The organism is Streptosporangium sp. NPDC023825, assembly GCF_040639575.1.
Lineage (GTDB): Bacteria > Actinomycetota > Actinomycetes > Streptosporangiales > Streptosporangiaceae > Streptosporangium.
Genome location: NZ_JBFAAE010000009.1, coordinates 1 through 115,343, shown reverse-complemented (window position 1 = coordinate 115,343; position 115,343 = coordinate 1). Strand labels below are relative to the sequence as shown.

The 115,343-nt window shown below is 71.5% G+C and carries 90 protein-coding genes and 1 other RNA gene (1 of these 91 running past the window's edge); 37 read left to right on the top strand and 54 right to left on the bottom strand.

Annotated elements, in window-relative coordinates; all coding sequences use genetic code 11:
- Nucleotides 1-735, bottom strand: partial view of a DUF3068 domain-containing protein gene (locus AB0G15_RS11355; RefSeq protein ID WP_362837639.1) — the 5' portion only. The gene continues 159 nt to the left of window position 1, outside the view; only the first 735 of its 894 coding nucleotides appear in the window; it begins with the start codon at nucleotides 733-735; the stop codon falls past the left edge of the window.
- Nucleotides 736-885: 150 nt separating this feature from the next.
- On the opposite strand from AB0G15_RS11355, the gene AB0G15_RS11350 reads away from it, so the two are divergent.
- Nucleotides 886-2,118 carry an acyltransferase gene (locus tag AB0G15_RS11350; protein WP_362837637.1) on the top strand — a complete coding sequence of 411 codons (1,233 nt, stop codon included), beginning with the start codon at nucleotides 886-888 and terminating at the stop codon, nucleotides 2,116-2,118.
- Here AB0G15_RS11350 and AB0G15_RS11345 read toward each other — a convergent pair.
- The 8 genes from AB0G15_RS11345 to AB0G15_RS11310 form a co-directional block, all read right to left on the bottom strand.
- A complete protein-coding gene (locus AB0G15_RS11345; protein WP_362837635.1) occupies nucleotides 2,060-3,151 on the bottom strand; it encodes a DUF3068 domain-containing protein in 1,092 nt (363 codons plus the stop codon). The genes AB0G15_RS11350 and AB0G15_RS11345 overlap by 59 nt on opposite strands.
- A complete protein-coding gene (locus tag AB0G15_RS11340; protein ID WP_362837633.1) occupies nucleotides 3,148-7,380 on the bottom strand; it encodes an alpha-(1->3)-arabinofuranosyltransferase family protein in 4,233 nt (1,410 codons plus the stop codon). The genes AB0G15_RS11345 and AB0G15_RS11340 overlap by 4 nt, the downstream gene beginning before the upstream one ends.
- A complete protein-coding gene (locus AB0G15_RS11335) occupies nucleotides 7,381-8,595 on the bottom strand; it encodes a glycosyltransferase family 4 protein (protein WP_362837789.1) in 1,215 nt (404 codons plus the stop codon).
- 255 nt (nucleotides 8,596-8,850) lie between these two features.
- A complete protein-coding gene (locus AB0G15_RS11330) occupies nucleotides 8,851-8,982 on the bottom strand; it encodes a hypothetical protein (RefSeq protein ID WP_344745256.1) in 132 nt (43 codons plus the stop codon).
- Between the two features lie 140 nt (nucleotides 8,983-9,122).
- On the bottom strand, nucleotides 9,123-10,664 hold the full coding sequence (locus AB0G15_RS11325; RefSeq protein WP_362837631.1) for a hypothetical protein: 1,542 nt from the start codon (nucleotides 10,662-10,664) through the stop codon (nucleotides 9,123-9,125).
- On the bottom strand, nucleotides 10,664-11,434 hold the full coding sequence (locus AB0G15_RS11320; protein ID WP_362679392.1) for an FkbM family methyltransferase: 771 nt from the start codon (nucleotides 11,432-11,434) through the stop codon (nucleotides 10,664-10,666). Before AB0G15_RS11320 ends, AB0G15_RS11325 begins: the two co-directional genes overlap by 1 nt.
- A 178-nt stretch (nucleotides 11,435-11,612) precedes the next feature.
- Entirely contained in the window at nucleotides 11,613-13,859 is a 2,247-nt protein-coding gene (locus AB0G15_RS11315) for an acyl-CoA dehydrogenase (RefSeq protein WP_362837629.1), read from the bottom strand.
- A 192-nt stretch (nucleotides 13,860-14,051) separates the two neighbouring features.
- Entirely contained in the window at nucleotides 14,052-15,296 is a 1,245-nt protein-coding gene (locus AB0G15_RS11310; RefSeq protein WP_362837627.1) for a hypothetical protein, read from the bottom strand.
- A gap of 134 nt (nucleotides 15,297-15,430) precedes the next feature.
- Between AB0G15_RS11310 and AB0G15_RS11305 the strand changes: the two genes are divergently transcribed.
- Nucleotides 15,431-16,951 carry an AMP-binding protein gene (locus AB0G15_RS11305; RefSeq protein WP_362837625.1) on the top strand — a complete coding sequence of 507 codons (1,521 nt, stop codon included), beginning with the start codon at nucleotides 15,431-15,433 and terminating at the stop codon, nucleotides 16,949-16,951.
- Nucleotides 16,952-16,970: 19 nt separating this feature from the next.
- Nucleotides 16,971-18,092: a trypsin-like peptidase domain-containing protein gene (locus AB0G15_RS11300; protein ID WP_362837623.1), complete on the top strand. Its 1,122-nt coding sequence runs from the start codon at nucleotides 16,971-16,973 to the stop codon at nucleotides 18,090-18,092.
- 268 nt (nucleotides 18,093-18,360) lie between these two features.
- Here AB0G15_RS11300 and AB0G15_RS11295 read toward each other — a convergent pair whose 3' ends face one another.
- Complete coding sequence (locus AB0G15_RS11295; RefSeq protein WP_362837621.1) at nucleotides 18,361-19,431, bottom strand: polysaccharide deacetylase family protein; 1,071 nt, start codon at nucleotides 19,429-19,431, stop codon at nucleotides 18,361-18,363.
- A 346-nt stretch (nucleotides 19,432-19,777) separates the two neighbouring features.
- Here AB0G15_RS11295 and AB0G15_RS11290 point away from each other — a divergent pair, with 346 nt between their 5' ends.
- The 3 genes from AB0G15_RS11290 to AB0G15_RS11280 all read left to right on the top strand — a co-directional run bounded on the left by AB0G15_RS11290 (nucleotide 19,778) and on the right by AB0G15_RS11280 (nucleotide 22,867).
- Nucleotides 19,778-20,608 (top strand): MIP/aquaporin family protein, encoded by an 831-nt coding sequence (locus tag AB0G15_RS11290; protein WP_362837619.1) that lies wholly within the window; start codon nucleotides 19,778-19,780, stop codon nucleotides 20,606-20,608.
- A 97-nt stretch (nucleotides 20,609-20,705) separates the two neighbouring features.
- Nucleotides 20,706-22,223 (top strand): glycerol kinase GlpK, encoded by a 1,518-nt coding sequence (gene glpK / locus AB0G15_RS11285; protein ID WP_362679370.1) that lies wholly within the window; start codon nucleotides 20,706-20,708, stop codon nucleotides 22,221-22,223.
- A 392-nt stretch (nucleotides 22,224-22,615) separates the two neighbouring features.
- The gene (locus AB0G15_RS11280; protein ID WP_362837617.1) at nucleotides 22,616-22,867 is read left to right on the top strand and encodes a hypothetical protein; all 252 of its coding nucleotides are present in this window, start codon (nucleotides 22,616-22,618) and stop codon (nucleotides 22,865-22,867) included.
- Nucleotides 22,868-22,875: 8 nt separating this feature from the next.
- On the opposite strand, the gene AB0G15_RS11275 is transcribed toward AB0G15_RS11280, so the two are convergent.
- Entirely contained in the window at nucleotides 22,876-23,283 is a 408-nt protein-coding gene (locus AB0G15_RS11275; protein WP_362837615.1) for a helix-turn-helix transcriptional regulator, read from the bottom strand.
- Between the two features lie 141 nt (nucleotides 23,284-23,424).
- Here AB0G15_RS11275 and AB0G15_RS11270 point away from each other — a divergent pair, with 141 nt between their 5' ends.
- Together AB0G15_RS11270 and AB0G15_RS11265 are read left to right on the top strand one after the other, a co-directional pair.
- Nucleotides 23,425-23,625: a TraY domain-containing protein gene (locus AB0G15_RS11270; RefSeq protein WP_362837613.1), complete on the top strand. Its 201-nt coding sequence runs from the start codon at nucleotides 23,425-23,427 to the stop codon at nucleotides 23,623-23,625.
- On the top strand, nucleotides 23,622-23,996 hold the full coding sequence (locus tag AB0G15_RS11265; RefSeq protein WP_362837611.1) for a Fic family protein: 375 nt from the start codon (nucleotides 23,622-23,624) through the stop codon (nucleotides 23,994-23,996). Before AB0G15_RS11270 ends, AB0G15_RS11265 begins: the two co-directional genes overlap by 4 nt.
- Before the next feature lie 180 nt (nucleotides 23,997-24,176).
- Here the strand turns inward: AB0G15_RS11265 and ssrA are convergent.
- From ssrA to ftsE, 5 genes are all read right to left on the bottom strand, one after another.
- Nucleotides 24,177-24,561, bottom strand: a transfer-messenger RNA (tmRNA) gene (gene ssrA / locus AB0G15_RS11260).
- Nucleotides 24,562-24,880: 319 nt separating this feature from the next.
- Nucleotides 24,881-26,779, bottom strand: coding sequence for a penicillin-binding transpeptidase domain-containing protein (locus tag AB0G15_RS11255; RefSeq protein WP_362837609.1), 1,899 nt, complete (start codon nucleotides 26,777-26,779; stop codon nucleotides 24,881-24,883).
- Between the two features lie 2 nt (nucleotides 26,780-26,781).
- A complete protein-coding gene (gene smpB / locus AB0G15_RS11250) occupies nucleotides 26,782-27,249 on the bottom strand; it encodes an SsrA-binding protein SmpB (protein WP_362679364.1) in 468 nt (155 codons plus the stop codon).
- Between the two features lie 121 nt (nucleotides 27,250-27,370).
- Nucleotides 27,371-28,279: a permease-like cell division protein FtsX gene (gene ftsX / locus AB0G15_RS11245; protein ID WP_362679361.1), complete on the bottom strand. Its 909-nt coding sequence runs from the start codon at nucleotides 28,277-28,279 to the stop codon at nucleotides 27,371-27,373.
- A 31-nt stretch (nucleotides 28,280-28,310) separates the two neighbouring features.
- Complete coding sequence (ftsE, locus tag AB0G15_RS11240; protein WP_012888192.1) at nucleotides 28,311-29,000, bottom strand: cell division ATP-binding protein FtsE; 690 nt, start codon at nucleotides 28,998-29,000, stop codon at nucleotides 28,311-28,313.
- A gap of 236 nt (nucleotides 29,001-29,236) precedes the next feature.
- On the opposite strand from ftsE, the gene AB0G15_RS11235 reads away from it, so the two are divergent.
- A complete protein-coding gene (locus tag AB0G15_RS11235; protein ID WP_362837607.1) occupies nucleotides 29,237-29,428 on the top strand; it encodes a hypothetical protein in 192 nt (63 codons plus the stop codon).
- Nucleotides 29,429-29,693: 265 nt separating this feature from the next.
- Here AB0G15_RS11235 and prfB read toward each other — a convergent pair whose 3' ends face one another.
- On the bottom strand, nucleotides 29,694-30,812 hold the full coding sequence (gene prfB / locus AB0G15_RS11230; protein WP_362837605.1) for a peptide chain release factor 2: 1,119 nt from the start codon (nucleotides 30,810-30,812) through the stop codon (nucleotides 29,694-29,696).
- 103 nt (nucleotides 30,813-30,915) lie between these two features.
- On the opposite strand from prfB, the gene AB0G15_RS11225 reads away from it, so the two are divergent.
- On the top strand, nucleotides 30,916-31,986 hold the full coding sequence (locus AB0G15_RS11225; RefSeq protein WP_362837603.1) for a hypothetical protein: 1,071 nt from the start codon (nucleotides 30,916-30,918) through the stop codon (nucleotides 31,984-31,986).
- Between the two features lie 155 nt (nucleotides 31,987-32,141).
- Here the strand turns inward: AB0G15_RS11225 and AB0G15_RS11220 are convergent, their stop codons facing one another.
- The 3 genes from AB0G15_RS11220 to AB0G15_RS11210 all read right to left on the bottom strand — a co-directional run bounded on the left by AB0G15_RS11220 (nucleotide 32,142) and on the right by AB0G15_RS11210 (nucleotide 38,313).
- On the bottom strand, nucleotides 32,142-37,022 hold the full coding sequence (locus AB0G15_RS11220; protein WP_362837601.1) for an NAD-glutamate dehydrogenase: 4,881 nt from the start codon (nucleotides 37,020-37,022) through the stop codon (nucleotides 32,142-32,144).
- A 548-nt stretch (nucleotides 37,023-37,570) separates the two neighbouring features.
- Nucleotides 37,571-37,774, bottom strand: a complete 204-nt coding sequence (locus AB0G15_RS11215; protein WP_362837599.1) for a zf-HC2 domain-containing protein — start codon at nucleotides 37,772-37,774, stop codon at nucleotides 37,571-37,573.
- Nucleotides 37,774-38,313 carry a sigma-70 family RNA polymerase sigma factor gene (locus AB0G15_RS11210; protein WP_362837597.1) on the bottom strand — a complete coding sequence of 180 codons (540 nt, stop codon included), beginning with the start codon at nucleotides 38,311-38,313 and terminating at the stop codon, nucleotides 37,774-37,776. The genes AB0G15_RS11215 and AB0G15_RS11210 overlap by 1 nt, the downstream gene beginning before the upstream one ends.
- A gap of 304 nt (nucleotides 38,314-38,617) precedes the next feature.
- Here AB0G15_RS11210 and AB0G15_RS11205 point away from each other — a divergent pair, with 304 nt between their 5' ends.
- From AB0G15_RS11205 to AB0G15_RS11180, 6 genes are all read left to right on the top strand, one after another.
- On the top strand, nucleotides 38,618-39,286 hold the full coding sequence (locus AB0G15_RS11205) for a DUF4142 domain-containing protein (RefSeq protein WP_362837595.1): 669 nt from the start codon (nucleotides 38,618-38,620) through the stop codon (nucleotides 39,284-39,286).
- A 5-nt stretch (nucleotides 39,287-39,291) separates the two neighbouring features.
- Nucleotides 39,292-40,767, top strand: a complete 1,476-nt coding sequence (locus AB0G15_RS11200) for a DUF1996 domain-containing protein (protein WP_362837787.1) — start codon at nucleotides 39,292-39,294, stop codon at nucleotides 40,765-40,767.
- A 185-nt stretch (nucleotides 40,768-40,952) separates the two neighbouring features.
- Entirely contained in the window at nucleotides 40,953-41,747 is a 795-nt protein-coding gene (locus AB0G15_RS11195; RefSeq protein ID WP_362837593.1) for a hypothetical protein, read from the top strand.
- On the top strand, nucleotides 41,744-43,201 hold the full coding sequence (locus AB0G15_RS11190; RefSeq protein WP_362837591.1) for an NADH-ubiquinone oxidoreductase-F iron-sulfur binding region domain-containing protein: 1,458 nt from the start codon (nucleotides 41,744-41,746) through the stop codon (nucleotides 43,199-43,201). Before AB0G15_RS11195 ends, AB0G15_RS11190 begins: the two co-directional genes overlap by 4 nt.
- 326 nt (nucleotides 43,202-43,527) lie before the next feature.
- The gene (tnpB, locus tag AB0G15_RS11185) at nucleotides 43,528-44,895 is read left to right on the top strand and encodes an IS607 family element RNA-guided endonuclease TnpB (protein ID WP_362837589.1); all 1,368 of its coding nucleotides are present in this window, start codon (nucleotides 43,528-43,530) and stop codon (nucleotides 44,893-44,895) included.
- A gap of 23 nt (nucleotides 44,896-44,918) precedes the next feature.
- Nucleotides 44,919-46,451, top strand: a complete 1,533-nt coding sequence (locus AB0G15_RS11180) for an FAD-binding oxidoreductase (RefSeq protein ID WP_362837587.1) — start codon at nucleotides 44,919-44,921, stop codon at nucleotides 46,449-46,451.
- 213 nt (nucleotides 46,452-46,664) lie between these two features.
- Here AB0G15_RS11180 and AB0G15_RS11175 read toward each other — a convergent pair whose 3' ends face one another.
- The 5 genes from AB0G15_RS11175 to AB0G15_RS11155 all read right to left on the bottom strand — a co-directional run bounded on the left by AB0G15_RS11175 (nucleotide 46,665) and on the right by AB0G15_RS11155 (nucleotide 52,052).
- Nucleotides 46,665-48,671, bottom strand: coding sequence for an acetoacetate--CoA ligase (locus AB0G15_RS11175; RefSeq protein WP_362837585.1), 2,007 nt, complete (start codon nucleotides 48,669-48,671; stop codon nucleotides 46,665-46,667).
- Nucleotides 48,672-48,912: 241 nt separating this feature from the next.
- Nucleotides 48,913-49,647 (bottom strand): haloacid dehalogenase-like hydrolase, encoded by a 735-nt coding sequence (locus AB0G15_RS11170; RefSeq protein WP_362837785.1) that lies wholly within the window; start codon nucleotides 49,645-49,647, stop codon nucleotides 48,913-48,915.
- A gap of 298 nt (nucleotides 49,648-49,945) precedes the next feature.
- Nucleotides 49,946-50,578 carry an HAD hydrolase-like protein gene (locus tag AB0G15_RS11165; protein WP_362679327.1) on the bottom strand — a complete coding sequence of 211 codons (633 nt, stop codon included), beginning with the start codon at nucleotides 50,576-50,578 and terminating at the stop codon, nucleotides 49,946-49,948.
- Nucleotides 50,579-50,718: 140 nt separating this feature from the next.
- Complete coding sequence (locus AB0G15_RS11160; RefSeq protein ID WP_362837783.1) at nucleotides 50,719-51,225, bottom strand: hypothetical protein; 507 nt, start codon at nucleotides 51,223-51,225, stop codon at nucleotides 50,719-50,721.
- Between the two features lie 182 nt (nucleotides 51,226-51,407).
- Nucleotides 51,408-52,052, bottom strand: coding sequence for an HAD family phosphatase (locus tag AB0G15_RS11155; RefSeq protein ID WP_362837583.1), 645 nt, complete (start codon nucleotides 52,050-52,052; stop codon nucleotides 51,408-51,410).
- 82 nt (nucleotides 52,053-52,134) lie between these two features.
- Here AB0G15_RS11155 and AB0G15_RS11150 point away from each other — a divergent pair, with 82 nt between their 5' ends.
- Nucleotides 52,135-53,337, top strand: a complete 1,203-nt coding sequence (locus tag AB0G15_RS11150) for an acyl-CoA dehydrogenase family protein (RefSeq protein ID WP_362837581.1) — start codon at nucleotides 52,135-52,137, stop codon at nucleotides 53,335-53,337.
- A gap of 454 nt (nucleotides 53,338-53,791) precedes the next feature.
- Here the strand turns inward: AB0G15_RS11150 and AB0G15_RS11145 are convergent, their stop codons facing one another.
- Nucleotides 53,792-55,030, bottom strand: coding sequence for a hypothetical protein (locus AB0G15_RS11145; protein WP_362837579.1), 1,239 nt, complete (start codon nucleotides 55,028-55,030; stop codon nucleotides 53,792-53,794).
- Nucleotides 55,031-55,162: 132 nt separating this feature from the next.
- On the opposite strand from AB0G15_RS11145, the gene AB0G15_RS11140 reads away from it, so the two are divergent.
- Both AB0G15_RS11140 and AB0G15_RS11135 read left to right on the top strand, forming a co-directional pair.
- On the top strand, nucleotides 55,163-59,803 hold the full coding sequence (locus AB0G15_RS11140) for an HAD-IC family P-type ATPase (RefSeq protein WP_362837577.1): 4,641 nt from the start codon (nucleotides 55,163-55,165) through the stop codon (nucleotides 59,801-59,803).
- 66 nt (nucleotides 59,804-59,869) lie between these two features.
- The gene (locus tag AB0G15_RS11135) at nucleotides 59,870-59,995 is read left to right on the top strand and encodes a hypothetical protein (protein WP_362679309.1); all 126 of its coding nucleotides are present in this window, start codon (nucleotides 59,870-59,872) and stop codon (nucleotides 59,993-59,995) included.
- Nucleotides 59,996-60,072: 77 nt separating this feature from the next.
- Here AB0G15_RS11135 and AB0G15_RS11130 read toward each other — a convergent pair whose 3' ends face one another.
- The 7 genes from AB0G15_RS11130 to AB0G15_RS11100 form a co-directional block, all read right to left on the bottom strand.
- Nucleotides 60,073-61,431: a glycoside hydrolase family 3 protein gene (locus AB0G15_RS11130; RefSeq protein ID WP_362837575.1), complete on the bottom strand. Its 1,359-nt coding sequence runs from the start codon at nucleotides 61,429-61,431 to the stop codon at nucleotides 60,073-60,075.
- Nucleotides 61,432-61,591: 160 nt separating this feature from the next.
- Nucleotides 61,592-63,292 carry a phosphoenolpyruvate--protein phosphotransferase gene (gene ptsP / locus AB0G15_RS11125; RefSeq protein WP_362837573.1) on the bottom strand — a complete coding sequence of 567 codons (1,701 nt, stop codon included), beginning with the start codon at nucleotides 63,290-63,292 and terminating at the stop codon, nucleotides 61,592-61,594.
- Nucleotides 63,289-63,546, bottom strand: a complete 258-nt coding sequence (locus AB0G15_RS11120; protein WP_362837571.1) for an HPr family phosphocarrier protein — start codon at nucleotides 63,544-63,546, stop codon at nucleotides 63,289-63,291. The genes ptsP and AB0G15_RS11120 overlap by 4 nt, the downstream gene beginning before the upstream one ends.
- 28 nt (nucleotides 63,547-63,574) lie before the next feature.
- Nucleotides 63,575-64,285, bottom strand: a complete 711-nt coding sequence (locus AB0G15_RS11115; protein WP_362837569.1) for an HAD family phosphatase — start codon at nucleotides 64,283-64,285, stop codon at nucleotides 63,575-63,577.
- A 57-nt stretch (nucleotides 64,286-64,342) separates the two neighbouring features.
- Nucleotides 64,343-64,798 (bottom strand): PTS glucose transporter subunit IIA, encoded by a 456-nt coding sequence (locus AB0G15_RS11110; RefSeq protein WP_362679294.1) that lies wholly within the window; start codon nucleotides 64,796-64,798, stop codon nucleotides 64,343-64,345.
- 134 nt (nucleotides 64,799-64,932) lie between these two features.
- The gene (locus AB0G15_RS11105; protein ID WP_362837567.1) at nucleotides 64,933-65,169 is read right to left on the bottom strand and encodes a PTS glucose/sucrose transporter subunit IIB; all 237 of its coding nucleotides are present in this window, start codon (nucleotides 65,167-65,169) and stop codon (nucleotides 64,933-64,935) included.
- 64 nt (nucleotides 65,170-65,233) lie between these two features.
- Nucleotides 65,234-66,268: an SIS domain-containing protein gene (locus AB0G15_RS11100; RefSeq protein WP_362837565.1), complete on the bottom strand. Its 1,035-nt coding sequence runs from the start codon at nucleotides 66,266-66,268 to the stop codon at nucleotides 65,234-65,236.
- A gap of 159 nt (nucleotides 66,269-66,427) precedes the next feature.
- Between AB0G15_RS11100 and AB0G15_RS11095 the strand changes: the two genes are divergently transcribed.
- The 3 genes from AB0G15_RS11095 (at nucleotide 66,428) to AB0G15_RS11085 (ending at nucleotide 69,723) form a co-directional block, all read left to right on the top strand.
- A complete protein-coding gene (locus AB0G15_RS11095) occupies nucleotides 66,428-67,168 on the top strand; it encodes a GntR family transcriptional regulator (protein WP_362837563.1) in 741 nt (246 codons plus the stop codon).
- 226 nt (nucleotides 67,169-67,394) lie between these two features.
- Nucleotides 67,395-68,810 carry a PTS transporter subunit EIIC gene (locus tag AB0G15_RS11090; RefSeq protein ID WP_362837561.1) on the top strand — a complete coding sequence of 472 codons (1,416 nt, stop codon included), beginning with the start codon at nucleotides 67,395-67,397 and terminating at the stop codon, nucleotides 68,808-68,810.
- Nucleotides 68,811-69,150: 340 nt separating this feature from the next.
- On the top strand, nucleotides 69,151-69,723 hold the full coding sequence (locus AB0G15_RS11085; RefSeq protein ID WP_362837559.1) for an Rv3235 family protein: 573 nt from the start codon (nucleotides 69,151-69,153) through the stop codon (nucleotides 69,721-69,723).
- A 58-nt stretch (nucleotides 69,724-69,781) separates the two neighbouring features.
- Here AB0G15_RS11085 and secA read toward each other — a convergent pair whose 3' ends face one another.
- A complete protein-coding gene (gene secA / locus AB0G15_RS11080; RefSeq protein WP_362837557.1) occupies nucleotides 69,782-72,595 on the bottom strand; it encodes a preprotein translocase subunit SecA in 2,814 nt (937 codons plus the stop codon).
- 252 nt (nucleotides 72,596-72,847) lie between these two features.
- On the opposite strand from secA, the gene AB0G15_RS11075 reads away from it, so the two are divergent.
- The gene (locus AB0G15_RS11075) at nucleotides 72,848-73,165 is read left to right on the top strand and encodes an HGxxPAAW family protein (protein ID WP_362679272.1); all 318 of its coding nucleotides are present in this window, start codon (nucleotides 72,848-72,850) and stop codon (nucleotides 73,163-73,165) included.
- Nucleotides 73,166-73,346: 181 nt separating this feature from the next.
- Entirely contained in the window at nucleotides 73,347-74,537 is a 1,191-nt protein-coding gene (locus tag AB0G15_RS11070; protein ID WP_362837555.1) for a crosslink repair DNA glycosylase YcaQ family protein, read from the top strand.
- 216 nt (nucleotides 74,538-74,753) lie between these two features.
- Here the strand turns inward: AB0G15_RS11070 and AB0G15_RS11065 are convergent, their stop codons facing one another.
- The 6 genes from AB0G15_RS11065 to mtrA form a co-directional block, all read right to left on the bottom strand.
- Nucleotides 74,754-75,458 (bottom strand): response regulator transcription factor, encoded by a 705-nt coding sequence (locus AB0G15_RS11065; protein WP_362679266.1) that lies wholly within the window; start codon nucleotides 75,456-75,458, stop codon nucleotides 74,754-74,756.
- 94 nt (nucleotides 75,459-75,552) lie between these two features.
- A complete protein-coding gene (gene raiA, locus AB0G15_RS11060) occupies nucleotides 75,553-76,218 on the bottom strand; it encodes a ribosome-associated translation inhibitor RaiA (protein WP_362679263.1) in 666 nt (221 codons plus the stop codon).
- A gap of 519 nt (nucleotides 76,219-76,737) precedes the next feature.
- On the bottom strand, nucleotides 76,738-77,442 hold the full coding sequence (locus AB0G15_RS11055; protein WP_362837553.1) for a phosphoribosyltransferase family protein: 705 nt from the start codon (nucleotides 77,440-77,442) through the stop codon (nucleotides 76,738-76,740).
- 413 nt (nucleotides 77,443-77,855) lie between these two features.
- Nucleotides 77,856-79,574, bottom strand: coding sequence for an LpqB family beta-propeller domain-containing protein (locus AB0G15_RS11050; protein WP_362837551.1), 1,719 nt, complete (start codon nucleotides 79,572-79,574; stop codon nucleotides 77,856-77,858).
- Nucleotides 79,575-79,761: 187 nt separating this feature from the next.
- Nucleotides 79,762-81,483, bottom strand: a complete 1,722-nt coding sequence (mtrB, locus tag AB0G15_RS11045) for an MtrAB system histidine kinase MtrB (RefSeq protein ID WP_362837549.1) — start codon at nucleotides 81,481-81,483, stop codon at nucleotides 79,762-79,764.
- Nucleotides 81,484-81,508: 25 nt separating this feature from the next.
- The gene (gene mtrA / locus AB0G15_RS11040; RefSeq protein ID WP_030907316.1) at nucleotides 81,509-82,186 is read right to left on the bottom strand and encodes an MtrAB system response regulator MtrA; all 678 of its coding nucleotides are present in this window, start codon (nucleotides 82,184-82,186) and stop codon (nucleotides 81,509-81,511) included.
- Nucleotides 82,187-82,529: 343 nt separating this feature from the next.
- Here mtrA and AB0G15_RS11035 point away from each other — a divergent pair, with 343 nt between their 5' ends.
- From AB0G15_RS11035 to AB0G15_RS11015, 5 genes are all read left to right on the top strand, one after another.
- Complete coding sequence (locus AB0G15_RS11035; RefSeq protein ID WP_362837547.1) at nucleotides 82,530-83,822, top strand: hypothetical protein; 1,293 nt, start codon at nucleotides 82,530-82,532, stop codon at nucleotides 83,820-83,822.
- A complete protein-coding gene (locus AB0G15_RS11030; protein WP_362837545.1) occupies nucleotides 83,807-84,448 on the top strand; it encodes a DUF4129 domain-containing protein in 642 nt (213 codons plus the stop codon). The genes AB0G15_RS11035 and AB0G15_RS11030 overlap by 16 nt, the downstream gene beginning before the upstream one ends.
- Nucleotides 84,445-85,755 carry a DUF4350 domain-containing protein gene (locus AB0G15_RS11025; protein WP_362837543.1) on the top strand — a complete coding sequence of 437 codons (1,311 nt, stop codon included), beginning with the start codon at nucleotides 84,445-84,447 and terminating at the stop codon, nucleotides 85,753-85,755. Before AB0G15_RS11030 ends, AB0G15_RS11025 begins: the two co-directional genes overlap by 4 nt.
- A 71-nt stretch (nucleotides 85,756-85,826) precedes the next feature.
- Nucleotides 85,827-86,789 carry a MoxR family ATPase gene (locus AB0G15_RS11020; protein ID WP_362680598.1) on the top strand — a complete coding sequence of 321 codons (963 nt, stop codon included), beginning with the start codon at nucleotides 85,827-85,829 and terminating at the stop codon, nucleotides 86,787-86,789.
- Nucleotides 86,790-86,791: 2 nt separating this feature from the next.
- The gene (locus tag AB0G15_RS11015; RefSeq protein ID WP_362837541.1) at nucleotides 86,792-88,156 is read left to right on the top strand and encodes a DUF58 domain-containing protein; all 1,365 of its coding nucleotides are present in this window, start codon (nucleotides 86,792-86,794) and stop codon (nucleotides 88,154-88,156) included.
- 97 nt (nucleotides 88,157-88,253) lie between these two features.
- On the opposite strand, the gene AB0G15_RS11010 is transcribed toward AB0G15_RS11015, so the two are convergent.
- Nucleotides 88,254-89,249: a stage II sporulation protein M gene (locus tag AB0G15_RS11010; protein ID WP_362837539.1), complete on the bottom strand. Its 996-nt coding sequence runs from the start codon at nucleotides 89,247-89,249 to the stop codon at nucleotides 88,254-88,256.
- Between the two features lie 37 nt (nucleotides 89,250-89,286).
- Between AB0G15_RS11010 and AB0G15_RS11005 the strand changes: the two genes are divergently transcribed.
- A complete protein-coding gene (locus AB0G15_RS11005) occupies nucleotides 89,287-90,501 on the top strand; it encodes an RDD family protein (RefSeq protein ID WP_362837537.1) in 1,215 nt (404 codons plus the stop codon).
- A 198-nt stretch (nucleotides 90,502-90,699) separates the two neighbouring features.
- Here AB0G15_RS11005 and AB0G15_RS11000 read toward each other — a convergent pair whose 3' ends face one another.
- Together AB0G15_RS11000 and AB0G15_RS10995 are read right to left on the bottom strand one after the other, a co-directional pair.
- On the bottom strand, nucleotides 90,700-92,085 hold the full coding sequence (locus AB0G15_RS11000) for a hypothetical protein (RefSeq protein ID WP_362837535.1): 1,386 nt from the start codon (nucleotides 92,083-92,085) through the stop codon (nucleotides 90,700-90,702).
- Nucleotides 92,086-92,363: 278 nt separating this feature from the next.
- On the bottom strand, nucleotides 92,364-93,785 hold the full coding sequence (locus AB0G15_RS10995; RefSeq protein ID WP_362837533.1) for a hypothetical protein: 1,422 nt from the start codon (nucleotides 93,783-93,785) through the stop codon (nucleotides 92,364-92,366).
- A gap of 182 nt (nucleotides 93,786-93,967) precedes the next feature.
- Here AB0G15_RS10995 and AB0G15_RS10990 point away from each other — a divergent pair, with 182 nt between their 5' ends.
- On the top strand, nucleotides 93,968-94,597 hold the full coding sequence (locus AB0G15_RS10990) for a DUF305 domain-containing protein (protein ID WP_362837531.1): 630 nt from the start codon (nucleotides 93,968-93,970) through the stop codon (nucleotides 94,595-94,597).
- A 37-nt stretch (nucleotides 94,598-94,634) separates the two neighbouring features.
- On the opposite strand, the gene AB0G15_RS10985 is transcribed toward AB0G15_RS10990, so the two are convergent.
- Entirely contained in the window at nucleotides 94,635-95,876 is a 1,242-nt protein-coding gene (locus tag AB0G15_RS10985) for an adenosylhomocysteinase (RefSeq protein ID WP_362679225.1), read from the bottom strand.
- A 236-nt stretch (nucleotides 95,877-96,112) separates the two neighbouring features.
- On the bottom strand, nucleotides 96,113-97,540 hold the full coding sequence (gene ahcY / locus AB0G15_RS10980; RefSeq protein ID WP_362837529.1) for an adenosylhomocysteinase: 1,428 nt from the start codon (nucleotides 97,538-97,540) through the stop codon (nucleotides 96,113-96,115).
- A 221-nt stretch (nucleotides 97,541-97,761) separates the two neighbouring features.
- Between ahcY and AB0G15_RS10975 the strand changes: the two genes are divergently transcribed.
- Genes AB0G15_RS10975 through AB0G15_RS10965 form a run of 3 tightly spaced genes read left to right on the top strand, consistent with a single transcriptional unit; the run spans nucleotide 97,762 to nucleotide 100,012 of the window.
- Nucleotides 97,762-98,103, top strand: coding sequence for a MerR family transcriptional regulator (locus AB0G15_RS10975; protein WP_362679218.1), 342 nt, complete (start codon nucleotides 97,762-97,764; stop codon nucleotides 98,101-98,103).
- A 35-nt stretch (nucleotides 98,104-98,138) separates the two neighbouring features.
- Complete coding sequence (locus tag AB0G15_RS10970; RefSeq protein WP_362837527.1) at nucleotides 98,139-99,308, top strand: histidine kinase; 1,170 nt, start codon at nucleotides 98,139-98,141, stop codon at nucleotides 99,306-99,308.
- Entirely contained in the window at nucleotides 99,305-100,012 is a 708-nt protein-coding gene (locus tag AB0G15_RS10965; protein WP_362837525.1) for a response regulator transcription factor, read from the top strand. Before AB0G15_RS10970 ends, AB0G15_RS10965 begins: the two co-directional genes overlap by 4 nt.
- Before the next feature lie 93 nt (nucleotides 100,013-100,105).
- Here the strand turns inward: AB0G15_RS10965 and AB0G15_RS10960 are convergent, their stop codons facing one another.
- From AB0G15_RS10960 to AB0G15_RS10940, 5 genes are read right to left on the bottom strand one after another with little or no spacing between them, the layout of a single operon-like run.
- Nucleotides 100,106-101,035, bottom strand: coding sequence for a cation diffusion facilitator family transporter (locus AB0G15_RS10960; RefSeq protein WP_362837523.1), 930 nt, complete (start codon nucleotides 101,033-101,035; stop codon nucleotides 100,106-100,108).
- Nucleotides 101,036-101,082: 47 nt separating this feature from the next.
- Nucleotides 101,083-102,189, bottom strand: coding sequence for an SIS domain-containing protein (locus tag AB0G15_RS10955; RefSeq protein ID WP_362837521.1), 1,107 nt, complete (start codon nucleotides 102,187-102,189; stop codon nucleotides 101,083-101,085).
- Nucleotides 102,186-102,359 (bottom strand): Trm112 family protein, encoded by a 174-nt coding sequence (locus AB0G15_RS10950; protein WP_012888128.1) that lies wholly within the window; start codon nucleotides 102,357-102,359, stop codon nucleotides 102,186-102,188. Before AB0G15_RS10950 ends, AB0G15_RS10955 begins: the two co-directional genes overlap by 4 nt.
- Nucleotides 102,360-102,363: 4 nt before the next feature.
- The gene (locus tag AB0G15_RS10945) at nucleotides 102,364-103,719 is read right to left on the bottom strand and encodes a phosphomannomutase/phosphoglucomutase (protein ID WP_362837519.1); all 1,356 of its coding nucleotides are present in this window, start codon (nucleotides 103,717-103,719) and stop codon (nucleotides 102,364-102,366) included.
- A 48-nt stretch (nucleotides 103,720-103,767) separates the two neighbouring features.
- Nucleotides 103,768-104,136 carry a DUF3499 domain-containing protein gene (locus AB0G15_RS10940; RefSeq protein ID WP_329090499.1) on the bottom strand — a complete coding sequence of 123 codons (369 nt, stop codon included), beginning with the start codon at nucleotides 104,134-104,136 and terminating at the stop codon, nucleotides 103,768-103,770.
- Nucleotides 104,137-104,376: 240 nt separating this feature from the next.
- Here AB0G15_RS10940 and AB0G15_RS10935 point away from each other — a divergent pair, with 240 nt between their 5' ends.
- Entirely contained in the window at nucleotides 104,377-104,832 is a 456-nt protein-coding gene (locus AB0G15_RS10935; protein WP_362837517.1) for a metallopeptidase family protein, read from the top strand.
- A gap of 216 nt (nucleotides 104,833-105,048) precedes the next feature.
- Here AB0G15_RS10935 and AB0G15_RS10930 read toward each other — a convergent pair whose 3' ends face one another.
- From AB0G15_RS10930 to AB0G15_RS10915, 4 genes are all read right to left on the bottom strand, one after another.
- Entirely contained in the window at nucleotides 105,049-106,464 is a 1,416-nt protein-coding gene (locus tag AB0G15_RS10930; RefSeq protein WP_362837515.1) for a DUF5719 family protein, read from the bottom strand.
- Nucleotides 106,461-109,343, bottom strand: coding sequence for a glycosyltransferase family 2 protein (locus AB0G15_RS10925; protein WP_362837513.1), 2,883 nt, complete (start codon nucleotides 109,341-109,343; stop codon nucleotides 106,461-106,463). The genes AB0G15_RS10930 and AB0G15_RS10925 overlap by 4 nt, the downstream gene beginning before the upstream one ends.
- Nucleotides 109,344-109,656: 313 nt before the next feature.
- Nucleotides 109,657-109,917 (bottom strand): WhiB family transcriptional regulator, encoded by a 261-nt coding sequence (locus AB0G15_RS10920; RefSeq protein WP_037969494.1) that lies wholly within the window; start codon nucleotides 109,915-109,917, stop codon nucleotides 109,657-109,659.
- A gap of 228 nt (nucleotides 109,918-110,145) precedes the next feature.
- Nucleotides 110,146-112,641: a hypothetical protein gene (locus AB0G15_RS10915; protein WP_362837511.1), complete on the bottom strand. Its 2,496-nt coding sequence runs from the start codon at nucleotides 112,639-112,641 to the stop codon at nucleotides 110,146-110,148.
- A gap of 251 nt (nucleotides 112,642-112,892) precedes the next feature.
- On the opposite strand from AB0G15_RS10915, the gene cofD reads away from it, so the two are divergent.
- Together cofD and AB0G15_RS10905 are read left to right on the top strand one after the other, a co-directional pair.
- Nucleotides 112,893-113,909 carry a 2-phospho-L-lactate transferase gene (gene cofD / locus AB0G15_RS10910; protein ID WP_362837509.1) on the top strand — a complete coding sequence of 339 codons (1,017 nt, stop codon included), beginning with the start codon at nucleotides 112,893-112,895 and terminating at the stop codon, nucleotides 113,907-113,909.
- Nucleotides 113,906-115,225: a coenzyme F420-0:L-glutamate ligase gene (locus AB0G15_RS10905; RefSeq protein WP_362837507.1), complete on the top strand. Its 1,320-nt coding sequence runs from the start codon at nucleotides 113,906-113,908 to the stop codon at nucleotides 115,223-115,225. The genes cofD and AB0G15_RS10905 overlap by 4 nt, the downstream gene beginning before the upstream one ends.
- Nucleotides 115,226-115,343: the final 118 nt, after the last annotated feature.

Genomic DNA, 115,343 nt, shown 5'->3' with positions numbered 1-115,343 from the left:
CTTCGCGGTGGCGACGAAGGCGAGCGAGCGCTCGACCCCGTCCTGGGTCTTGAGCACGTCGTGACGCTGCTGCTCCTGCCGCACCGGCGATCCGGTGACCGGCTCGATCCAGTAGGTGTTGACGCCGTCGTAGATCCGGTCCACCTGCACGTCACCGGTGTCGTCCATGCCGAGGACGGAGGCCGGCGCGGTGATGGTGTCGATCTTGGTCGGCGGGACGGACTGCTCGAACCGGTAGGCCGTGAGCCCCCCGACCTGCTCCTCGCCGACGAACTTGGCGTCGAACGCCTTGCCGGTGGTCGAGTTGAACACGCTGTACGTCTTCTTCTCGACGTCGAAGGGCCACTTGTAGATCTGGCCCTGGAGCTGCACGGGGGTCTTGTCGATGTTGACGTCGCAGCAGTTGACGCCCTCGCCGGTGTACTTGTTGAAGGCGCTGCGGCGCTCGGTGAAGTTGATGAGGGGGTTCTGGTTGGTGACGTCGTTGACCGCCATCGCCTCCTCCCAGACGACCCGGTCACCCTCGGCCGCGGCGACGTCGCCCCTGGTGGTGACGGTGATGTCGAGGTCGCCCGTCATCACCTTCAGGTCCCCGGGACTGAAGTACTGGGCGTCGACGGCCTCCAGCTTGCTGATGCCGTACTGGTCGGCGGGGGCGGCGATGAGACTGGTCGCCACCTGGAACCGCACGAGCGGTGCGAGAACAACGAGGAATGCCCCGATTCCGATCAACACCAAACCGATGACGCGACGCATCGCTCCTCCAGGGGCCGTGCGCTATACAGGCGTCCCGATCGCCCTATAACAAGTTCCATTTCGCGATATGTTAGTGCCGGGAATCATCTACGTCACCAGGGATGCCAAAAAGTGACCGAAACAGGTTCTATGCCGGTTCACCGGGGGCCGGCGGGCGGGGACGTACGGGATCTCCCGGTGGTCGGCGGGCATCTCGACGCCATGGACGGCGTCCGCGCGGTCGCCTCCTTCGGCGTCCTGGTATACCACGTGGCGAGCACGACGGGCGCCTCCCTGCGGGAGGGGTTCCTCCCCGCCCTGCTCTCCCGGGGCGACATCGCGGTGCCGATCTTCTTCCTGCTCTCCGGCTTCCTCCTCTACCGGCCCTGGGCCCGGGAGGCCATGGAGGGCGCGGAGGGCACGGGAGGCACGGCGCCACCCGGCGTCGGCGACTACCTGTGGAAGCGGGCGCTGCGCATCCTGCCCGCGTACTGGCTCGTGGTCGCCGTCGCGCTGTCGTTGTGGTCGTGGCCGCGGGCGGCCGACCCGGTCAGCTGGCTGCCCTTCCTGCTGCTGGTGCAGAACTACGTCCCCGACCCGTGGTGGGCCGGGGCGAGCCCGCCGGGGCTCGGGCAGATGTGGAGCCTCTCGGTCGAGATGACCTTCTATCTCGCCCTCCCGCTGATCGCCGTCGCGCTGCGCGCCCTGGCGCGACGCGGCGCGGACCCGGTGGCGAGGGCCCGGCTGCTGCTCACCGGCATCTGCGCGCTCGCCCTGGTCTCCCCCCTCTGGGCGGTCTTCAGCCACTTCCCGGTGCACCGGCCCGAACTCGGGCTCTGGCTCCCCCGGTCGATGCTCTACTTCGCGACGGGCATGGCACTGGCCGTCGTCTCGCTGTGGGCGCACGCCGAGACCGACCCGGACGCCCCGGTGCGGCGGCTGACCAGGGGACTGCGCGAGTCGTGGGTGACCTGCTGGATCATCGCCGCCCTCGTCTACGCCGTCGCGGCCAGCCCCGTCGCGGGAGGCCGCCTCTTCGAGATCCAGGACCTGTGGACGGACATCTTCGAGATGGCCCTCTACACGGTCTTCGTGCTGGCCCTGCTGGCCCCCGTGGCCCTGCAGACCCCCGAACCCTCGCCGCTGCGCTCGCTGCTCGGCAACCGGGTGATGAGCTACCTCGGCCGCATCTCCTACGGCGTCTTCCTGTGGCAGTTCGTGGTGATCGTGGGCTGGTACGAGCTGACCGGCCGGCAGAGTTTCACCGGCGGCCTGCTGACGACGCTGGTGGTGTGCACCGCGTTCACCGTGCTGCTCGCCGACCTCAGCCACCGGCTGGTCGAGGCTCCGGCGCTGCGGCTCCACCGCCTCCGCCGCCGCTGACCCCGTCTCCCTCCCCCGCGCCGGTGTCGTCCGTACCGTCCGCGCCTCCGCTCCCGGAGGCCGCGGGGGCGGGGCCTCCCGGAACGGGATCCGCGGGAGTGGAGGCCGTGGGAGTGGAGGTGCGTGCCTGCACGCGCAGGCCCGCCACCAGCAGCAGCGCGCCGAGCACGGCGCACGACAGCGGGATCACCCGGTTGACGAGCGTCGTCCAGCGGCGGAACTGCTCCGCCTCCCCGGCGTTCCATCGCTCGTCCCCGGCACTGGTACGCATGTCGGCGGCGAGCGCGACCAGCCGCCCCCGGCCGTCGGGGGTGCGCAGGGTCTTGACCAGGTTCTCCCTGAGCCCGATCACCATGCCGCTCTCCGGTTCCACCCAGAAGGTGCGGGTCCCCTCGAGGTAGGCGTTGACGGGGAACGGCTTCCTGCCGCCCAGGCCGAGGACCGACCCGGGCAGCTCCATGGCCTGCTGGACGAGCCGCTCGTTGACCAGGCGCTGCGCGTAGCGGTTGACCCGGACGCCGTACAGGGTCTCGATCCCCTCGAAGCGGGCGGCCACCGGGCGCCGGGCGAGCGGGTCGTAGACCTGGTAGGCGACCGGCCGGGCGCCGAAGGGCCAGCGGAACACCAGCCCGCGCGGGGCGGGGTTCGCGTTCTCGTCGACGTAGTTCTCGCAGCAGTTGACCGCCAGCCCCGTACGGCGGTCGAAGGCCGCGCGCCGCTCGTGGTAGTCGACGCGCTGACCGTCGCGGGTGGCGAGGGAGACGAACTCGGTCCACACGGCGATGTCCGGCGTGGACCTGACCGTGTCCCCGTACCTGGCCACGACCGTCTCCAGCGGGACGCCCCGGTGCGTGCGCAGGGTGGCGGTGTCGAAGTAGGAGCCGGACTCGGTGGTCAGCTTGGTGATGCGGTCCTGCTCGGCGGGCAGGAGCAGGCCGCTGGGGTAGATGTGGAGGCGCACCAGCGCGGCCAGCGTGATCAGGAAGGCACCGGCGACCAGGAGCAGCACGCCGCGCGACCTCTGGTCGTTCATCGTCGCTCCGCGGGTTGGAGGGGACCGCCCTGCGCCCGTGCCCGTACCGGCAGCCACGAGCGGGGCGGCGGCGGCACGCGCGCCGCGGCGAGCAGCAGGCCGAGCGCGACCAGGCAGAGGTACTGCGCCGCCACCGCCCCGGCGTCCCCGCCGTAGCCGAGCGCGAGACCGGCCGCGCCGAGCGCCGCCGCGACCGGGAACGGCGTGAGCAGCATCCGGCCGATCCGGTACGGCAGGCCGCCCGCGCTGTGCCCGGCCCCGGCGACGCCCCGCAGCCACAGGGCGAGCGCCGCCACCAGACCGGCCAGCGCGGCACCGGCCCAGCCCTCGGCCAGGAGGCCCAGCGCGGGGGCGAGTGGCCACAGCCAGGCCGCCCGCGGCGCCGCGGGCGGCGACGCGGGAAGCCTCCCGGCCGGGCGGGGGCGGGCCAGGGCGAGCGCGACGACCAGCGCGACCAGCGCCCAGCCCGCGATCAGCGACGTCCGGTAGAGGCCGTCGGGGGCGTACGTCATCACGACGGTCCCGCTCCCGGGGGGCAGCAGCCACGCCTGGCGCCAGCCGTCCAGCCGGGCCGGTTCCAGCACGCGCCCGCCGAACGACGCCTGCCAGCCCCGGTTGAAGTTCTCGCCGAGCGCCAGGTAGGAGGGCTCCGTCGTGGAGACCCTGACCCGGCGCTCCCCGGCGTCCCACCTCTCGACGGCCGCGGGCCGCAGGGTCACCGCCGCCGCGTTCCCGGTGCTCCCGGCTGTTCCGGTGCTCGTGGTGCCCCCACCGCTCCCGGCGCCCTTGGCGCTCCCGCCTCCGGTGGCGCGCAGGACCATCGAGTCCACCCGGAAGCCCTGGAGCGCGGCGGCACGCACCCGCAGCGTGCCGCCCTGGGCCCACACCGCCTCGCAGGCCCGGTAGCCGACCGGGCGGCCGTTGAGCAGGTCGCCCAGGGTCCCGCCGCGAATCTCGGTGGGCGTCTCCACCCCGTTGACGGTGAGCGTCGGGCCGAACCCGCAGGGCATCCTCACCGGCTGCGCGTCCAGGGTGGGCAGCGGCGCGATGCCCGGAACGGCCACCCCGAGCACCTCCATCCGCCAGGAGCCGAGGGCGGCGAAGGTGAGCTTCACCCGGCTCGCCCTCATCGGCGCGAAGCGGATCCACCCGTCCTTCGAGGCCCAGGCGTACCGGACGCCGCCGTCGGTCTCGACGGTGACCCGGACCGGCGGGGCGCCCAGCCTGGTGTCGGGGAAGTCCACGCGCAGCCGGGACAGGGTCACCTTCCTGCCCAGCTCGACGGAGAGCGAGGGCGCCAGGTCCTTGTCCCCGGCGTACCAGATGGTCCTGCGGTCGTCGTCGAAGGCCGCGTAGGCGCCGGTGGCCGGGATGTCGCCCGCGGTGGAGGAGGCGGTGGCGCGCGGGAAGCTCCCGGCGGGCATCAGCAGGGTCTCCGCCACCCGCTGGTCGGTGAGCACCGCCCTGCCCTCCAGCACCCGCCTGCCGGTGGCGACGGGAACCGACCGGTCGAAGGCGTAACCGTCCTCGCCCACGAAGCGCAGCCTGTCCGAGCAGGTCCAGGCGTAGGAGCCGAGCATGCAGCCGGGGGCGGTGTCCGTCCGGCTGGTCACGACCGTCTGCCCCGGCTTCGAGGGGTCCGAGGGGTCCGCCGAGGAGGCCGGCCCCTGGGCGGGCACCACGAGCGTGCGCCCGGGGCGGACCCCGGGGATGGCCAGCTCGGTGATGCCGACCCGGGGGTTGGGGTCGCGCAGGACGCCGGTGACCCGGATCCGGATCCGGGACGTCCTGCCCGGCGGGACGTTCAGCCGCTCCCACAGCGCGCCGAGGCCGAGCCGGGTGCGTACCCTGCCGGTGTCGGTCTCCACCATGACCTCGGAGACCGTCACCGCGTTCTCCGAGCGTTCGAAGACGGCCTGCATCGAGGGCACCGAGATCGGCTCGGTGAACTGGACCTCCAGCCACTGCTCGGTGGGCGGCTCCCAGCCGGTGGAGCGCCAGCCGGTGCGCAGGTCGAAGTCCACCGCGGCGTACGGCTGCTGCCCGCCGTCGCGGGTCCCGGGGGTCACGCCGAACCTGGACTGCGAGGAGGAGGCGGTGACGCCCTTGATCCCGGTGAAGACGGCGACCGTCTTGGGCTCGGCCCACGCCGGGTCGGTGAGGTCGTGGGCGGGCCCCCGGCCCTCGTAGGGCTCGTCCGGCGTCATCGTCTCGCCGTACGGCCTGCGCAGGTCGCTCACCACCAGCTCGCGACGCCGCATGGTGTCGGTGAGCACGGTGTCGGCGGCGGGGATCGCGTCCGCGCCGGGGTCGTCGCCGAGGATCACCGGCCGGTCGTCGCCGAGGACACCCTCCTCGGCCATGGTGAGCAGCGCCTCGGGGCCGCCGGAGACGCGCAGCGGCCGTTTCGCGGCGACCGTGCCGACCACGGGACGCGCCCCGGCGACCTCGTAGATCTCCAGGGACGTGTACGGCTGGTCGAGCCAGCCCGCGCCGGTCGAGGAGTCCTCGAACCCGACCGTGGGCCCGAAGCCGCGCACCCGGTTCAGGCCAGGAGAGCGGTCCAGCGCCTCGTGCACGCGGGCGGGCCACGCGTCGCCGAAGGCGATCCTGTCGAGGTCGTTGCGGATCAGCAGGTAGCGCACGCCCATCCGGCGCAGCGTCCGGGTGAGCCCCTCCGACCCCTGCCCGTTGGCGAAGCGGTCGTCGATGGCCTTGACGAGCCGGTTGGAGCCGGCCGTGCCCCACGGCACGATCGTGTTGCTCACCCAGCGGGCCTTCTTCAGCAGGGGCTGGAACGGCTCGTCGAGCGGCCGTCCCCAGGTGTACTCGCCGCGCCGGGCTCCCGGCAGGACCAGCACGGTGCCCTGGTCGGCCCGCTCGTCCAGCCAGGAGGCCGCCTGCCGCCAGTGCTCGGGGACGTCGGCGAACGCGCCGCTCGGCGCGATGCCCGCCGAGGCGACGGGGACGAGGGTGAGCCCGACCAGCCCGGCCCCCGCCACCGCGACGGGGAGGCGGACGAGGGCCCTGCGCGCCCCCACGTACGAGACGAGCGCGGCGAGGCCGAGCACCAGCGGCAGCCGTACGAGCGCGTTGAACTTGTGCAGGTTGCGGAACGGCGCTAGCGGGCCGTCCAGCAGCGCCCTGAGGGGTTCGGCGAGCGGCCCGGCGTGTCCCGCGACGAGGATGGCGACGCCCGCGAGCGTGGTCAGCAGCAGGAAGGCCCGCTCGGGCGTGCGCGCGAGGGTGAGCCCGGCCAGCCCCAGCCCGGCGACGAGCGCGGTGACCAGCACGAGCCAGGGCGTCGTGGCGTGCTCGTAGGCGGCGGGCAGGTAGGGGCGGCCGTCCACCGGCAGGAAGGCCACCCAGCTGTTCATCCCGCGCAGCACGTTGGTCAGCGAGCCCACGACCGTGGTCGTCCACGCGTTCTCGGTGAACGGCATGAACGAGAAGACGTACCTGCCCAGCATCACCAGGGGGACGATCCACCAGAACGACACCGCGGCGATCGCGGCGAGCCACCAGGCGATCAGCCGCCGCTTGCGCGGGCCGCGCGCCCGGGTCAGCAGGTAGATCATCGGTACGACGAGCACGGCCAGCTCGGCGGCGGCGTTGATGCCGCCCGCGAACAGGAACGCCAGCGCCGACAGGCAGGCCGCCCTGCGCGGGCTCGTCTCGCCCCGCGCTCCCCTGACGAGGAAGAGCAGCACCCAGGGCAGGACCGCGCTGGGGGCGAACTCCACCGAGTTGAACCCCATGAGCGCCTGCGCGTGCGGGGCGAGCGCGTAGGCGAGACCGGCCAGCACCCCGGCGAGCTGCCCGCCGATCCGCAGCGCCCTCGCCACCTGGGCGACGCCGACGAAGGCCACGCACAGGATCAGCGTCACCCAGAGCCGCTGTACCACCCACGGGGGCATGCCCGCGTTGATCAGCAGGGTGTAGAAGGGGCCCATCGGGAAGATGTAGCCGTACGCCTGGTTCTGCAGGTGTCCCAGATAGTCCTGGTCCCACATGTTCAGCGCCTGGGACAGGAAGCCGATCGGGTTGATCGGCATGTCCAGCTTCGTCTCGGCGATGAGCATGCCCGGCGCCATGTTGAAGGCGACGGCCGCGAGGAAGAGGCATCCGGCGAGCAACCTGAGCCGGAGGCGCAGCCCGGTGTCGGAGGCTCCGAACGTGGCGGGGGGCGCGGCCAGGCGGGCGATCCACGCCTCAGGGATCACGGACACTTACGGCGGATCGGTCTCACCCGTGGCGAGACAGGGATCGGATACATGGAGGTGGCGACCGTTTTTAGATAGTTCTGTGGTGATTAGTCCGGTCATCGTAGCGCCCGTTCTCCCCCAGGTGAACTCGGCGGCCCAGAGCCTGCACGCCTGCTGGATCTCCTCGCGCCTGGCCGGGTCCGACAGCTCCCCCAGCGCGCGGTCCACCACGTCGGCCAGCGCCTCGCCCTCCCTGACCAGCCAGCCCGTGACACCGTCGCGTACCGAGTCGCGCAGTCCCGCGACGTCGAAGGCGACCGTCGGGACGCCGAGCGCGGCGGCCTCGATCACGGTCAGCCCCCAGCCCTCGAACTCCGAGGCGGTGACGTTGACCCGCGCCGCCCCCAGGATCGCGTTCTTGGCGGCCTCGGGCAGGAAGCCGTGCAGGTGGACCCGGTCCTCCAGCCCGCGGCGGGCGGCGTGGGCGGCGAGCCGCTCCCGCTCGCCGCCGCGCCCGATGACGTGCACGTGGATGCCGGGCCAGGCCCCCTGGAGGTCACCGGCGAGGTCCACCACCCGCTCGACGCGCTTGTGGCCCACGAGCCTGCCGAGGTAGACCACGGCGGGATCCCCGGCCGTGTCCCCGCCGCTCGCGACCGGGCGCGCCACCGGGCTGCCGTTCGGGATGACCTGAATCGGCGCGAGCCAGCCGAGCCGCTCGCGCAGCTCGTTCCTGGAGGACTCCGAGACCGTGACGGTCGCGCGACGCCGGTAGACGAGCCGGGCGACCGGCCCCTCGACGAAGCAGCCGATCCTGGCCAGCCAGCGCGGGAAGAAGGCGTGGAACTGGCGGTCGTGCACGTGGTGCACCAGGGAGACGACCGCCGTGCGCCGTCTCACGACCAGGGGGGCGAAGAAGGGGATGCCGTTCATGCAGTCGATGACGGCGTCGAAGCTCCGGCGCCGCCACAGCAGCCAGAGCGGGACCAGGAGATAGACCAGGAACGGGTTGCCCATCCGCCGCAGCGCGATGCCGTCGCGTTCCTCTGCCGCGGGCTGCCCGGGCTCCCTGGAGGTGACGAAGGTGACCGAGGCCCCCTGGCCGACCAGGTAGCGGCTGACCTGCCAGGCGTACTCCTCGGCGCCGCCCGCCACGGACTGCAGGGGCTCGCGGAAGTTCAGGACGGCGACGCGCACCCCGCGCATGGACGGCCGCTGCGGCGCCGTCGCGACCACCAGGCCCGCGGCGGGCGGCGGGCCCGAGACCCGCGAGGTCGCCCTGGCGCCCTGTCCGGCCACGACCACTCCTATCTCCTGCGTCTCCTGTGACGCCGTGCGGCATGTCCCCGCACGACGGGTGTCCACGTGAACCGTCGCCGTACGACATGCGTGAACGGCGCCGGGGGGAATCAGCGCATGCGGCGGCCAGGCCCTGTCGCGTCGGGGGTGGCTGCGCTCAGGCGGCTGCCGGGGCCGGCCCGCGGCCCCGGGCCGTCACCTGGTGCCGTAGTTGTAGAGCGGTCTGTTGGGCGGCTCGGGGGTGGGCGCCGCGACGTTCGTGACGGCCACCGAGGCTCCGACCGCCAGCACCGCCCCTACCGCCAGAGCGGCGATCACTCGCAACACTCGAGTACTCCCTCCAACGTGTGGTCGTGCGGTCTGCCCGACAGTAGAACCTGATACAGGTCTCCAGCTAGTCAATCGGTAAAAATGTGATAAATAATGTTACCAGCTGGTAAATCGCGACATAGTTGCATCTCAACGGATCACAGGCGGAAGAGAAGCAGGTCCTGACCAGCGAAGATCAGCCTTGCGCCGGGGAGCCTGGCACGGAACAGGTTCTCGTTCGATCTCTGGATCAGCACGTGGCCGATCCCCTCCGCGGCCAGCGGGCCGGTCAGCGGGCCGGCCCCCGCGAGGATCGCGCCGACCCTGCGCGCCAGCGGATCCTCGGTGGCGAGGGTGAGCGTGCGGCCGTCTCCCAGCCCGACCGGCAGGCCGTCGTTCCAGACGACCCTGCGCCGGAAGAGCTTGACCGCCGGGTCGAGCACCACCCGGCCCCCGTTCCAGCCGAACGCCCGGTAGGCCCCCCACGGCAGCGTCAGCAGCGCCCCCGGCGCGGGATCCGCGTCCACGATCCGCTGCACCCTGTACCAGTCCTGGGGGTAGTCGACCGCGACCAGCCGGCCGAACGCCCCCAGCGCGAAGGTGGGCAGCACCAGCAGGGGCAGCGCGAGCATGCCGGGGCGGACCGCCGGGGACAGCCGCGCGGTCACCGCGGCCAGGCCGACCGCCTGCAGCAGCGTGAAGGGGGCGAGGTAGAGCTGCCCGTCGCGGAGCGGCCCGAAGCCGGACCACAGCCCGATCATCGCCTCCACCGCCCCCGGCAGGAAGGCGCCGGCACACCCCACCGCCAGCCCCGCCGCCGACGCGGCCGCCAGCCCACCCCAGTACGCGGGCCGCCCGCCTTCTCCCTCCTCGCCGGAGCCCCGGCCGCGCCACCCCCCTCCGAGCAGGACGTACCCCGCCACCGCCGCCACGGCCACCGCCAGCCGGACCAGGGCCGACCACCAGGTCTCCTGTCCCGGTACGGCGGCTCCGGAGTTCCACACGCCGCCGAGGGTGAGCAGGCTGCCGAGGGTGCCCAGCGGCCCGTCCGCGCGTGGCGCGAAGGCCCGCACCCCGGCGGGGTCGGTGACGGCGGCACTGCCCAGCGCCGGGACCAGCCACGGCAGGCTCAGCACGGCGACGACCAGCAGGGTGCGCGGGGCCCGGCGGCCCGCCACGGGCAGCACGGTCATCGCCGAGACGAGCATCGCCTGGAAGCCCCCGATCGCCGCGGGGAGCAGGGCGAGGACCGTCCGCCAGACCCCCTCGCGGGTGACCGCGCGCACCGCCCACGGCAGGCCCGCGTACCCGAGCAGCAGCGCCCACTGGCCGAGCAGCAGCCGCTGGGCGAGGTAGACGTTCCAGGCGTAGAACGCCGCGGCGGCCAGCCGGGCGACCCGGCGCTCCCCGGGCACCAGGGCCGCGGCGCCCGTCGCGGCGAGCACGAAGATCCCCAGCAGGATCGCCTTCTGCGTGATCTGGGCGGGAAGGACCGACGAGAGCAGGGCCACCGCGAGGTCGCTCGGCACCGCGCGGGGAAAACCGCCGCCGTCCGGCGGGAGCGGCGGATCGGGCACGAACACCATGTCGTAGCGGAGCACGAAACCGGGACCGAGCGCGGGCCAGAGCGCGAGCACCCCGAGGACCAGCCCCACCAGGGCGGGAGCAAGGAGCGGGGTGGGAGCGCGAGGAGGACGCACTAGCGGGTCGCGGGGCGGAACAGCACCATGTTCACGTACTCGCCGCCGGGTCTGAGAAGGCGGGAGACGAAGCTCCGCTCCACCTCGCCGACCGCCGCCTTCTGGTGGGCGGCCAGGTCGAAGCCGTCCAGCGGCACCCAGGTTCCGCCGGTGAGCACGGAACCGGTGTAGCCCCACTCGGCGAGCTGGTCGACGACCAGCTCGATGTCCTGGTGCCGGGTCTCCAGCTCGACGAGCAGGACGGGCCGGTCCCGGCGGACGGTCCGCTCGGCGCCGCGCAGGGCGGCGAGCTCGTGGCCCTCCACGTCGACCTTGATGAACCGGACGTCCCTCAGGTCCAGCTCGTCGATGGTGACGGTCGGGACGTCCACCGGGACGCCCTTCCCCTCCCCGTGGACGAGCGAGGCCGTGGCCTCCGCCCCCCGCCCGCCGCCGGGTATCCACAGCCGCGCCGTGCCCGAGCGGTCCGAGGCACCGGCCGCGATCACCCGTACGTCGGGAAAGGTCCGCCCGAGCATGGCGGCCAGGCGGGGGTTGGCCTCGATCGAGACGACGTCGCAGCCGAGCCGTCGCAGCTTCGCGGTCCATGGCCCGTACCAGACGCCCACGTCGACGGCGGTGCCGCCGCGCGGCGCGAACTCCTCGGCACGGGCCAGCTCGGCGTCCAGCCGGGGGTAGACACGGCGGATCGCGGCGCCGAACCAGCGCAACGGGATCGCGCCGGCGACGGCGCTCCGCACGGCCACACCGGGCCGGAACCGCATCGACATGCGCGAAGCCTAACCGAAGGGTCAAAACCCGTCCGTACCAGACGTAGCGGGCTCTGGCCGGGGGCGCCCGCCCGTGGGATCACGGGCGGGCGGGATCACGGGCGGGCGGGAACACGGGCGGGCGGGAACACGCCTCACGACGGCGCGGGGAGAGCGGGCCCCTACGGTGAAAGGCGGCTCACTTGCCCGGCTCGGGGTCGCGGGGCAGTCCGAGCATGCGCTCGGCGATGATGTTGAGCTGCACCTCGGTGGTGCCGCCGTAGATCGTCATGGCCCGGGTGGAGAGCACCGCGCGGTTCCAGTAGCCCGCGTCGCCGAGCTTCATGTCGGCGGCGATGACGGCCGAGGAACCGAGCAGCGAGACCGCGCACTCCGAGACGTGCTGGGCGTGCGAGGTCGACAGCAGCTTGCGGACCGAGGCGTCGGCGCCGGGCTCCAGGCCGGTCAGCTGCTTCAGGGTCACCCGCAGCCCGAGCGCGGCGATCGAGTGGCCCTCGCAGACGACGCGCGCCAGCTCCTGACGCTCGGCGGGGGTGAGCTCGCGGCCCAGGCGCCCGGCCAGGCCGAGCAGGTCGGGGACGGACGAGCCGGTGCCGCCGGAACCCGACGAGAGCGAGACCCGCTCGTTGGACAGCGTGTTCCTGGCGACCTTCCAGCCCTGGCCCACCTCGCCGACGACCAGGTCGTCCGGGACGAACACGTCGTCGAGGAAGACCTCGTTGAACAGGTTCTCCCCGGTCATCTCGGTGAGCGGCCTGACCGTGACGCCGGGGCCCTTCATGTCGACCAGGAAGTAGGTGATGCCCTCGTGCTTGGAGCCCTCGGAGGAGTTGCGGGCGATGCAGATGCCCCACTCGGCGAAGTGCGCCACGGAGGTCCAGATCTTCTGGCCGTTGAGCCGCCAGCCACCCTCGACCTTCTCGGCCTTCATCTGCACGTTCGCCAGGTCGGAGCCCGCGCCGGGCTCGGAGAAGAGCTGGCACCAGATCATCTCGCCGCTCAGCGTGGGCGGCAGGAAGCGCTCCTGCTGCTCGGGGGTGCCGTACGTGGCGATCGACGGCACCACCCAGGCACCGATGATCATCTGGGGCAGCTTGACCTTCGCGGCCTTGAGCTCCTGGAAGATGAGGACCTGCTCCAGCGGCTTGGCGTCGCGGCCCCAGGGCCTGGCCAGGTGCGGCATGACGTATCCGGCGCCCGCCAGCGCCCGCTTCTGCTCCTTGCCCTCCAGCGCGGCGAACCCGGCGATCTCGGCGCGGATGCCCTCGCGCAGCTCGGCGGCCTCCTCCGGCAGCTCGATCTCCAGCTCCCGGCTCACGCCGTTCAGGGCGAGCTCGGCGACCGACTCGGCCCACTCCCCCGAGGAACCGAGCAGGGCCCGCAGGGTGAGCGCGCGGCGGTAGTACAGGTGGGCGTCGTGCTCGTAGGTGTAGCCGATGCCGCCGAAGATCTGGATGGCGTCCTTGGCGCAGAGCACGGCCGCGTCGGGGGCGACCACCCCGGCGATCGCGGCGGCGTAGGCGACCTCGTCGGCAGAGACCTCGGCGACCTCGGCGACCTCGGCATCGGTGCCCGTGCCGTCCGTCGCGCGGGCGGCGTCCCACACGGTCGCGCGGGCCTGCTCCAGGGCGACGAGCATCCGGGAGGCCTTGTGCTTGACGCCCTGGAACTGCCCGATCGGGCGGCCGAACTGCACGCGGACCTTGGCGTATCCGGCGGCCGCGGTCACGCACCACGACGCGAGGCCCGCGGCCTCCGCGCCGAGCAGGATCGCGGCCAGGTTGAGGACCCCGGGCCCCTGCAGCCCGTCGAGGACCCGTCCCGCCGGTACGGTGACCGCGTCCAGCTCGACCCTGGCCACCCCCCGGGTGAGGTCGAGCGCCTTGACCGGGGTGACGGTCGCCGCGGAGGCGTCCACCGCGACCCACTCCTCACCGCGGTCGGTGCTCACCGGGAGCACCAGGATGTCGGCCGACGCGCCGCCCAGGACCAGGTCGGCGGTGCCGCCGATCGTCAGGGCGCCGTCCTCGCCCCGGCTGCCGGTGATCGAGGCGCCCAGCGCGACCGCACCGGTCAGCGTGCCGTCCGCGAGGCCGGGCAGGAGCTCGGCGTGGGCCTTGCCGTCGGAGGCGAGGATCACGGCGCTGGCGAGCACCGTGGGAACGTAAGGGCCGGGAGCGACGCGCTCTCCGAGGGCCTCGACGGCGACGGCGGTCTCCAGCAGGCCGTAGCCGCTGCCGCCGTGCTCCTCGGGGACGTGCAGGCCGAGCAGCCCCTGGTCGGCCAGCGCCGCCCAGAAACCGGGGCGCTCCGCACCCTCGGCCGCGACGGCGGCGCGCACGACCTCGGACGGGACGTTGCGCTCCGCCCACCTGGTCACCGACTCCCGGAGCGCCTCGTGCTCCTCGCTCAACCCGATCGCCATGACAGCCTCCAGACAGGATTCAATGCCAGAACCATATTCTAGAAGGTGCTTCCATCACAACGCGCGAGCCCTCATCACCGGGTACGCCACCCCCCGCCGCCCCGCCCCGGCCGGCTCCGTGGACGGCCGGGGAGAACCCGATCGCCGAGAATCCCGGCCACGGCGAGCCGGGCGGGCGGGCGTAGGAGAACGTCAGAGGGCGCGGACGCTCGCCATCAGAGGGGCGATGTCGGCCCAGAGCCGCTTGCGCGTGTCGGGCACCGTCACGAAGAGCACGGAGGGCTTGCGGCGGCCGACGTCGACCACCGCGAGCGCCGCCTGCGAGGTGTGCCTCACGCCCTTGACCTGGTAGGTGACCCGGTAGCCGAGCATCCACCCCTTGCCTCCGGCGGGCCGCTGCGAGGCGGTCCAGGCGACCTTTCCCCCCGCGGGGTGGTGGTTGCGGATCGTCCAGCGCACCGCGTTCAGCGCCGCCCTGCGGTAGTCGGCGTCGGTCTTGAGGGCCTTGGCCGGGGTGGCGCCGGGAAGCGGCCCCGAGGCGATGACCGTACGCGGCAACCGGGCCGTGCCGACCTGCTGGCCGACGGAGAACGACGGCACGGCCTTGGTCTCCCACGGCGCGCCCAGGCTGGCGTAGGTCAGCGCGGACCTGGTGTCGGTCACCGCGCCCAGCACCACGCTCGGCCTGCCCGGCAGAACCCGCAGGGCGGTCGCGCCCGGCAGGGCGGGCAGTGTGATCGGCGAGACGGTCGGTGAGGGCTTCGCGGTGGGCAGCACGGCCCGGCCGACCCCGGCCGGATCGCCGGGCTCGTCCCCGGAGAACAGCACGAAGATCAGGACCACGATGACACCGGTGAGGACGGCGGCGCCCAGGCTGTAGGCGACCCGGATCGGGATGTCGCCGATCCGCGTCAGCAGGCCGCCGGACCTCTTCGCCCCGCTCCTCGCCTCCGGGCCGCCCTGCGCGCCGCCGGGCCGGCTCTGGAGACCGGGCTCCGCGAACACCTCGGGCCGCTGCGCCGCGCCTGGCCACCCCGCCGCCACGTCACCGCGTCCGTCGCCGGCGCCCGCCGAGGCGCCCGTGCCCGGCCGGCCGGGCATCCCTTTCCTGTCGGGCCGCCAGGGGCCCGCGGATCCGCCTACCTGCCTGACCGGGATCGTCCCGAGCGCACCCGATTCGTGCGCCTGACCGGCGTCCGCCTCCGGCTCGTCCCGCCGGTCGCCGGGCGCGGCCACGGGGCGAGGGAACGATCCAGGGGGCCTGGAGACCAGAGCGGTCTCCTCGCCGTCGCCGATGGGGAACCTCCGGGGCACCCGGGGGCTGATGATCGAACCGTCCTCGGCGGGAATGGCGGGTATGGGAGCCGTGGGCGCGTCATATGAGGGGATGAATCTCTCGTGAGAGCGCCCGGAGGAGTTGCCGCCGACGTCCGCCATACGCGCCAGGTTATGTCACCTCGGAAAGATTCGACGCATCGTCCTTTATTACGCTTCGGCCACGAGGTGTGCATCAGCCCAGGTAACCGTCTTTCCCCTTCCATGAACAGAATGTCGTTCTGTATGGTCGCGCCATGAGGGCTACGAGGGGCTTCTACGAGATCGCGGCGGCCGATCCCGGACGCGTCGCCGTCGTCGCGGACGCGACCACGACCACCGCCGCGGACGCGACCGGGGACGCGACCGCGACGGCGAGCACGACCTACGGCGAGCTGCACGAGCGGGTCAACCAGGTCTCGCACGGCCTCCTGGCGCGCGGGACCCGGCCCGGCGACACCGTCGTGACGGTCCTGCCCAACGGGGTCGACGCGATCACGATGATGCTGGCGACGTACCAGATCGGCGCCTATCACGTCCCGGTCAACTGGCACTACACGGCCGACGAGGTCGGTTACATCGTCACCGACTGCGCGGCGCGGGTGGTGGTGAGCTCCGAGCGGTACGGGCACGCGGTGCCGGGCGGGTTCGTGGAGACCGGCGCCCTCGCCGAGGGGCGGCCGGCCACACCGCCCGAGGGGCGCAGGGCCGGGTCGATGATGCTCTACACCTCGGGAACCACCGGCAGGCCCAAGGGCGTGCGGCGGCGGCTGATCGAGCTGAGCCCCGAGGACCTCTACCCGATCCTGATGCGCAAGGGCTGGCGGCACTTCGGGCTGCCGCCCGACGGGGTGCACCTGCTCCTTTCGCAGCTCTACCACTCGGCGCCGTACGGGCAGGCGATGATGGCCCTGCAGTTCGGGCACACCCTCGTGGTGACCGAGCGGTTCGACGCCGGGGAGACGCTGGAGCTGGTCGAGCGGCACCGGGTGACCAACGCGTTCATGGTGCCGACCATGTTCCACCGGCTGCTGGCCCTGCCCGCCTCTATCAGGACAAAGTACGATTTATCATCATTGACGCATCTGTATCACGGTGCCGCCCCCTGCCCGCCCGCCACCAAGCAGGCGATGATCGAATGGCTCGGCCCCGTGCTGTGGGAGTACTACGGCTCGACCGAGGCCGCCGTGGCCACGATGGTCTCCTCGGCGGAGTGGCTGGAGCGGCCGGGCACCGTCGGCCGGGCGATCGACGGCATCACGTTCACGATCATCGGTGACGACGGCGCGGAGCTCCCGCCCGGCGAGCCCGGCATGGTCTACATCGGCGGAATCAACCGCTTCGAGTACCACCGCGACCCGTCCAAGACCGCCTCCACGATGCGCGGCCCCCTCTACACCCCCGGCGACATCGGCTACCTGGACGAGGACGGCTACCTGTTCCTCTGTGACCGGCGCACAGACCTGATCATCTCCGGCGGGGTCAACATCTACCCGGCCGAGATCGAGGCCGTGCTCCAGGAACACCCCTCGGTCGCGGACGTGGCGGTGATCGGCGTCCCCGACCCGGAGTGGGGCCAGCGCGTCGTCGCGCTGGTCCAGCCCGCGGCGGGCGTCACCCCCGGCGCGGAGCTCACCGGCGAGCTGCTGGCCCACTGCGACTCCCGGCTGGCCCGCCTCAAGCACCCCCGGGTGATCGAGTACCGCGACCCGCTGCCGCGTACTCCCACGGGCAAGCTCAGCCGGAGCAACCTGCGCAATACGTATCTTCCTTCCTGAGCTGGGCAAATACCCTTGCATGGGGGGATCAACGACAGGCGCCGCGCTACTGGCGGCCGCCGTCATGACGCTCGCGGGCTGCGGTCAGGGCCTGCAAATGCAAACACCCGGGACGGCCGGCTCGCCGGGCGCCCCCACACCCGGCGCGTCGGCGAGCACCTCCGCCGAAGCCTCCCCGAGGGGCTCCCCCACCACCCCCGGCCCCGTCCCGGACGCCCTGGAGGCCGCGTACGAGCGGACCATCGCCAGGGTGCTGCCGTCCATCGTGCAGATCACCACGGGGGACGGCCTCGGCTCGGGGATCGTGTACGACACCGCAGGGCACGTCATCACCAACGCCCACGTGGTCGGGAGCGCCAGGACTTTCAAGGTCACGCTCGCCAACGGCGGCACCCCGCGCACCGCGAGGCTGGTCGACTCGTTCGAACTGGGCGACCTGGCAGTGATCAAGGTGGACGACCCCGCCGGGCTGAAACCCGCCGTCTTCGGCGACTCCTCCAAGCTGAGGGTCGGCGAGATCGTGATGGCCATGGGAAACCCACTGGGCCTGTCGGGCAGCGTCACCGAGGGGATCATCTCGGCGCTGGGCCGCACGGTCAGCGAGCCCGGGGGTGAGGGCTCGCCGGGCGCGACGATCAGCGGCGCCATCCAGACCTCCGCGCCCATCAACCCGGGCAACAGCGGAGGCGCCCTGGTCAACCTCAGGGGCGAGGTCGTCGGCGTGCCGACCCTGACCGCCGTCAACCCCGAACTCGGCAACGCCCAGGCCCCGGGCATCGGCTTCGCGATCCCGGCCAACACCGTCAAGGACGTCGCCACGCAGATCATCAAGGACGGCAGGGTCACCAACACCCGCAGGGCCGCGCTCGGCGTCGTCGTACGGACCGTGATCGACATGAACGGGCAGCCCGCGGGCGTCAGCGTCGTACGGGTGCAGCGCAACAGCGGCGCGGAGCGGGCGGGGCTCAAGTCCGGGGACCTGATCGTCTCGGTCGACGGCATGCCCACCCCGTCGACTCAGGAGCTGGCGGCGGTCCTCGCCCAGCTCAGGCCCGGCCAGGACGCGAAGGTCGAGGTCCTGCGCCCCGACGGCTCGACGACCACCGTGGTCGTTCCCCTCGAGGAGCTCTCCGGCGGCTGACGCCGGCGTCCCCCCGGGGACCACGCCGGGGGCCACCGTGGCCACCGTGGCCACCGTGGCGACGGGACCCCGGGGCGGCGGGGCTCAAGAACGGCGGCGCTCCAGGACGGCTCCGGGATGGCGGGACCTCGACGACGGGACCTCGGGGCCCCGGATCGAGGCCGGCCGGGCCGGCCGGGGCCGCAAAGCCCCGTGACCGCCGGCCGGGACCGCCCGGCCGGCGGGATCGGGCGGCCGGGCCTCCCGGGTCAGTAGGGCAGGTGACGGGTCAGTAGGGCAGGACGCGGTCGGCGAAGGGCTTGGCCACGAAGGGCGCCTTGAACTTGGGGAAGGCGACCGTCTTCACGTCGCCGTCGGAGGTGTAGCGCTCGTCGGCGTTCGTCTTCAGCCAGTCGAGCCAGGCCACGGAGCAGAACTTGGCGCAGTCGCCCTTCTTGTCCATCGAGCGGATGCGCGGGATGCCGAGCGGGTCGAACTTCTTGTTGAACGGGGACAGCGCCGGGGTGTAACCGGCGAGGAACACGCCGCCGTAGTCGTAGGAGACGTCTCCCGAGGAGCCCTTGCGGCCCCACGCCTTGCCGTCGGGCTGGATGCCGTACGGCAGGGCCAGCGTGACCGGCGGCACCTTGATCAGGCCGGTGATGAGCCGGTGGCCCGCCGCCACCTCCGCGTTGACCGCCTTCTTCGGCTTGCCGCCCAGGCTGAGGTGGTCGCGGGTGTGGTTGCCGATGTCGAAGCCCTTGTCGGTGAGCCAGAGGAGCATCTGCGCCCCCTCCTCGGGCGTCGCCTTGCCGAACATGTCGCGCGTGACGTAGAACGTTCCAACGCCGCGGAAGCCCGGGTAGGTCTTGGCGACGTCCTGGAGGATCGCTACGGCGGTGTTCGGCTTGGGCAGCCCCATCCCGTCCAGCTCGAACTGCGAGGGCGAGGAGTCGTCGAAGGTGAGGACGACGGGATGCTTGCCCGCCGGGATGTCCATGCGCCCGGTGACGAACTCGGCCGCGGTGACCGCGACGTAGTCCTCCTTGGCCAGCCGCTCCAGCTCGGTGCGGAACTGCTTGGGGGTGCGGTCGTCCTGGGTGGAGGGCTTGTCGACCACCCGGTGGTACATGAGGACGGGCACCTGCCCGAGCTCGTTGGCCTTGACCTTGGCGGCGGCCTGCGTCTTGGCCTTGAGGAGGTTGGCCTGCGAGGCGGCGGCGGCCGACGCCTTCGCCGAGGCCGCCACCTTGGCCTTCTGTACGTCGCCCTCGTCCGAACCCGTCGATCCACATCCGGCCAGCACGGCTCCTGTCGCGACGACGACCACACCGGCCCTGCCCACTCTGAGACGGCCCATCGAATTCCTCCAAAGCGCACTGACGATACGCTTCTCATCCCCCTCTGACCTGCGGATCGACCTCCACGCCCGGCAAAGGTTCCCGCCGGAGCGGCTCTCGGCGGCACCGCGCGGCACCGCGCGGCTCAGCCGGGACGTGGGCCCTCCACACCCGGAGACGCCGGACGGTGACGGGGCTCTCACTCAGCGGAGACACCGCAAGTGCGGACGTCATACCACATTTCGGTCTCGTTACCGACACCTTAGATTGTTGACCAAAATTCAATAATTTCGTCACGTTACCGTTGACTGCCCTGAAATTCCCGCTTACCGTCCGGGCATCCGAGCGGCGTCGTGAGGGGGAAAGATGGCGGAACGCCTGAAGAATCGGGGGCTTGTCGGCGAGCTGGCGGCCGAGTTCGCGGGCACCATGATCCTGATTCTGTTCGGGGTGGCGGTGGTGGCCCAGGTCGTGGCGGCCGAGATCGGCGACCACGACAGCATCGCCTGGGCGTGGGGACTCGGAGTGACCCTGGGCGTCTACGTCGCCGCCCGCACCAGCGGGGCCCACCTCAACCCCGCCGTCACCATCGCGCTCGCCGCCTTCAAGGGGTTCTCCTGGCGCAAGGTCCTGCCGTACTCCCTGGCACAGACCGCGGGCGCGTTCGTGGCGGCGCTCATCGTGCGCTTCAACTACAGCGAGGTGCTGCAGAAGGCCGACCCCGGGCTCACGATCAAGACCCAGGGCGTCTTCTCGACCCTGCCCGGCAACGGGAGCCTGCCCATCGGCACCTGGGGCGCCTTCCGCGACCAGGTGATCGGCACCGCGATCCTGCTCCTGCTCATCCTCGCCGTCTCCGACGCGCGCAACTCGGCGCCCATGGCCAACCTGGCCCCCTTCGTGGTCGGCCTGATCGTGGTGGCCATCGGGATGGCCTGGGGCACCAACGCCGGGTACGCCATCAACCCCGCCCGCGACTTCGGTCCGCGACTCGCCTCGTACCTCACCGGATACGAGACCGCCTGGCAGGATCAGTACGGCCAGCTCTACTTCTGGGTGCCGATCGTGGCACCCGTCATCGGGGCCCTGATCGGGGCGTTCCTGTACCAGGTCCTGATCGCCAGGTTCCTTCCCCCCGAGGACACCGAGCCCGAGGTGGGGCGGGTGCCGTCCGACGAGGGGGCCACCCCCGCCTGAACGAGGGCGGGTGACGGCCCTCGTCCAGGCGGGGCCGGGAACCGTTACGGGGAGAGCGGCAGATCTCCCGGAGAGTCTCACAGAGGAGGCACCATCCATGCCTGACTTCGTCGGAGCGATCGACCAGGGAACGACGAGCACCCGATTCATGATCTTCGATCACGGCGGTAACGAGATAGGCCGCCACCAGCTCGAACACGAGCAGATCCTGCCCCGGGCCGGATGGGTGGAGCACAACCCCACGGAGATCTGGGAGCGCACGAGGGCGGTGATCGAGACCGCGATGAACAGGGCGGGCCTGGCCGCCTCCGACCTGGCCGCGCTCGGCGTCACCAACCAGCGCGAGACCGCGGTGGTCTGGAACCGGAAGACCGGGCGCCCGTACCACAACGCGATCGTCTGGCAGGACACCCGCACCGACCGGATCGCCTCCGCCCTGGACCGCGACGGCAGGGGCGACGTCATCCGCCGCAAGGCGGGCCTGCCCCCGGCGACGTACTTCTCCGGCGGCAAGATCCAGTGGATCCTGGAGAACGTCGACGGCGTGCGCGAGGCGGCCGAGGCGGGAGACGCGATCTTCGGCAACACCGACACGTGGCTGCTGTGGAACCTGACCGGCGGCACCGACGGCGGCGTGCACGTCACCGATCCGACCAACGCCAGCCGCACGATGCTGATGGACCTGGAGACCCTCGACTGGGACGACGAGCTGCTGTCGTTCTTCGGCATCCCCCGTCAGATGCTGCCGTCCATCGCCCCCTCCTCCCACCCCGGCCTGTACGGCACCACCCGGGCGACCGGCCCGCTGAAGGGGGAGGTCCCGCTCTCCGGCGACCTCGGCGACCAGCAGGCCGCCACCGTCGGGCAGGTCTGCTTCGGCGTCGGCGAGGCCAAGAACACCTACGGCACCGGCAACTTCCTGCTGCTCAACACCGGCACCGAGCTCGTACGGTCCCAGAACGGCCTGCTCACCACCGTCTGCTACCGCTTCGGCGAGGAGCCGCCGGTGTACGCGCTGGAGGGCTCCATCGCGGTGACCGGCTCCGCCGTGCAGTGGCTGCGCGACCAGCTCGGCATCATCTCGGGAGCCGCGCAGAGCGAGGCGCTCGCCCGGCAGGTCGAGGACAACGGCGGCGTCTACTTCGTCCCCGCCTTCTCCGGCCTCTTCGCCCCGTACTGGCGGTCCGACGCCCGGGGCGCCATCGTCGGCCTGTCGCGCTTCAACAACAACGCCCACCTCGCGCGGGCCACCCTGGAGTCCATCTGCTACCAGAGCCGCGACGTGGTCGAGGCGATGCGGCAGGACTCCGGCGTCGCCCTCGACGTGCTGCGCGTCGACGGCGGCGTCACCGCGAACGACCTGTGCATGCAGATCCAGGCCGACGTGCTCGGCGTGCCCGTCTCCCGGCCCGTCGTGGCCGAGACCACCGCCCTGGGGGCCGCGTACGCGGCGGGGCTGGCGGTCGGCTTCTGGAAGTCGACCGACGAGCTCAAGCAGAACTGGCAGGAGGGCCGCCGCTGGGAGCCCCAGTGGTCGGACGAGCAGCGGGCCACCGGCTACGCCGGCTGGAAGAAGGCGGTCGAACGCACCCTCGACTGGGTCGACGTGTCCTGAGGCCCGTATCACCGCCGGCGGGCGCGCCCCGTACGACCTACGGATCCCCGGGGTCGCGGGGCGCACCGGTCACCGGTCACCGGTCACCGATGGAACCTGTCGAGGGTTGGTGACCGTTCGTAAATGAACGGAGTCTCGACTACGAACCGTGTTGCGACGATAAAGTCACTCAACGTGACGCACTCGCCCCACGCCTTCGGCCCCGTCGCGAGGACCCGCATGAGATCGCCTTCTTCCGACGGCATCCTGACGACGATCCGGCCGAGACGATACCGGGCAGAAAGTTCCTCACCGCCTGCCCCACGAGTGTTCGCGCCAAATTCGCCGCGGTCCTGGTCGCCGTTGCGACAGCACCACCATCCCGCTTTTCTGGAGGCGGTTACTGGGAGGCGATGCATGGCGACATGGCGGGTCACTTCGAGGTCCGCCTGGACGGTCCCAAACCCGGGGGCGGCAAGGGGCGCCATCACTATCGCCTGTACTGCCTGCTGGACTACGAGGCCAAAGAGGCCGACAAGCCATTTCTCGTGGTGCTCACCGGGCTCGACAAGCCGTACCGCACGACGCTCTCTCCGAACGACTATGACGCGGTGCGGGACCTTGGCGAAGAATACCTGTCCCGCAACCCACGCTCGATCGCCTGAACGCCTCCCTACGCGGGGATGGACCTTTGCCGGCGGCCGTCCCGCATTCCGGCGATCTTGCGGGCGCCCTCCTCTGTCGTACGTCCCGAGCGGAGAGGTTCGGTGACCGTCTCCCGATCGACCGCGGACAACGGTTCCACCGTTATGCGCAGCCCTAACACCGCCGCCACGGCAGAGAGCGTACCCAAGGTCGGATTGGTGTTGCCGGAGGAGAACAGTCTCCGCACGGTCGCGGGCTCGGTGCCGATCGCCCGCGCCAGCTCGGCCTTCGACAAACCGGCCGACATTCGCGCCTCATCAAGAGCGTTGATGATCGCATCGGTCGCCGCGATCCTGACGGACTCCGCGACGTACTCGCGCAGGAATCCGGGGTCTTCCAGATCTCGCTGCAAATCCTCCCAGAACAGACCGGGCATCAGAGTCCACCTCCATCGCGAGCGTAACATAAATGCTACGCTCACGACTCTGTCGCGGACGACCGGAGGGCGAGTTCCCCGAGAACGAGGCCCCGGAAAATGACACCATTTTTTGATACCACTGTTGGATACCATCCCATCATGGACCTTCGCCTTCGCCTTCCCGACGAGACCCACCGGCGGCTGCGCGCCGTCGCCGACGAGAGCGACAACAGCCTCAACGCCGAGATCCTGATCGCCATCGAGGAGCACCTGGCGCGCAGGCAGACCAGCGCGGTGCGAGCCATCGCCCGCAAGGTCGCCAAGCGTGACGCCGAACTCTTGGACAGGCTCTCCAGGTGACCGTCTACCTCACGAAGGCCGACGTCCTGGCCATCGCCGAGGAGATCCTGCCTTCGGTCGGCCTGCGAGACGGCGGCCAGTTGCACGCGGCGGTGCTCAGACCGCAGACCAGCGTGTTCGGAGATGACGCCTACCCCGACCTGTGGACCAAGGCGGCGGCGCTGATGCAGAGCCTGATCATCGGCCATCCCCTGGTCGACGGGAACAAGCGGCTCGGCTGGACCTCCGCCGTGGTCTTCCTGGAGCTGAACGGCGAGACGCTGAGCGGCACCGACGCGGACGCGGCCGAGGCCCCCGTGATCGCCGTCACCACGGGAGAGCTGGACGACGTGAACGAGATCGCCAAGCGGCTCCACGAGCTGGAGCCGTAGTTCGCGACGGGTTGGAACCCGATCCGTGTCCGCTGGGGAACACGCGTCGAAGCCGTTGAAGGGCCGGCAAGACCACCGTACGAAGACCTTCGCGACAAAGACCAAGGGCGGTCGGGGCGGCGGTGGCGCCGGCCCGACCGCCCTTCGGCGATCTGTTCCGCACGGTTCGATGCGGAACGGGGGTGGAGGTGGCGGGAATCGAACCCGCGTCCTTCAACTCCAAGACAGGGCTTCTCCGGGTGGAGCCTGCTGTGCTTTTCTCAGCCCCGGCAATCACGCAGGCAAGTTGCCGACGGGCTCAGCCACTGTAAGATTTCCCGATCTTCCCCGTGGCCGGGTCGATCGGTTGAGCCTCCTAGCGATGCCGGATCCGGGCCGGAGGCGCTCCCGGGCCGGCAGAAGTCACTCGCTGCTTAGGCGGCGAGTGCCAGGTTGCCCTGGCTGACTTCGGAGTGCGTCTTATTGGCACTTGTTGGTCGCGGTCACAGTGTTAACGAGGTTATGTCCGCAGTCCTCGACCCGCTTCACCTGACTTGAAAAGCCAAAGTCGAAACCAGTCACCCCCTGTTGAGTTTTCAACGCGACCCCGAGGGGCCGAGCTATCCGAAGATACCCCTTACAACACGGCCGGCGCGAATCGAATTCCCACCGGGCGCGCCGGAACCCCGAACGCCGAAACCCCGGGGACACCCGCGAATCGCGAGCGTCCCCGGGGTTGACCGGCAGGGTCGAGCCGGTCCTGACGGCAGGGCCTCCCCCGAGATGAAGCCCTGATCTCATCACAGCGACCGGGTCCGCAACCCCCCAAGCGGAGCCCGGTCACTTAGAAGGACGCAAACAAGACACTCCATGGTTGCTCAGGGTGAAAAGAATATTCCGCAGCGTCACAGCCCGGCGTGCAGCCCCTGGAAGAAGCGCCCGGCGACGGTCGCCCCCGCCGCGGCGTCCGGGCTCTGCGTCAGCACGGCGACGGCCACGTCCCCCTGCCACCCGACGAACCAGGAGAGCGGCTTGCGGTTCTGCATGACGGAGGCGGTGATGCCGTGAACGGGGTCACCGGGGGCCGCGGCGGTCCGCGCGGAGCCCCCGGTCACCCCGCTGCGCATGAAGGCGCGGAGGGTCTCGACCGTCTTGTCGTCCAGCTTGACCGGGTCGGGGACCTTCGTCGGCTTGGTGTCGGTCGTGGGGTCGGCCGTCTTGGGCTCGGTGACCAGGACCGGCGGGCGCCAGGTGCCGGAGGCGACGGCCCCCGCGACCAGCGCCATGGACAGCGGGCTGACCCGGACGTTCTGCCCGGTGATGGCCTTGGCCGTGGCCGCGTCGTTCTTCAGTGGCTTCCTGGAGTTCACCGAACCGCTGAACGACTTCAGCGGGAGGCTCCAGGGCACCCCGATGCCGAACTTCGCGGCGTCGGCCGTCAGCTCCGAGCCGTTGATCCTGCGGGCCAGCGAGGCGAGCGCGGTCACGCAGCCGGTGGCGAAACTGGCCTGCAGGCTCGGAGAGCCCCCCGCGGGCCCGCCCTCCTGGTGGAACGCCGCCCCCCCGACGGACCTGTCGGCCGGGCAGGCCACCTTCTGCTTGGGGTCGATCTTCGCCCTGAGCATGCCCTCGACGGTCATGATCGAGAACGTGGTCCCGGCGGGGAACCTCCCGGCGAGGGCGGGCCTGTCCTGGCTGTTGTACTGCTCGGTGCTCGACACCGCCAGGATGTCGCCGGTCGAGGCCTGGACCGCGACCAGCATGCCGGGAGTCCCGCCCAGCAGCGCACTGTCGGCCGCCTTCTGGTGGGAGCGGTCGAGCGTGGTCCGGACCGGCGAGGTGGCGCGGTCGGGCCGCCACTTCTTGAGCTCGGTCACCTTGAGCGTCTTGAGGTCGACGGTGATCACACGGGTGTCGGTCGAGCCGGTCAGATGTTCCTGGTAGGCCTTCTGCAGGCCGGCCCTGCCGACCGTGTCGCCGGCCCGCTGCGGGCCGCCGAGCTGCTGCTCGCTCTCCGCGGTGACGGCGGTGACGGTGCCGACGATCTGGGTGGGCGAGGCGGGGGCCACCGCCTGCTCCTGCGCGGACAGGGTGATGCCGGGGATCGCCTCCAGCTGCCCCTGCAGCTGCCGGAACTTCGTACGGCTGAAGGTGACCAGCGGCACCTGGAGGTTGGGCGGCGCGGAGCGGATCCGGCTCAGCAGGCGGTCCTGCGGGAAGCCGGTCATCTTGGAGAGCTTCTCGCAGAGCTCGTCCGCCTCGCCCTGCTTCAGGTTGGACGGCACCACGCTCGCCACGTGCAGGACGGCCTTCTCCTGCAGCGGGTCACCGTTGCGGTCGAGGATCGGCTGGCGGCCCTCGGGGGTGACCTTCACCGCGAACCGCTCACCCTCGCGCAGCTGGGGGTGCAGGACGCTGGGCGACCAGCGCACCCGCCACTGGCCGTCGACCAGGTGGAGCGGCAGCTTGCCCTCGTACTCCCACAGGGGATTGTTCTCCCCCAGGTCGACCTCGGCGTCGAAGTCGGCCTCGACCTCGTCCGCCGCGCGCCGCATGCTCTTGACGTTGAAGCGGAACGAGGCCGCGTCGAGCTGGAGCTTGGCGTCCTCCAGCGCCCGGCTGACCACCTTCTGGTCGCCGTCCGTGCGCCTGGCCGCGGCGGCGTAGTCGCCCGTCTGCCAGCCGATCAGGAAGTCGCGCACCGCCTCGTGGGCCGAGGGCTCCTCGAAGCACGCGGACAGCATGGGAGCCGTCGCCACCAGCGCGAGCGCGGCGGCGGCGGTTCGCCGGGCCCTGCCCCTCACGATCACCTGTTCCTGTGCCTGAGCGCGCGCGCCATCTCCCGCTTGGCCTGGTTCTCGGCCAGCGTCTGCCGCTTGTCCCAGTCTTTCTTTCCCTTGGCGAGGCCGATCTCTATCTTGGCCTTGCCGTCCTTGAAGTAGATGGCGAGCGGCACCAGGGTCAGGCCGCCCTCCTTGGTCTTGGAGACCAGCTTGTCGATCTCCTTGCGGTGCAGCAGGAGCTTGCGGGTGCGGCGCGCGGCGTGGTTGGTCCAGGTCCCCATGGTGTATTCGGGGATGTGGACGTTGATCAGCCAGGCCTCGCCGTCCTTGATGACGGCGTACCCGTCGAGGAGGGAGGCACGGCCGAGCCGCAGCGACTTGACCTCCGTGCCCTGGAGCACGAGACCAGCCTCGTAGGTGTCCTCGATGTGGTAGTCGTGCCAGGCACGCTTGTTCTGGGCGATTACCTTACGCCCGGTCTCACGTGGCATGCCTGGAGCCTACCGGTGACCGGAGCCACGGGCCGCGCCCGCGAGCGCGGGCGGGACCTGGATCGGCGCGCGGACGCGCCGCGCTCGCGGGACTGTCACAGCCGACGGGGCCACGGGATCGTCACACACGCAGGTAGCGGCGAAGGGTGACGAAGGAGGCCAGCACACAGATGAGCACGCCGAAGACCATGGTGACACTGATCACCGAGGCGACCGTCTCCCAGGACAGCTGGCTGTTGGGAGAGAGGTAGAGCTGCACCCCGTCGAAGAGGAAGACCTTGCTGACGATCAACAGCATCGCGGCCAGCACACCGCCGATCAGGCCGGCGATGACGCCCTCCATCACGAACGGGAGCTGGATGTAGAGGTTGGAGGCACCCACCAGCCGCATGATGCCGGTCTCCCGCCTGCGGTTGTACGCCGAGAGCCGGACCGTGTTGCCGATCAGCAGCGTGGCCGCGAAGACCAGGATGATCGCCACCACCAGGGCCGCCCAGCGGAGCTTCTCCAGCAGCCCGAAGAACTTCTCCAGGAGCTCCTTCTGGTTGACCACGTTGGAGACCCCCGGGGCGCCCTTGACCGCCTCGATCACCGGCCCGTACGCCTCGGGGTCCTTGAGCTTGACCCGCAGCGACTCGGGCATGTCCTCGACCTGGATGGCCGAGAGCAGCACGGTGTTGTTGGCGTTCTGGTCCCGGAAGTTCTTGTAGGCCTCGGTCGCGTTCTCCACGGTGACCGTCTCGACCTGGGACATGCCCTCGATGGTCGACTTCAGCTCGGCCTGCTCCTGGGCGTTCACGCCGCCGCTGCCCTTGCACTGCGGGAAGGGATCGTTCTTCTTGCACAGGAAGACCGAGACCTCGACCTTGTCCGCCCAGAAGTCCTTCATGCTGTTGATCTGGGAGTTGATCATCAGACCGACGCCCAGCAACGCCATGCCGATCGCCACGGTCACGATGACCGCGATGGTCATCGTGAGGTTGCGGCGGAGGCCGATCCAGACCTCGGAGAAGATGAAGTTTGCCCGCATGCTCTTCCTGTCGCTCTATCCGGTCCTGGTGTCAGTACGCCTGGCCGTACACGCCTCGCGACTGGTCACGGACGATCTTTCCGTCCTCCAGTTCCACCACCCGCTTGCGCATGGAGTCGACGATGGCCGCGTCGTGCGTGGCCATGACGACCGTGGTGCCGGTCCGGTTGATCCGGTCGAGCACCTTCATGATGCCGATGCTCGTCGCGGGGTCGATGTTTCCGGTCGGCTCGTCGGCCAGCAGGATCATCGGCCGGTTGACGAACGCCCGGGCCATCGCGACCCGCTGCTGCTCGCCACCGGACAACTCGTCGGGCATCCGGTGTGCCTTGCCCTCGAGGCCGACCAGCTCGACGACCTCCGGGACCACCTTACGGATGAAACGCCGGGGCTTGCCGATGACCTCCAGAGCGAACGCGACGTTTTCGTACACGTTCTTGTTCGGGAGCAGCCGGAAGTCCTGGAAGACACATCCGATCCGGCGGCGCAGGTGCGGGATCTTGAAGTTGGACAGTCGGGCGAGGTCCTTGCCGGCCACGTGGATCGCACCCGAGTTGGGGCGTTCCTCCTTCAGGACCAGCCGGAGAAAGGTCGACTTCCCGGACCCCGAGGGGCCGACGAGGAACACGAACTCGCCCTTGTCGACGTCGACGCTGACGTGGTCCAGCGCGGGCCGGTTCTGGTTCGCGTAGACCTTGGTGACATTATCAAAATGGATCACGGGCGCATCACGGCATGCCAGTCTAGGGGTTAGGACGGTCGCAGGAGTGGCAGAGGGCCACTTCCGCCTCTCGCCGGCCGGGGGGCGCCGGTCTTTTACTCTCGATCGACGTTCCGGTTGGCCGGAGCCCAGTCTAGGGGGAAGACTGGCATGGAAAGCCCATAACGGAAACAAAACGATTCGGCGCCCGGTAACGACCGCATAAAGTAGTTCTGACCTCGAAGAGGGAGGACGTCATGAGCTGTGAAGACCTGGTCTGCGCGGGGTGCGCTCACCCTGTGGCCGAAGGCCGCTGCCCCCGCTGCCGCGCGTACCGCGACCGGATGCACAACAACGGCTTCGGAGGCATGACCCCCGCGCTCCTGTCGCTGGTGCTCCTCGCGCTCTTCTTTCTCACCCTGGCCCTGAAGCACCTCAGCGGCGCCTGACCGCCCTCTTGGAGGGATCCCGGGCCCGCTGGCGGAGATCGCTTCACGGGCGCTCAGGGGCGCCCGTGAGCAGGCTCCTCGACGGGCCGGGGGAACAGGGACCCGGGGACGGGACGAAGGCGGCGGGAGGATCGGGAGAAGACGGTCTCCTCGCTCCTCGCCGGCCCCGGCCTCACGCGTTCGGCTCCCGGCTTCCGGGGACGGGAGAGAACGCCCTACCCGTCTCCCGGAGGCGAGAGGTCCCCCGGAGGCGAGGGCGGACGCCTCACTCGTCGGCGCCCGACTCCTGGCGGCGGGTCCAGCGGATCTCGGCCTCGATGAAGCTGTCCAGGTCGCCGTCGAGCACCCCGCTCGGATTGCCCTCCTCGGCGCCCGTCCGCAGGTCCTTGACGATCTGGTACGGGTGGAGCACGTAGTTGCGGATCTGGGTGCCCCACGACGTGGTCGACTCGCCCCGGATCTCGTTCAGCGCCGCCTTCTCCTCCTGACGCTTGCGCTCCAGCAGCTTGGCCTGCAGGACCGCCATCGCGGTCGCCTTGTTCTGCAGCTGCGAGCGCTCGTTCTGGCAGGAGACCACGATGCCGGTGGGCAGGTGGGTCAGGCGGACCGCGGAGTCGGTCGTGTTGACGCCCTGGCCGCCGGGGCCCGAGGAGCGGTAGACGTCGACGCGCAGGTCGTCCTCGTTGATGTCGATGTGGTCGGTCGTCTCCACGACCGGCACCACGTCGACGCCCGCGAAGGAGGTCTGGCGGCGCCCCTGGTTGTCGAACGGGCTGATGCGGACCAGGCGGTGGGTGCCGTGCTCGCCGCGGAGCGTGCCGTAGGCGTAGGGGGCCTTGACCGTGAAGGTCGTCGACTTGATCCCGGCCTCCTCCGCGTAGGAGGTCTCGTAGACGTCGGTCGGGTAGCCCTTGCGCTCGGCCCACCGCAGGTACATCCGCTGGAGCATCTGGGCCCAGTCGGCGGCGTCCACGCCACCCGCCTGGGACTGGATCGTGACGACCGCCTCGCGGGCGTCGTACTCGCCGGACAGGAGGGTGCGGACCTCCAGGGCGCCGATGTCGCTCTTCAGGGACTCCAGCTCGCGGTCGGCCTCCTCCCGCGTGTCGTCGTCCTCCTCGTCGGCCGCCAGCTCGTACAGGACGGAGAGGTCGTCCAGCCGCTGCCCCAGCGACTCGATCCTGTTGACCTCGCCCTGGAGGTAGGAGAGCCTGCTGGTGACCTTCTGGGCGCGATCCTGGTCGTTCCACAGATCGGGCGCGGCGGCCTGATCCTCCAGCTCCTCGATCTGCTTGCGCATCGCGCCGAGGTCGAGCACGTCCTGGATGCTGTTCAGCGTCCCGGTAAGCTCGTTGATCTGTTCTGCCGGATCGATGAGTGCCACGTCTGTAAAGGGTACGCGACCTCCGAACCCCATCGTGTACGGCGCGCTCCCCCACCATGGCTAGCATGGCCCGCATCGGGGGAGCATCGGGGAGCATCGGGAGGTGGACGTGCGCGAACACGGGCGACGGGGTGCGCTCGCACTCGCGCTGGCGTTGATCACCGTGACCGCCGCGACCGCGGCGTGCTCCGGTCCCGGCGAAGCCCCGCCGGAACGGAGCCCCTCGACCGGCGACGGTGTCACGCCGGCCACCTCCGCCGCGTCCGTCCCCTCGCCGCCCCCGGTCACGCTCGCCGAGGCGGCGAAGGCGCTGGCGGGCGTCGTGGGCGCCGACGGGGTGCTGGGAGCGGCGGTGCCGCACCTGGACGCCGACCGCAGGCTCATGCAGGAGCAGACCCGCGACGGGCAGAGAGCCCTCACCTCGGCGGCCTTCAACGGCTCCGCCGAGGCCCTCCCCCACTACACGTGGGGCACGCCCCGGCTGCTGGTCCCGCGCAACCAGCGGGGCCCGCTCTGGTTCGCCGCGATCGTGGACCGCGAGGAGCCCTCGGGCCGGGTCCGCACCGCCGTGCTGACCCTGATGCGGGACGACATGGAGGACTGGCAGGTCAGCTCGACCTCGCTGCTCGACGAGGGCGTCCGGCCCCCGGTGGTCGTCACGGACGCGGAGGGGTACGCGACGGCGCTGGGCGAGGAGGACGCGACGCTGGCCATCAGCCCGCGGCTGATGGCCCCGCTGCACGCGACCTCGGCCGAGGAGGGCGAGCGGGGGTTCGCGGCGGGACTGATCGAGGCGGGCCCGCACACCACCGGCTTCGCCGACGAGATCACGAGACGGCGGACGGACGGGAAGACGGACGACTGCCTGAGCTACGACTCGATCTTCGCCGCGAGCGAATACCCCGTGCACGCGCTGCGCACCGCCGACGGCGGCGCGCTCGTCCTCTACTCCCTGATCAGGACGACGACGCGGACGATCAAGATCACGCCGTGCGGGTCGGACATCCAGATACCGCCCGAGGCCCGGAGGCTGACGAAGGAGCGGTTCATCCCCAAGGAGCTGCGCACGGTGGAGACGCAGCTGTACGTGAGCACGGTCCCGGCCAAGAGCAGCGGCCGGCCGGCCAAGGTCATCGGCTATCTCGGCGGCCTCACCAAGGTGACCGTGGCGTAACCCGCACGCCGGACCCGCCCGGCCGTCCTTCCCCGCCGCGCTGCCTTTCCCGCGACCGGAACCGCCGCACCGCCCCTTTCGCGGCCGGACCCGCCGCGCCGGGGACGTGGCGCGCGGCCGGGCCCGGTGAGGGGCCCGGCCGCGTGCCGGGCGGGTCAGGCGTCGGCGTGCGGGAGGTTGATGGTGGCCACCAGCGTGCGGATCGCGCGCAGTGCCACCGACAGCGTCGCGAGGTCGAAGTTGTCGCTCTCCCAGATCTCCGACAGGGTCTGCCGCGCCCGCGAGACCGCCGCCGAGTTGGCCTCGGTCCAGCGCGCCAGGCGCTCCTCGGGGGACAGCCCGGGCGTGCTGTGCGTCAGGACGTTGTGGGTGAGCGCGGCGTGCGCGGCGTAGAGGTCGTCGCGAAGCGCGGCCCGCGCCATGGAGTTCCAGCGGCTGTCCCTGGGCAGCGCGACGACGCGCTCGCGCAGCCTGGAGAGCTGGAGCCGGTCGGCGAGGTCGAAGTAGACCTCGGCGACGTCGTGCACGGGACGGCCGGTGCGCCAGGCCACCTCGACCAGGTCGAACGTGGAGTAGGCGGGCACCATGGCGGCGACCCGCTCGGCCAGCTCGGACGGGACGCCCCGGGAGACGAAACCGTCGCGCCGCTCCTCGAACGCGGACAGGTCGGACCCGGTCAGCAGCTTGGGCAGGTGCGGCAGCAGGCCGTTCATGCCCTTGGCGAAGAAGCCGACGGTGGAGGCCAGGTCGAGCGGCGGGCGCCGGTTGCCCAGCAGCCAGCGGGTGCCCCGCTCGACGAGCTTGCGGGCCTCCAGCTCCATCGCGATCTGGGTGGAGGTGTCGACCTTGTTGTCCAGCTCCTCGATCTGGCGCCAGAGGCTGGGCATGTCGAAGACCTCCCGCGTGACCAGGTAGGCGCGGGCGATGTCGGGGGTGGACGCTCCGCTCTCCTCGCCGAGGCGGAACATGAAGGTGGTCCCGCTGGAGTTGACCAGGTCGTTCACCACGCCGGTGGTGATGATCTCCTTGCGGAGCGGGTGGGTGTCCATGTAGGCGCGGAGCCCGGGGTCGCGCAGCGCCGACGGGAAGTAGGACACCAGCCAGGACTCCAGGTAGGGGTCGTCGGGCAGGTCGGAGGCGAGGATCTCGGCGTCGGCCACCAGCTTGGTGTAGGCGAGCAGCACCGAGAACTCCGGCGCGGTCAGCCCGAGCCGTGCCTGGCGGCGCTCGGCGAGCATCTTGTCCGACGGCAGGAACTCCAGCTGCCGGTTGAGCAGCCCGGCCCGCTCCAGCCTGCGCAGCTGGCGCGAGTGGATGTGCAGCATCTCGGGAGCCTGCTCGCGGGCGGCGGCCAGCACCACGTTCTGGTCGTAGTTGTCGCGCAGGACCAGCCCGGCCACCTCGTCGGTCATGTCGAGGAAGAGCTGGTTGCGCTGCTTGTCGGTGAGCCTCCCGTCGCGGACGGCCCGGTCCAGCAGGATCTTGATGTTGACCTCGTGGTCGGAGGTGTCCACCCCGGCGGAGTTGTCGATGAAGTCGGTGTTGACCAGGCCGCCGTTGAGCGCGAACTCTATCCGGGCGAGCTGGGTGAAGCCCAGGTTGCCGCCCTCGCCGATCACCTTGCAGCGCAGTTCGGCGGCGGTGACCCGCAGGCCGTCGTTGGCCTTGTCGCCGACGTCGGCGTTGGACTCGCTCGACGCCCTGACGTAGGTGCCGATGCCGCCGTTCCACAGCAGGTCGACCGGGGCCCGCAGGATGGCGCTGATCAGGTCGCCGGGGGCCAGCGACGTCACGTCGCCGTCGATGCCGAGCGCGGCGCGCATCTGCGCGGAGACGGGGACCGACTTGGCCGTACGGGGCCAGACGCCGCCCCCCTTCGAGATGAGCGAGGCGTCGTAGTCCTCCCAGGAGCTGCGGGGCAGCGCGAACAGCCTGGCGCGCTCGGCGTAGCTCCTGGCGACGTCCGGCTGGGGGTCGACGAAGATGTGCCGGTGGTCGAACGCCGCGACCAGCCGGATGTGCTGGGAGAGCAGCATGCCGTTACCGAACACGTCACCGGACATGTCGCCGACTCCGACCACGGTGAAGTCGGTGCTCTGGATGTCGACGCCGGTCGTGCGGAAGTGGTACTTGACCGACTCCCAGGCGCCCCTGGCGGTGATGCCCATGGCCTTGTGGTCGTAGCCGATCGAGCCGCCGGAGGCGAAGGCGTCGCCCAGCCAGAAGCCGTACTCCTTGGCCACCGCGTTGGCGATGTCGGAGAACGTGGCGGTGCCCTTGTCGGCGGCGACCACCAGGTAGGTGTCGTCACCGTCGTGCCTGACGACGTCGGCGGGCGGGACCACCTCGCCGTCGACGAGGTTGTCGGTGAGGTCGAGCAGGCCGGAGATGAACATCCGGTAGCAGGCGATGCCCTCGACCAGGGTGTCCTCCCGCGACCCTGACTTTGGCGGATTTTTTACGACAAAGCCGCCCTTGGAGCCGGTGGGAACGATGACGGTGTTTTTCACCATCTGGGCCTTCACCAGGCCGAGCACCTCCGTACGGAAGTCCTCCATCCGGTCCGACCAGCGCAGCCCGCCCCGCGCGACCTTGCCGAAGCGCAGGTGCACGCCCTCGACCCGGGGCGAGTAGACGAACACCTCGAACTTGGGCCGGGGCAGCGGCAGTACGCTGATCGACGGCGAGTCGAGCTTCAGGCTGACGTACGGCTTGCGCTCGCCGTCGACCCGCTGGAAGTAGTTGGTCCGCAGGGTGGCGCGGATCATCTCCAGGTAGGCCCGCAGGATCCGGTCCTCGTCCAGCGAGGCCACGTCGTCCAGGGCGGCGAGGATCTCCTCGTGCAGCGCGTCGGACAGGTCGGAGCGGACCTCTGCCGGGCGCCGGGGGTTGAGCCTGGCCTCGAACAGGCGCACCAGCAGCCGGGCGAGCCGCACGTTGCCCATCAGCACCCGCTCGATGTACTCCTGGCTGAACGTGGTGCCCGCCTGGCGCAGATACTTGGCGTAGACGCGCAGGATCTCGGCCTGCTCCCAGGTCAGCCCGGCGGCCAGGACGAGCCCGTTGAACCCGTCGCTCTCCACCCGCCCGGCCCACAGGGCGCCGAACGCGTCCTGGAAGAGCCGTTTGAACTCGTCCCTGTCGACCTCGGGCGAGGGCGTGTAGCGCAGGCCGAAGTCGTAGATCCAGGCGTCCTTGGTCGCCGGGTCGTTGTCGCGGTCGATCTCGTACGGCCGCTCGTCGACCACCTCCACGCCCATCCGCTGGAGCAGCGGAAGCACGCGCGACAGGGAGACGGGCGCGCCGAGGCGGTAGAGCTTGAAGCGGCGCTCGCCCTCCGAGGCGTCGTGCGGCTCGTAGAGGTTCATCCCGATCTCGTCGGAGGAGGAGGCCAGCACCTCCAGGCGGCGCAGGTCGGCGACCGCCATCCGGGCGGGGAAGTCGGCCTTGTAGCCCTCGGGGAACGCCGTGGCGTAGCGGCGGATGAGCTTGGGCGCCTCTTCCTCGGGGCTCAGCTCGGTGATCGCGGAGGCCAGGTCGTCCTCCCAGGACCTGGTGGCGGCGGCCAGCCTCGCCTCCAGCTCCTCGACGTTCACCGCGTCGGCGCGCAGCGGCCTGCCGCGCTCGCCGCGCACCACCACGTGCAGCCTGGCGAGGGCCGACTCGCCGATCATCGCGCTGTAGTCGAAGGAGGTGCCGCCGAGCGCCTTGAGCAGGATCTCCTGCATCTGGATTCGGATCTTGGTGGTGTAGCGGTCGCGCGGGAGGTAGACCAGGCACGAGACGTAGCGGCCGTAGTCGTCCGGGCGCAGGAAGAGCTTCACCTGCTTGCGCTCGCGGAGCCTGAGCACGCCGAGGGCGATCGGCAGCAGCTGGTCCACGGAGGTCTGGAAGAGCTCGTCGCGGGGGAAGGTCTCCAGGATCTCGATGAGGTCCCCGCCGTCGTGGCTGTCGGCGGTCAGCCCGGCGAGCGCCATCACCTCGGCCAGCTTCCGCCTGAGCACCGGGACGCGAGAGATCGACTCGCTGTAGGCGACGTGGGTGAAGAGGCCGAGGAAACGCCGCTCGCCCACGACCTCGCCCGAGGCGTCGAAGAGCTTGACGCCCACGTAGTCGAGGTAGGCGGGGCGGTGGACGGTGGCCCGGGTGTTGGCCTTGGTGATGATCAGCATCTGCTGCTTCTCGCGGGCCTTGGCGCGCAGCTCCGGGGGGAGCGCGGCGAAGCTGCCGGAGTCGGCGCTGTCGTTGCGGAGGATGCCCAGCCCGGTCCCGGGCATCGGGTGCAGCCTGTCGCCCTCCTCGCCCTCCTCCAGGCGGTACTCGCGGTAGCCGAGGAAGGTGAAGTGCCCGTCGGCCAGCCAGCGCAGCAGCTCCAGGCTGTCCTCCACCCCGGCGGGATCGAGGGGCGGCGGGTTGGCCGAGACGTCCTCGGCGGTCCGCAGGGCGAGGGCCCGCATCTTGACGAAGTCCTCGACGGCGCCGCGCACGTCCTCCAGGACGCGCTGCAGGTCGGTCTCGATCGCCTTGAGCACGGCCGGGTCGGCCTGCCTGTCGATCTCGAAGTGCATCCAGGACTCGGCCAGCACCTGCCCGGTGACGTCCTCCTCGCCGGCCCCGAGCAGCTTGCCCGTCATGTCCCTGCGCACCCGCATCTGCGGGTGGACGACCAGGTGGGTGCCGATGTCGTGCCGGTCGAGCTCCATCGTCACCGAGTCGACGAGGAAGGGCATGTCGTCGGTGACGATCTCCACGACGGAGAACCCGGAATCCCAGCCGTGCTCCTCCGCGGTGGGAGTGTAGGCCCGCACCAGGGCGCGGCCCTGAGGACGCCTCTCGGCGAGCCGGCGCTGGGCCATCGCCGGGCCGTACACGTCCGTCAGGTCGCGGCCGAGCAGGTCCTCCGGGGCGACATGCCGGTAGTAGAGCCGCAGGAAGGCGAGCGCCTCCTCCACGCTCACGTGATCGCCGCCCGGTGTGTGCGCGCACGTCTCCGCGGCACTCCTCAGCAGCTCGTCCTTGGCCTCGTCGAGCGGCATGTCGCTCTCACTCCTTTGTGAGGGGTTGTGCATAGGTGAACGGGAATCCATGGCGAAAGTCATGATTTCCGGAGAAATGTTGCCCAGCGGAGCGGAAGTGATGTCGCGCACACCCGCCGGGATGCGGTGCCCCCGCCCGGCCACCGGCTCCGCTCCCGGGATATCCGGGCCCGGGACGCCCGCCGCGGGGCGGTCGTCTCGTCACGGATGATCGGGATCTCGGCCAGGCGCCACGGCTCGTCATGGGAGCCGCGGTCTCTCGCCGCTGCCGGCGGGGAACGGAAGGGCTCCTGGTCGGAGACGGCGGGTTCTCCCTGCGAGGTGGCGGTAGGGCAATCATCCCACAGGGTCGCCTTGGAACGGCTACGGCGCCGCCGGGCGAGTCCGACCTCGCTCCGGGCGCCTCGCCCGGCGGGCGGGGCCGGTCGGCCCGCACTCCGCCCATCGGGCATGGCCCGTGGCACGACACCTCCAGTGGTCGTCTGTCCCGATCCTCGTTGACCGGTTCACACCACCGCTTCTGATATCACCCCAAAACCGACTAAACGTCAATGTGACGTCCGATCATCGTCCAGGGCATTGGAGCGGTCCCGTTTGAGCCCGTCGAGGAATCCGGGAACCTCACTGAGTTCCCGGAGCTCGACCTGGCACTCCTCGCACGTCATGAGGTGACGTTGGAACACCTCGTGATCCTCTTCGTCGAGAACCCCGAGCGCGTACGCCGCCACGTCATGATGCGGGGAGGGGACCATCAGCTCGCGACACCTCTCTCCTTCAGGACCTTTCGGAGAGCCCGGATCCCGTAGTAGAGCCGGGACTTGACCGTACCCGGCGGTATCCCGAGGATTTCCGCCGCTTCGTTAATCGTACGGTCCCGTAGGTAAGTCTGCTCGATGACTTCGCGGTGTTCTGGGGACAGTTCTCGCAACGCCTCGGCGACGATCATCGCCTCCAGCGCGCGATCGGCCCCGTCGGGAACGGGCACAGCGTTCGCGTCGGCGGGTTCGACCTCCTGTGGTCTGGTCCCTCGCCTGCGACGACCGTCGATGACGATACGCCGGGCGACGGTCAGGAGCCAGGCCCACAAAAGACCGGGCTCTCGTTGCAACCTTCCTGCGTTGCGCCAGGCTCGGACGAGCGTCTCCTGGACGACGTCCTCCGCCCATTGCAGATCGTTACCGGTGGCCTTACGCACGTGGCGGAGCAGGGGTGCACCGAACTCCCGGTACAGATCTTCTACCAAGAGGACATCGGTGTCCGCGCTCTCGAACCGACTGTCGAGTTGACGCACGGGCACATCTTTACACCTTCGTTATGAGTCCCGTCTGCAACTCTGGCAACTCCAGTCATTTCTAACTATCTCATCACTTCTTCTGAACCACCCCGGGCGACACCGCGTACCTCCCACCAAGTGCGCCCGCACCGGCGGGCCTCGGGGAAAGGAAACGACATGGCAGTGCGGCACATTCCGTGGCCGGTCGGAGCTGTCCTCCTCACGCACCCGGTCCCCCACGGGCCGGGCGGCACGTTCGCCACCACGCCGGGCGCCGAGAAGGCCCTGGTAGCGGCCAGTCTCTGAGAGCGGAACCGGGCCCATGTTCAGATCACTGTTCCGCCGCTTCAAGAACGGCGAGCCCCTGCTGTTCGGGGCCTTCATCGCGATCGCCGCCGTGGCGGTCGTCCTGATCACCCCGCCCGGCGGCGGGGCGGCCGCGCAGGGCTGGGTCCAGACCCCGCAGGGGCCGCTGGGCGCGGCCGACCGCGACCTGCTGGTCAAGGTCCGGCTGGCCGGTCTCTGGGAGATTCCCAGCGGTCAGCAGGCCCAGCAGAAGGCCGCGAGCAAGCGGGTGAAGGAGGTCGGCATGCACCTGATGACCGACCACCTCAAGCTCGACGAGGAGGTCCGCGCCCTCGCGGCGAAGCTGAACGTGCCGCTGCCCGACCAGCCCAACGCCGACCAGCAGGGCTGGATGGCGCAGCTGGCGGCGGTGAAGCCGGGCGCCGAGTACGACCTCCTGTTCGCCCAGTTGCTGCGGGCGGCCCACGGAAAGGTCTTCGTGACGGTCGCCGGCGTACGGTCCGGCACCCGAAACGACCTGGTCAGAACATTCGCCCAGCGGGCGGTCGAGGTGGTCATGAAGCACATGACCCTGCTGGAGAGCACGGGGCTGGTCGAGTACTCGGAACTTCCCGAGCCTCCGATGCCCTCCCCGCCGCCGCCCGTCTCCGCTCTCGACACACCTGTGAGGAGAGAAAACGCTTGAAAATCATGAAACGCTCGCTCGTCTCCCTGTCTGCGCTGGCGCTGGCCGCCGGCACGCTCACCACCGTCACCTTCACCGTGGCGGCCACGGCCCCCGCCTACGGTGACCACTGCGACCCCGCCGAGCAGGGCCAGAACCAGCAGAACCAGCGCAGCCAGCAGGACCAGAACCAGAACCGGCAGGACCAGGACCAGCAGGACCAGCAAGGCCAGAACCAAGACCAGCAGAACCAGCAGGACCAGGCACCTCCCGCGCAGGACGCTCCCGCGCAGGACCAGCCAGCGCAGGACCAGCCGGCGCAGGACCAGAACCAGCAGGACCAGCCCGCCGACGCGCCTCTCGCGGGCGGAAGCCTGATCCAGGCGTCTCCCACGGAGCCGCCCGCCCCCGACGAGCCGGCCGGCCAGCAGCAGGCCCCGGACCAGGAGAACGCCGACCAGCAGGCCCCGGACCAGGAGAACGCCGACAACGGCAACGCCCGCCGCAGGCCCACCCAGGCGCCCTCGCAGAACCCCACCAACACTCCGCCGACCGACGCCCCGGACAACCCGCCCGCGGAGACGCCGGCTCCCGGCGAGACCCCCGCTCCCCCGCAGGACGACGAGGAGGCCGAGTGCGCCGACCTCGGGCCGTTCCCCGAGGACTTCATCGACATCCGGCAGGTCCCGCGTGACTTCCAGGAGGTCCGTACGCGGCGCGGCGGCTCCGCCGGCCTCTTCACCTCCCGGTGCGGCACGAACAGGAACGGCCACCGCAACTCCGACAACTTCATCGTGGCCCCCGGCGTGACCAACGGCGCCCACCACGTCCACGACTACGTCGGCAACCTGTCGACCGACGGGTTCTCCACGGACCAGTCCCTGGCCGCAGCGGGCACCACGTGCGCGTTCAACGACCGCTCGGTCTACTTCTGGCCGGTCCTTCGCGACCGTACGAGTGACGCCAACGCCGACGACCCGGACGGCAACGTCGGCACCATCATGCAGGCGCGCCAGGTGAACCTGCAGTTCCGCGGGAACCCGGTCTCCAGGGTGAGCCCGATGCCGCGCTTCATCAGGATGATCACCGGTGACGCCAAGGCCGCCACCAACGGCGGCGCGAACGCCCTCGCCAAGTGGAGCTGCACCGGCTTCACCAACCGGATCACCACCAAGTACCCGCTCTGCCCCCGCGGCAGCCAGCTCGTCCGGATCCTGGACTTCCCCAGCTGCTGGGACGGCCGGAACACCGACAGCGCCAACCACCGCACGCACGTGCTGTTCCCCGACGCGAACGGCGCCTGCCCGTCCGGCACCAGGGCCATCCCGCAGCTGCGGATGACCCTGGTCTACTCCACGCCGCGCACGCCGTCCTTCGCGCTGGACGCCTTCCCCGAGCAACGGCACAACCCCGTCACCGACCACGCCGACTTCGCCAACCTGATGCCCGACCGGCTCATGAGGTTCGCGGTCGACTGCATCAACAGGAACCGTCGCTGCTGACGGCTTCCCCTCGAGACCGCCGCCCCCCGTCTTCGCGCCTCTTCCACACCCCGCGGAGACGGGGGGCGGCATCTCGCGATATCAGAGTCCATCACCCTCGGACGCGGACGTCCGAGCCGCTTCGCAGACAGGAGCCATAGGTGGGTAACAGACGGACTCCGAGACACACCCGGGCCGAAGCCGGGATGAGTCTCGACCAGAGGCCCGCCAGGATCGGCCTCGGCGTCACGATCACGATCTCCGTGGTCGGCCTCCTCATGCTCGGGCGGACAGCGCCCGGCATGGAGGTGGCAGCCGCCGTCCGTGGCGTCTTCTCGTTCTTCTCGGGCGTGATCGCCCTCGTTTCGCTCACCGCGACCGTGGCACTCGGCCTGCTCTCCGCCGACCGGATCGTGCTGCCGGTCCTGGGCAGGATCCGTTCGCAGCTCGCCCACCGGGCCGCCGCCATGCTCGGCATGGGCTTCCTCGCCATTCACGTCATCATGAAGATCATCGAAAGCAGGACCTCTCTCGCCTCCGTCGTGGTCCCGCTGGGCGCGAGCGGCCAGAGCCTGTACGTCGGCTTCGGCGCCATCGCCTCCGACCTGATGATCCTTGTCTTCCTCACCGGGGTCGCCCGGGCCAGGTTCGCGGAGAACCGCAGGCCGTGGCTCTGGCGCATGCTGCACGGCTCTGCCTACCTGGCGTGGCCGATGGCGGTCCTGCACGGGCTGACCGCGGGCCGCGCACCCGCGGAGTGGGTGACCTGGAGTTACGTGGTCTGCCTGGTCGCGGTGGGAGCCGCCCTGCTGATCAGGGTGATCTCCGAGCTGCAGCCCCAGCCGATCGTCGTGCGCGAGGAGATGCCGGTGGAGGTGCCCGTCGCCGCCGACCTGACGCCGCCCACGAGCCTCACCCCGCCCACGAGCATCGTCGGCCGCATCCCGCGCATCGTCCGTGAGGACCCGTCGGAGCTTCGTCGCATCGGAGATGTCGGATGATTCCCTACCGCGTTCCCCCCGTCCGCCAGTTAGGCCCTGCCCGGCTGACCGCCGGGCTCGAGGACTGCCGCAGGATGGACCTCGCCGAACACCGCGACATGCACGGCACGGCCCCGGGCATGTCGGGCGAGAAGCTGGCGGCGCTCGCCGACGAGGTGGACATGCGCGGGCGGGGCGGGGCCGCGTTCCCCTTCGCCCGCAAGGTCCGCGCGGTGATGGACAAGAAGGCGGACAAGATCGTCCTGGTCAACGCGGCCGAGGGCGAGCCCGCGAGCAGCAAGGACACGATGCTGCTCACCAGGACCCCCCACCTGGTGATCGAGGGCGCGCTGCTCGCGGCGGGCGCGATCGGCGCCAAGCAGGTCGTGATCGCGACCGTCGAGGGCGGCATGGGCCAGGCGTCCGTGGCCGCCGCGGTCGAGGAGCGGGGCATCAGCGGCCAGGTCCGGGTGGTCGGCATCGTCGAGAGGTTCATCTCCGGCGAGGGCGGCGCGCTGGTCCGTTCGGTGAACGGCCTGGTCGGGGAGCCGCCGGGCCGCAAGGTCAGGGCCGTGGAGAGCGGCGTGAACGGGCTGCCCACCCTGCTGTCCAACGCCGAGACCTACGCCCAGCTCGCGGTCCTCGCGACCCTGGGCGCGGAGCGGTACGCCGACGTCGGCACGGCGCGCGAGCCGGGGACGGTCCTGCTCACGGTGGGGGGCTCCGCCAAGGCCCCGGCCGTGGTCGAGGTCGCGACCGGCACTCCGCTGTACGCCGTCCTGGACGCCTGCCAGGCCTCCACCGGCGACGGGGTGTTGGTCGGCGGCTACCACGGCGCGTGGCTGCACGCGGACGCGGCGGCCGTGGCGACCGTCTCCCGCCAGGGCATCGCGGAGGCGGGCGGCCAGCTCGGCGCCGGGATCATCGTGCCGCTCGGCGGGGAGACCTGCCCGCTGGGCGAGACGGTCAGGGTCGCGAAGTACCTGGCCGCCCAGTCGTCGGGGCAGTGCGGTCCCTGCCGTCTGGGACTCCCGGACGTCGCGCAGTCGATGGCCGAGCTCGTGAACGGGTCGGCCTCCGCCCTGGACGAGCTGCGGAGCAGGGCCGCGAGCGTCAGGGGCAGGGGCGCGTGCTTCCACCCCGACGGAACGTCCAGGTTCGTGCTGTCGGCGCTGGACGCCTTCCCCGAGGACATCGAGGAACACCTGCTGCGCGGCAGCTGCGGGCGCCCGGTGCTCGGCGTGCTCCCCCTGCCCCCGCAGGAGAACGAGCCCGAGGTGAAGCTCACCGTGGACTGGACCCGCTGCCAGGGCCACGGCCTGTGCGCCCAGCTCGCCCCCGACCTCGTCCACCTCGACGAGCACGGCTACCCGGTGTTCGGCCGCGACACCGTGCCCGCCCAGTTCCGGCGGATGGCCCGCAGGGCCGTCGAGATGTGCCCGGCCCTCGCGCTGCGCGTGGCACAGGGGGTGTGAGGCCCTCTCCGCGTCTCTCGCCGGGCCCTCGCCGCTCCAGGGGTAACGAACTGCTCGGTTTCTCATCGGCGTTCGTCAGTCCTTGTCGTGCCTCTTCTGCCTGGCGGGGGGACGGCGCGTCAGGCGTAGCGGTGATCGGCGGGCCACAGCAGGGCAGGGGCCGATCATGATGGCCGCGGGAACCCTTCGGAGAGTTTGGAAGGGTTGTACGGAGTGCGCCAGGCGATGTCGCGGCGGACGGATGCCTTTTCGCCGATCAGGTAGTCATCGATCATGATTCCCTCGGTAGGTTTCTGGTCAACGGCTCACCACAGGGGGGAGAGTTGATGCGGGTTCATCAGGCCTACCGCTACGCCCTGGACCCCACCCCCGAGCACGCGCGGCTGCTCGCCTCGCACTGCGGGGCGGCGCGGTTCGCGTTCAACTGGGGCCTGGCTCGCGTCAAGGCCGCGATGGACCAGCGTGCGGCCGAGCGGTCCTACGGCGTTGCGGAAGCGGTGCTGACCGAGGTGCCGTGGTCGCTGTACTCCTTGCGACGCACCTGGAACGCCGCCAAGGACACCGCCGCCCCGTGGTGGGTGGACAACTCCAAAGAGGCCTACAACACCGGCCTGGACGGCGTCACCCGGGCGTTGAAGAACTGGGCCGCCTCCCGCAAGGGTGCACGAGCGGGTAAGAAGATCGGGTTCCCCCGGTTCAAGGCCAAGCACCGCGCCACCGGATCGTGCCGGTTCACCACCGGCACCATCCGGGTGGAGGCCGATCGCCGTCATGTGACGCTGCCCCGGCTGGGCACCATCCGCACCCACGAGTCCACCCGCAAGCTTGCCCGCCACCTGGAGCGCGGGACAGGGCGCATCCTGTCGGCCAGCGTCCGGCGCGAGGGGGGCTGCTGGTTCGTGGCGTTCACCTGCGAGATCGACCGCGCCGAACGAGTCGTGGCCAAGCCGGACGCTGTCGTCGGCGTCGATCTCGGCGTGAAGAACCTCGCGGTGCTGTCCACCGGAGAGGTCATCGCCAACCCCAAACATCACCGCTCGGCGCTCAAACGGCTGCGCCGGCTGAACAAGCAGCTGGCCCGCCGCGTCGGCCCCCGCACCCCGGACGGCGGCCGGCGGCAGGCATCGGCGCGCTGGGCCAAGGCCAAGACGGCGCTCGCCAAGGCGCATGCCCGCGTCGCCCACCAGCGGCGTGACGGTCTGCACCAGCTCACCACCCGGTTGGCAGCCACCTATGGCACGGTGGTGGTCGAGGACCTGAACGTGTCCGGGATGCTCGCCAACCGCACCCTCGCCCGCGCGGTCGCCGATGCCGGGATGGCCGAGGTGCAGCGGCAGCTGTCCTACAAAACCGCATGGAGCGGCGGGCGGCTTGTAGTGGCCGACCGCTGGTTTCCCTCCAGCAAGACGTGTTCGGGATGTGGCGCGGTGAAAGCCAAACTCGCCCTGTCCGAGCGTGAGTACACCTGCGCCGGGTGCGGCCTGGTCCTGGATCGGGATCTCAATGCCGCACGTAATCTGGCCGCGCTCGCGGCCGGCGTCGCCCAGAGTCGCGGGGAGACGGTAAACGCCCGTGGAGGAGCGGTAAGACCCGGCGTCCGCGCCGGGCTCGCCCCGGTGAAACGGGAACTCCCGCCAGGGAGAACGCTGCCCCGCCAACGCGGCAGCTCGCTGGTGCTCACAGAGAAACACTGAGAATCAGCGAACGGAGTAACGACATGCGGACCCCTCCGGACAGGCGGGCATTCCTTCGGACCGGCGGCCTGGCCGCCCTCGCGCTGGGTGCCCAGGGCACACCCGCCCTGGGCGCCGCCGGCACGACCGGCCACGACGCCACCGGTGTCACCGGCGCGACCGGCCGGGGCACCGCGAGCGCGCCGCGGCCCGCCGACTGGCGGGCGCTGGCCGGCGGGCTGGAGGGCAGGCTCGTCCGGCCGGGCGACGCCGCGTACGACAGCGCCAGGAAGCTGTTCAACCCCGCCTTCGACGCGGTCCGGCCCTCGGGGGTGGCCTACTGCGCCAACCCCTCCGACGTCGCCGAGTGCGTCGCCTTCGCGCGCCGGCTGAAGCTGCCGCTGGCCGTACGGTCCGGCGGCCACTCCTACGCGGGCTGGTCCACCGGGACCGGCCTGGTCCTGGACGTCTCCCCGATGGGCAAGGTGAGCCACGCCTCGGGGCGGGCGACCGTCGGCGCGGGCGCCAAGCTGATCGACGTCTACGACAGGCTGGCCGCGAGCGGGGTCAGCATCCCCGCCGGAACCTGCGCCACGGTCGGGGTGAGCGGGCTGGCCCTGGGCGGCGGGATCGGCGTGGTCTCCAGGAAGTACGGCCTGACCTGCGACGTGATGGAGTCGGTCCAGATCGTCACGGCCGACGGGCGGCTGCTGACCTGCGACGCGAACCACAACGCCGACCTGTACTGGGCCTCGCGGGGCGGCGGCGGGGGCAACCTCGGCGTGGCGGTCTCCTTCGGGTTCCGCACCCACCCCGCCCGCGAGGTCACGGTGTTCTTCCTGCACTGGCCGTGGTCGAGGGCGGTCAGGGCGCTGCGCGCCTGGCAGGCGTGGGGGCCCTCGGCCCCCGACGCCATGTGGTCGGGCATGCACCTGAGCCGCGACGGCGGGACGGACGTGGAGGTCGTCGGGCTCTACCTCGGCGGCAGGGCCGGTTGCGAGCGGCTGCTCGACCGGCTGGCCGACGCGGCCGGGTCGCCGTCGTCGAGCTCCGTCCGGCAGACCTCCTACCGCCAGGCCATGCTGACCATGGCGGGCTGCGGCTCTCTCTCGGTCGCCCAGTGCCACCTGGGCGGCTCCCTGCCGGGGCAGACCCGGGGCGGGCGGCTGTCCAGGGACACCTTCAGGGCCAAGTCGCACATGGCTTACCGCCCGCTGTCCGAGGCCGGTGCCAGGGCCCTGGTCGCCCAGGTCGCCCGGCCCGGCGAGCACACCGTGCTGCTGGACGCCCTCGGCGGCGCCGTCGCCAGGGTCCGCCCCGACGCCACGGCCTTCCCGCACCGGGCCGCCCTCTACAGCGTGCAGTACTACGCCCACCGCTCCGGAGCGGCCGGCTGGGCCAGGACCGCGCACGCGGCGATGCGGCCCCACTTCGGCGACCACGCGTACGTCAACTACGTCGACCCGGAGCTCGGCGGCTGGCGCGCGGCCTACTACGGGGACAACGCCGCCAGGCTCGCCCGGATCAAGGCCGCCCGCGATCCCGGCCGCCTGTTCCGCCTCCCCCAGGGGATCTGACCCCGCAGGCGGCGGGCCGCCGGGGTCCGCGGGACGCCGTTCCCCGGGACGCCATTTCCCGGGACGGCGGTCCCAGGGCGCCGTTTCCCGGCGGTTCCCGGGACGCCGTTCCCCGGCGCTCCCCGGGACGCCGTTCCCCGGCGGTTCCCGGGACGGCTTTTCCCGGGACGGCCGCCTCGGGCCCGGCGCCGTGGGACGCCGGGCCACGAGGGGTCAGTGCCGCGTGACGTCGGCTCCCGGGGCGAAGTGGGACAGGACCTCGGGGTTGGCCATGGCGTCGAGGTTGGCGGCCTTCTCTGGGGCGACCCCGAGGAGGATCTTGCGGACGGGGACCTCCAGCTTCTTGCCGCTGAGGGTCCGGGGAATGCCCGGGACCTCGATGATCTCGTTCGGCACGTGGCGCGGGGAGAGACCTTCCCGCAGTTCCCGGCGCAGGCGCGCGACGAGGTCGTCGTCCAGGGTCGCCCCCTCGGCCATGGTGACGTACAGCAGCAGGCGGCCCTCCTGCCCGAGCTGGCCGGTGTCGATCACCAGGCTGTCGGCGATCTCCTCGAAGCGCTCCACCACGCGGTAGAACTCGCTGGTGCCCATCCGGACGCCGCCCCGGTTCAGGGTCGAGTCGGAGCGGCCGTAGATCACGCAGCCGCCGTCGGGAAGGATCTTGATCCAGTCGCCGTGCCGCCAGACACCGGGATACTCGGAGAAGTAACTGTCGCGGTAGCGGGACCCGTCGGGGTCGTTCCAGAACATCACCGGCATCGACGGCATCGGCAGGGTCAGCACCAGTTCGCCCACCTCGCCGACCACCGGCGCGCCTGACGGGTCGAAGGACTCGACCCTCGCGCCCAGGCAGCGGCACGGGATCACCCCCGCCCGGACCGGGAGCAGCGGCACGGCGCCCACGAAACCGGTGCACACGTCGGTGCCGCCGGAGAACGAGCCGAGCTGGACCTCCGGCAGCGCGTCGTGCACCCAGGCGAACCCCTCCGGCGGCAGCGGCGAGCCGGTGGACCCGAGTCCCCGCAGCCGGTCGAGGCCGGACGGCTCGAGACCGGCCTTCATGGACGCGATCACGTACGGAGCCCCCGTGCCGAAGTAGGTGACCCCCTCCTCGGCGGCCAGCCGCCAGAGCGCGCCGGTCTCCGGGTAGGTCGCCGCCCCGTCGTGGAGCACCACCGTCGAGCCGACCAGCAGGCCGCCGACGAGGTAGTTCCACATCATCCAGCCGGTAGTGGTGTACCAGAAGAAGACGTCGTCCTCGCCCAGGTCCTGGTGGAAGGAGAGCGCCTTGAGGTGTTCCAGCACCACGCCGCCGTGACCGTGCACGATCGGTTTGGGCAGCCCGGTGGTGCCCGAGGAGTAGACGATCCAGAGCGGGTGCCCGAACGGCACCGGCTCGAAGGCGAGCGGCTCCGCGACGGCGCGCACCTCCGCCCAGCTCACCGTACGGACCCCGTCACCGGTCACGGCCGCGTCCTCAGGCTCAGGGGCGTCCGCCGCGCCGGGGGTGTCCGCGCCGGGCGCGTCCCGGGCCGGGACGCGGACCCGCGCCACCAGGGTCGGCAGCTTGGCGGCGATGTCCCGGACGACCTCGCTCCGGTCGAAGCGCCTGCCGTTGTAGCCGTAGCCGTCGACCGCGACGAGCACCTTCGGCTCGATCTGGGTGAAACGGTCGATCACGCTGGGTGCGCCGAAGTCGGGCGAGCAGGAGGACCAGATGGCGCCCAGGGACGCGGTCGCCAGGAAGGCGATCAGCGCCTCGGGGACGTTCGGCACGTAGGCCGCGACCCGGTCGCCCTTCCCGACGCCCAGCGCGGCCAGCCCGGTGCGGACCCGCGCCACCTCCTCGGCCAGCTCTCCCAGGGTGAGCGTCCCGCGCCCGCCCGCCTCGTCGCGGGAGACCACCGCGAGCCGCCCGGGGTCGGCGGCGGCCCGGCGCAGCGCGTTGGCCGCGTAGTTCAGCGTCGACCCGGCGAACCACTCGGTGCCGGGCATCTCCCCCGACATGACGGGCCCGTCACCGCGTTCTCCCACCACCTCGAAGTAGTCCCAGATCGACGTCCAGAACTCCTCCGGGGCGTCGACCGACCACTGCCACAGGGACTCGTAGTCACCGGCCCTGTCACCGGCCCTGCCCAGCCACTCCGCGTAACGGGTGACCTTGGCGTTCCTCACGATCTCCGGGGACGGCTCCCAGAGCGGCGCACCTTCCTCAACCATGTCCCCATCCTCTCGGCGCCCCACCCGAATGTCATCCCCCGTGGCCACACACCCTCCGGCCCTCCCGTGTGGGACGGCCACGTACGCTCCCCTCGCCGGGAACGAGCGGCGGCCTGCCGCGTACATGAAACCCGGCCGGACATGTGGGACCGATCAGCGGCGACGATCCCGGCTCGCCACGGTTCACCTCGCGCGGCTCACCTCGTACGGCTCACCCCGCAGGGCCGTCGAGGGCCGGAGGTCAGCGGCCCGCCGGGGAACGGCCGGCGCGCCGGGCCGGGGAGGTGAGGCCGGCGACGGCGGCGACGACCTCGGAGGGGTTGGAGAGGTCCGGCAGGACCACGTCGGCTCCCGCCTCGTGCAACTCGGCCGGGAGGGAGCGTCCCGAGGCGACCCCGATGATCGCGGCTCCGGCGATCCTGGCGGCCTGGACGTCCCTGGCCGAGTCGCCGATCAGCACGGTGTTGTGCCCGTCGAAGACCGCTCCGTACTTCCGTTTGGCGCGGCCCTGCGCGACCTGCAGGAGGGTGGCCTTGGGATAGACCTCCTCGCCGTAGCCGCCGACCTCGAAGTCGATGTGCCTGTCGAGGCTGAACGCGGTCAGCTTGTGCACCGCGTTGCTCTTGATCGTGCCGGTGAGCACCGACTGGACCACGCCGTCGAGCCTCGCCACGGCCTTCAGCGCGTCGCGGGCACCAGGCATCATCCGGCCGTCCTTGGCCAGGCGTTTGCGCCGCGCCCCGAAGGACCCGGCCAGCGCGTCGAGGAACCGGGGAAGGTGGTCGTCCCCGGCGACGATCCCGTTGATGGCGAGCATCTCGAAGACGATCTCCGAGTCGGGACGCCCGTTGGCCTGGGTCAGTTTGACCAGGGGCCTTCCGGTGACACTGCGGAAGGCCTCCGCGTATGCCTCGCGGGTGACGATCGACACGTCGACCAGCGTGAGGTCGATGTTCCAGAGGACGAGGCGATTGATCGGGAGCCTCCCGGAATGGGGGTGGATGCCCAGGGTAAGGCCCTGAGCGCACGACGACCGCCTTCGATACCGAAAGGATCCGTTTGCCGGTTCTCCCGAGATCGTGTGACGGGCCGTTCCCGCGAGATCGCGTGACGGGCCGTTCCCGCGAGATCGCGTGACGGGCCGTTCCCGCGAGATCGCGTGACGGGCCGTTCCCGCGAGATCGCGTGACGGGCCGTCCCCGCGGAGTCGTGTGACGGATCGCGTTCACGGAGTCGCGTGACGGGCCGTGCTCACGAGGTCTCGTGACGGGGACTCAGGCGTGGTCGAGCGCGTTCTCCAGGGTGTCGACGACGGGAACCCCGCAGGCCAGCAGATCGGCGCGGCTGGTCATGCCACCGGTGTAGAGGACCGCGCGTGCCCCGACGTGCTGGGCGGCGTGCGCGTCGTCCAGGCTGTCGCCGATCACCAGGACGTCGGCCGGGTCGACGCCGAGCGCGGCGAGGTGGGCCACCATCGACTCGGCCTTGTGCCCGCCGGAGGCGCTGCGCAGGCCGTCGATCCGGGTGAAGTGGTGGTCGATGCCGAATTCCGCGATCTTGGGAACCAGCCGCTCGTGCGCCCACATGGACAGCAGCGACTGCTTGCCTCCCGCGCGTTCCCAGCTCTGCAGGGTGGAGAGGGCGTCGGCGGCCAGCCCGCACTCCAGCATCAGCCGGTGGTAGCTCTCGTGGAAGCCGAGGTCGAGCCTCTCCCACTCGCCGTCCTCGAGGGCACGTCCGAGCATGCGCTCGTAGGCGGCCCAGATCGGGCGCGTGTAGACCGCACGGAAGCGGTCGGCATCGTAGGAACCCAGTCCGTACGGCTCGAACACCGCGTTCGTCGCACCAACGACGGCGTCGATGTCGTGAAACAGCGTGCCGTTCCAATCCCAAACAATGTGTCTCATATTGCCGTCCAGAATAGCGAAAATCCCCGCCGGAGCGGCGCCGCGACAGGGGAACCGGCCCGCGCGGGGCGCTCGCGGCGCGGGGATCCCGCCCCAGGCCCAGAGGGTGAGGGCACCGGGCTCCGGACGCGGCGCGAAGGTCAGCCGACCAGGTCGGGGATCTCCTGGGTGGCGTACCACAGGAGCTCGTTGGCCTCGGCGCCGTCCACGGTGAAGCGGGCGTCGTCGTCGCCGCCGTCGGCCGCGGGCAGCGCGGCGAGAGCGGCCTCGACGTCCTTCACCGCCGACGGGTCGTCCACGTGGACCGCGGCGATCAGCCCCAGCGGGACCGCCGCGGCGAGCCGCACCCGGGCGCGCTCCTCCAGGTCGGCGCTCGCGCTCACGTCACCCTCCGGTACGTCGACGGCGACGACCACCCGCCGCGCGGCGACCTCCACCCCGTCGGCACGGTCCGCGGCCAGCATCCGCAGGGAATCCCTGGCGGCCTCGGTCAGGGCGACGTACTCCAGTTCCTCGGTGTCACCCGAGACGTACCACTCGATCAACGCGGGGGTCACCGCGTAGCCGGTCAGCGGGGCCGGGCCGAGCTCCCCCACGGTGGCCACGCGGGCCAGCGCCGGGAGCGTACACGGCAGGTAGACGCGCATCCATGCCTCGATCTGTCTCTCCGACATCGGCGCCGCTCCGGCGCCGATTCACGCATCGAGTGTGCCAGTACCCGCGCCCCCCGGTGATACCGCCCGCGCGGAGCGGCACGATCCGGGGGCCGGCCGCGCTCCGTCCACCGGGCGGCACCCGGTGGACGGAGCGGGGAGACGGGCGGGCCGGGTCAGCGGAGCGTGACCTGGAACAGGGTCTCCAGTTCGGTGATGGTCAGCTCGGGGTCGCGGTGGTGCACGCCGACGATGCCGAGCCGCCGGGCGGCCTCGATGTTGGCCTCGATGTCGTCGACGAACACGCACTCCTCCCCGGCCAGGCCGATCCTGCCGAGCGCGTGCTCGAAGATCCTCGGCTCGGGCTTGCGCATGCCGATCTCTCCCGAGATGACGACCGCGTCGAAGAAGTCCTCCCAGCCCTCGCGGGGGTACTCGTTCGCCCAGGAGTTGGAGAGCAGGCAGGTGCGCAGCCCCGCGGCACGCGCCTCACGGAGCATTTCGTACATCGGCTCGACCCGGTGGAAGCGGGAGAACATCCTGGCCAGCAGCCCCTCGGCGACCGGCGGTACGCCGTCCGTCGTGATCAGCCTGGCCGCCAGGTCTCGTTCGAAGTCCAGGCCGGATATCTCTCCGCGCTCCAGGGCGTGGATCGCGTTCTCGCCGTTCTCGCCGTTCTCGTACGCGTGCACGACGAGCTCGCGCATCACCTTCCGGTAGTGGGCCTCGTCGAGACTCTCGGCGACGATCCACTCGGCGATCGCCTCGGCGAGACCGACGGTGAGCACGCCACCCCAGTCGATCAGCACGCCCTTCAGCATCTGTCCTCCTCGATGGAACGGGTTCCAGGTTAGGCGTGGACCGATGGACGGCCGAAGAAGGGGTGGTGCCAAACTGGCCGCCATGGACTTCGCGCTCAGCGACACGGCGCAGGAATACCTCGCCAATCTGACCGATTTTATGGCTACCCACGTCTATCCAGCGGAGCCGGTCTACCACGCGTGGCGCCGGACCAGAGGGCACGACAACCACGAGCTGCCGCCGGTGGTGGAGGAGCTCAAGTCCGAGGCACGCTCACGCGGCCTCTGGAACCTGTTCCTGCCCGCCGAGTCGGGCATGTCGGTGCTCGACTACGCCAGCCTGGCCGAGGTCACCGGCCGTTCCATCGACCTCGCCCCCGAGGCACTGAACTGCGCGGCCCCCGACACCGGGAACATGGAGGTCCTGCACATGTTCGGCTCGCCCGAGCAGCGGGACCGGTGGCTCAAGCCCCTGCTCTCCGGCGAGATCCGTTCGGCGTTCGCGATGACCGAGCCCGCGGTGGCCTCCAGCGACGCCACCAACATCGCCACCTCCATCAGGCGCGACGGCTCCGAGTACGTCGTCAACGGCCGCAAGTGGTTCATCACCGGGGTGGCCGACCCGCGCTGCGAGATCCTGATCGTGATGGGCAAGACCGACCCCGAAGGACCCCCGCACCGCCAGCAGTCGATGATCCTGGTCCCGATGGACACCCCGGGCGTCGAGGTCGTACGTCACCTGCCGCTCTTCGGCTACCAGGAGCAGCACGGCCATTCGGAAATCGTCTTCACCGACGCCCGGGTGCCCGCGGCGAACCTCATCGCGGAGGAGGGGGACGGCTTCCGCATCGCCCAGGCCCGGCTCGGTCCCGGCCGCATCCACCACTGCATGCGCGCCATCGGGATGGCCGAGCGCGCTCTGGAACTGATGTGCGCCCGCGCCGCCAACCGGGTGGCCTTCGGCCGGACGCTGGCGCAGCAGGGTGTGGTGCAGCAGCAGATCGCCGAGTCGCGGCTCGCCATCGAGCAGGCCAGGCTGCTCACCCTGAAGGCCGCCTGGATGATCGACACGGTCGGCGTGAAGGCGGCCGCCTCGGAGATATCCGCCATCAAGGTGGTCGCCCCGAGGATGGCGTGCGACGTCATCGACCGCGCCATCCAGGTTCACGGCGGCATGGGACTGTCCGACGACGTCCCGCTCGCGACGATGTACGCGCAGGCCCGCGCGATGCGCATATTCGACGGCCCGGACGAGGTCCACCTCCGCACCGTGGCCCGCCGCGAGCTCAAGCCGTATCTCTCCTAAAACATCCCCAAACGGACAGCGAGCGGTCCGGACTGTCGGAGATTCATCCCCTAACATCCGATTCAACGGCCGTTACGCGTTTCGCGGCCACAATACGAGGAAGATTACGAGAATGGCACTCGGGCCATATAACCGCACGTAGAAGGCATGATCGACCTCCTGCGGGCTCCATTTGCACCTTCCCTCGGTTCCCATGAGGAGGGATCATGGCAGTAGCTCAGACGAGCCGGTCACGCGCCCGTACGGCGCAGAGACCGACCACACCCGCAACGTCCACCACGCATGCCCAGGCAAGCAGGAAACAGGACGGCAACTCGCTAACGCTCAAACTTCCGATGCTGACCGTGCAGCTGCGACCGCCGCATGTTCACATGCCGCACGTCAGCAGGCAGGAGGCGGGACAGGCCGTTGACACGGCCAAGTCGTTCCTTCCTCCGGCTGAGCGCATCGTCTACTACGGGGGGCTCGGCGCGCTCGCGGTGGCGGGGTTGCTCGAATGGCCGGTAGCGGCGGCCATCGGGGTCGGGACGTTGATCGCGCAGCGTGCGCGCGGAAAGAACCGGTCGTCGAGTCCGGTCTCCAGGCCCGCGAGCTCCGCTTCCGGGTCTTCGACGGGCACCTCCGCGTCCCGGACGACGGGTTCGACATCCAGGTCCCGGACGACCGGTTCGACGTCCAGGTCCCGGGCGGGAGGCTCCACCTCCCGGACCACACCCGCGTCCCGTACGGCGGCGTCCGCGTCGCGCACCGCCTCCAAGGCCGCGAGCACCGTGTCCCGGGCCGCGGGCACCGCCGCGTCACGCACCACGGGTGCCGCGACCCGCGCGGCCGGCACCGCATCACGCACCGTGGGCGCCGCCACCCGCGCGGCCGGCACCGCCGCCTCTCGGGCGACCGGCGCCACACCACGCACCAAGAGCTCCACATCCCGGACGACCGGCACGACGTCCCGGGCGAAGAGCCCCACCTCACGGACCCGGAGCACCACCTCCCGCACGGGAGGCACCACCTCACGGACCACGAAACCCGCGTCACGCACCGCGGGTGCCGCGACCCGCGCGGCCGGCACCGCATCACGCACCGTGGGCGCCGCGACCCGCGCGGCCGGCACCGCATCACGCACCGTGGGCGCCGCCACCCGCGCGGCCGGCACCGCCGCCTCTCGGGCGACCGGCGCCACACCACGCACCAAGAGCTCCACATCCCGGACGACCGGCACGACGTCCCGGGCGAAGAGCCCCACCTCACGGACCCGGAGCACCACCTCCCGCACGGGAGGCACCACCTCACGGACCACGAGACCCGCGTCACGCACCGCGACCCGGGCGGCCGGTACCGCGACCCGGGCCGCGGGCACCGCGAACCGGGCCGCGGGCACCGCGACCCGCGCCGCCGGTACCGCGAACCGCGCCGCGGGCACCGCCACCCGCGCGGCGAGCACCGTCGCCTCCCGGGCGACCGGCGCCACACCACGCACCAAGAGCTCCACATCCCGGACGACCGGCACGACGTCCCGGGCGAAGAGCCCCACCTCACGGACCGCGAGCACCGGCTCCCGGACCACCACGTCCACCTCACGTTCACGGGCCACGAAGCCCGCGTCCCGGGCCACGAAGCCCACGCCGCGGACTGCGAGGCCCGCGTCCCGGGCCACGACGTCCGCGTCACGATCTTCGGCGTCCACTTCCCGCACCGCGGGCTCCGCCTCCCGGGCGAGGAGTTCGGCCCGCGGTAGATCGTCCAAGTGATCGCAGCGACGGGGCCGATCAGGCCGCGCGTAACCACGGCCTGATCGGCCCCGTCATCTTGCCTGCCGGAGATCTGAATGTTCGTGCCCCGTCTGCTGTCCGTGCCCGCGGAAACCCTCTGGAACGTCGTGCCCGGTGCGATCAAGGTCGTGCCCGCCGCGGTCATGAACGCCCTGCCGCGTTCGCGCGGCAAACGGGTCTGTCCCGGAGGGCTCCATGTCGATCTGCGCGTGATCGGCTCGCCTGGCAGCGAGCCGATGGCCCGGCGCCTGGAGAACGCCCTGCTGAAGCTGGAGGGGGTCGAGCGGGCCGAGGTCAACGGAGTACTCAGCTCCGTCTTCGTGGGGTGTGACCCGGGGGCGATCGATCTGGAGAAGCTGCTGTCGATCGTCGACGCGCTCGACGGCGAGGGCTCGGGGGACGACGACGATCTGACCGACGGCTACGACGACCTGGACGAGGACCTAGAGGACCTAGAGGACGCAGAGGACGCCGAAGACGAGGACGCCGAATCCGGCAAGGTCTCGTCGCCGGAGCCGGGGTCCCTCGTTTCCATGCTGGTGCAGCACCACACCGCCAGGCTGGTGGAACGGCAGACCCGTGCCGGCATCCGGCTCGGCGCGAGCCTGATCGGGGCGGGCATGGCGTTCACCGGGCACGCGCTGCGCGCACCGTCGATCCCGGCGATCTTTCCCGCCCTGCTGGGCCTGGCCGAGTCCACCCCGAGGGTCCGCCACGAGATGGAACGCCACCTCGGCGGCCCGGCCACCGTCACCCTGTTCACGACGGCGAGCATCATCACCCACACGCTGGCGCTGCGCCGGGTGGGGATGCTCGTCCAGTCGGCCACCGCCGCCGGCCGCTACATCGAGGCGCGCGACACGCGGCGGGCCTGGGAGGCGCGCCAGCACGAACTGGCGTCGCGGAAGGGCTCCTACCGCCACATCCGCGCGGCCGGGAAACCACGCCCCGCGCCCCTGGCCCACAGCCCCGTGGACCGGCTGGAGCGCGTCGCGAGTCCGGTGGCGGCCGGCGCCTCCGGGCTGACGTACCTTCTCAGCGACGGCCACGCGCGCGCCGTCGCCATGCTCACCGCGACGACGCCCAGGGCCGCGAAGCTGGGCCGCGAGTTCTTCGCCGCCGCGATCGGGCGTGCCATGGCGAGACGCGGCGCGATCGTTCTCGACGATCGCGCCCTGCGCCACATGGACGGCGTCGACACGGTCATCCTCGACGCCGACGTGCTCGGCACCGGTTCGTGGGAGATCGACCGCATCGTCCCCCTCGGCGACGCGGACTCCGCGAACGGCGAAGGCCTCGACGGGCTGCGCGCGCGACTCCTCACCCTGATCGACGTCGACGACCCCGGCGCACGGCGGGAACGCGACGGGTGGAGGGCCGAGCCCCTCGCGGGCCCGGCCGGGCTCGTCACGGAGGACGCCGAGGACTGGGAGACCCGGGGGATCCGGGCCGTCCGCGTGACGAGGAAGGGCGTTCCGGCCGCCCTGGTCGGCCTGGCGCCGCGCGTCGACCCGCTGGCCGACGCGATCGTCGCCGCGGCCAGGGACGCGTGCGCCGTGACGCTCGCGGGGGGCGGCGCGGAACTCGGCCTGCGGCTCGGCATCGACGAGATCGTGCCCGGCGGTCCCCGGCTGGCCCGGTCGGTCCGCGCGCTCCAGGCCGCCGGCCACGGGGTCGCCGTGGTGTCGGCGCGCCGGATGGCCGCGCTGGCCCAGGCCGACCTGGGCATAGGCGTGCTGCGCGACTCGGGCCGGGTGCCCTGGGACGCGGACGTGATCGCCGAGCTCGAGGAGGTCCACCTGCTCCTGAGCTGCCTGGGACCGGCGAGGAGGACGAGCGAGCGCTGCGTGTGGCTCACCGCCGCGGGAACCGCCGCCGGAGGCGTGTTGACGACCCTCGGACCGGCGGAGGAGTCACAGCACAAGGCGCAGCTCGCGAGCAGCTGCACGTCGGTGGCCACCCTCGTCACGGGCGGGTGGGCGGGCTGGCACGCCGGGCGGGAGGCCCCGCCGGCCCGGGTCGACCGGACCCCCTGGCACGCGATGCCCGCCAAGGAGGTCCTGGCCCTGCTGGGCTCGTCGGCCGCCGGGATCAGCGAGGCCGAGGCCGCGCGGCGCAGGTCCGCCACGGGATCGGGAGAGCCGCCGGGCCCCGATTCGCTGCTCCGCGTGTCCGTCGAGGAACTGGCCAACCCGCTGACCCCCGTCCTGGCGGCCGGGGCGGGCCTGTCGGCCCTGGTCGGCTCGGTGTCGGACTCGGTGATGATAGGCACGGTCGTCCTCGCCAACGCGCTCATCGGAGGGGGCCAGCGATACAGCGCCGACCGGGCGCTGCACCGCCTGACCGAGGCGGTGGCGGTTCCCGTGCGGCTGCGCCGCCCCCGGGAGAAAACAAGCACGAAGGAGAAGACGGGCACGAAGGAGAAGGCGAGCGCGACTCACGCTCCCGGGCATGACGTCCAGGAGAAGCCGAGCTCCCGCCCCCACGAGCAGGCGCACGCGACCGTCGAGGACCTCGTACCCGGCGACGTGGTGGAGCTGCGCGCGGGTGACACCGTGCCGGCCGACTGCCGCGTGCTCAAGGCCGTGGGCCTGGAGATCGACGAGGCCGCCCTCACCGGCGAGTCCCAGCTCGTCACCAAGTCACCGGAGCCCGTCGACGCGCCCGCCATCGCCGACCGGACCTCGATGGTCTACGAGGGGACGACGGTGGCGGCCGGCAGCGGGCTGGCCGTGGTGGTCGCGGCGGGCGAGGCGACCGAGACGGCCAGGACCGCCAGGCTCGCCGCGGAGCGGCCTCCGGTCACGGGCGTGCGGCTGCGGCTGCGGGAGCTGAGCCGGCGGGTCCTCCCGGTCGCGGTCGGGTCCGGCGTCGTCCTGCTCGCCGCCGACCTGCTGCGCGGCAGTTCGGCGCCGCAGGCGCTCGCGCCGGCGGTGAGCCTCGCCGTCGCCGCCGTACCCGAGGGGCTGCCGTTCGTCGCCTCGGTCGCGGAGCTCGCCTCCGCGCGGCGGCTGTCGACCCGCAACACCCTGGTGCCCAACCCCTCCACGATCGAGGCCCTCGGCCGGGTCAACGTCCTGTGCTTCGACAAGACGGGAACCCTCACCGAGGGGCGCATCAGCCTGCGGTGCGTCTCGGACGTGCAGGACGAGCGCACGCTGGAGGATCTGACGCCCGAGCTGCGGCACATCGTGACCGCCGGGATGCGCGCGTGCCCCCGGCACGACGAGGGGCGCCCCGTCCCGCACCCCACCGACCGCGCCGTGCTGAAGGGGGCAGAGCGGCTGGGGGTGACCGAGAAGGGGACCGGAAGCTGGGAACGGGTCGACGAACTTCCCTTCGAGCCGGGACGCGGCTACCACGCCGTGCTCGGCAAGGGCGACTCGGGCCCGCTGCTGAGCGTCAAGGGCGCCCCCGAGATCGTGGTCACTCGCTGCACGTCCATCCTTCGTGACGGCCGGGTGGTCCCTCTCGCGGACCACCTCGTGGCGGAGATCGAGAAGGAGCTCGACCAGCTCGCCCGGCAGGGCTACCGGGTGCTCGCGGTCGCGGAGCGCTCCGCCTCCGACCGCCGCGACCTCGACGAGTCCCGCATCCAGGACCTGTGCTTCCTCGGGTTCCTCGGCCTGGCCGACCCCGTGCGGCCCACGGCCGCCGAGAGCGTCGGCCGCCTCACGCGGGCGGGCGTGCGCATCATCATGATCACTGGCGACCATCCGAGCACGGCGGAGGCGATCGGCGCCGAGCTGAACGTGCTGGACGGCGGGCGGATCATGACGGGGCCCGAGCTGGACGAGATGGACGACGACACCCTGGTGGAGGCGTTGCCGGACGTGACGGTCTTCGCCAGGACCACCCCGGCGCACAAGGCGCGGATCGTCGGCTGCCTGCGCCGGACCGGCAAGGTCGTCGCGGTCACCGGCGACGGCGCCAACGACGCTCCCGCGATCCGGGTCGCGGACGTGGGGATCGCCCTCGGGTCCCGCGCCACCCCGGCGGCGCGGGCGGCGGCCGACATCGTGGTGACCGACGACCGCATCGAGACGATCGTCGACGCGATCATCGAGGGCAGGGCGATGTGGGGCTCGGTCCGCGACGCCCTCAGCATCCTGCTCGGCGGCAACATCGGTGAGATCGTCTTCGCGGTCGGATCCAGCCTGATCAGCGGCGGGAACGTGCTGAACGCCCGGCAGCTGCTGCTGGTCAACCTGCTCACCGACATGCTGCCCGCGATGGCGGTGGCCTCCCGGCCGCCGGCGGCCACCAGCCCGGAGAGGCTGCTTGACGAGGGCCCGGAGGCCTCGCTGGGCGCCTCCCTGACCCGGGACATCTACCTGCGCGCCGCCACCACGGCGAGCGCGGCGGGCCTGGCCTGGGCGATCGGCCGGGTGACCGGTACGCGCGGGCGGGCGGACTCCATGGGGCTGGTCGCGCTCGTGGCGTCGCAGTTGCTGCAGACCCTGGCCCTGGGCAGCCGGGACCGCCTGGTGGTGCTGGCCTCGCTCCTGTCCCTGGGCGTCCTGGGCATGGCCGTCTCGGTTCCGGGGCTCTGCCGGTTCTTCGGCTGTCACTTCCTGGGGCCCGTGGGGTGGACCGTCGCCCTGGGAAGCGCCGCCACCACGACGGCCGCGGGGGTGGCCTTCCAGGCGTCGACACAGGGAACGTCACCGAACGTTCACCAAACGGCAACCTCATGACTGGTGACTTAGACTCCTTTGGTACGGATTATCGCTTTAAGACCCCTTTCTCCCTGTGAGGTTGTTATGTCCGGATTCATCTCCACCGTGCTCGCGAAGGCCGCCGTCATGCTGATCGAGGCCCTGCTCACGCGCATCGTCCAGTCGCTCGTCATCTCGCTGGCCAGGACCGGCAACCTCCAGCTCGCCTGATCCGGCCTCGCGGCAGGGCCCCTGGATCCCCTTCCAGCGGGCCCGTGAGGTGATTTCAGCGGGCCTGTGAAGTGACTTCAGCGGGCCCGTGAGGCGATGAGCCGGGCGACCTTGAGGTGCTCGGCCGAGCGCAGCACCCGCTCGGCTTCGGCCGGGTCGGCGACCGGCGCCCTGTCCAGCAGGCCTCGGGCGGCCTTCAGCGTCAGCAGTCGCCGGACGGACTGGTCGAGTCTCGCCTTGGAGATCTTCCCGGACGCCACGGCGGCCAGCAGCGCCCGATGGGCCTCGCGGTAGTCCGGCGGCATGAGCAGCAGGTCCACCCCGGCCTGGATCGCCCGTACCGCGACCTCCCCGTCCCCGTACTTCTTGCGCACCCCGGCCATGTCCAGCGCGTCGGTCGAGACGACCCCGTCGAAGCCGAGTTTCTCCCGGAGCAGCCCGGTCAGGATCGGCTTGGAGAGGGTGGCCGGGTCACCCGAGGGGTCGAGCTTCGGCATCACGACGTGCGCGCTCATGATCGCGTCGACGTCCTTGCCGATGGCGGCGGCGAACGGCGGGGCGTCCAGCCTGTTCCACTGGGAGCGGGAGTGCCCGATCACCGGCAGGCCGGTGTGGCTGTCGACACCGGTGTCGCCGTGGCCGGGGAAGTGCTTGGCCGTGGCCCCGATCCCCGCGTCGTGGAAGCCCTGGACAGCGGCGGCGACCATCGGCGCGACCTTCTTCGGGTCCGAGCCGTACGCGCGCGGGCCGATCACCGGGTTGCGCGGGTTGAGGTTGACGTCGGCGACGGGCGCGAAGTCGAGGTTGACGCCCAGGGCGCGCAGTTCGGTGCCCGTCACCTCGGCGGCCCGGCGGGCCAGCGAGAGGTCGCGGGTCGCGCCGATGACCGACGCCCCGGGGAGGGGGGTGACCAGCGGGGCGAGGCGGGAGACCTTGCCGTTCTCCTGGTCGGTGCCGATCAGCAGCGGGATCTCGGGGGACGCCTTCTGAAGGCCGTTGGTGAGCGCCACGACCTGCCGGACGCTCTTGACGTTGCCCGCCCAGGGAAAGAGGATCACCCCGCCGGGGCGGTAGCGGGCGATCATCTTCGCCGGGGTGTCCACGCCGAACCGCGCCTGGTTCTCCCCCGACGCCGTGTCGGCCGACGGGCCGTACAGCACGGGCATGAACAGCTGGCCGACCTTCTCCTCCACGCTCATCGAGGCGAGCACGCCCTCCACCCCCGCCACCTCCGTCGTCGCGGAGGCCGCGGCGGGAACGGACGCCTCGGGGAATTCGGGGGACCCGGGAGTCGCGGCCGCGGTGTCGGCCGGTGCCGCCGCGTCGGCGCTCGCGGAGGTCTCGCCCGCCCGCGTCGCACCGGACACGGGCGGAGCGGTCCTGCCCGCCTCCGCGCATCCGGCCACCATCGTCGCGATCACCGCGATACCCGTCACACGTCTCCACCCAGCCATGCCGCTTACGCTATCCGGGCCCGCGCCCCGGCGCCCGCCCATCCACCCGGTCATCATCGGCCACACGCCTTCCACCGACCGGTGCTCTCCGGCCCGTACGTCACCCATGAAGAAGTCCGCTCACTGAAGAGGTCCGCCCACGTCACAGAGCCAGACCGGCCAGACCGGGCAGGTGCGAGCGCGCCTCGGCACGCGCCTGCCGCGGGGAGGCGGCGGCCCGCGCGGCCGTGGCCGCGAGATGGCACTGCTGCCGCGTGTGGCGCGACAACGCGGCCCGTACGGCGGGCAGCGCCGGGGCGGACATCGACAGCGAGGTGACCCCGAGCCCGACGAGCACGCAGGCCAGAGCCGGGTCGGCCGCGGCCTCACCGCAGGCCCCGCACTGCCTGCCGCGCTCCGCGGCGCCCGCCGCGGCCAGGGCGACCAGGTCGAGCAGGGCGGGTTGCCAGGCGTCCTGGAGCCCGGTCAGCGCGCCCAGCTGCCGGTCGGCGGCCAGGGCGTACTGGGCCAGGTCGTTGGTGCCGATGGACAGGAAGCCCGCCCGGACGGCCAGGTCGGAGGCGCGCAGGGCCGCCGACGGTATCTCGATCATCACGCCCGCCGACGGCAGCCCCGCCGCGTCGCAGGCGTCGGCGAACCAGGCGGCCTCCTCGGCGGTGGCCACCATCGGCGCCATCACCTGGAGCCTCGCCGACGAGCGCGCGGCCGCCGCGGCCAGGGCGGCGAGCTGGGTGTCCATGATCTCCGGATGCGTCCTGAACAGCCGCAGTCCCCGCTCCCCCAGCGCGGGATTGGGCTCGTACGCTCCCGGCGGCAGGAAGGCGAGGGGCTTGTCGGCACCCGCGTCGAGGGTCCGCACGATCACCCTGCCGCCGGGGAAGGCGTCCAGCACCTCCAGGTAGGCGGCCTCCTGCTCCGCCGCGGAGGGCGCCTCGGCCCGGTCGAGGAAGAGGAACTCGGTCCGGTAGAGCCCGATCCCCTCGGCCCCGTGCTCCAGCGCGGCGGCCACGTCACGGGGCCCGCCGATGTTGGCCAGCAGCGGCACGGCGTGCCCGTCGGCGGTCGTCCCCGGCCCCGTGGCGGAGGCCAGCACGGCCTCCCGCGCGGCGGCGGCGTTGCGCGCCCCGAGGAGCTCGTCGTCGGAGGGCGCGGGCCGCACGAGACCGGAGGCCCCGTCGACCAGCACCGGCGTCCCCGGCACGATCGAGGTCGCCCCCGGGCAGGCCACCACGGCCGGCACCCCCATCGCGCGGGCGAGGATCGCGGTGTGGCTGGTCGGGCCGCCCTGCTCGGTGACGAAGGCCGCCACCACCTCCGGAGACAGCAGCGCCGTGTCGGCGGGCGCCAGGTCGCGGGCGACGAGGACGTACGGCTGCCCGGTGTCCGCGGGAACGGCGGGCATGCCGGGCACGGTCCGGCCCTCGATCACCGCGACGGCGCGGTCCCTGACGTCGTCCAGGTCGGCGACGCGCTCGCCGAGGTATCCCCCGGCCGCGGCGAGCAGGTCGCGGTAGTGGCCGAACGCCTCGTAGACCGCGCGGGCCGCGGCGGTGCCCGCCTCGACCAGCGTGGCCACCCCGTCCGCCAGGCCGGGGTCGCGGGCCATCATGGCCTGCGCCTCCAGGATCTCCCTGGCCTCGCCACCGGCGCGGGCCCCCCGCGCCTCCAGGTCGGCGGCGACCCGCTCCAGCGCCCGCCCGGCCACGGCCAGCTCCGCGGCCGCGTCCCCGGCGCCCCCGCCGTGCCGGGAGTCCGGGGCCGGGACGGTCGCCTCGTACGCGAGCACGTAGGCGGGACCGACACCGACCCCGGGGCTCACCCCCACCCCGGTGAGGGTGCTCACGGCGCCGACGCGATGCCGGCCAGCTGGTCGAGAAGCTCGTCGGCTCCCTCGCCCTCCGCTCTGATCATCACCGTGTCGCCCTCCCTGACGTCGAGCGCGAGGACCGCCAGGATGCTCTTGGCGTTCACCGGCTCCCCGGACCCCTTGGCGACGGTGACGTCCAGGGACGACTTGGCCGCCGTCTGGACGAACGTCGCGGCGGGCCGGGCGTGCAGGCCGACCTCCGCCTTGACGGTGACTTGGCGCTCGGCCACGTGTTCCTCCCAGAAGTTCGCCCGCGGTCTAGACCGCGGGACCATTGATGCTCGGCAGGGGCCAGTCGACCCCCGTCAGATCCGCGACCACGAGATCGGCCTCGGCCAGCTCAGTGCCCGGGTACGTGGTCGCTATGCCCACGCACGCCATACCGGCCGCCTTGGCCGCCGCGATCCCGGCGATCGAGTCCTCGAACGCCACACAGTGTGCCGGATCGACCGACAGGCGTGCGGCGGCGAGGAGAAACCCCTCGGGGTCGGGCTTGCCCACGGCCACGTCGTGGGCGGAAACGATCGTCTCCAGCAGGTCGCGGATACCGACCTGCGTCAGCCGCTCCTCCGCCCAGTCACGGCCGGCGGAGGTGACGACCGCGATCGGCGAACCGTGCGCCGAGACCCTGCGGACCAGTTCGGCGGCGCCGGGCACCGGCACGATGTCCGGCAGGCCGGGATGGTCCTGGAAGGAAAAAACCTCCTCGATCAGGTCGTCGATCCGCTTGCCGGGGAAGAGATGGGCGCTCTCCGTCAGGACGTCGCGCCCGCGCCGCCCCATGAACCCGCGCAGCACGACCTCGTCGTGGACCACTCCGTGGCTGTCGAGCAGCATCGACCACATGGCCATGCTCCGCCGCTCGCTGTTGATCAGCGTCCCGTCGAGATCGAAGAGCGCCGCCCTCACCGGCGGTCTCGCCGTCGTCCCCATTCCCGTCACCACTCCCGGCTCCGTTCTCGTCCGCACGGCCGTCGCCCGCGCCCGCGTCCCACGTTCCTCGCCCTTTCCCCGCTCCGCGAGCCCTCAGGCGGGATCGCTCCACTCGAAAAGCTCGTCACCGGCGCCCACGGCCCCCGTGGCGAGGCCGGTGACGGAGTTCGCGGCGGCGTCCAGCGCCACGACCGGGCAGATCGGGTAGCGCCCGCCCGCCTCGATCCCGGCCGGGTCCCACGCCACCACCGGCTGCCCCGCGCTCACCCGGTCGCCCTCGGCGGCGAGCGGCTCGAAGCCCTCCCCCCTGAGCTCGACCGTGTCGATGCCCAGGTGGACGAGGACCCCCCTGCCGTCTTCGCCGACGACCACGAACGCGTGCGGGTGCAGCTTGACGATGGTGCCCGCGATGGGGGAGAGCACCCGGCCGGGCGCCCTGTCCGGCTCGATCGCCATGCCGGGCCCGACCAGTCCCTCGGAGAAGACCGGGTCGGGCACCGAGCCGAGCCTCACGGCCACCCCCGCGACCGGTGCCAGAACTGTGGTCACCGCACCCCCCTCGGCATGCCGCCGCCCGCGAGGGCGGCCCGTCCGCGCCCCCGGCCGCCCACGCGTGCCGCCCGGGCACGCCCCGCCCGCGAGAGCGCCCTTGTCAGCCCCTACCGGCTCCTGTCGGCCCTCGCTCAGCCCATGATGTCCTCGATGTCGCTGGCGATCGTGTCGGCCTCGGGACCCACCACCACCTGGACGACGTTGCCCGTCGCCATCACGCCGTGCGCGCCGGCCGCCCGCAGGGCCGCCTGGTCGACCTTGGAGGCGTCGCGCACCTCGGTGCGGAGCCGGGTGATGCACGGTTCGATCTCGATGATGTTCTTCGCACCACCGAGTCCAGCGATGATCGCGTCGGCGTCGGCCGCCATGTCGCCCTCCAGATGTGATCACCCTGTTCCCAAGGCTATGACCAGGCTAAAGGACATATCGCGATCAGTCGGTCTGGGTCACCTTGTTGAGACCGCGGGGGGCGTCGGGGTCGATCCCCAGCCTGCGCGCGAGGGCCTCGGTGAGCAGCTGACCGGGGACGATGAGGCCCAGCGGGGCGACCCACTCGGGAAGGTCGGGGCCGTTCAGCGCGGCGGTGGAGACCGAGGAGAGCGCGGTACCGCCGCCGACGGTGTAGGCGGAGGCGCCCGCACCGGTCACCCGCTCGGCGAGCGCCACGGTGCCGGCCAGGGTCGGGCCCTCCCCCGCAGCGACCAGGATGGCCGGGGTGTCCTCGTCGACCACGGCGATCGGGCCGTGCAGCAGGTCGGCGTACGACAACCCCATGGCGTGCAGGTAGCACGCCTCCTTGAGCTTGAGCGCCAGCTCCAGCGCGGTGGAGAAGGCGAGCCCCCGGCCGGAGACCACGACGCCCGGCTTGTCGGCCAGGCCCTCGACGATCGCCTCCAGGTCACCCGGGTCGCCGACCAGCTTCTCGACCGCGTCCGGCACCCGCTGCAGGTCGGCGGCGTCGACGTCCGCGCCCAGGCCGAGGGCGAGCACGGCGAGCGCGGCGAGCTGGGTGGTGTAGGTCTTGGTGGCCGGGACGGCCTTCTCCTCGCCCGCGACCGTGCACAGGGCGAGGTCGGCGGCCTGGGCCAGGGGGCTCTGCTCGCCGCCGTTGGTGATGGCCACGGTCCTGGCGCCGCAGTCCTTCGCCCAGGCGAGGGTCTCGACGATCTCCTCGGTCCTGCCCGACTGGGAGAGTGCCACGGCCAGCACGCCGTCGAGGTCCAGCCTGCGCCGGTAGGTCGTGGCGATCGAGGGGGCGGCCAGAGTGGAGAGCCTGCCGGTGTGGGTCTCGGCCAGGTAGCGACCGTAGACTGCGGCGTTGTCGGAGGTGCCGCGGGCGATGAACAGCAGCTGGCGGGTCTGCCCCGCGAGCCGCTCCACCTCCCCGACCCGGGGAAGGAGGGCGTCGAGCGTGGCTCGCAGCGCGGCGGGCTGCTCGGCGATCTCGCTGCGCATCTTGGTCGTCATCTCGCGCTCATCCTTCGCTTCGGACGGACGAGACCGGGCCGTTATCGATCCGTCTCCGGTCCGTACGTTGACACCCTTTTCCGGCCTGTGGTCTAGTCCGGACTAGACCAGTACGAACCCTAACTCATGCGACATCTCAGATCGAGGGGGGAGGATCCTGTGGCCCAGATCGATCCGGACAGCCCGGTGCCCAAGTACTTCCAGCTCCGGGAGATCCTGCTCGATCTGATCGAGAACAACGAGCTGGCGATCGGCACGGCGATCCCGTCCGAACGCGAGCTCTGCCAGCGCTTCGGGCTGTCGCGCATGACCGTACGGCAGGCCGTGGACCACCTGGTCTCCGAGGGCAGGCTCCAGCGGGTGGCGGGCAAGGGTACCTTCGTGGCCCGCCCCAAGATCGAGATGTCCCTGCGGCTGACCTCCTTCAGCGACGAGATGCGCGCCAGGGGCATGGAGCCCGGCTCCCGCGACCTGGACCGGCGGGTGGTCAGGGCCAGCGCGCACCTGGCCAGGGAACTCGGCATCCAGCCGGGCGACGAGGTCCACTTCATCGAGCGGCTGCGGACCGCGGCCGACGAGCCCATGTGCATCGAGCGGGCCCACATCCCCGTCTCCCTCGCGCCCGACCTCGACACCCACGACCTGACGGGCCGCTCCCTGTACGCCCTCCTGGAGACCCGCTACGGCCTGGTGCTCGACGCCGGTGAGCTCACCATCGACGGCGGCATCGCCGACCCCGGGGACGCCGACCTGCTGAAGTTACCGCGCGGCGGGGCCGTGCTGCTGCTCCAGCGGCGCTCCTTCGCGGGAGGCGTCTGCGCCGAACTCGGGGTGTCCACCTATCGCGCCGACCGCTACCAGCTCCGTACGATCCTGGAGATACCGGCCCGCCGCGCCTGATCCCGATGCCCGCCCGACCACGCCCCGTCCGCCACACCCGTTCCGGCCGCCTCCAGAGCACGTCCCACCGGCCGCGCCCGTCCCGGCCACGGCCGGACCACGGCCCACCCGCCACGTCCGTTCCGCCCGTCTCCCGGCCCCGCACCGCCGCCGTCACACCCCGTCCCGTCCCGCGCGACCGCCCCTTCGCCGCCCTCCTCCCTTCCAGCCCTTGGAGGAAAGCCCGATGAGCTCTCTCCCGGCGGACGCGGGCCCGCCCGCCGCCCACCCGGGGTCCGCCGTGATGAACGTGCTCCAGCGCCTGGGACGTTCCCTGATGCTGCCGATCGCGGTCCTGCCGGCCGCGGGCCTGCTGCTCAGGCTCGGGCAGGACGACCTTCTCGGCCGGACCGACGACGCCCTGCTCGACGACGTGGCCCGCGTCGTCGGCACCGCGGGCGGCGCCCTGTTCGACAACCTGCCCATCCTGTTCGCGATCGGCGTCGCCATCGGGTTCGCCCGCAAGGCCGACGGCTCCACCGCCCTGGCCGCGCTCGTCGGCTACCTGGTCTTCCACGCCGTCAGCATGAACATGTTCTTCATCCTCTTCGACGCCGACCTGAGGGAGCCCATCACCACGGAGGTGTTCGACAGGACCAACCCCGGCGTTCCCGAGGCGGTCCTGAACCTCGGCGCGCAGAACCCGACCCGGGTGCTCGGCGGCATCGTGATGGGCCTGGTCTCCGCGCTGCTCTGGCAGCGCTACCACCGCACCAAGCTGCCGACCTGGCTGGCCTTCTTCGGCGGGCGCCGCCTGGTGCCGATCCTCACCGCCTTCGCCGGGCTGGTGATCGGCGTGCTCCTCGGCTTCGTCTGGCCGGTGCTGGGCGGCTGGGTCCGCGCCTCGGGCACCTGGCTCGCCTCCAACAGCGAGCTCGGCGCCGGGGTGTACGGCATGATCAACCGCGCCCTGCTCCCGCTCGGCATGCACCACATCGTCAACAACGTGATCTGGACCCAGGTCCCCGAGTGCGTGGTCGACGGCAAGAAGCTCGCCGGGGACCTGATCTGCTTCAACAACGGCGCCGTCGGCTACGGCGGCTTCGAGGCCGGCTTCTACCCGGTCCTGATGTTCGGCCTGCCCGCCGCCGCGATCGCCATCTGGCGGGCCGCGCCACCGCACCGCCGCACCGCGGTCGGCTCGATCATGATCTCCGCGGCGCTCACCGCGTTCCTCACCGGGATCACCGAGCCGATCGAGTTCGCCTTCATCTTCGTGGCGCCGGTCCTGTTCGTCATCCACATCGTGCTGACCGGCGTCTCCATGGCCCTCGCCTCCGCCCTGGGCGTCAAACTCGCCTTCAGCTTCTCCTCCGGGCTGATCGACCTCGGCCTGTACGGGACGGCGCCCAACGCCCGGGGGGTACCGATCATCATCGTGATGGGGCTGGTCTACGCGGTGATCTACTACACCGTGTTCAGTTTCCTGATCAGGAGGCTGAACATCATGACCCCCGGCCGCGAGCCCGAGCCCGACGTCGACTCCGGCGAACCCTCGGCCCCGGCGCGGGGCAGGGCGGACACCGGCCCTCCTGCCACCCGGGAGACGCACCGCCCTCCCCCGGGCCCTGAGCCGCCCTCCCCCGAGCCGCCCGCCGCCTGACCCGGCCTCCGCCCGAGGAGGCGCGACGGAGGCGCGACCCGCCTGGCCCGGCCTCCGCCCGGGGGCGCGACGGAGGCGCGACGCCCTCCTGCGAGCCTGGGCCGATCCCCGCCCGGCAGGCGCGCCGAGCGGTTTCGGCCGTCCACCGGAGATCACGGTCCCGGCCGCAACCCGCCCCCTCGCGAGGACCGACCACTCCAACCCGGGGTCACCTTCTCCGCCCAACAGGGCGAAGCGACCGGGATCCACCGGAAGTTGGCGGACGGCGTATCTGGGCGGCGGACCGGAAACTCCCTGATGTGTCAGTTTCTCCGCCCCAGCCGAGCACATCGGAGTTCCCATGTCGCCCCCACGACGTCCGGCCTCGCTCCCCAGGATCGCGCCCTCCCCCGCCGCCGAGCCTCCCTACGACGACGACCGCCCCGCCGGTGACACCCCGGCCGTGCCGCCGTACGTGCAGGGCACTCTCGCCCTCGCCCTCGATCCCGGAACGCCAGGCTTCCCGGCCGGGAAACCGCTGGTCTGGGGCTCGCCCGGCGCGGTTCCCGACGAGCGCCGGCTGCGGGCCCTCGCGCAGGCCGTCGCCGAGATCCTGTCCGGCAGGCGCCCTCCGGCGAGCGTCTCCTGCCACATGACCGGCAGGGCCCAGGCCGAGCTGGCGCGGAGCGGGAAGATCATCACCAGCGCGCGGCCGCCCCGGGTGGGCCGGGCCCACGTCTCCCAGCCGGAGGACGGGGTGGTGGAGATGTGCGCCGTGGTCGACTGCGGCGACCGCTCGCGCGTCCTGGCGCTGAGGCTGGAACGCAGGGGCGTGCGGTGGCTGTGCACCGAGTTCGAGACGACCCCTGACCCGCGTCCCGTACGGGGAACGGCTCGCGACACGCCGCCCGGCCACCGGCCCGCGCTCGCCTGAGGGGCCCGGACACGCCGGAGGGCCCGCACCGTGCGTGGTGCGGGCCCTCCGGCGGCGGTCAGACCTCGACGTGCTTGGGGTCGCCGTGGCAGCGCTTGTACTTCTTGCCGGAACCGCAGGGGCACGGGGCGTTGCGCTCGACGTTGCCGTACGCGTCACGCTCGGCCTTGGTGCTGATCCGGGTGTGCTCCACCTCGCCGCTCTCGCCCGGAGCCGTGTACTCCAGCTCGGTGGGACGCTGCGGGGCGCGCAGGCCGCGGGCGATGATCGAGCGGGTCTCCGCGATCGCGGCGTCCTCGGAGTGGTCGTGCTCCTCGACGATCGGGTTGCTCTGCACCTCGACCTCGAGGTTGAACAGGTAGCCGACCGACTCCTCCTTGATGCCCTCGAGCATCTGGGAGAACATCTCGAAGCCCTCGCGCTGGTACTCGATCAGCGGGTCGCGCTGGGCCATCGCGCGCAGGCCGATGCCCTCCTGGAGATAGTCCATCTCGTAGAGGTGCTCGCGCCACTTGCGGTCGAGAACCGACAGGATGACGCGGCGCTCCAGCACCCGCATGCCCTCGGGGTCCATCGCCTGGGCGTTGATCTCCTCTTCGCGACGGTCGTAGGCGGCCATCGCGTCGGCCTTCACCTTCTCGGTGAGGAGCTGGGCGGTCAGCTCCTCGCGGCCCCCGGCCTCCTCGATGAGCTGCTCGGCGGTGATGCTGATGGGGTACAGCTGGCCGAGGGCCTTCCACAGCTTGTCGAGGTCCCACTCCTCCGCGAAGCCCTCGGCGGTGGCGCCCGCGATGTACTCGTCGATCACGTCGTTGACGAAGCCGCGGATCTGCTCGTGCAGGTCGGCGCCCTCCAGCACCCGGTGACGCTCGGCGTAGATCACCTTGCGCTGCCGGTTCATGACCTCGTCGTACTTCAGAACGTTCTTGCGGATCTCGAAGTTCTGCTGCTCGACCTGGTGCTGGGCGGAGGCGATGGCCTTGGAGACGATGCCCGACTCGATCGGGACGTCGTCGGGGATGTTGAGGCGCGTCATGATCATCTCGACCCTGGCCGAGTTGAACAGGCGCATGAGGTCGTCCTCGAGCGAGAGGTAGAAACGCGACTCGCCCGGGTCGCCCTGACGGCCGGAACGGCCGCGGAGCTGGTTGTCGATGCGGCGCGACTCGTGCCGCTCGGTGCCCAGCACGTACAGGCCGCCGAGCTCGGTGACCTCGTCGTGCTCGGCCTGCACGGCCGCCCTGGCCTTCTCCAGCGCCTCGCCCCAGGCCTTGTCGTACTCCTCCGGGGTCTCGACCGGGTCGAGGCCGCGGCTGCGCAGCTCCAGGTCGGCGCGGAAGTCGGGGTTGCCGCCGAGCATGATGTCGGTGCCTCGACCGGCCATGTTGGTGGCCACGGTGACGGCGTGCTTGCGGCCCGCCTCGGCGATGATCGCCGCCTCACGGGCGTGGTTCTTGGCGTTGAGGACCTCGTGCTTGACGCCCTTGCGCTTGAGCTCCTTGGCGAGGCGCTCGGACTTGGCGACGCTCGTGGTGCCGACCAGGACCGGCTGCCCCCGCTCGTAGCGCTCCTTGATGTCCTCGACGGTCGCCATGAACTTGGCGTCCTCGGTCTTGTAGACCACGTCGGCCTGGTCCTTGCGGATCATCGGCCGGTTCGTCGGGATCGGGACGACGCCGAGCTTGTAGGTCTGGTGGAACTCGTTGGCCTCGGTCGCCGCGGTACCGGTCATGCCGGAGAGCGTCTCGTAGAGGCGGAAGTAGTTCTGCAGCGTGATCGTGGCGAGAGTCTGGTTCTCGTCCTTGATCTTGACGCCTTCCTTCGCCTCGATGGCCTGGTGCATGCCCTCGTTGTAGCGGCGGCCGTGCAGGACGCGACCGGTGAACTCGTCGACGATCAGGACCTCGCCGTCGACGACGATGTAGTCCTTGTCCTTCTTGTAGAGCTCCTTGGCCTTCAGCGCGTTGTTGAGGAAGCCGACCAGGTGGGTGTGCTCAGGCTTGTAGAGGTTCTCGATGCCGAGCCAGTCCTCGACCTTCTCCACGCCGGACTCGAAGATGCCGACCGTGCGCTTCTTCTCGTCGACGGCGTAGTCGCCGGTGTTCTCCTCGCCGTCCTTGCCCTCGGTACCCCTGCGGAGCCGGGGGACGATCTTGGAGAACTCGGCGTACCACTTGCCGGACTGCTCGCCGGGACCGGAGATGATCAGCGGCGTCCTGGCCTCGTCGATGAGGATCGAGTCGACCTCGTCGACCACGGCGAAGTGGTGGCCGCGCTGGACGCACTCCTCGAGCGACCACGCCATGTTGTCGCGCAGGTAGTCGAAGCCGAACTCGTTGTTCGTGCCGTACGTGATGTCGGCGTTGTACTGCTTGCGGCGCTCGTCGGCGGGCATGTTGGCCAGGATCACGCCGACCTCGAGACCGAGGAAGCGGTGGATCCGGCCCATCTCGTCGCCGTCACGCTTGGCCAGGTAGTCGTTGACCGTGATGACGTGGACGCCCTTGCCCGAGATGGCGTTGAGGTAGGTGGGCAGCGTACAGGTGAGGGTCTTGCCCTCACCGGTGCGCATCTCCGAGATGTTGCCCATGTGCAGGTTGGCCCCGCCCATGATCTGCACGTCGAAGTGGCGCTTGCCCAGCACGCGCCGGGACGCCTCACGGACGGTGGCGAAGGCCTCGGGAAGCAGGTCGTCGAGGGACTCGCCCTCGGCGTAGCGCTGCTTGTAGTCGTCGGTGAGCGCGCGAAGCTCGGCGTCGGTCAAGCTCGTGAAGTCGTCTTCAATGGAGTTGACCTGGTCGGCGATCCGCTTGAGCTTGCGCAGAAGCTTGCCTTCGCCGGCGCGAAGAATTCTATCGAGAAAGGCTGGCACTTTAGGTAAAGCTCCTCGCAGGTCTTCCGCGGCCGGACCGGCCCGGCTGAGGACGAGACATGGTTCTCCGCTGCCATCGTAGGCGGTTCCGCCACCAGACACAGCCACCCTGAAAGACGCTCTTGTGGCCGATGGAGTTCCTTGCCCGCTTCTTTGAGAGAGTACGACCAGCTTCAGAGGGTATGCCGCTCTTTGTCACGTCCGTGATGGATCCGCGCGGGCGCGTCGCCGCGCCTGGAGGGAGGAGCCGTGATGGCGGAGGACGCGGGTCAGGCGACCGGCGGTACCCACGAGGGCCAGGGGGGCGACGGCGGCCCCGCGGTCCACCAGGGCTCCGGGGGTCACGGGGGCCGGGCGTCGTCCTGGCTGGCGGTGACCGTCATCCTGCTGGGCTTCACCATCGCGGGGGTCGCCCTCTGCCTGGGCCCGAACTGGCCCCTCCTCTGGATGGGCACGGCGGTCTGCGTCATGGGCGGCATCCTCACGCTGGTCTTCCGCGTCTTCCAGGACATCGTCCTCGAGGCCCCCCGCTCGATGAGCGGCGGAAGCGGCCGGGGCGTCCTGGACTGATCATCCGGCCTGGCGGAGACACCTTCCCCGGACCGACCATCCGGCCCGGCGGGGGCACCTCGCTCGGCGCGACTTGCCCCGGTTCGCCCCGGCCGCGGGCACCATGACACCGGCGTAGCCTTTTCGTCGGTGTCAGGCGCTAGCCTCGGCCCACGACGTGTTGTCTCCCCCTGGGGCGGTCATGCATCTTTCCCTTTCCTCCGACGAGGCCCGCCGTGTCATCCTCCGCGCCCAGGGGTTCCTGGGCGCGGAGGCCCGGCGAGGCGGCGCCCCCGCCGTCCTGCGCCGCCTCGGGGCCGTCCAGCTGGACACGATCTCCGTGCTGGCCCGCTCCCACGAGCTGGTCGCGTACGCCCGCCTCGGCGCCGTCGGCAGGCAGGAGGTCGAGCGGGCCTACTGGGACGAGCCGGCGCGGGCTTTCGAATACTGGTGTCACGCCGCCTGCGTCCTCCCGATCGGCGACTGGGCGCTGTACGCCTTCAGGCGGAGATATTTCCGCGCCAGGAGGTTCCGCTGGCACGAGGTGCCCGACAGCGTCGGCAAGGTGCTGAACCTGGTCCGCGAGAGCGGCCCTGTCACCACCGCCGACATCGGCGGCGCCAAGAAGGGCGGCCCGTGGTGGGACTGGTCCGACTCCAAGATCGCCATTGAGTGGCTGCTCGACACCGGCGAGGTCGTCTGCACGCGCAGGGTGGGCTGGCGACGCGTCTACGACCTGGCCGAACGCGCGGTCCCCGCGGATCTGCTGGCCGAGGAGCTCTCCGACGCCGAGTGCGTCACCCGCCTCGCCGGGATCGCCGGGGTCGCGCTCGGCGTGGCCACCCGCGCCGACCTCGTCGACTTCCTGCGCCTGAAGGCGCCCGAGGCGCGGCTGCTCGACGCGTGCCTGCTCGACGGCTCCACCGGGCTGGTGCCCGTCCGCGTCGCCGGGTGGCCCGAGCGGGCCGCCGACGCCTGGGCCGACCCGGCCGCGCTGGAGACCGAGCCCAGGGGCCGCCACCGCACGACCCCGCTCTCCCCGTTCGACTCCCTCGTCTGGGACCGGGCCCGCACCGCCCGGGTGTTCGGCTTCAACCACCGTCTTGAGGCGTACGTGCCCAAGGAGAAGCGCGTCCACGGTTACTTCACGATGCCGGTGCTGGCCGGGGGCAGGCTGGTCGGGCGGATCGACCCGGCCCGAGAGGGGGCCACGCTGGTGGCCCGCCAGGTGAGCCTCGAACCCGGCGTCTCGCCGGGCAGGGGTGCCGTCGCGCTGGCCGACGCCCTCTGGGAGGCCGCGAGCTGGGTCGGCTGCGAGGCCGTCCGGGTCGAGCGCGTCGACCCCCTCCTGGCCGGCCCTCTCCAGGACGCCCTGCGCCGGGACGCTCCTTGAGCGAGGGCGCTCCTTGAGCGGGAAGAATCCCGCCGGACCGGGCCGTTTCCCGGACCGGGACGACCTGTCCGGCCGAGCCGCCCCCCGAGCCGGAACGCCGGATCGGGGGGCCGGGCCGCGACACCGGGCAGGACGTCGGCTCGAAGCGCCGGTTCGGGACATCTCTCTCGAACCGGAGTGCGGTGACCGCCGGACGGTCACCGCACCTGCCGTGTGTCAGGTGATCTCGAGCATCCGCTCGCGAACCGCGTAGACCACCGCCTCCATCCTGGAGTGAAGCTGAAGCTTGTCCAGGATGTTTCTGACGTGGTTCTTCACGGTGTTCTCCGAGATGAACAGCTGCTTGGCGATCTCGCGGTTGTTCATCCCCTTCGCGACGAGGCGGAGCACCTCCATCTCCCGTTCGGTCAGGCGTGGAACGGGGAGTTGCGGGGGCCGCTCGGCCTCCTTGCGGCTCATGTTGGCGAACTCGCTGATCAGTTTGGCGGCCATCGCCGGGTTGATCAGCGACTGTCCTTCGTGGACGCCGCGGACGGCCTCCGGGACCTCGTCGAGCTGGACGTTCTTCAGCAGATAGCCGGTGGCGCCCGCCTTGATCGCCTCGAAGAGATCCTCCTCCTCGTCACTCACCGTCAACATGATGATCCGCGTGCTCGGCACCGAGGCCTTGATCTCACGAGTGGCCTCGATACCGCTCCTCCGTGGCATCCGGACGTCCATGAGCATGACATCCGGAGTGAGGCGGTCGGCGAGTTCGACCGCTTCCTGTCCGTCGCTCGCCTCGCCGACAACCTCGATGTCCGTCTCCGCTGCCAGCGCCATCTCCAGACTGCGGCGGATCAGCGCGTGATCGTCAACGATCAGCACGCGGATCGGGTCGCCGCGTCCGGTCGGGCCGGTTGCGTCGTCGGGTTCCGTCACGCCTCCTCCTCGGGGGGCCAGAGCCGGTGGACCGCCATGATTACACGGGTTTCATGGTCCTCGGTTGGTCGGAGAGGATCTTCGAATGCGTTCGTCAGGGCTCAACGAGCCGCAGCACGCCGTAGTTGTACCCCTGTCGGAGGTATACGACGCTTGGCTGCCCGCTCTCCTTGTCACGGAAGAGATAGAAATCGTGTCCCACCAGTTCCATCTCGAGAAGTGCCTGATCGACCGTGATCGGATCGGCCTCGTGGAACTTCTCCCTGACCATCAGCGGCCCATCGCCGTCCATCTGGATCGGGATGATGCTCTCGTCCTCCGGAACGTCGGCGTCGGCCTGGGACTCGGCCGGCGACTGTTCGGTGAGCAGGTCGGCCGGGGCGCTCTCGAACTCGAACGACTCGGCGAGCGCGGTGGCCGTCAGCTCCGCGACCGACGGAGGGCAGTGGTTTCCGTGATGGATCTTCCTGCGATCGGCGAGACGCCGCAATCGTCCTTCGAGTTTGCCCAGTGCGATGTCAAGGGCGGCGAAACGGTCGTCGGCCGAAGCCTCCGCCCGGACCGCGGGACCACGTGAGTGGATCGTGAGCTCGACTCGCTCTCGCTGGTCGACGATACGGGGATTACGTTCCTTGGACACCTCCACGTCAACGCGAATGAGCTTGTGGTCCAAACGCTCGATCCTGGCCAGCTTGGTGTTCACGTGGTCACGGAATCGGTCACTCACTCCGGTGTGCCGACCCTTGACGATGATCTCCATGCACAGCCCCCCTTCGAATCTCGACGGTGGTATTGCGACACCCGCTCGGCCGACCTGGTCTTCGTCCCCACATCCGCCTGCTGAGGGTTTCGCAGCTCTTTGCCACTACATGCCCTTCTCTTCTGGCAAGGAACATCTGGCTCCTTGGGAAGGCAGGACTTACCTCTAAGCCGCACCGTGATCGATCGACGAAAAGTCGTCTTACGTGGACCGTTTGGCCTGCGGCTGGCATCGGCTAGCCGGGCCGGCCTCCTCGCGGAGGTCGGTCCGGTGCAACCACGGACCCGAGCGGGTGCCATGGCTCAGACGCTATCCGCATCCTGGCCGAATGTCAGCCTGACGATCGGCCAAAGGATCACTTTGCGTAATTCACAGCCGGGTGGGCGGCCCCCGGGTCCCCCGCGCTCGCGGGCGGGCGGCATCACAGGCGAAGGCTTCTCGCGTTCGCTGAACAGCCGGAAGGCACCGCCAGGACAGGGAGGTGTGGCTCCCGGGTGAGGCCGGGACTTGGGCGACGTATCACCCTCCGTCACGGTCACCAGTTTTGGATCTTCGGCGTGTCGCGGCGACCGTGGCGGCGAGGGACGGCGTCACCCCCGCCTCGCGCATCGCCCTGGCGGCCTCCGCGAGCGTCGCACCGGTGGTGACGATGTCGTCGACCAGCACAATCGCCTCCGTACCGCCCCAGGAGCGCGGCACGGGCGCGTTGCGGCCGACCGTGACCGTGAAGGCGGCGGACAGATTCGCGGCCCGCTGGATGGAGCTCAGCCCCGCCTGGTCGGCGACGTGGCGGCGCTGGGCGAGAATCCTCGCCACGCTCGCGGGCCAGCCGGCCTCGCGGAGGTAACCGGCCGCCAGCGCCGCGAGCCTGGCCACCGGATCGTGCCCGCGGCGCCTCAGGGCCGGCCGGGCGCTGGGCACCGGCACCAGCAGCACCGGACGCTCGCCGGCCGCCGTGGCGACCGCGAGGGCGAGGGCCCCGGCCAGGGGAGGAGCGAGGGCCGTGCGACCGCGCTCCTTGTAGGCGATGATCGCCCGCCGCACGGCGGGGGTGTATTCGGCCGCCGACCAGCACTCGGGCAGGCCGGGCGGGACGGGGTCGGGCATCCGGAGGGCGGGCGCTCCGTGAAGCTCCGTCGCGCATCGGGGACAGACGAGGGCGCCCGGCGCGTCGCATCCGGCGCAGCGGGGCGGCAGGATCAGGTCGAGCATGGCGGTCGTCACGGATCCAAGGTTTCAGATGGCACCGACAAAAAGCCCAGTCCAGAGTACCGGAGGGGGGTTCGGTGCCCGAGGGGCGGCGGCGGCCGGCCTCGTCCGGAGCCGGGGTGGTCCTCCCCGGAAAACGCCTCGGCCCAGGGCGAAGGCCGCGCACCGCCGGGGCGCGGACCGCTCCCGGCACGACGCGTCCCGGGAGCGCGGCTCGCGCCGGGACGAAGGCGCCGCCTCCCACGTCCCGGGACGCGCACCACGTGCCGGCCCAGGCCGTGCACCACGCACCGTCCCGGGACGCGCACCACGCACCGACCGCGGAGGGAAGGCTCCCCCGCGAAGGCGGTTCAGCCCAGGTCCGACCAGCCAGGTTCAGCCCGCCGGGTTCGACCCATCAGGTTCGAACCAGGGGGAAGCCGTCAGGTTCAGCCCAGGGGGAAGGCCGGGGAGGAGGGGCCGTTCTCGGTGAAGTCGGTGGTCCCGGTCTCGTTCTTGATCAGCGGCTCCCACTTGGTGGAGTTCCAGAACAGGATCTGCCGGTCGCCCTGCTCGTCCCTGGCCCCGGCGAGCAGGGTGCCGTCCAGGGCGGTGATGCTCTCGATCCGCGAGTCGAAGGGCAGGGACTTGGGCTCGGCGGTGACCGAGGCCTCGAGCAGCTCCGACTTGCCGGTGAGCGCGTACAGGGTCTTGCCGTCCTTCCAGGCGATGTCCTTGATCGTCCGGTTCCCGTCGGTGTCGACCACGGTCTGGAGGTTGGCGATGCGGGTCTTCTCCCGATCCCCGATGACGGTTCCGACCTGGACCTGCTCGCCCAGCCCGTCCCTGACGACCACCGCGACGTGCACGCCGTCCCGCGCGACCTTGAGCGACTCGATGTGGAACGTCTCCAGGTCGGGAGCGGACACCCGGTACTGGTGCTTGTTGTCGCCGTCGTGCCGGGTGATGACCGAGGTGTGGTCGTTGGGCCGGTCGACCGTCCAGAGCGTGTGGTAGCGGTCCCAGGCCGGCGGGGCGAGGGAGACCCCCGTGGCCCACACCCGCCACTCGCCGCCCGCGGCGAGCGGCGCGACGGAGACGCTCCTTCCGCCCCCGGAGAGTGCCGCCACCTGCTGCAGGGGCTGGCCGCTGATCGCCGGGTGGGTGAGCCCGACCCCCTTCTGGCCGGCCCTGCCCGGCACGATCCGCCCGATGTTCTCCTTGTCCAGCAGCCGCAGCGCGCCGTCGGCGAGATAGAACGGGTAGACGGCGTCGGGGGTCGTCCAGGGGTCGAAGTTCGACTGCTCCTGGGCGTCGATCTGGAGAGGCGCGTCGGGATAGTACGGCTCGCCGTTCACCTTGACCTCGAAGCCCCAGCCGCCCTTGGTGAGCGCGGCGAGGGTCGCGGCGAGCTGGGCCGACATCGGGTCGATCAGGTCGGAGTCCACCCGCCTGGTGAGGTCGACGACGACCCTGTTGTTCTCGATGGTGACGTCGATGAGCTCGGTGTCGGTGAAGGCGGTGCGCACCGCGTCCTTGAGGGAGCTGCTCGGTCCCCGCAGCAGCCGCTCGACCGTCGTCTTGGCGAAGTTGGAGCCGGGGTCGATCGGCACCCGTACCTGGTCGACCACCAGCCCCTTCCACTGGGAGTCGAGGAAGTACAGGTCCACGGGCAGGTAGCCGCGGGCGACGTCGGCCTCGGACAGCAGGAGGCCGTCGGGGGCCATGCTGATGCGCCACTCGCCGTCCGCTCCCCTGGCGAGCGTGAAGGGCTGGTTCAGCGGGCCACCGCTCGGACGGTATCGACCATCCTGGTCAATGATGGCGGTTTTGGTGCCCTTGAGCGTGACCTGAGCCTGCTTGTCCTCATCCGTGAGGGGAGCGAACTTCTCGTAGTCGCCCTGCCGGTAGACCGTGACGCCGCTGCGCGGGTTCCACTTGGCGGCGAAGTCGCCGGTGAGGTATTTGCGGGCCACCTGGAAGCCGGGGTCGTCGGGGCTCGCCATGGCCGCGCGGAAGCCGGTGACGACCTCCTCGGGCGACCAGCCGGCCTTCGGCGGCATGGCGATGACCCGCGCGTACGGATCGCCCAGCGGGCTGCCCTTGCGCTCGTTCTCCACCGCGACGACGGACTTGCCGCCGGTGGGGATGACCGAGCAGGCGGTCATCCCGTAGACCAGGGCGATCGCCAGGAGAACGGTCCCCGCGTTCCGCGCCGGCCCGCGCCCGTGCCGCCTCCCGCCGGTCCGGGACCGCGCCGCGCCTCCTGCCGGTGCCGGCCCGCACCGCGCCTGGCGGGTTCCGGGCCGCGCGGCGCCTTCCGCCGGCTCCGGCCGGCGTCGCGCCCGTTCGGTTCTAGTCCGCATCGCGTCCCCCGTCGGCCACCGCCGGCGACAGCACCGGCGTCACGTGCCCTCGCCACGTGCGTCGCATCTCCACCTCCGGGGGCACGAGCGGCAGGGGCGAGCCCCTGAGCACCGCCCCGGCAACCCTGGGCAGCGAGAGCCGGAACTGCGACCCCTCGCCGTGCGAGCCCCACGCCTGAAGCCAGCCGCCGTGCAGGATGGCGTCCTCGCGGGAGATGGCCAGCCCCAGGCCCGTACCGCCGATCGTGCGCGCCCGGGACGGGTCGGCCCGCCAGAACCGGTCGAAGACCAGGTTCTCCTCGCCGGGTTTCAGCCCCACCCCGTGATCCCGTACGGCCACCGCCACCGCGTCCCTGTCGGCGGCGACCGAGACGATGACGTCGCGGCCCTCGCCGTGCTCGATCGCGTTGAACAGCAGGTTGCGCAGGATGCGCTCGACCCGGCGGCTGTCCATCTCCGCCATGCACGGCTCGCCGGGAAGGCGCAGGTCGAAGCGGGTGGAGTGGCGCTCGGCCAGCGCCTCGGAGTCGGCGACGGCGCGGAGCACCACGTCCCTGACGTCCACCGGGTCGACGTCGAGGTCGGCCGCGCCCGCGTCGTAGCGGCTGATCTCCAGGAGGTCGGCGAGCATCGCCTCGAACCGGTTGAGCTGGTTCTGCATCAGCTCGGCCGACCTGGCGGCCATCGGGTCGAAGTCCTCGCGGGCGTCGAAGAGCAGGTCGGCGGCCATCCGGACGGTGGTCAGCGGGGTGCGCAGCTCGTGCGAGACGTCCGAGACGAACTGGCGCTGCACCTGGGAGAGCTCCTCCAGCTGGTGGATCTTCAATGCCAGGTTGGCGGCCATCTCGTTGAAGGAGGTGGCCAGGCGGGCCAGGTCGTCCTCTCCGCGCACCTTGAGCCGCTCGTCCAGGCGCCCGGCGGCCAGCCGCTCGGCGGCCTGCCTGGCCAGCCGCACCGGCGTGACGACCTGGCGGGTGACCAGGGAGGAGATCGCGGCCAGCAGCAGCACGAGCCCGGCGCCGACGAGGATGATCATTTGCTGCACCGAGGCGAGAGTCTGCTCCTCCCTGTCCAGCGGGACCAGGTGGTAGATCTCGTACGACGAGTCGAGGCGGGTGCCGATGATCATTCCGGGCACCGGCTGCTCGGGCTGCCCCTTGTAGTACAGCGGGGTGTACCAGGTGCTGTCCTCGCCCGTCTCCTTCTTGAACAGCTCCTCGCGCTGCCTGGGCGGGATGCTGCGGGGGTCGATGTCCGTGGTCCCGTAGAACGCCCCGGGCAGCTCCTCGTTACGGATGATCACCGAGTAGCGGCTGGCCGAGCCCGCGCGCCGCGCGAGCGCCTCCGTGGCCTGGCCGAGCGGGCTGCCCCCCGCCGCCTGCGGCGCCTGGCCCGGCTCGACGGGCTGCTTGGCGGCCTCGGCGGCCGGCTGGTTGAGATAGCCGAGCACCGCGTTCCTGTCGGCCTGCGCCTCGCTCTTGGCCGCGCTCTCCCTGGTCTCCAGGGTGGTCCTGATGATCTGCTGCATGAGGAAGACGCCGAGCACGCCGACGACCACGATGGAGATGACCATCGTGCTGGTGACCACGCGCAGCTGGAGCGAACGCCAGAAGACGCGGCGCGCCCGGCCGGCCACGCGCCGGGTGCGGCGCCGCACACCCCGCAGCAGCTGGCGCGGGGTGCGACGGCGTTTCTTCGGTGCGGGAGGCATCTCGGGGTCCGGGGGAGGTCGGCGGCTAGGCCGGCCCGGCCTTGTAGCCGACCCCGCGGACCGTCACGACGATCTCGGGGTGCTCGGGGTCCTTCTCGATCTTCGCCCGGAGCCGCTGGACGTGCACGTTGACCAGGCGGGTGTCGGCCGCGTGGCGGTAGCCCCAGACCTGTTCGAGCAGGACCTCGCGGGTGAAGACCTGGCGCGGCTTCCTGGCGAGGGCGACCAGCAGGTCGAACTCCAGCGGGGTGAGGTTGATGGTCTCCTCCTCCCGCTTGACCGAGTGCCCGGCGACGTCGATCGTGATGTCGCCGATCTGCAGGATCTCCGGCGTCGGCTCGTCGGTGCGGCGCAACCGGGCGCGGACCCTGGCGACGAGCTCCTTGGGCTTGAAGGGCTTGACGATGTAGTCGTCGGCCCCCGACTCCAGCCCGAGCACCACGTCGATGGTGTCGCTCTTGGCCGTCAGCATGACGATCGGCACCCCGGACTCGGCCCTGATGCGCCGGCAGACGTCGATCCCGTCGGCACCGGGCAGCATCAGGTCGAGCAGGACCAGGTCCGGCCGGGTGTCGCGGAACGCGTCGAGCGCCTTGTCACCGTCGGAGACGAAGGAGGGTTCGAAGCCCTCCCCGCGCAGCACGATACCGAGCATCTCGGCGAGAGCGGCGTCGTCGTCGACGACCAGCACGCGTCCTTTCATGGCCCCTCATTCGGTTTACGCAGTTCGGGAGTTATTGGGATAAACCGCTCGATCGTCGAAGATTACCCTTGTCCGCCTACTGGATGACACCGGTCGACGACCGGGCGTCCAAATGACGAATTTTAGGCGCACGCAACGTGAAACGCGCAGTGGTGCCCCCCTACGGCCGCCGCCGGCCCCGGCGACTGCGGACGCCGGGCGGTGATGACCACGGTCACAGTCTGCGGTAAACCACGGCGTCTCGGCCATCCCTCCGCCATCTCCGGCGCTCTCCGGAAGGATGAAACGTTCGCGTGATCGCCCGATCACCACGGATGGCGGGTCCACATGCCAGGATTGGGATATGTCAGACGGTCACGGCTCCACTCCCGGCGCTCCCGACACGCCTCCCGGCTGGGCGTCCAACCAACCGCCGCCGTACGGAAACGCCCCGGGATCGCCGTGGACCGCGCCCGGCCCGGCGTCCGGCACTCCCCAGGGCCCGCCCCAGGGGTTCCCGCCGGGCCCTCCGCCGGGCCCCGGGCAGCCCTACGGCCAGGCGCCGTACCAGCAGCCGTACCAGCAGGGTCCCTACGGCGCGAGCCCGCCGCCCCCCGCGATGCGCCCCGGCATCATCCCGCTGCGCCCGCTCGGCCTGGGCGACATCCTCGACGGCGCGATCAAGCTGATGCGCTCCAACCCCAAAAGCGTCCTGGGCCTGTCGGCGATCGCCGCCGCGCTGGGCGCGATCCCCCTGGCGATCGGGCAGGCGATCATGCTCGCCTCTCTCGCCCCGATCGTGGAGAACCCGGCCGCGACCCCTCCCGAGGAGAGTTTCCTCACCCAGTACGGCGGCAGCCTGCTCTCCTTCGCGGTCCAGTTCGTCGCGGTGACGCTGCTGACCGGCGTGCTGACCCGCATCCTGGGCCGCGCGGTGTTCGGCGGCAAGATGACGGCCGGCGAGGCCTGGACGCTGACCCGCAACCGGGTGCCCACCCTCTTCGGGCTGGTCGTCGTCAACCTCCTGATCCTGTTCGTCCCGATGGCCCTGATCGTCGGCCTGTTCCTCGCGCTCGGCGCGGCCGGGGCCGGGGTCCCCGCGATGGCGATCGTGGGTGTGGTGGCGCTGCTGGCCTACGTGGCCTACGCCGTCTTCGTCACCACCAGGCTGCTGCTCGCCCCGGCGGCCGCGGTGCTGGAGCGGCGCGGCGTCGTCGACTCCCTGCGCAGGTCCTGGCACCTGGTGTCGGGCGGTTTCTGGCGGACGCTCGGCATCATGATCCTCACCCAGATCATCGCCTTCCTGGTCGGCCAGGTGCTCGCCTTCCCCTTCGTCCTGGGCGGAAGTTTCTTCGCCGTCCTCGGCGGGGGCTCCACCGGCGCGCAGATCGCCTCGGCGATCCTCATCGCCGTGGGCGTCACCCTCGGCTCGATGATCACCTATCCCTTCCAGGCGGGGGTGAACGGCCTGCTCTACGCCGACCGGCGGATGCGCTCCGAGGCGTTCGACCTGGTGCTCCAGACCGCGGCGATCGAGCAGCGGCGGCAGGGATGGGTCCACGCGTCGGCCGACGACCTGTGGGATCCCTCCATCACGCCCGGGGGCCCCACCGGGCACGGGTCCCCCGGCCAGGGAGCCCCGTGGTCCCACTCCTGACGTCCCCGATCGACGTCGAGCGCGAGGAGGCGCGGCGCCAGGCGATCCAGGAGCTGCTCAGGTCCGAGTACGCCAAGGAGTCCCTGGTCGACCGCCTCTGGCGGAACGTCAACCAGTTCCTCGGCGACCTGCTCGACCAGGAGTCCCTGGGCGCCGTCGGCAGTGTGGCGGCGCGGGCGGTCCTCCTGGTGATCGTGATCGGGATCGTCGTCGCGCTGCTCCTGATCGCCCGCAGGACCGCCGGGGGCGGTGCCTCCCGCGCGGAGGGGATCTTCGGAGACCGTCGCCTCACCGCCGCCGAGCACCGCGAGGCCGCCGAGCGGCTGGCGACGGAGAGCCGGTGGGCCGAGGCGGTCCGCGAACGACTCCGGGCCGTCGCCCGCGATCTGGAGGACCGCGTGATCATCGACTACACGCCCGGCCGTACCGCCGGTGAGCTGGCCGTCGAGGCCGGCCGCGCGCTGCCCGCGCTCGCCTCCGAGCTGGCCTCCGCGGCCCGGGTGTTCGACGACGTGACCTACGGCGAGGTGCCCGGCACGCCCGAGGCGTACGGGGTCATGCGCGATCTCGACGATCACCTGCGCGCGGCCCGCCCGGCGCCCGTCGTACGGGCGGACGCGCCGTGAACCCCGCCGCGCCCGGACAGCCGGGGACCGCACCCGAGGCCGTCCCCGAGGCCGCCGCGCACGGGCAGCCGGGATCGACCGCACCCGAGGCCGCCGCCGAGCCCTCCGGGCGGACCGGCGCGCTTACCGCCGGGCAGGCCGCCGCGCGGGACTCCGCGACGACCTCCGTCTCCCCGACCGCCGCCGGCCTCTGGCGGGGCGGCAGGGGCGCCCTCCTGGTGGCGCTCCTCGTGGTCGCCGTCGCCGTCACCGGCGTGCTGCTCGGCGGCTCCGGCGGGCAGGGCAGGACCCTCGACCCCGCCGGCACCTCGCTGTCGGGGGGCAAGGGCCTGGCCAGGCTGCTGCAGGCGCGGGGCGTGCGGATCGAGCGGGTCACCTCGGTCTCCGAGGCCGCGGCGCTGGCCGGTCAGGCGGGTCCCGCGGGCAGCACCCTGCTGGTGAGCCCGGACTTCCCGCTCGGCGAGGACGAGGCGGGGCGGCTCGCCACGCTGCCCTCGGACCTGCTGGTGGCGGGCGTGCGAACCCACCTGAACGTGCTCGCGCCGGGAGTGGCCCCGATGCGGGAGGCGCGGGCGCGCTCCCGCGAGCCCCGGTGCGGGCTGCCGGCCGCGGCGAGGGCGGGCAGCGCCTACACCGGCGGCGTGGCCCTCACCCCTCCCCCGGGGTCGATCGGCTGCTACCCCGCGGACGGGGCGCCCACCCTGGTCTCCCACAGCGGCGCGGGCCGGACGGTCACCGTCGCGGGCGACGGGCAGTTCATGACCAACCTGCGGCTCGCCGAGGACGGCAACGCCGCGCTGGCGATGAACCTCGCCGGCGGGCGGCCCACCCTGATCTGGCTGACCGCCCCCGAGACCGCCGCCCCCGCGGGCGGCGGCAAGGCGGGCTTCTACGACCTGGTCCCCGAAGGGGTCAAATGGGCCGTGGTACAGGTGCTCGTCGCGGTGCTGCTGCTGGCACTCTGGCGGGGCCGCAGGCTCGGCCCCGTGGTGGCCGAGCGGCTGCCCGTCGTCGTGAGGGCGGCCGAGACCGTCGAGGGACGTGCCAGGCTCTACCGCGCGCGGCGGGCCCGCGACCGGGCCGCCGCGGCCCTGCGGGCGGGCTTCACCGACCGGGTCACCCCCCGCCTCGGGCTGCCCTCGGGGACGGGACCCGACGCGCTGGTGAACGCGATCGCCGAGCGGACCGGCCAGGCGGCGTCGCACGTGGGCGCCGCCCTGTACGGACCGCCGCCGGTCGACGAGGCGGGGCTGGTAGCCCTGGCCGAATACATGGACATCGTGGAAAGGCAGGTCGGAAAGTCGTGACCACACCACCGGGGAACGGCGGTCTCACCGAGGCGACCTCCGTCGTCAGGACCCCGCCCGGCGCATCCGCCGTGCCCGCCGCGCAGAGCGCGGACCGCGCCAGGGAGGCGCTGGGAGCCCTGCGCGCCGAGGTCTCCAAGGCGGTCGTCGGCCAGGACGCCGTGGTCACCGGGCTGGTGATCGCGCTGCTCTGCCGGGGCCACGTGCTGCTCGAGGGCGTGCCCGGCGTCGCCAAGACCCTGCTCGTCAGGACGCTGGCGGCTGCGCTCTCCCTCGATTTCAAGCGGGTGCAGTTCACCCCCGACCTCATGCCGGGAGACATCACCGGCTCGCTGATCTACGACGCGAAGACGTCGGAGTTCGAGTTCCGCGAGGGCCCGGTCTTCACCAACCTCCTGCTCGCCGACGAGATCAACCGCACGCCCCCGAAGACGCAGGCCGCGCTGCTGGAGGCGATGGAGGAGCGCCAGGTCAGCGTGGAGGGGTCGGCGCGCGGGCTGCCCGACCCGTTCATCGTGGCCGCCACCCAGAACCCCGTCGAGTACGAGGGCACCTACCAGCTGCCCGAGGCGCAGCTCGACCGGTTCCTGCTCAAGCTGACCGTCCCGCTGCCGCCCCGCGACCAGGAGATCGCGGTGCTGGAGCGGCACGCGCTCGGCTTCGACCCGCGCGACCTGTCGTACGTCAAGGCCGTGGCCACCGCCGCCGACCTCGCCGCGGGACGCGCGGCGGCCGGCCAGGTGCACGTGGGCCCCGAGGTGCTCGGCTACATCGTGGACATCGCCAGGGCCACCCGCCAGTCGCCCTCGCTCCAGCTCGGCGTCTCCCCGCGCGGCGCCACCGCGCTGCTGGCCGGGGCGCGGGCCTGGGCGTGGCTGTCCGGCCGCGCCTACGTGACGCCCGACGACGTCAAGGCGCTGGCCAGGCCCGCGATGCGGCACCGGATCCAGATACGTCCCGAGGCCGAGCTGGAGGGCGCGACCGCCGACGGCCTCATCGACGCCATCCTCGCCTCCGTCCCCGTTCCCCGCTGACCATGGCGCTGACGGGACGGGCCGCGCTGCTGGCACTGCTGGGCACCCTGGCCGTGCTGCTCGCCCCCCGGCCGGGGCCGGCCGTGGCCGGGGTGGCGCTGCTGATCGTGGCGCTGGTCGTGGTCGACCTGCTGCTGGCCGGGAGCGTGCGCCCGCTGCGCTTCACCCGTTCGGGCGAGCGGCTGGTACGGCTCGGCGAGTCGGTCGCGGTCGAGCTGATCGTGGAGAACCCCGGCCCCCGCCGGGCGCGCGGCGTGCTCAGGGACGCCTGGCCGCCGTCCGCCGGCGCCACGCCCCGGCACCTGCCGCTGGACGTGCCCCCGGGCGAGCGCCGCCGGCTGGTCACGACGCTCACCCCCACTCGCAGGGGCGACCGCGAGGCGGTCACGGTGACGGTGCGGTCGCTGGGCCCGCTGGGCGTCGCGGCCCGCCAGGGCTCGCACCGGGTGCCCTGGTCGGTCCGGGTGCTGCCGCCCTTCCTCAGCCGCAAGCACCTGCCCGCCAAACTGGCCAAACTCAGGGAGCTGGAGGGCCGGCACCCGTCGATGATCCGGGGGCAGGGCACCGAGTTCGACTCGCTGCGGGAGTACGTGGTCGGTGACGACGTCCGCTCGATCGACTGGCGGGCCACCGCGCGCCGCAACGACGTCGTGGTCCGCACCTGGCGGCCCGAGCGCGACCGCCGGGTGCTGATCGTGCTCGACACCGGACGCACCTCGGCCGGCCGGGTGGGCACCGCCCCGATCCCGCTGGCCGGTGAGGTGCCGGGGGCCGCCGGACGCGGGCGGTCGCGGGTCGTGCCCGGCTGGCCCCGCCTGGACTGGTCGATGGACGCGGCGCTGCTGCTGGCCGCCCTGGCCTCCCGCGCGGGCGACCGGGTCGACTTCATGGCCCACGACCGGGGGGTGCGCGCCTGGGTGTCCGGCACCGGCCGTACGGAGCTGCTGTCGTCGCTGGTCAACACCATGGCCCCGATCGAGGCCGAACTGGTCGAGGCCGACTCCGCGGGGATGGTCGCGGCCGTCATGGCGCGGGCCAGGCGGCGCTGCCTGGTCGTCGTGCTGACCGACCTCAACCCGGCGGCACTGGAGGAGGGCCTTCTGCCGGTCCTGCCCCGCCTCTCCTCGCGGCACCTGGTGCTCCTGGCCGCCGTCTCCGACCCGCAGGTGGCCGAGATGGCCGCCGGGCGCGGCACCTCCGAGCTGGTCTACGGCGCGGCGGCGGCCGAGCACCTGAGCGCGGGACGGCGCAGGATCACCGCCCTGCTGCGCCGCCAGGGCGTGGAGGTCGTGGACACCGTCCCCGAGCAGATCGCCCCGGCCCTGGCCGACGCCTACCTGGCGCTGAAGGCGGCCGGGCGGCTCTGAGCCGCGTGGCGCTCAACCCGGCGCCGGGCGCGAACAACCGCCTGCGCGCCGCCCGGCGCTGGAGCGCGCGGCCGGGTGGCTCTGAGCCGCGCGGCGCTCAACCGGCGCTGGGGGCCAGGTCGGGGGCGCGCTCCACGTCGCCGCTCTCGCCCGCGGCCGCGGCCCGGCGGCCGAAGAAGATCACGTAGGCGAGGAAGGCCGCCTCCGCGACCACCCCGATGCCGATCCGCGCCCAGGTCGGCAGTCCCGAAGGCGTGACCAGGCCTTCGATGAGCCCCGAGACGAGCAGCACCACGACCAGGCCGAGGGCCACGCTCATCACGGCCCTGCCCTGCTCGGCCAGGGCCTCGGCACGCCTGCGCGGGCCGGGGTCGACGGCCGTCCAGCCGAGGCGCATGCCGACGGCCGCGGCGAGGAACACCGCGGTGAGCTCCAGCAGGCCGTGCGGGGTGATCAGGCCGAAGAAGATGTCGAGCTTGCCGCGCGAGGCCATCAGCCCTGCGGAGACGGCCACGTTGAACGCGTTCTCCCACAGGATGTAGGGGATCGGCAGGCCCAGAAAGATCGACATGATGATGACCTGCATCGAGACCCAGGCGTTGTTGACCCAGACCTGCCCGGCGAAGGAGGTCGCCGGGTTCTCCGAGTAGTAGTCGGCGAAGTCGTGTTCGACGAGCTGGGTGATCTCCTTGGGGGTGGCGATCGCCCCCTGGACATCGGGGTTCTGCCCCACCCAGACGGCGACGACCGTGGAGACCAGCAGGAACGCGACGCTCGTGGCCAGCCACCACCAGCGGGCCCGGTAGGCGACCACCGGGAAGGAGACCGTGAAGAAGCGGACGAACTCCCGCCAGGCCGGGGTGTGCGCCCCGGTCACGGCGGAGCGTGCGCGGGCGACGAGCGCCGACAGGCGGCCCACCAGGATCGGGTCGGCGGAGGCCGAGCGGACGAGGGAGAGATGCGTGGCGACCCGCTGGTAGAGGTCGACCAGCTCGTCGACCTCGGCGCCGTCCAGCGAGCCGCGCCGCCGGACCAGTTCCTCGAGACGGTCCCAGGCGGGCCGGTGCGCGGTGACGAAGGCGTCGATGTCCACGCGGGCAGCCTATCCAGTCGAAGGTAGGGTGCTGATTGTGTCCGATGTCGTAACCGGCGAGGCCGTCGTCGTCGAGGTCCGTATCGCCCAGCTTCCGAGCAGGGCCGCGGCGCTGCTGATCGACTTGACGCTCCAGGTCGTGACGCTGTTCGGCGCCTCCCTGCTGGTCGGCAGTCTGGGGTTCCTGAACGATTCGGCACTGACGACGATGGTCTACATCGTGCTCACCGTGCTCGTGGTCGTCGGCTACCCGGTGGCCTTCGAGACGCTCACGCGCGGGCGCAGTCTGGGCAAGCTCGCGTTGGGGCTCCGGGTCGTCAGCGACGACGGCGGCCCCGAGCGGTTCCGGCAGGCCCTGTTCCGCGGGCTGGCGGGGGTCCTGGAGTTCTGGATGCTCAGCGGCGCCCCCGCGCTGATCAGCTCGCTGATCTCGGAGAAGGGCAAGCGGCTCGGCGACGTCTTCTCCGGCACCATGGTGATCTCCGAACGCGTCCCGCGGCAGTACGGGCCGCCGCTGGACATGCCGCCGCCGCTCGCATCGTGGGCGGCGACGCTGGAGCTGTCACGGCTGCCCGAGCAGGTCGCGGCCACCGCGAGACAGTACCTCATGCGCTGGCATGACCTGGCCCCCGCCGTCCAGCACGAGATGGGCGTGCGCATCGCCACCGAGATGTCGGCCTTCGTGTCCCCGCCCGCCCCGCCCGGCGTGCCGCCGTTCGCCTACCTGACCGCCGTGCTGGCCGAGCGCCGCCGCCGCGAGCAGGCGCGTCTGGCCCAGCAGTGGCACGACCGGCAACGGTCCGGTGAGCAGTGGCATGCCGGGCAACGGTCCGGTGAGCAGTGGCATGCCGGGCAGCGACCCGGTGAGCAATGGGCCGGTCAGCGGCCCGGTCAGCAGTGGCACGACGGGCAGCGGCCCGGTGAGCAGTGGGCCGGTCAGCGGCAGTCCGGTCACGGCGCACCCCCGTCCCACCAGGCTCACCCGCCGTCGCTCCAGCCCTACCCGGCCGCGCCACCCCCGCCGTACGCGCCCTCAGGGGACGGAAACGGGTCGTACGCCGGTGGTGGGCCGTACGCGCCTCCCGGGTCGGTGCCCGGGCCTCACCGGCCCGACCACCGGCCGCCGCAGCCGCGGATCCCGCTGCCGCCCCCGGCGAACCCGCCGCACCCGGCACCCCCGCCGCCCGCGGCCGGGCCCTCCACGCGGGAGCCCGGCGGCCTCACGCCCGGCGGGTTCGTCCCTCCCGCCTGACCTCTCCCCTCGGATCTCCCTCGTTCCCTCGGATTTTTCTCGGACCCCCGCCGGCGCTGCCGTACGGGCGTGACGTCGACGGCGCCGCGGGAACGCGAAGAGGGACGGCGGGAGACCCGCCGCCCCTCTCCTCACGAGACCCGCGAAGCCGCTAGGGGTGTCTCATCGGTGCCGCTCGCCCTCGCGGGCGACCGCGCGTCAGTGACCGTGGCCGCCGTAGGAGGCCTGGGTCTGCACGTTCAGCCGGTCCAGGCGAACGCCCTTGGCCGGGTCGGTGAGACGGTCGTCGATCTTGAGGACGTCCAGTCCCCTGCGGAAGTCGCTGGCGTAGATGTAGCCGTTGTAGTAGTACGCGGACCAGATGCCGCCGCCTCCGCCGTCGGGCTCGGGGCCGCGCTCGAAGAAGCCGAACTCCTTCGGCTGGGTGGAGTCGGTGAAGTCCACGAAGGAGACGCCGCCCTGGTACCAGGCCTGGACCATGATGTCCTTGCCCTTGACCGGGATCAGCGAGCCGTTGTGCGCGACGCAGTTCTCGGTGTCGGCCTGGTGGCGAGCGATCTTGAAGTAGCTCTTGAAGACCAGCTTGCCGCGGACGATGTCGTAGTAGGCGTTGGCGCCGCGGTTCGGGCCGATCACCTCGTTGCAGGTGGCCTGGCCGCCGCCGCCGAGCTCGTCGGTGAAGACGACCTTGGTGCCCTTGTTGTTGAACGTCGCCGAGTGCCAGAAGGCGAAGTTCGGGTCGGTGACCCGCGCGGTGATCACCGGGTTCTCCCGGTCGGAGATGTCGAACAGGACGCCGTCACCCATGCAGGCTCCGGCCGCGATGTCCTTCTCCGCGTAGACGGTGATGTCGTGGCAGCCGCTGGTCGGCAGCAGCAGGCCCGGCTGCGTCTCGTTGCCGCCGTCGGGGAAGACGACCGGCGTCTTGACCACGGCCGCGGCGGTCGGATTGCGCAGCGGCACCTTGATGACCGAGATCTTGTCGTGCGGCGGCAGGCAGTCGGGGAACGTGGCGTTCGGGTTGTAGGAGGAGACGTAGAGGTAGACGTTACGCCGGTCCCTGGACTTGCCGGGAACGAGTGTCAGGGTGTGGGAACCGCAGTTGGTCTCGACCGACTTGATGTACTTGGGGTTCTTCTTGTCGCTGATGTCGAAGATCCGAACCCCTTCCCACGATTCCTTGACGCTGGCGGGCTGGGCGACGCTGTTGCAGGAGTCGTCGTTGCGGGAGTTGTCGACCGCGGCGAACAGCAGGTCGCCGTGGACCGACACGTCCATCTGGGAGCCCGGGCACAGGACGCCGCTGACGAGCTTGGCGCGCCTCGGGTTCCTGATGTCGTAGATCGAGAAACCGCCGTAGTTGCCGACGTAGGCGTAGTCGCCCTGGAAGGCGATGTCGCTGTTGGTGGTGGCCTCAAGGCCGGGGAGCTTGGGCAGGGTGCCCACGTGCGTCACGTTGGGGCTGGTGACGATCTCACCGGGCGGGGGAATGTCGGCGGCCTGGGCCGAGACCGTGGACATCAGCATCGCGGCGGCAGTCGCCGCCACCACCAATGCCCGGACGGTCTTTCGGGGAGCGAACACTCGGATGCCTCCTTGGAGCAGACATAAGGCATGCATAAATTAGCAAATCACCCCTCCTGACAGCCGGATCGACGCAGCATGACTTTGTCACAATAAAATATGAGATGAACTCTTTACGGGAGTTCGAGAAAAGTTTAGGGTCTATGCCCTTTCTGTGATCTTTGGGCTTTTTCCGCACACAGGACGGCCACCGGGCGCCCGTCGAGCGCCCGGTGGCCGTCACCGGGTGGTGGCCGTGGCCGTCGTCATAGGTCGATGGCCGTGACCGCCCTCAGAGATCAGTGACCGTGGCCGTGGCCACCGCGGTAGGACGCCTGGGTCTGCGCGTTCAGGATGTCGAACTTGACCTTCTCCGCCTTGTCCGTACGCCGGTCGTGGATCTTCAGGACGTCAAGGCCGAGGTTGAAGTCGCTGCCGTAGATGTGGCCGTTGTAGTAGTACGCGGACCAGAAGCCGCCGCTGAGCGCGGGGGCGGTGTTGTCGGGGCCGCGCTCGAAGAAAGCGATCTCCTGCGGGTTGGCCGAGTCGGTGAAGTCGACGACCGAGATGCCGCCCTGGTACCAGGCCTGGACCATGATGTCCTTGCCCTTGACCGGGATCAGCGAGCCGTTGTGCGCGACGCAGTTCTCGGTGTCGGCCTGGTGGCGAGCGATCTTGAAGTAGCTCTTGAAGGTGAGCTGGCCGTTCTCGATGTCGTAGTAGGCGTTGGCGCCGCGGTTCGGGCCGATCGCCTCGTTGCAGGTGGCCGCGGAACCGCCGCCGAGCTCGTCGGTGAAGATCACCTTGGTGCCCTCGTTGTTGAACGTCGCCGAGTGCCAGAACGCGAAGTTCTGGTCGTCGCGGACCGTGGTGGTCACCTTCGGCTCGATCGGGTTGGAGATGTCCATCAGGACGCCCTCGCCCATGCAGGCGCCGGCGGCGATGTTCTTCTCCGGGTACGCGGTGATGTCGTGGCAGCCGCTCGTGGCCGAGGTGCGCTCGGGGTAGGGCAGGGTCTCACCCGGGTTGCCGCCGTCGGGGAACAGGACCGGGGTGGCGACGACCGAGGCGGACGCCGGGTCGCGCAGCGGCACCTTGATGATCGAGATCTTGTCGTGCGGCGGCTGGCAGTCGGGGAACGACGCGTTCGGGCTGTAGGAGGAGACGTACACGTAGACGTTCTTGCGGTCCCTCCCCTTGCCCGGGACGAGCGTCAGGGTGTGCGAGCCGCAGTTGGTCTCGACGGCCTTGACGTACTTGGGGTTCTTCTTGTCGCTGATGTCGAAGATCCGGATGCCCTCCCACGACTCCTTGTTCGCCGCGCTCTGGCCGACGCTGCTGCAGGAGTCGTTGTTGCGGGAGGAGTCGACCGCGCCGAAGAGCAGGTCGCCGTAGACCGACACGTCCATCTGCCCGCCGGGGCAGACCACCGAGCTGACCAGCGAGGTCTTGCTCGGCTTCCTGATGTCGTAGATCGAGAAACCGGTGTAGTTGCCGACGTAGGCGTAGTCGCCCTGGAACGCCATGTCGGTGTTGATGTCCGTCAGCGGACCGGGCTTGGGCACGTTCAGGACGTGCTCGATGTTCGCGCTCTTGGCGATCTCGCCGGGAGCCGGGATATCGGCGGCCTGCGCGGGGAACGCAGCCAGCGCCGTCGCGACGGCAACCCCGGCCACAAACAGGAAGCGGCCGGTCAGGCCCTTCCCGAGGGGGGTGGACACTCGTGAACCTCCTTGACACATGCACCCAAATAAAAGGTGCATAAATGCTTAAATGGTTCATGGTGTACGGTCATCCGGCAAGCCGTCACAGTGTCAGTAACTGTTGCCGGTGTGCGGTCTTTACGGACCGGCCCCGCAGGGGTTACGGTCTTTCGTCACTGGACAATCACGAAGGAGGCCGGGTGCGCGTCGCGCTCATCGTCGTGATCGCCGCCCTGTCCCTCGGCGCGTGCAGCTCCGAGCCCGAGCCGGCCCCGTCGCCTCAGGCGTCGGCGCCGATCATCGTTCCCGGCAGGCCGGGCGAGGTCGCCAGGACCGTCGGCCCGAGCGAGGCCGCCACGCTCGTGCCCACTCCCACCCCCAACGCTGCCGACGTGACGTACGTCCAGAAAATGGTCGTCCACCATCGCCAGGCCCTCGACATGGCCTCTCTGGCCCCGACCCGGGGTGAGCACGTCAGGCTGAAGAGTCTCGCCTCGCGCATCAAGGACTCGCAGGGGCCGGAGATCCAGTTCATGATCTCCTGGCTCCAGCAGCAGGGCCTGCGGGCCCCCGAGCACCACGCCGAGCACGACGCCATGCCCGGCATGGCCTCGCCCGAGCAGATGGAGGCGCTCAAGGCCGCCTCGGGCAAGGACTTCGACCGGCTCTTCATCCAGCTCATGACCGCCCACCACCAGGGCGCGCTCAAGATGTCCGAGCAGGTGCTGATCTCCGGCTCGCACCAGCGGATCGAGGAGCTGGCCAACGACGTCTCGGCCGGCCAGAGCGCCGAGATCCGCAGGATGCAGGAGATGCGGGCCGAGCTCTGACGACGGCGGGCTCAGGCGGCGACGCCCGGGAGCGTGACTACGAGCCGAGCCGCCAGGAGTGGAGATACTCCTCCTGGTCGGGGGTGAGCTCGTCCATCTCGATCCCGGCCGCGGCCAGCTTGAGCCGCGCGACCTCCACGTCGACCTCCCCCGGCACGTCGTAGACCCCCGGCTCCAGCCGCGCCCGCTCGCGGACCAGCCACGCCACCGAGAGCACCTGCGCGGAGAAGGACATGTCCATGACCGCGGCCGGATGCCCCTCGGCGGCGGTCAGGTTCACCAGGCGGCCCTCGGCGAGCAGCAGGAGCCTGCGGCCGTCGGCGAGGACGTACTCGTCGGTGTTGGGGCGCACCCCCCGATGGACGGCGTGCGCCAGGTCGTCCAGGGCGCGGACGTCGATCTCGACGTCGAAGTGCCCGGCGTTGGCGAGGATCGCGCCGTCCTTCATCTCCGCCAGGTGCTCGCCCCTGATCACGTCGCGGTTGCCGGTGACCGTGACGAACACGTCCCCGGCACGGGCGGCCGCCGCCATCGACCGTACGTCGTAGCCCTGCAGCGAGGCGTCCAGCGCCTTGACGGGGTCGATCTCGGTCACCACGACCCGCGCCCCCAGGCCCCTGGCCCGCTCGGCGACGCCCCGGCCGCAGTAGCCGAATCCGGCCACCACCACGGTCTTGCCCGCGAGCAGGGTGTTCGTGGCGCGCATGATCCCGTCCATGGTCGACTGGCCGGTGCCGTAGCGGTTGTCGAACATCCGCTTGGTCCGCGTGTCGTTGACCGCCACCACGGGAAACCTGAGGGCCTTCTCCGCGGCCATCTGGCGGAGCCTGATGATCCCGGTGGTGGTCTCCTCACACCCGCCGGAGACCGTCTCCAGCAACTCGGTCCGCTCCGTGTGCAGGATGTTGACGAGGTCGCAGCCGTCGTCCAGGACGATGTCCGGGACGATGTCGAGCGCCTGGTGGATGTGACGGTAGTAGGCGTCCATGGTCACCCCGGCCTGCGCGTGCACGACGACGCCGTACTCGCGGAGCGCCTCGGCGACGTCGTCCTGGGTCGACAGGGGGTTCGACGCGGCCAGGGCGATCTCGGCCCCGCCCGCCTTGAGGGTGCCCATGAGCACGGCGGTCTCGGCGGTGACGTGCAGGCACGCGGCGATCCGCAGCCCTTCGAAGGGCCGTTCGGCGGCGAACCGCTCACCGAGGGCGGTGAGCACCGGCATCGCCCGCGCCGCCCACCCGATCCTCAGCTCTCCCTCGGCCACCAGAGCGCTGTCCACGTCTCTCCCCAGATTGCCGGAACCTCAGATTGCCGGGACCCCGGATCGCCCGGGACCCCGGGACCTCGAACTCCGGGACCCCGGAACTCCGGGACCCCGGGACGTCGAACTCCGGAACCTCGGATTCCGAAACCTCGGATTCCGGAGACCGAAACCTCGGACTCCGGAATCCGGAACCCGGATCGCCCGAAGGCCCCCGCGAAGCCGCGGGGGCCGGTGGAAGTCGACCGAAGGTGTCAGTAACGGTAGTGGTCGGACTTGTAGGGGCCCTCGACGTCCACGCCGATGTACTCGGCCTGGGCCTTGGTGAGCTTGGTGAGCTTCACGCCCAAGGCGTCGAGGTGGAGGCGGGCGACCTTCTCGTCCAGGTGCTTGGGCAGCACGTAGACGCCGACCGGGTAGTCCTCGGTCTTGGTGAACAGCTCGATCTGCGCGATCACCTGGTTGGTGAAGGAGTTGGACATGACGAACGAGGGGTGGCCGGTGGCGCAGCCCAGGTTCATCAGGCGGCCCTCGGCGAGCACGATGATCTGCTTGCCGTCGGGGAAGCGCCAGGTGTGGACCTGCGGCTTGATCTCGGTCTTCTCGATGCCCGGAATCCGCGCCAGGCCGGTCATGTCGATCTCGTTGTCGAAGTGACCGATGTTGGACACGATCGCGTTGTGCTTCATCTGGGCCATGTGGTCGGCCGTGATGATGTCGAAGTTGCCGGTCGTCGTGACGAAGATGTCGGCGATGCCGACGACCTCCTCCAGGGTGGTGACCTGGAAGCCGTCCATGGCGGCCTGGAGCGCGCAGATCGGGTCGATCTCGGTGACGATGACGCGGGCGCCCTGGCCCTTGAGCGCCTCGGCGCAGCCCTTGCCGACGTCGCCGTATCCGGCGACGACCGCGACCTTGCCGCCGATCAGCACGTCGGTGGCGCGGTTGAGGCCGTCGATCACCGAGTGGCGGCAGCCGTACTTGTTGTCGAACTTGGACTTGGTCACCGAGTCGTTGACGTTGATCGCCGGGAAGAGCAGCGTGCCGGTCTTGAACATCTCGTACAGGCGGTGCACGCCGGTGGTGGTCTCCTCGGTGACGCCCTTGATGCGGGAGGCGACCTGGGTCCAGCGGCCCTCGTCGGTGACCGTGCGGCGGAGCAGGTCGAGGACGACGCCCCACTCCTCGGGGTCGTTCTCGCCCGTGCTGGGCACGGCGCCGGCCTTCTCGTACTCGCTGCCCTTGTGGACGAGCATGGTGGCGTCGCCGCCGTCGTCGAGGATCATGTTGGGGCCGTCGTTACCGGGCCACGTCAGGGCCTGCTCGGTGCACCACCAGTACTCCTCCAGGGTCTCGCCCTTCCAGGCGAAGACCGGGACGCCCTGGGGGTTCTCCGGGGTGCCCTCCGGACCGACGACCACGGCGGCGGCGGCGTGGTCCTGGGTGGAGAAGATGTTGCAGCTCACCCAGCGAACCTCGGCGCCGAGCGCGACCAGGGTCTCGATGAGCACGGCGGTCTGGATGGTCATGTGCAGCGAGCCCATGATCTTCGCACCGGCCAGCGGCTGGGACGCGGCGTACTCCTTGCGGACGGCCATCAGGCCCGGCATCTCGTGCTCGGCGAGCTGGATCTCCTTGCGCCCGAAGGCCGCAAGAGAAAGGTCGGCGACCTTGAAGTCCATGTGTGGTTACCCCTCTGGTTGATGGCGGCGTTCGCCTCACACCCTCGCCCGTCGCGCTCGTCTCGCGATCGGGCTTCGCTCCGGGGCCGGGCTCGCCGTTCCATCGGAACAGTCGACGCCTGCGAGTTTAGGCGGCCGAAGCACCTCCGCGCACCTTCTGAACGGGTAACCTGACACAAGAATGTAAGGTTTCCCGCAAAACCGCTGGAAAGAGGTCACCGATGCGGATCACCGAGGCCGCCGGCAGGCTGGGCATGTCCCCCCGGATGCTTCGCTACCGCGAGGCACTCGGCCTGCTCCCCCCGGTCAGGAACCAGGGCGCGCACCGGCGGTTCGGCCCCGACGAACTCTCGGCCGTCGCCCAGAGCCTCGAGCTGGAGAAGCGGTTCGACGTCTCCCCCGCCGAGCTGGCCTTCGCGCTGCGGGCGCTGAGCGAGCCTGCGGTCGCGCAGGCCGTACGGGAGCTGGGGCTGCGGATCGGCCGCCTGCAGGCACCCCGCAGGGCACTGGACTTCGAGAAGGAGAAGGCGCTGCGCCTGCTCCAACGTCGCTCCCAGGGATGACGACGACGCACCTCACGATTGGCAGGATTCCCGGCATGGATTTCCTCACCGGGCTGGCCCGCGCGGAGCAGCAGGTCGCCTCCTTCGACAGCCGGAGGGTCATCGAGTCTCCGCTCACGGACATCGCCGTCGCCGTCGTCCTCTCGGGAACCGCGTTCGTGGCGGCCATGTTCGCGGACTACGACTCCATCGCGAGGGGGGTGCCCCTGCTGGTCACCGCGTTGCTGGCCACCGCCCCGCAGGCCGTCCGCCGCGACAGGCCCTGGGCGTCCGCGGCCCTCGTCCTGTTCGGCAGCGCCGGAGCGGCCGTGTGCGGCGCGGTCCACAGCCCCGTCCTCGTCCTGACGATCGGCGTCTCGGTCGTCCTCTCCTACTACACGGTTCTCCGCCGGCTCGGCCGATGGAGTGCGTGGCTGGTGGCGGCCTGCGTCTCCGGCGCCTCCGTCCTCCTCTTCCTGGACACGTCCCGGAGCGGCCTGGTACTGCTCATGGTCATCGTGGGCGTGGCCGTGACGACGGCACTCATCGCCGACATGCGGCGGAGCCGCACCGAGGTCAGGGAGGTACGGGCCGACAACCTGGAGACGCTCAGGAAACAAGCGGCGATGGCCGAGCGGGCCAGGATCGCGCGGGAGATGCACGACATCGTGGCCCACTCGGTCTCGATGATCGCCGTTCAGGCGGAGACAGCGCCCTACACCCTCAAGGACCTGGACGACCAGACCAAGCGGGAGTTCGCCGACATCGCCTCCTCGGCGCGCAACACGCTCACCGAGATGCGCCGCCTGCTCGGCGTGCTGCGCGCCGACGTCACGTCCGCCCCGGAGACCGCGCCGCAACCGGGACTGGCGCTGCTCCCGGAACTGGTCGAACACCACGACGGCGAGGTGGACCTCGACGTGGTCGGCGAGGAGGTGACGGTGCCCCATGCCGTGGACGTCTCGGCCTACCGGATCGTCCAGGAGGCGCTGACCAACGCCAGGATCCACGCGCCCGGCGCCCGGGTGTCGATCGAGCTGACCTACCGCCCGGCCCTGCTGGTGCTGCGGATCACCGACGACGGTCCCGGCCCCTCGGGAGACACGGAGAACGGGCACGGCCTGGTCGGCATGCGCGAGCGCGCCCTGGCGCTCGGCGGCTGGTTCGAGGCCGGCCCCGGGCCGGCGGGCGGCTTCCTGATCCACGCCGGGCTCCCGCTGGAATGACCGTCCCCGGGAAAGACCCCTCCCCCGGCCGCACTCGCGACGACCGCGGGGCGGCGGGCACGCCGATCCGGGTGCTGATCGCCGACGACCAGCCGATCGTGCTGCGCGGGTTCGCCGCCGTGATCGACGCGCAGCCCGATCTCAGCGTCGTGGGCACCGCCCCCGACGGGGAACAGGCCGTACGGCTGGCACGGCAGACCCACCCGCACGTCGCCCTCCTCGACGTCCGGATGCCCGGGATAGGCGGGATCGAGGCGACCCGCCGGATCCTGGAGACCGAGGCGACCAGAGTGATCATCATCACCACGTTCGACCTGGACGACTACGTGTACGACGCGCTCACCGCGGGGGCGAGCGGGTTCCTGCTCAAGGACGTCCGGGCGAACGACCTGGCCGAGGCGGTCAGGATCGTGGCGCGCGGCGACGCGCTGCTCGCCCCTAAGATCACCAGACGGCTGATCTCGGAGTTCTCCCGGCAGCGGCGGCCGATACCGACCGGCAGCCCGCTGACCCCGCGCGAGACCGAGGTGCTGCGCCTGGTCGCCGGGGGGCTGTCCAACGCCGAGATCGCGGCACACCTCGTGGTCACCGAGCACACGGTGAAGACCCACGTGGCCCGGTTGCTGGCCAAGCTGGGCCTGCGCGACCGCACCCAGGCGGTGATCCACGCCTACGAGTCGGGCCTGGTCGTCCCACGCGTCTGAAGAGCACGGGGCGTCCCACGCGTCTGAAGAGCACGGGGATCCCGGCGCGCACACGCCGGGATCCCCGCCTCTCCGAACCGGCGGGCTCCGGGATCAGACGGGGCCGTTGACGCTGCTCCTGTCGAGGTCGGGCTCCAGGTAGATGACGCGGGCCTCCGGGACGGCCGCGCGGATGCGCTGCTCGGCCTCGTCGATGCCGCGGGCCACGTCGGCGGCCGTGTCGTCGTGGTCCACCGCGATCTTGGCGGCGACCAGGATCTCCTCGGGGCCCAGGTGGAGCGTGCGCATGTGGATGACCCGGCTCACCTCGGGCGCGCTCTCCAGGGCGTCCGCGATGCGGGTCTCGACCTCGGGCCCGGCGCCCTCGCCGATCAGCAGCGACTTGGTCTCGATCGCCAGGACGACCGCGATCACCGCGAGCAGGACACCGATCATGATGGTGCCGATGCCGTCCCAGATCGGCTTGCCGGTCACCACGGCCATGGTCACGCCGAAGAGCGCGAAGATCAGGCCGAGCAGCGCGCCCAGGTCCTCGAGGACGATGACCGGCAGCTCGGGCGACTTGGAACGGCGGATGAACTGCACCCACGACTGGTTGCCCCGGACGCGGTTGGACTCGATGATCGCCGTCCGGAACGAGAACGACTCGGCGATGATCGCGAAGATCAGCACGCCGAAGGCCCATGCGGGGGTCCTCAGAGGCTCCGGGTGGGAGAGCTTGTGCCAGCCCTCGTAGAGCGAGAACACCGCGCCGATGGTGAACAGCACCACCGCCACCACGAACGCGTAGAAGTAGCGCTCCCGGCCGTACCCGAAGGGGTGCTGGGGCGTGCGCGCCCGCTGGGCGCGCTTGCCGCCCAGGAGCAGCAGCGCCTGGTTGCCCGAGTCGGCCACCGAGTGGACCGACTCGGCGATCATCGATGACGAACCCGTGAAGAGGAACGCCACGAATTTGGCCACGGCGATCGCCAGGTTGGCCGCCAACGCCGCGATGATTGCCTTAGTACCGCCGCCCGCGCTCACGGCAGCCTCCGCTCAGCTCGTTAGTCAGGAAAGACGAGACAAGGATCCTATTGCGAAATCCTTGCCTTGAGTTCTGTGATCGCCGACACAGTGGCCGGGTCGATCCCGTACCCGAGAGCAAGGTACGTACTCGCGAAATCCCCGAGCGCGATCAACGTGGCGAGCCGCTCCAGCGGGTGCGTCCCCTCGGCGGCGATCTGCGTGACCGGGACGCCGCGATCCTCCGCCAGCCGCACCGACACCTCCCGCTGCCGTATCACCCGGGGGTGCTCCTCCACGTCGCGCAGCACGAACAGCCGGAGCGACCTGCCGCTCTCGTCGGCGAAGATGTCGCGCTGGGCGAGCGGGCCGTCGAGGACGGCCACCTGGTCGTGGCCGGCCTCGGGAAGCTCTCCCCACATCGCCGGGTACTTGCCGTTCGTGGTGAGCTGACCGGCCCACCGCCGGGCCGCGACGGCCGCCGCCGGGGAGGACCCCCAGATCATCGGCACGGTCTCGGCGAGCTCCATGGCGAGCGACTTGCCGGGGTTGATGAACGACTCGCTCCCCGGGCGGCAGCGGTGGGCGAGGTCCTCAAGGCGCTTGGCCACCTCCTCGAACACCTCCTCGCCGGCCTCGACCAGGCCGAGCTCGGAGGCGGCGACGACCAGCGGGACCGACAGCGCCCACACCGCGGCGCGCGCCTGCCCGCCACCCGGGACGGGCACGAACGGCGCTCCCGCCTGTCTGGCGATCGCGTGGAGCGGCGAGTCGGGCCCGCCGACGGCGAGCAGGCGGCAGCCCCGGCGGACGGCCTCGGCGGCCACCGCGAGCGTCTCCTCGGTCCTGCCCGAGCGCGACACCGCGATCACCAGATCGGTCGCGCCGACCCAGCCGGGCAGCCGGTAGGACCTGACGGTCACGATCGGCAGCGGGGCACCGTGGCCGCACACCACGTCGAGGATGTCACCGGCGATGCCCGAGCCGCCCATGCCGGCGACCACGACCGCCCGGGGCCGGCCGTCCCGGGCGAGCGAGGACAGGCCCGACTCCAGGGCGGCCCTGCGGGAGGTGCGGACCTGCGCGGCCGAGTCGGCCACCGCCCGCAGCATGCCCGCCGGGTCGCCCTCGGTCAGCCGTTTCTGGTCGTCGAGCCGATCGGGCTCCCAGTTCACGACTTACGGGCCTCGTCGACCAGCAGGACCGGGATGTCGTCCCGGACCGGGTAGACCAGGCCGCACGACGCGGAGGTGCAGGACAGCTCGTCCACCTCGGGTTCGGCTCGCAGGGGGGACTTGCAGTTGGGACAGGCCAGGATCTCCAGCAGCCAGTCGTCGATCTTCACTCGTTCAGCTCCTCACGACAGCAAGGACCTCGTCCCTGATCGCTGCCATCTGAATCTCGTCGGCCGCCTCGGCGTTCAGCCTGAGCAGCGGCTCTGTGTTGGACGGACGAAGGTTGAACCACCATCCGGGGCCGGAGACGGTCAGGCCGTCCAGCTCGTCGAAGGTGACGCCGTCGCGGGCGGCGAAGACCTCCCGGACCCGCTCCGTCGCCGCGTCCTGGTCGGCGACCGTGCTGTTGACCTCCCCGGAGGCCGCGTAACGAGTGTATTCGGCGAGGATGTCCGAGAGCGGCTTCTCCTGCTCGCCCAGCGCCGCCAGCACGTGCAGCGCGGCCAGCATGCCGGAGTCGGCGAACCAGAAGTCCTTGAAGTAGTAGTGAGCGGAGTGCTCGCCGCCGAAGACCGCACCGGTCCCGGCCATCTCGGCCTTGATGAACGAGTGGCCCACGCGGGTGCGGACCGGGCGGCCGCCGTGCTCGGCGACGATCTCCGGGACGCCCCTGGAGGTGATCAGGTTGTGGATGATCGCGGCACCGGGGTGCCTGCCCAGCTCGCGGACCGCGACCAGCGCGGTGATCGTGGACGGGGAGACGGACTCGCCGCGCTCGTCGACCACCCAGCAGCGGTCGGCGTCGCCGTCGAAGGCCAGCCCGAGGTCGGCGCCCACGTCGAGCACGGCCTTCTGCAGGTCGCGCAGGTTGTCGGGCTCGATGGGGTTGGCCTCGTGGTTGGGGAAGGTGCCGTCGAGCTCGAAGTAGAGGGCGGTCAGCTCGATCGGCAGCCCCTCGAACACCGTCGGGACCGTGTGCCCGCCCATCCCGTTGCCCGCGTCGACCACGACCCGCAGCGGCCGGATGCCGGACAGGTCGACCAGGGTGCGCAGGTGGTCGGCGTAGCCGCGCAGCAGGTCGCGCTCGGAGACCGTCCCGCCCCCCTGGCCGCCGAGGGTGCCCGAGGCCAGGATCGCGGCGGCCCGGTCGCGGATCTCGAGGAGCCCGGTGTCGCCGCCGATCGGCACGGCGCCCGCCCTGCACATCTTCATGCCGTTGTAGCGGGCCGGGTTGTGGCTGGCGGTGAACATCACCCCGGGCAGGCCGAGGCTGCCGCTCGCGTAGTAGAGCAGGTCCGTGGAGCCCAGGCCCGCGTTGATCACGTCGGCCCCCCGCGAGGTCGCCCCCCGGGTGAAGGCCGCGGCCAGCGGTACCGACGACTCGCGCATGTCGTGTGCCACGACGGCGGTCTCCGCCCCGGTCACCTCCACGAAGGCGGCGCCGACCGCCTCGGCGGTCGCCTCGTCGAGCTCGTCCGGCACGACACCACGAACGTCGTACGCCTTGAAGATCTTGGCGAGGTCGCCCACTCCAGCTCCACCCTTTACGTCGTGTTCGTGCCCCCCAGCCTAGTAGGGTCAGCGGTCACGCTGTGGCTGAGCGGAGCGCAGCACGCGCAGATGGCCTCGGCGGCCGACCTCGACCCCCTGGCCGACGGGCTCGGTGCCACCGCTCGGCGCGGGTCTGGCCGCCTCGCGGACCGCGTTGGCGAGGGCCTCCAGGTCGTCCGTGCTCGGCGGGGCGCCGTCGGTCGGCAGGCGGACCACCTCCCAGCCTCGGGGGGCGGTGAGCCGCTCGGCGTGCTCGGCACACAGGTCGTAACAGTGCGGCTCGGCGTACGTCGCCAAGGGCCCGAGAACAGCGGTCGAATCGGCGTAGACGTACGTGAGCGTGAAAACGGCAGGCTGACTGCACGCGGTGCGGGAACAGCGGCGGACGGGGCTCACGGTGGGACCGTATCCGGTAAGCGTCCGGGGCGCCACTATCTGAGCGCTCTTAACGAGCGTGTCGCCACAATTCGGACACGTGTCCCGGCTTCCACCCGCCTGTACGGCTTACACCTCCTGTCCGCACGCCTCCCGGTGGCATCTCCCCTCACTCCCGCACCCGCCGTCACGGTTCCCACCCGTCCGCACCGCGGTCACGGCACCTCCCGCCCCCGTCCGGGTCACGTCTAAGCTGGGGCCGTGAGCCCGGCACCCGGCAGACCCCGTTCTCCCCGCAGGCGCGACAGGCACGGTCGCGGCCTGCGCGGCCCGCTGGCGCCCTCGCACGTGCCGATCGCCAAGGCCCGCAGCGAGCGGTTCGACGATCTCGTCCTGGACGCCGTCGACCGGCTCAAGCCCCGATGGGCCAAGCAGTTGTCGGCCGTGGAGTTCGCGGTCGAGGAGGTCCCGCCGATCAGCGAGCTGGGCGACGGCCCCGGGCTGCTGACCGGCGAGCCCATCCCGTTCGGGCGGTCGGAGCCCGCCGCGGGAAACCGCCCGGCCGTCGTGATCATCTACCGCCGCCCCCTGGAGAGCAGGGCACGCGACCGCGACCACCTGGGCGCGATGGTGCACGAGGCGGTGGTGGAGCAGGTCGCGGGCCTGTTCGGTCTCTCCCCCGAGTCGGTCGATCCCGGCTTCGACGACCACGACTGACCGCCTACCTCCCGAGACGGCCACGACCGACCGCCCGCCTCCCGAGACGGCCACGACCGGCCCCGCCACCTCGCAGGGCGGCCACGACCGGCCCCGCCACCCCCGGAGATGACCACGACCGGCCCGCCGCGCCCCAGGGCGATCCGGCGGTCCGGCCGTCTCCCGGACTCTCAGGGCCAGGACCTCAGGACCTCAGGGCCCCAGGGCCCCAGGGCCTCAGGGCAGGACGGTCGCGACCGACTCGGCGATCGGCGGGACCAGCGCCCACATGCGGGCGGGGGCCAGCGGCTGCACGGTGAGCGCCAGCCCGTCCTTGAGCCGCTCGTCCAGGACGCGCCCGCCGTAGACCGGCCCCGAGCCGGGCAGCGGCTGTACGACCACCGCGAAGGGCCCGTCCACCTTGGTGAGCCCGACCTGCTTGGTCCGCGAGGCGGGGATCTCCACCTGGAACGGCTCGCGCGGCTCGCCCTCGCGCGGGACCACCTGCACGCTCACCGCTCCCGCCGCGTCCGGCGCGGTCAGCAGCAGCCGGGAACTCACCTTGCCGCCCGTACGGTTGTCGGCGACGACGCTGCCCAGGTCGACGGGGACCGCTCCGGCGGTGAAGGCCACGTCGGTCCTCGAACCGGTCCCGGTGGCGACGAGCCCGGCGACGATCGGGGTGTCCGAGGTGAGCACCAGCGCGGACGGCCGCCCGCCGATCCCGCTGGACAGGTCGACGGAGACGACGGAACCCGCGGGCACCTCGACGAGCTCGTGGCCCTGGAGCTCGTACGTACCTTCGGAGGTGAGGGCCTTGACCTCCACCAGCGTGTCGACCTCCTCGGCGGAGGCGACGAGCAGCTCGCGCCTCCCGCCGCCGCCGGGGATGCCCGGTACGACGACCCGGGTGGCGGGCGCCGCGGCGACCGGCAGCCAGTCCACGCCACGCCCGTCGTTCATGATCGCCCGCGCCGCGGCGGTGACCCGCCCCGAGCTGGTACGGACCTGGATCGCCAGGGCGAGCGCCGAGGGCGCGAGATCCAGGACCTTGATCGTGCGGCTCTGCCCCGGCTTGAGGGTGAACACGCCACCGGTGTCGTCGAACACCGGGCCCTCACCCGTGTAGACCATGATCTCCGCGATGGCCGGGGCGGGGTCGGCGTTGGTCAGGTACAGCGTGACGTCCGCCGCGGCCGGCCCCGGCCCGACCAGCCAGGTGCTCCCCACCGGCTCGGCACAGCGCGTCCCGGCCAGTCCCCGCTGCTTTCCCGACTTCTCCCGGCGGGTCTGCGCCACCTCCAGGCCCGCGGCCATGCTCCCGTCGGCCGCGACGACGAGGGGCGGCGACGAGGCCGGCACCTCGTCGTGCCAGAGACGGCCGGGAGTGTCGACGGTGGCCAGGGTCTTGTCCCCGGTGACGAGCGTCGCGGAGCCCGGCTCGCGGCTGCCGGGCGGGGACACCACGCCGACGGAGGTGTCGCCGGGCGACGGGCAGACGGCCGTCACCGAGGCGACGGGCACCTTCTCGAACCCCGGCGCGGGGGTGGCGACGGCCGGTGGCTGGGTGGCGTAGGCCACCCCGTACAGGGCGAGCAGGGCCACCAGGACCAGCACCAGCAGGCTGAACCGGTTCTCGATCAGGGATTTCACCGGGCGGCCAGCTCTCTGCGAGGTTCGGGCAGGTCCTGGGGGACGGCGGGCTCGTCGGGCTCGGTGCGTGACCCCGGCGCGGCCAGGACCGAGACGACCAGCACCAGCACGGCCTGGGCCCAGAGCCAGCGGCCGTGCCAGGGGTCGCCGGGCGGGGTCGCGGGAAGGGCGATCGGCTGGGTGAGCCGCCACACGCCGACCGAGCGGGACAGGCTCATCCTCGCCAGCGAGGGCTGCGAGTCGAGCGCGTGGCTGATCTCCGGGTCGACGGGCGCGGTCACCACGACGAACCGCACGCCGTGGGCGGCGAGGACCCGGGCGTCGTCGCCGCCCCTGCCGGACACCAGCCCGGCCGCGGCGACCCGGACCAGCTCCCTGGGACCGTCGGGGACCGGGATGTCGGCCTCGCCGATCACCGGGGTGCGCCCGCGCAGCACGGTGAAGAGCAGGCCGCCCGGCGAGGCGCGCAGCAGCAGGGTCCGCTCGCCGCCCGCGGAGTTCTCCGCGGCGAGGGCGGGCACGACGTCGCGCACCGTCCCGCGGAGCGGGCCGTCCACCCCCTTGGCGATCCACATGCCCGCCGCGAGCAGCGGCGTGGAGAACGCGACCAGCACGACGCCGAGCGCGGCGAGCCTGCGCGCTCCCCCGGCCGCCCGGAACTCCACGACCCGGTCGGCGGTGAGGGCGGCCACCACGAGCATGCCGGTGGCGGCGAAGGCCAGCGGCACGCCCGGCCAGGCGGGGGCCTCGACGTCGCCGTTGATCGAGGTGACGGTGGTCCTGCTCACCAGGATCGCCACCAGCACGCCGAAGAGCGCGACGCCCCAGCCGACCGCGATGACCATCCGGTTGCGGCGCATCAGCAGCGCGGCCAGGCAGGCGGCGAGGAGGCCGCCGGTCACCCAGAGCGGCGGCATGCCGGGGCCGCCGGGGCTGAGCAGCAGCAGCGACCCGGCCGGCAGCCCGGGGTCGACCAGCGCGGGCTGGTGCAGCCCGGCCTCCAGCAGGAGCTGCCCCGGGTCGGCGACCACCTGGGCCAGCCAGGGGAACAGCAGGACCACGGGGACGGCGAACGCGACGAGCATCGAGACCGCGACGCCCCTGCGCGGGAAGGCCAGCGCCGCCAGCGCGCCGAGGATCGCGGTCAGCGGGTAGACCAGCGGGGCGAAGGCCGTGCCGACGGCCAGCAGGAGCCCCAGCCCCCAGGCGGCGCGGCGGGCGCGGCGGCGCTCCCCGGCGAGCACCGTGGTGGCGAGCGCCGCGTAGACGGGCAGCAGCACGAAGACCACCGCGGTGCCGAGCCGCCCCGCGGCGACCGCGCCGGTGGCGACCGGCAGGAGGGCGTACGAGGAGGCCAGCCAGACCCTGGTCCAGCGGCCGGGGACCATCGACCGGGTGGCCGCGTACGCGGAGATCCCGGCCAGCGGCACGCAGCCGAGCAGCAGCAGCGACACCGCGAGCCACGTCTTGCCGAACAGCACCGTGGAGAGCACGGCCAGCACCGCCACGTAGGGCGGGGCCCACGCGTCGGTGCCCAGGCCCACCTGGTGGTAGCTCTCGCGGTAGAGGTTCCACAGGTCGGAGGCTCCGCCGATCACCGGGACGAGCGCTCCGCCGCCCAGCCTGGCGCCACCCGTCACCGCGCGCTCGGCGACCAGCGTGACCGCGGTGAGCGCCAGGAAGAGCAGGACGCCGGGGTTGCCGAAGAACCGCTGCATCACCCCGGCGTCGGTGAGCAGCTCCTCACCGTCCTCCTGCGCGTCCGGCGAGGCGGCCACGGCGTGGTGGCGCCCCGCGGACTCCACGAACCCGCCCCCGGCCAGGTAGCTCTGGGCGCGGTCGACGAGCCGCCGGTAGCCGGCACCGGGCGGGGTGAGCAGCCGGCTGACCGCCGCGTACCCCTGCCTCCTGCCCTTGGCCCGCACCCGCCGGGCTTTGATCATCCGGATGGGGTGACCGAAGACCGAGCCGAACGCGAGGAACTCGTCCAGCGCGTTGGCGGGCTGCTTGGCCACCAGGAACAGCACCGTGCGGAAGAGCGACCCGAACGCGTTGCGCACCAGCGCCCACAGCAGCGGGCGGGCGGGCAGGTTCGCCATGACGACGAAGAGGGCGTTGCGGCGGTCCAGGCGGCGGGGGTGGTCGCCGCTGGCGGTGATGCGGCGCCGCCGCCGGGTGGCCGCCTCGGCGTGCCAGGCGATCGCCCGGGTGACGTTCTGCACGCGGTACCCGGCGGTCCTGACGCGCCAGCACAGGTCGAGGTCGTCGCGGAACAGCGGCAGCGCGGGATCGAGCCCGCCGACCTCCTCCCAGACGTCCCTGCGGATCAGCATGCCCGCGGTGGAGACCGAGAGCACGTCCCTGGTCCCGTCGTACTGCCCCTGGTCGAACTCGCGGGCCTCCAGCCCGGTGTCCCTGCGGCCGGTACGGTCGACGGTGACGCCGACCTCCAGCAGGAGCCGCCGGTCGAGCCAGTCGCGGAGCTTGGGGCCGAGCACCGCCGCCTTGGGATCGGAGTCGGCGGCCTCCAGCAGGAGCCGCAGGGCGTGGACGTCCGGGGCGCAGTCGTCGTGCAGCAGCCAGATCCACTCCCGGCCGCCGCCGGGGCCGAGCCGGTCGAGGACCTCGGCGACGGCCTCGCCGAAACCGGTCGAGCGCGGCAGGGTGAGCACCGCCCTGGCACCGAGGGCGGAGGTCAGCAGCGCGGCGCTGCCGTCCCTGCTGCCGTTGTCGACCCCGACGGCCCGGTCCACCGGGCGGGTCTGCCTGAGCAGGGCTTCCAGGGTCTCCCCCAGCCAGCGGGATCCGTCGTGGGAGACGACGATCGCGGTGACGGTGTGCTGGGGGCGCTGGGGGTGAGGGGGGTCGGTGATGGACATACGTCCCGTGTTCAGGAGTGGTGGTGATCGGCGCGACAACGATACGGCACCCTCTGTCGGACTATGTCTTATACCTGGTCGCGCGCACGAAAAAAGGGTCACGCGACCGACGGTCACGTGACCCCGTGGACATATTCGTCAAGCGCCTCGGAGAGGCGTCACATACTTCACTCAGGCCGATCGGCCGTCTTCAGCACTTCTTCGGTGTCGATCGGTGTTCATAGTTGTTCATAGTGTTCATCGGTGCTCGGACGTCCGGACCGTCCGGATCCCGGAGCGCCCAAGCCTTCCCGCCATCCGGTTCGCGGACGGCTCAGACGGCCTCGCGCTTGATCCGGCGGCGTTCACGCTCCGACAACCCACCCCAGATTCCAAACCGCTCGTCATGCTCGAGCGCGTACTCAAGACACTCGGCACGCACCTCGCAGGAGCGGCAAACCTTCTTGGCCTCGCGGGTGGACCCTCCCTTCTCCGGGAAGAACGCCTCCGGGTCGGTCTGCGCGCACAAGGCGCGCTCCTGCCAGCCAAGCTGCTCTTCAGCGATGCTCTCCTGTGCGATGACCAGGTCGGCCACTGCACACCTCCCTGCCGCACGCCCGCAAAATTGGAGCCCCCCTATGAACGCCTCCCCCTTACCCACCCAGAGGAAGGCGTAACAACACGTGTGTAATTACACGCGCGTGGTCGGTGTGGCGTCAAGCGGCATGCTGGTATCCGGGGAAAGACCTGCTCTCCCCGGTTGTGGGTCGTGTGCCTGCCACGACGGCAATTGCACCAGGTGATCGCTTCGACCGCCAGGGGCTCAGTGCTCTCGGCGGTCGGAACCGTACCAGGACATGTTCTGATCCTGACCGGGGCCCACCCTCTCTCTATCCGGGGTTTCCTCATCCGTGACCTGACCTGGGCGTTGTTCGGGCTTGTAGATCGCCGTGGGGTCTATCGGCTGCGAGTCCCACGTCCTGGCGGCGGGCGCGGGGTCGCTCAGCGGGTCTCCCTGGTAGGCGTTCGGGTCGAACCGGAGCGTCGCCTCGGACTGGGGGTCCCACTGGTGGGACTGGTAGGGCGGCGTCTGGGGAGCCTGGGGGGCCGGCGCGGGCTGGGGATTCTGCGGGGCCTGAGAGGTCTGCGGGTGCCCGAACGGACCCTCGTAGCCCGGGGAGCCGTACTCGGGGACGCGCAGCTGGGGCTCGGTGCCGCCCTGCTGGGCCTGCTGCTGGTAGCTCTCCGCCTGCTGGTAGGCCTGGGCCATCTGCTGGGACCTGAGATCCACCGGGTCGGGCGCGGGGTAGGACGGGCCCTGCTCGGCCTGGCGGCCGAACTCCGCGCCCGAGTAGCCGCTGAACGGCTGGCCGTAGTTCTCCGGAGGCTGCGGGAAGGACTGCGGCGGCCGGCTGTCGAACGGCGGGCGCGACCGGTCGTCGAGCGGCTGGTCCTGGCGTCCGTCGGCCGGCGGGTAGGACGCGGGGGCCTGCTGCTCGGGCTGGTGGCCGTACCCGGGCGACTGCGGCTCCTGCTGCCCGAAGCCCTGCGGCTCCTGCTGCCCGCCGAAGCCCTGGGCCTCGGACCGCTGGTAGCCCTGGGAGTCGGCCTGCGGGTATCCCTGCTGATCGGGCTGCTGGTAGCCCTGCTGCTCGGACTGCCGCCGGGAACCCGGCGACTGCGGCTCCTGCCCGTACGCCGGGGAAACCGGGGAGGCCGGGGAGAGCGGCGAGACCGGAGGCTCGGCCTGCTGGCCGAAGAGCGGGTCGGACTGCCCGTAGTCGGGCTGCGACCGGTCCGAGCGCTGGCCGTACGCGGAGGAGTCGGGCTGCTGGCCGAAGCCCTGCGACTCCGGCTGCCCGTACGACGAGTCGGGCTGCCCGTACGACGAGGACTCCGAGTACTGGGAGTAGCTCGGCAGGTTGGGGCTGGAGTGCCGCCCGGAACCCGGCGACTGCGGCTCCTGCCCGTACGCCGGAGAAACCGGGGAGAGCGGCGGGACCGGAGGCTCGGCCTGCTGGCCGAAGCCCTGCGACTCCGGCTGCCCGTACGACGAGTCGGGCTGCCCGTACGACGAGGAGTCCGGGAACTGGGGATAGCTCGGCAGCCGGGGTTCCGTCTGGGCCTGCGGCTCCACGGGGGCGGCGTAGACCGGCGGGTCGTAGGCCGCGGCCGGCGGGTCGTACGGCTTGGCCGGGGCCGGGGGCTGGACGTCGGCCGCGACGTACGGGCTCGGGGTGTAGCCCGCGGCCGGGGCGGCGGGCTGCTGCGCCTGCGGGTAGCTCTGCGGCTGCGCGTAGCCCTGCCCCTGGGGCTCCGGCTGCGGGTAGGACTCGCCCTGGGGGGCGTACTGCTGGTTCTCGGCGGGCGGCGCGTAGGGGGTCTGGGAGTATCCCTCACCGGCCTGCGGCGCGGGGGACGCCGGCGGCACGGACGCCGCGTGGGAGGGCGCCTGCTGGCCGTACCCCTCCGAGGCCCCGGCGGAGCCGTGCGCGGGCGCGGGCGGAAGCGCGGGGCGGTTGTACGGGGGCTGCGGGGCCGGGACGGGCGGAGCCTCCTGCGGGTGACCGTGGCCACCCTGCGCGCCCTGGTCCTGCGGGTGGTGAACACCCTGCTGGGGCATCTGCCCCTGAGGGCCCTGAGGACCCTGAGGACCGGGACCCTGGGGCCCCTGGAAACCCTGGGCGTGGGGGTACGCACCCTGCGGAACGCCCTGCCCCTGGGGTCCATGAGGTCCCTGGGGGCCCTGAGGACCCTGGGGGTGCTCCTGGAAGGGGACCTGCCCCTGCCCGGGAACGGGCGGCTGGCCGTAGGCGGCGTACCGCTGGTCCTGCGGGTGCTCCGGGGAGCGGCCGAAGCCGCCGTCCGCGCGGAACGCGCCGTCGCGTGAACCCGCGGGGACCGCCTTCGGCAGCACGTACAGCAGCGCGACCGCGGCCAGCGCGAGGGCGGGCAGGTTGACGAGAAGGAACTCGACCTTCCCCAGGAAACCCTCCACGCCCGCGAACAGCCCGCCGAACAGGCCGATCAGGCCGAACAGCACGGAGAGCCCGAGCGTGCCGGCCACCACGAGGGCCATCACCTTCAGCCGCTTGATCACCGGGCCGAGGTTGGTCGCCAGCAGCACGCCGCCGACGAGCAGCGCGGGCACGACCGGCGAGGTGAGCTGCCCCAGCGAGACCGCCGCGCGCTCGGCGAAGGAGAACGATCCGCCCCCGAACAGCAGGCGTTCGATGCCGACGAGAACGCTCGCGGACGCGACGGCGACCATGAGCCACGCCGCCGGTTCCCGGAGCCGGACTGCCTCGACATTGATCACAACTACCCCCATAGGGTCTTTAGGTAAACCCGGGCCAGTTTTGCACATGGCTGACTTTGTTGCCGGTGGTCCCAGGAAGCCCACCAACCCCATAAGTGCTCCATTACACCCTATAAGCCCACATTTCGGGCGGCCAATCAGGCGATCCGGCCAGGGCGGACACCCCTCATAACGATCATGAAAAGACTACTGGGAACCGCCCGCGGGCACCCCGCCAACGGGCTTGGTGACCTAGTGGAACACTGGACGGCATGCGCATCGTGTCCCTCGCCGGCGGCATCGGCGGCGCCCGTTTCCTGCGGGGCCTCCTCACCGCGGCCCCCGATTCCGAGATCACCGTCATCGGCAACACCGGTGACGACATCAGCCTCTACGGCCTGCGGGTCTGCCCCGACCTCGACACCGTGATGTACACGCTGGGCGGCGGCATCGACGAGGAGCAGGGCTGGGGGCGGCGCCAGGAGTCGCACGTCGTCAAGGAGGAGCTGGCCGCCTACGGCGTCGAACCGCAGTGGTTCGGCCTCGGCGACCGCGACTTCGCCACCCACATCGTGCGCACCCAGATGCTCGACGCCGGATATCCCCTGTCCGCGGTCACCGAGGCGCTGTGCGCCCGCTGGCGGCCGGGCGTGCGCCTGATCCCGATGAGCGACGACAGGACCGAGACCCACGTGGTCATCTCCGACGAGCGGGGCCGTCGCGCCGTCCACTTCCAGGAGTGGTGGGTACGGCTGCGCGCCTCGGTTCCGGCCGAGCAGATCATCCTGGTCGGCGCGGACGAGGCCTCCCCCGCCCCCGGCGTGCTGGAGGCGATCGCCGCCGCCGACGCGGTGATCCTCCCGCCGTCCAACCCGGTCGTCAGCATCGGCACGATCCTGCAGATCAAGGGCATCCGCGAGGCGCTGGAGGGCAAGACCGTCGTCGGCGTCTCGCCCATCGTCGGCGGCGCCCCCGTCCGGGGCATGGCCGACGCCTGCCTGACCGCGATCGGCGTGGAGACCACCGCGCAGGCGGTCCTCGAACTGTACGGATCGCCGCTGGTGGACGGCTGGCTGGTCGCGGAGGAGGACGCCGGGGTGGCCCTCGGCGGCGTCGAGGTCGAGGCCCGCCCGCTGATCATGCACGACGTCGAGTCCGCCGCCGCCATCGCCCGCGCCGCCCTGGACATGGCCGTGCGGCTCGCGGGCCGGGACACCGGCCCTCCGGTGCCGTACGAGCGGTCCCCCGTCACGGACGGGTCCCCGGCCCGTGAGGAGGGTTCGCGATGAGCCGGCTCAGGCGCGGGCAGGAGGAGCCCGCCGACGTCAGGCTGGAGATCTTCGCCGTCTCCGGCATCCCCGAGGTGCGCGAGGGCGACGACGTCGGGGAGCTGATCGCCACGGCCATGCCCGACCTGCGCGACGGCGACGTCCTCGTGGTCACCTCGAAGATCTGCAGCAAGGCCGAGGGCCGGGTGCTGCGCGGCGTGAGCCGCGCCGAGGCCGTCGGCACGGAGACGAGACGGGTGGTGGCCCGCAGGGGTGAGACCGTGATCGCCGAGACGGCGCACGGGTTCGTCATGGCCGCCGCCGGGGTCGACGCCTCCAACACCCGCCCCGGCACGGTCGTCCTGCTGCCCGCCGACCCGGACGCCTCCGCCTCGGCCGTGCGGGCGCGCGTCAGGGAGCTGCTCGGCGTGTCGGTCGGCGTGGTCGTCTCCGATACCTTCGGCCGCCCGTGGCGCAACGGCCAGACCGACATGGCCGTCGGCCTGGCGGGGGTGACCCCCGCGCTCGACTACCGGGGCATGTCCGACGACCACGGCAACGCGCTCGAGGTCACCCTGACCGCCGTCGCCGACGAGTTCGCGGCCGCCGCGGACCTGGTCAAGGGGAAGGTCGCGCAGACCCCGGTGGCGGTGATCAGAGGTCTGGCCGAGTACACCACCGAGGACGACGGGCCGGGAGTCGGCGAGCTGCTCCGCCCGTCCGCCGACGACATGTTCCGGTACGGCTCGCGCGACGTGGTCTTCGCCCGCAGGACCGTCCGCGAGTTCTCCGCGGACCCCGTGGACGGCGACAAGGTCCGCAGGGCGGTCGACGCCGCGATCGCCGCGCCCGCCCCGCACCACACCACCCCGTGGCGGTTCGTCCTGCTGGAGTCCGCCGGGACCCGCGAAAAGCTGCTCGACGCCATGCGGGACGCCTGGATCGCCGACCTGCGCGGTGACGGCTTCTCGGAGGAGTCGATCGTCAAACGGGTCAGGCGGGGTGACGTGCTGCGCGCGGCCCCGTACCTGGCGGTGCCCTGCCTGGTGATGGACGGCTCGCACACCTACCGCGACGACCGGCGCAACGCGGCCGAGCGGGAGATGTTCGTGGTCGCGACCGGTGCGGGAGTGCAGAACTTCCTGGTCCAGCTCGCGGTGGAGGGCCTGAGCTCGGCCTGGGTGTCGTCCACCATGTTCTGCCGCGACGTGGTCCGCGAGGTCCTCGACCTGCCCGCGGACTGGGACCCGATGGGCGCCGTCGCCATCGGCCACCCCGCCGCCCCGCCCAGGGACCGCGCCCCCAGGCGGGCGGCGGACTTCATCGTCGTCCGCTAGTGTCCTGCGTCTAAAGTTCGTCTGCTAAGTCTAGAATGGGCTGCATGGCGCGGATGGGACGGCCCAAGACTCCGGTGACGCTTTCCGCTGATGAGCGGGCCACGTTGGAACGCTGGGC

What these genes read in the sequence shown, in the direction of transcription:
- AB0G15_RS11350 (WP_362837637.1), top strand. Translation starts at nt 886, where the DNA reads ATGCCGGTTCACCGGGGGCCGGCGGGCGGGGACGTACGGGATCTCCCG.
- AB0G15_RS11345 (WP_362837635.1), bottom strand. Translation starts at nt 3,151, where the DNA reads ATGAACGACCAGAGGTCGCGCGGCGTGCTGCTCCTGGTCGCCGGTGCC.
- AB0G15_RS11320 (WP_362679392.1), bottom strand. Translation starts at nt 11,434, where the DNA reads ATGTCGATGCGGTTCCGGCCCGGTGTGGCCGTGCGGAGCGCCGTCGCC.
- AB0G15_RS11315 (WP_362837629.1), bottom strand. Translation starts at nt 13,859, where the DNA reads ATGGCGATCGGGTTGAGCGAGGAGCACGAGGCGCTCCGGGAGTCGGTG.
- AB0G15_RS11310 (WP_362837627.1), bottom strand. Translation starts at nt 15,296, where the DNA reads ATGGCGGACGTCGGCGGCAACTCCTCCGGGCGCTCTCACGAGAGATTC.
- AB0G15_RS11305 (WP_362837625.1), top strand. Translation starts at nt 15,431, where the DNA reads ATGAGGGCTACGAGGGGCTTCTACGAGATCGCGGCGGCCGATCCCGGA.
- AB0G15_RS11300 (WP_362837623.1), top strand. Translation starts at nt 16,971, where the DNA reads ATGGGGGGATCAACGACAGGCGCCGCGCTACTGGCGGCCGCCGTCATG.
- AB0G15_RS11295 (WP_362837621.1), bottom strand. Translation starts at nt 19,431, where the DNA reads ATGGGCCGTCTCAGAGTGGGCAGGGCCGGTGTGGTCGTCGTCGCGACA.
- AB0G15_RS11290 (WP_362837619.1), top strand. Translation starts at nt 19,778, where the DNA reads ATGGCGGAACGCCTGAAGAATCGGGGGCTTGTCGGCGAGCTGGCGGCC.
- glpK (WP_362679370.1), top strand. Translation starts at nt 20,706, where the DNA reads ATGCCTGACTTCGTCGGAGCGATCGACCAGGGAACGACGAGCACCCGA.
- AB0G15_RS11280 (WP_362837617.1), top strand. Translation starts at nt 22,616, where the DNA reads ATGCATGGCGACATGGCGGGTCACTTCGAGGTCCGCCTGGACGGTCCC.
- AB0G15_RS11275 (WP_362837615.1), bottom strand. Translation starts at nt 23,283, where the DNA reads ATGCCCGGTCTGTTCTGGGAGGATTTGCAGCGAGATCTGGAAGACCCC.
- AB0G15_RS11270 (WP_362837613.1), top strand. Translation starts at nt 23,425, where the DNA reads ATGGACCTTCGCCTTCGCCTTCCCGACGAGACCCACCGGCGGCTGCGC.
- smpB (WP_362679364.1), bottom strand. Translation starts at nt 27,249, where the DNA reads ATGCCACGTGAGACCGGGCGTAAGGTAATCGCCCAGAACAAGCGTGCC.
- ftsX (WP_362679361.1), bottom strand. Translation starts at nt 28,279, where the DNA reads ATGCGGGCAAACTTCATCTTCTCCGAGGTCTGGATCGGCCTCCGCCGC.
- AB0G15_RS11235 (WP_362837607.1), top strand. Translation starts at nt 29,237, where the DNA reads ATGAGCTGTGAAGACCTGGTCTGCGCGGGGTGCGCTCACCCTGTGGCC.
- AB0G15_RS11220 (WP_362837601.1), bottom strand. Translation starts at nt 37,022, where the DNA reads ATGCCGCTCGACGAGGCCAAGGACGAGCTGCTGAGGAGTGCCGCGGAG.
- AB0G15_RS11215 (WP_362837599.1), bottom strand. Translation starts at nt 37,774, where the DNA reads ATGGTCCCCTCCCCGCATCATGACGTGGCGGCGTACGCGCTCGGGGTT.
- AB0G15_RS11205 (WP_362837595.1), top strand. Translation starts at nt 38,618, where the DNA reads ATGTTCAGATCACTGTTCCGCCGCTTCAAGAACGGCGAGCCCCTGCTG.
- AB0G15_RS11200 (WP_362837787.1), top strand. Translation starts at nt 39,292, where the DNA reads ATGAAACGCTCGCTCGTCTCCCTGTCTGCGCTGGCGCTGGCCGCCGGC.
- AB0G15_RS11195 (WP_362837593.1), top strand. Translation starts at nt 40,953, where the DNA reads ATGAGTCTCGACCAGAGGCCCGCCAGGATCGGCCTCGGCGTCACGATC.
- AB0G15_RS11190 (WP_362837591.1), top strand. Translation starts at nt 41,744, where the DNA reads ATGATTCCCTACCGCGTTCCCCCCGTCCGCCAGTTAGGCCCTGCCCGG.
- tnpB (WP_362837589.1), top strand. Translation starts at nt 43,528, where the DNA reads ATGCGGGTTCATCAGGCCTACCGCTACGCCCTGGACCCCACCCCCGAG.
- AB0G15_RS11180 (WP_362837587.1), top strand. Translation starts at nt 44,919, where the DNA reads ATGCGGACCCCTCCGGACAGGCGGGCATTCCTTCGGACCGGCGGCCTG.
- AB0G15_RS11175 (WP_362837585.1), bottom strand. Translation starts at nt 48,671, where the DNA reads ATGGTTGAGGAAGGTGCGCCGCTCTGGGAGCCGTCCCCGGAGATCGTG.
- AB0G15_RS11165 (WP_362679327.1), bottom strand. Translation starts at nt 50,578, where the DNA reads ATGAGACACATTGTTTGGGATTGGAACGGCACGCTGTTTCACGACATC.
- AB0G15_RS11160 (WP_362837783.1), bottom strand. Translation starts at nt 51,225, where the DNA reads ATGCGCGTCTACCTGCCGTGTACGCTCCCGGCGCTGGCCCGCGTGGCC.
- AB0G15_RS11155 (WP_362837583.1), bottom strand. Translation starts at nt 52,052, where the DNA reads ATGCTGAAGGGCGTGCTGATCGACTGGGGTGGCGTGCTCACCGTCGGT.
- AB0G15_RS11150 (WP_362837581.1), top strand. Translation starts at nt 52,135, where the DNA reads ATGGACTTCGCGCTCAGCGACACGGCGCAGGAATACCTCGCCAATCTG.
- AB0G15_RS11140 (WP_362837577.1), top strand. Translation starts at nt 55,163, where the DNA reads ATGTTCGTGCCCCGTCTGCTGTCCGTGCCCGCGGAAACCCTCTGGAAC.
- AB0G15_RS11135 (WP_362679309.1), top strand. Translation starts at nt 59,870, where the DNA reads ATGTCCGGATTCATCTCCACCGTGCTCGCGAAGGCCGCCGTCATGCTG.
- AB0G15_RS11105 (WP_362837567.1), bottom strand. Translation starts at nt 65,169, where the DNA reads ATGGCGGCCGACGCCGACGCGATCATCGCTGGACTCGGTGGTGCGAAG.
- AB0G15_RS11100 (WP_362837565.1), bottom strand. Translation starts at nt 66,268, where the DNA reads ATGACGACCAAGATGCGCAGCGAGATCGCCGAGCAGCCCGCCGCGCTG.
- AB0G15_RS11090 (WP_362837561.1), top strand. Translation starts at nt 67,395, where the DNA reads ATGAGCTCTCTCCCGGCGGACGCGGGCCCGCCCGCCGCCCACCCGGGG.
- AB0G15_RS11085 (WP_362837559.1), top strand. Translation starts at nt 69,151, where the DNA reads ATGTCGCCCCCACGACGTCCGGCCTCGCTCCCCAGGATCGCGCCCTCC.
- AB0G15_RS11075 (WP_362679272.1), top strand. Translation starts at nt 72,848, where the DNA reads ATGGCGGAGGACGCGGGTCAGGCGACCGGCGGTACCCACGAGGGCCAG.
- AB0G15_RS11070 (WP_362837555.1), top strand. Translation starts at nt 73,347, where the DNA reads ATGCATCTTTCCCTTTCCTCCGACGAGGCCCGCCGTGTCATCCTCCGC.
- raiA (WP_362679263.1), bottom strand. Translation starts at nt 76,218, where the DNA reads ATGGAGATCATCGTCAAGGGTCGGCACACCGGAGTGAGTGACCGATTC.
- AB0G15_RS11050 (WP_362837551.1), bottom strand. Translation starts at nt 79,574, where the DNA reads ATGACCGCCTGCTCGGTCATCCCCACCGGCGGCAAGTCCGTCGTCGCG.
- mtrB (WP_362837549.1), bottom strand. Translation starts at nt 81,483, where the DNA reads ATGCCTCCCGCACCGAAGAAACGCCGTCGCACCCCGCGCCAGCTGCTG.
- mtrA (WP_030907316.1), bottom strand. Translation starts at nt 82,186, where the DNA reads ATGAAAGGACGCGTGCTGGTCGTCGACGACGACGCCGCTCTCGCCGAG.
- AB0G15_RS11035 (WP_362837547.1), top strand. Translation starts at nt 82,530, where the DNA reads ATGTCAGACGGTCACGGCTCCACTCCCGGCGCTCCCGACACGCCTCCC.
- AB0G15_RS11015 (WP_362837541.1), top strand. Translation starts at nt 86,792, where the DNA reads ATGGCGCTGACGGGACGGGCCGCGCTGCTGGCACTGCTGGGCACCCTG.
- ahcY (WP_362837529.1), bottom strand. Translation starts at nt 97,540, where the DNA reads ATGGACTTCAAGGTCGCCGACCTTTCTCTTGCGGCCTTCGGGCGCAAG.
- AB0G15_RS10975 (WP_362679218.1), top strand. Translation starts at nt 97,762, where the DNA reads ATGCGGATCACCGAGGCCGCCGGCAGGCTGGGCATGTCCCCCCGGATG.
- AB0G15_RS10970 (WP_362837527.1), top strand. Translation starts at nt 98,139, where the DNA reads ATGGATTTCCTCACCGGGCTGGCCCGCGCGGAGCAGCAGGTCGCCTCC.
- AB0G15_RS10965 (WP_362837525.1), top strand. Translation starts at nt 99,305, where the DNA reads ATGACCGTCCCCGGGAAAGACCCCTCCCCCGGCCGCACTCGCGACGAC.
- AB0G15_RS10925 (WP_362837513.1), bottom strand. Translation starts at nt 109,343, where the DNA reads ATGTCCATCACCGACCCCCCTCACCCCCAGCGCCCCCAGCACACCGTC.
- cofD (WP_362837509.1), top strand. Translation starts at nt 112,893, where the DNA reads ATGCGCATCGTGTCCCTCGCCGGCGGCATCGGCGGCGCCCGTTTCCTG.
- AB0G15_RS10905 (WP_362837507.1), top strand. Translation starts at nt 113,906, where the DNA reads ATGAGCCGGCTCAGGCGCGGGCAGGAGGAGCCCGCCGACGTCAGGCTG.